Source organism: Streptomyces chattanoogensis (genome assembly GCF_001294335.1).
Taxonomy (GTDB): domain Bacteria; phylum Actinomycetota; class Actinomycetes; order Streptomycetales; family Streptomycetaceae; genus Streptomyces; species Streptomyces chattanoogensis.
Map to the genome: position 1 here is coordinate 1 of NZ_LGKG01000136.1, position 114,466 is coordinate 114,466.

Here is a 114,466-nt window from a genome sequence, read left to right on the forward strand (position 1 = left end):
CTCGATGGGAGACCCGTGACGACATCCACGAAGCCTTCCTCGCACTCGCATGCTCACTCATCTGCTGGCGCCGCCTGCAACCAGCATTGCGTTAGGAGCTCTAAGCCTGCCCCGTCTCGTCGAGGATCAGGACCCCGCCGGCGGCGCCGAGGTGCCGGGGCGGGAGCGCGCGTACCACGTCTCTCGCGGCGTCCTCCTCCCCGGAGGTGCGTTCGAGCAGGCGGTGCGGGCGATACGGCCGGCCCGGGCCGACTGCCTCTGCGATCGACCAGCAGTTGCCCGCAACCCGGCATCAGTAACCCGCGCAGGTACAACACGCCGTTGGCCCGCAGGTCGCGGCGGCGGTAGATCGGCGCGAGGTCTGCGGTGAGCTGGGCGAATACCGCTTCCATCTGCGCGGGATCTGCATTGCGGCGCAGTGCGGGGCCGGCGCCGCCTTTGGGGCGCCGTTCGGGTGAAGGCCGCTGAGGCCCCCTTTCACGCGACAGATCGCACATAGAGCCGAAAAGAACGATCTTTACATGGTGTCCAGCGCAAACGTACGGTCAATGCGGATCTTTCATGCTCCATCACCGCAAAGGACATCCATGTCGCTGTTGCGTACGGCCCTGTTCCAGAGCTCGGGGACCCCGGGTTCGGTCGAGGAGAGCCTCAAAGCGCTCGATGGGGCCGCGGAGCGTGCCGCTGCCGCCGGCGCCCGGCTGCTGGTTGCGTCGGAGCTGTTCCTCGCTGGGTACGTGGACGAGGTGCAGGACCTGGCGGAAGCCGCGGACGGGCCCTCCGCCCGCGCCGTCGCCGATATCGCAGCGCGGTACAAGGTGGCGGTGGCCTACGGCTACCCCGAGTGCGACGGCGGGGCCGTGTACAACTCGGTGCAGCTCTTCGGCCCCGACCGCGCCAGCCTCGCGAACTACCGCAAGACGCACCTCTGCGGCGAATTTGAGCGCGAGCACTTCACCTACGGCAAAGACCCTGTTGTCCAGGCCGAGTTGGACGGCGTGCGGATCGGGTTCCTGATCTGTTACGACGTGGAGTTCCCGGAGAACGTCCGCGCCCACGCCCTCGCCGGCACCGATCTGCTCGTGGTGCCGACCGCGGTGATGGATCCCTTCCAGATCGTCCCCGAGTCCCTCGTGCCGGTCCGCGCCTTCGAGAACCAGATGTACATCGCCTACGCCAACCGGATCGGCAAGGAGCAGGACTTCGAGTTCGTCGGGCGCTCCACGCTGGTCGGGCCCGACGGCGTGGTCCGTGCCCGCGCTGGGCGCGGCGCCGAGGAGCTCATCTTTGGCGACTTCGACCCGGCCTTCCTGGCCGCCTCCCGCGCGGAGAACCCGTATCTGCGCGACCGCCGCCCCGAGCTGTACGCCTCCCTGACAGACAGGGCGCGCGTAGGTATGTGAGTGGTTCTGGTGTCGCCTGATCGTGTGGGCACGTGCAGAACCTGCCGTTCCGCAGTCGATGGTCTGTTGGTGCAGCGGGGTGCCGTCGCCCTCCGGGGGGGGCGACGGCCCGTCCGTGCTAGTGGGTGAGGGCGTGTGCGTGCGCCTCGTCGAGTAGTTCACGCAGCGCCGAGCTGGTGGGTGCTACGGCGGTGGCGAGCAGTGCCGGACCGCCCTCCAGCGGTGCCAGGACAGCGCCCCCGTCCTTGGTGCCCTCGCCGAGCAGTACGGGATCCCGTGGGACGTCGAGGCGCGGGTCCACGACCAGGAGTTGGCCGACCGCGCGGTGCCCGCCCAGGACGGCCGGGCCGTCCCAGCCGGGCTCCGGGGCGCCGTACGCGGTGTGCTGGTCGAGCAGCGGGCGCCCGGCGCGGTGGACCAGGATCCGGCTGACGAGGTGGCCCGGTTCCTCGTCGGCCCGGCCCAGGAGCTGCTCTTCCCGCAGGACGAACCGTGCGGTGGCGGCGAGTTCGACGGTGTAGGTCTGGCGCAGGTTGCTGCCGGCGGCGCTGATCAGGGGCTGCGGTAGCCAGCGCAGATGGGCGTGTTCTCCGGCGGTGAGCCGCACGTCGTAGATGGCTGCTTCGGTGGTGGGGCCGCGCAGGGCGAGCGTGGCGGCAGCCGTGGTGACCTCCAGCTCGGCCCGGTCCTCGGCGGCGATGTCGAGGGTGAGCCGGTCGCCACCGAGCGGGGCGCTCATCGCGCCGATGATCCCCACCCTGGCGGCGTTGCCGTCGGTGCGCATGCGCCGCAGATGGAAGGGGCCGTCGCTGCGCAGCTGCGGGAGGGTGGTGACGCGTCCGTTGTGCGCGGCGTGGATCCGGGCCGTGGCACGTACGCCGTGCGGGTGTCCTGCGGGCTCTGGTCCGCCGCCGGCCGCGGGGACACGGCCGGCAACTAGTCGGGCGGCGGAGCTCATACGGCGACTGCCCCGGCGCGCCACTGGGCGAGGTGGCCGGTGACCCAGTCGGCGACTTCGCGGATGCCGTCGTCGGAGGTGAGGCTGGTGAAGATGACGGGAAGGTCGCCGCGCTGGCGCTTCGCGTCGACGGCCATGGTGTCCAGGTCGGCGCCGACGTGCGGGGCGAGGTCGGTCTTGTTGACGATGAGGAGGTCGGCGGTGGTGATGCCGGGGCCGCCCTTGCGGGGGATGTCGTCGCCGCTGGCCACGTCGATGACGAAGATCTGCACGTCGACGAGGCCCTTGGAGAAGGTGGCGGTCAGGTTGTCGCCTCCGGACTCGACGAGCACGAGGTCGAGGGGGTGAAGGGTCTCTTCCAGATGCTCGACGGCTTCCAGGTTGGCGGAGATGTCGTCGCGGATCGCGGTGTGCGGGCAGGCGCCGGTCTCGACGGCGGTGATGCGCTCGGGCGGCAGGACGGCTTCGCGGCGCAGGTACTCGGCGTCCTCGCGGGTGTAGATGTCGTTGGTGACGGCGGCGATCTGCCAGCGGTCGCGCAGGGTGCGGCAGAGCGCGGCGACGGTGGCGGTCTTGCCGGAGCCGACGGGGCCGCCCAGTCCGACGCGGAGGGCGCGGCGGCTGCCGTCGGGGCGGAGCGGATCGGCGCTGTACGTGTGCCGCTGGGGAAAGCTCTCAGAGTGGTCGAGGTGCATGTCAACTCCGCTGTGCAGTAGTGGGCTCAGGGGTTCAGGAGGCGAAGAGGCGGACGGTCCAGGCGGCGTGTTGCTCCGCGGTGATGTCCAGCAGGGGTGAGGAGGCCGACGGCAGGGCGTCGAGGCCCTCGGTCAGGGCGCGGGTCGCGGCGTCGACTGCGGCTTGGGCGACGTCGTCGGTCTCGGGGCCGAGGCGGGCCAGGAGGCCGGAGGCGTCGAGCGGGTCGAGGCTCAGCAGGCGCACCGCTGCGGTGGCCGGGCCGCCGATGTTCTCGTACGCGGCGGCATGGGCGGCGTCCACCGGGGCGAGCCCGGCGGCGCGGGCGGCGAGGCCCAGAACGATGGGCTGGTGGGCGCCCTGGGGACGCGCGACGGCAAGGTCTTCGAGTGCGGCCGACGGGAAGGTGGCACGGGCCGCGCGCATCATCTGCCGGCCGAGTCTGCGGGCTACGGCACGCAGTGCGGGGGCGGGGGTGCGCGCGTCGGCGGCGTCGTCCAGCAGCAACGGGTCATACCCGGCGGCGGCCGCGGCGGCCAGGCCCGCCGCGGTGAGACCGGTGGTGTGCAGACGCCCGCGGCAGAATGCCTCCAGGCTGTCGGTGTCGTGTACGGCTTTGTGGGCGATCGCGGCCTCGACGCCGCCGGAGTGGGCGTGCCCACCGGCGGGGAAGCGGCCGTCGGCCAGGAGGAGCAGGGCTGCGCGGCTCATGGGTGAGCGGCTGCCTTTCACAAGGGGCGGATGGTGAGGCGGTGCCTGGGCGGGCACACCGTGCCGGCCCAGGGCCCGGCCGTGGTGTCGGCGCCGACGCCACGGCCGGGCAAAGGCCGGATCAGAAGAGGAAGTACCGCTGGGCCATGGGGACTTCGTTGACGTAGGCGCGCGGCACGGTCGCACCGTTGAGTTCGGTGCGGGCGTCCCCCGTCGACGCACCGCCGATGGTGACCTCGAAGCTGTTGTGGTCGACTTCGAGGCTGTCGGGCACCTTGTCGTTCAGCTTCATGTCGGTCTTCTTGACGTTCCGGGTGTCTGCGATCTCGACGAACTTCTTGTTGAGTCCGAGCCCCTCCGTCTTCGTCTCCGTGACCTTGTTGCTGCTGTCCTGGAGGGTGACGAAGCGGGTGTTCAACCTGTCGGCCACGCCCGGCGCGGCGAAGTTCACGGAATTGCTTCCCGGGGCACGCCCCGTGGATCCCCAGACCGGCCGCGGCAGGTAGGGCTGCGGCTTGGTGATCGAGGCATTGGCGTCGCCGACCTGCGCGTAGGCGAGCTGGCCGCCCTTGAGGACCATGTGCGTCCTGACGCCGAAGAACTTCGGCTCCCACAGCACCAGGTCTGCCAGCCTCCCCGGCTCCACGGAACCGACATAACCCGCGATGCCGTGTGTGATCGACGGGTTGACCGTGTACTTGGCGACGTACCGGCGTGCCCGGTAGTTGTCGTTCGGCTCCAGCCTGTCCTCATTGAAGGGGTGGGAGGGGTCCGTGTCTTGTTGGATCGTTCGGACTTTCGCGCTGTGCAGGTCTTCGGGCAGCGCGCCATAGCGGGACTTCATGACGTGCGCGGTCTGCCAGGTACGCATGATCATCTCGCCGATGCGCCCCATTGCCTGGGCATCCGAGGACATCATCGAGATGGCGCCCATGTCGTGGAGGAGGTCCTCCGCGGCCATGGTGGACGGTCGGATACGGGAATCCGCGAAAGCCATGTCCGCCGGAATGTCCGGGTTGAGGTGGTGGCACGCGATCATCATGTCGATGTGCTCCTTGACGGTGTTCACCGTCAAGGGCCGGGTGGGGTTGGTCGAGGCGGGTAGGACGTTCGGCTCCTTGACCAGCTCGATCATGTCGGGGGCGTGGCCACCACCGGCGCCCTCGACATGGAAGATGTGGAGGGAACGTCCCTTGAAGGCTTCCTTGGTGCTTTCCAGGAAACCGGACTCGTTGAGCGAGTCGGCGTGCAGGGCGACCTGGATCCCGCGCTCCTCACAGACCGCCAGCGCCTTGTCGATCACCGCGGGCGTGGCACCCCAGTCTTCGTGCACCTTCAAGCCGATGACACCGGCGTCCACCTGCTCGTTCAGAGCGTCTTCGTTCATCGTGCTGCCCTTGCCGAGCAGACCGATGTTGACCGGGTACTCGTCCAGAGCCTCGAAGACCCGGGTGATGTGCCACTCGCCGGGGGTCACGGTGGTGGCCGTGCTGCCTTCGGCGGGGCCGGTGCCGCCACCGATGAGAGTGGTCACGCCCGAGGCCAGGGCCTCGTGGATCTCCCCGGGGCAGATGAAGTGAACGTGGGTGTCCACACCCCCGGCGGTGAGGATCCGGCCGTTGCCGGAGATGGCCTCGGTGCTCGGGCCGACCACAAAGTTCGTCGCCGTCACCGGTAGCTGCTCGCCCGCCTGTTCACGAGCGGTCTTCTCGAAGTCCGAGATCTTGTCCATCGTCTCGGGGTTGTACGCCTTGCCGATGGCATGAACCTTGCCATCCCTGATGCCGACGTCGGCCTTGACCACACCCCACCAGTCGAGGATCAGCGCCCCCGTGATGACCGTGTCCACGGGAATGCGATCCGGGTTGCCGTCCCCGTCCCTCGCGATGTGGGACATGCCCATCGACTCGCGGATCACCTTCCCGCCACCGAAGATCATCTCGTTGCCGCTGGATTTCGGTCCGCCGCTCCAGTCGGCTTCGATCTCGACGGTGAGATCGGTGTCGGCGAGGCGGACACGGTCCTTGGTGGTGGGCCCGTACAGAGCGGTGTACTCAGCCCGCTTCACCAAGTTGCTCGGCCTCTTCTGCCGGCCCGTCTGACCCTGCTGGCCACTCATCCGACGATCCCCTCGCGCAGTCCCTGAATCTTGCTGGTGTCGCTCTTGGCGTCGCCCTCGATGTTCACCAGCTCAACGCAGCACACGTCTCCTGGTTCGAACCGCACGGACGTGCCCGCCGCGATGTTGAGCCGTCGCCCCTTCGCCTCGGCGCAGTCCCAGAGCGATTCATCGGTCACGGGCGTGCCAACGGGGTTCTCGACCACCTTGAGGTCGGGGTTGACCTCGGCGAAGTGATAGTGGGAGCCGACCTGGATGGGACGGTCGGACGTGTTCTGGACCTTGATTGTCTTCTTGTCGGTCTGCAGGTGCTCGTTGAACGCGATGGCCTCGTGCCAGGACGCGGCGTCGTCGCACTCATGGCAGCAGGGGGACGAGTCGGTGTCGTCGCAGTCGACCGGGCACTCCGGCCTGCGCGCCGGCTGGGGGTGCTCGACCTTGCCCGGGTAGACCTCGGGCTCCTCCGTGGCCTCCGGGATGGGGTCGTGGATCGTGACCAGCTTGGTGCCGTCCGGGAAGGTCGCCTCCACCTGGACGTTTTTGATCATCTCCGGGACGCCGTCCATCACGTCGTCACGAGTGAGCACCCGTCGGCCCGAGTCCATGATGTCGCTCACCGTCCTACCGTCGCGCGCCGCCTCGAAGACGTACGCGGACAACAGGGCCATGGCCTCGGGGTAGTTGAGAAGCAGCCCCCGGTCGCGGCGCTTCGCTGCCACGTCGGCCGCGACGTGGATCAGCAAGCGTTCCTGCTCATGCGGAGTCAAATGCACGATGAGCCGTTTCTGTTGGTCGGACGGTCCTGCGGCCGGGCATGCCAAGGTCACAGACAACGTTCCCCGGACGACGACGGGCGCTCCCCGATCATCAGCGGGAACGAAGGGCGATACGACCAAACGACAGGTGATCTACACCATCCGGTGAATCCGCTGACTATGCCGTTTGCACCCGCCGGAGGAAGAATCCCAGCTCCGAAACCATGGACAGTTACCGCGAGTTGGGCAGCCCCCTGGGGCTTCGTCGATGAGTCATCATCCTCAGCGGCTTCCGTACCGACAGCCCGCACCAACCGAACTACGCCTTGCCTGGACGAGCGGCTTGAGGATCCCGTCGCGATCGCTCCGACGTCCGCTCCTGCTGCACCGTCGGATGCGGGGCCACGAGGGTCGCCGCCTCTTTCCGCACGACGGGGACTCATCGAGACTCCGCCAACCACACGCGGAATGCCCACCCCGAGCAGCAAAGGCGAGGGGGCAGAACTCCCGGTCTCGACCAGCTGCGAAGTCTCCACAAACTGGCAGGAGAGGACCGCTGCATAGAACGAGACCGAGATCAGCACCACGACGACTGAACGATCAGGCAGGAGCGCGTCTCACCACCGACCTGTCCAAAGATGGGCAGGCAGGCGGCTTTTCCCTACTTGATTGCCCATCGGGACGTGCGTCAACGTGCGCCGCAGCCCTGAACCCGGTGCTGTGCACTGTCTCCGGTGTGGCGTCACGTTCTCTCTACAGGCCAGCGGCCCACGGTGACACGCGTCCATCCAGGACCAAGATCCGGACCATTTGCGGACCAGCACACCGTCAACCACACGAGGGGACCGCCGTTTCTGCAGGTCAGCGACCAAGTAATGGCCGTACCACCAGCAGACGAAGAACTTGTTGGTGAGCTACTCGCCGAAGAAGCTGGGCTTCTTCTAGAGGCCGGGAAAGAGACCGAAGAAGGGGCGCCTGAGCCGGGCTTCTGCCCGGCTCAGGCGCCTTCTGCTCGGCCCGCTACGCCTGCTTGCAGCAGGGCTCTTCGCTCCGCCGCCCTGCGGCCGGGGCGGGCCGGTGGGGAGGGTGCCCAGTGAGGTGGGCAGAGCGGGGTAATCCGCGGTCCGGAGACCGGGTGGAGGATCTGGGCCAGGGCGGAGGCGGCCGAGGGAGCCGGCCGGAGGGCGTGGCGCGCGGTCAGGGGTGTGCACGCGGAGGTGATGGCGGCAGGGTCAAGTGCGCGGAGCGGGCGGTCGCCCAGCGCAGTCCGATGGGGGCGCGGGGGAAGCGAGGACGCGTGATCGACGCTGATTGATCACTGCTGGCCTGATCGTGCACGGCGTGTGTGCAGCCTGTGTGTGGGCGAGGCCGTTCGACGGCGGCTTCGGCCCGCGGACTCTTTCACTTCAAGGAAGACTTCCCCGGCTCCGCCCGGAAACGGGCCACCCGTCCGTCACACAGCGCGAGGTGGGAGCCGGTGAACCGGGAGCGCATCCGGCGGTCATGGGTGACGATGACCAGGGCGCCTCGGTAGTCCGCCAGTGCCTGTTCCAGTTCCTCGACGAGTGCGGGAGCCAGATGGTTGGTGGGCTCGTCGAGCAGCAGGAGGTCGGTCGGCTCACTGACGAGCCGGGCCAGTTCGATCCGGCGCCGCTGCCCATACGACAGGCCCCCCACCTGGAGCTGCAGCTCCGCCGGGCGGAACAGGCCGAGCGAGAGCAGCGCTTGAGCGTGTTCGTCGACCGTGCCCACGCGCCCCTGGGCAAACGCCTGCAGGACGGTCAGCTCCGGGGCCCAGGGTGTTCCCTCCTGGCGCAGGTGCCCGACCCGGCCGGGTATGCGTACCGAACCGCTGTCCGGCCGCAACTCCCCTGCCAGCACCCGCATGAGTGTGCTCTTGCCGGACCCGTTGGGGCCGGTCACCAGCAGCCGTTGGGTGGCCCCCAGGCGCAGCGCGGGCAGGTGCAGCCGGTCCCCGACGCGCAGGTCGCACACGTCGGCCGCCGTCCGGTGCGATGGGTCCTGCCCCTCCCTCACTCCGCACGGATCGGTCTCGTGCCCGGCCGCGGTGGTGATACGGGCAGTGAGGACGAGCGGGTCGGAGGGCGGGGCGACAGGATCGTCCGTCAGTCGTTCAAGGCGTGCCTTGGCGTTGCGGATCCGGCCCATCGCGCCGTGTCCGCGGCCACGCGCCCGGAAGGCGCCATGGCCGAAGACGGCGAACGGCAGCTTGCGCGGCATGTCCTTCAGGCGTGCCGCGTTGGATTCCACCAGCCGTCGGCTGCGGGCCAGTTCGGTGCGCCACTCCTCGTACTCCCGCAGTCGGCGCCGGCGCTCGGCGTCCTTGGCGGCGAGGTAGCCGTCGTAGCCGTCGCCGTACCGCGAGACCGTGCCGCAGCCGACTTCCAGGACGGTGGTCGTGAGCCGTTCCAGAAACACCCGGTCGTGGGTGACCGCCACCACGGTGCCGCGGTGCGCGCGCAGGTGTGCCTCCAGCCAGCTCACGGCCTGGTCGTCCAGGTCGTTGGTCGGCTCGTCCAGCAGGAGCAGCTCCGGCCGGGAGGCGAGCGTGGCGGCCAGTGCCAGACGGGACCGCTCGCCGCCGGAGAGGGTGCCCAGCTGCCTGCCGCGGGGCAGGTCCGGCAGTCCGAGGCCGTGCAGGGCGCTGTCCACCCGCGCGTCGGCCGCGTATCCTCCGCGGGCCTCGTACTGCTCGACCAGATCCGCGTACGCCGTCAGGGCGGCGTCGAGCTCAGCTCCCGCGGCCCGGCTGCCCAGGTCGGCCTCGGCCCGGCGCAGCCGCGTTTCGAGGTCACGCAGGTCGGCCAGGGCCAGGTCGACGGCATCCTGGACGGTCGCCTGGGGAGGCAGCTCCAGGGTCTGCGCGAGGTAGCCGGTGCCGCCGGGTGCAAGCACAGTCAACTCGCCGTTGTCAGCAGGTAGTTGACCGGCCATGAGCTGGAGAAGCGTGGACTTGCCCGACCCGTTGTCGCCGACGACGCCGACCCTCTCGCCCGGTTTGACGGTCAAGGAGACGCCGTCGAGGACGACATGGCCGGCGTAGCGCTTGGTGACGTCATGGAGGGCCAGCTGCGCGGATCGGGCAGGGGCAGTGCGGGCGGCAGGGGCGGTGGGTGGCGCAGTGGATGACGAGGTGTGCATGGAGATACCCCCTGGTCTCGGCGGCCGAGCCGGCCGGGTCGGATGAGGTCGAGGACACGCCCGCGCACCCGGCGGGCCCGTACGGTGACGCCCGGCCAACGGAGTCGGGCGCCGACGGCAGGGCGCGGCGAGAGGCACACGGGGAAGGACTGCGGTGACGGCGGAGCTCAGCTCGACGCGGGCACTCGCTTGGCGATCACAGGAACAGGGAACCCATGCGCTGCACCTTACGCGTCAGGAGCACCCTTGGCAAGACGGTTCGTCTCGTCTCCCTTATGGCGCGCGCTACCCTGCCCATATCCGCCCATTTGCCCCATTACGGGAGGTTGCCATGGCTTCGCGTCTCAACCCGTATCTCAGCTTCGACGGCAATGCCCGGCAGGCGATGGAGTTCTACGAGGAGGTCTTCGGCGGCACACTCGCGCTCCACACCTTCGGGGAGTTCGGCCAGAAGGACACTCCTCTGGCCGACAAGATCATGCACGGCCGGCTGGAGACGCCCAGCGGCTTCACCCTGATGGGCGCCGACACCCCACCGGGCATGGAGCTTGCCAAAGGCGCCAACTTCTCGGTCAGCCTCAGTGGCGACGACGACACCGAGCTGCGCGGCTACTGGGAGAAACTGTCCACCGGCGGCTCTGTGTCCGTCCCGCTGGAGAAGCAGATGTGGGGCGACGTGTTCGGCATGTGCACCGACCGCTTCGGCATCCCCTGGATGGTCAACATCAGCCGGCCGCAGAGCTGAAGTCGGGGTCGGCGTTTCCCAGCATGTCGTTCATCCCCCATGCGCGGGGTGCTTGCTGCCCACGGGTGGTTGTCACAATCCCGGGTCCGGCGGTGTCTTCATGTCGAACGGCCCAACGGATACGGACAAGGAACACCATGACACTGCGCATTCCCAAGGTGGAGCTTCCCACCGAGATGAGCGAGAACATGATCAAGCAGCTCGGTGCCGTGCCCGAGCCCGTCGAGGTGGTGTGGCACAGCCCCGAGGTCGCCACCTCCAACCTGGAGTTCTCGGCCAGGCTGAGCGAGTGGGATGCGGCCGACGCGAGCCTCAAGTCGTTCGCGCACATGGCCGTCGCGGCACAGGTCGGCTGCAGCTGGTGCCTCGACGTCGGCTACTTCCAGGCACAGAACCAGAACCTGGACCTGGCCAAGGCGAGCCAGGTGCCGCGCTGGCGGGAGTCGGAGGTGTTCACGCCGCTGGAGCGGGACGTTCTGGAGTACGCCGAGGCCATGACGAACACGCCGCCGACCGTCACCGACGAGCTGTACGCGAGCCTGCTGGAACGCCTCGGCCCGGCGGCGATGGTTGAGCTCACCGCGTACATCGCCTTCGTCAACATGGCGACCAGGAACAACAATGCCAACGGGGTGACGTCGCAGGGCTTCTCGGACGCCTGCGAGATTCCGCTGGCAACGCGTCCGGAGAAGTCCGGCGTCGCGGCAACGGCGTGACCGAGGACCCGTTCGTCGCCCATCGCAGCCTGCTGTTCACCGTCGCCTACGAGATGCTCGGGTCGGCGGCCGACGCGGAGGACGTGCTGCAGGAGTCCTGGCTGCGGTGGGCCGACGCCGACCGGTCGCAGGTGCGGGATCCGCGGGCGTACCTCGTCCAGGTCGTCACACGGCAGGCGCTCAACCGCCTGCGGACGTTGTCGCGCAGCCGCGAGGACTACGTCGGCGAGTGGCTGCCGGAACCGCTGCTGACCAGCCCCGACGTCGCCGAGGACATCGAACTCGCGGAGAGCGTCTCGATCGCGGTGCTGACCGTGCTGGAAACGCTGGGGCCGGCGGAGCGGGCGGTGTTCGTGCTCCGCGAGGTCTTCGACATGCCGTACGGCGAGATCGCCGAGGCCGTCGGGAAGTCCGGGGCCGCGGTGCGCCAGATCGCGCGGCGGGCACGCGAGCATGTGGCGGCCCGGCGGCCGCGGGTGCGGGTGAGCCGGTCGGAGCAGCAGGCGGTGGTCGAACGGTTCCTGGTTGCGCTGCGAACCGGGCGGTTGCAGGAGCTGATGGAGGTCCTGGCGCCGGACGTGGTCATGATCGCCGATGGTGGCGGGTTGGTGACCGCCGCTCTGGCTCCGCTCCACGGGGCCGAGCTGGTGGCGCCGTTGCTCGCACGCGCGAACCGGGTGGTGGCCGCGTTCGAGACGACGGCCGTCTGGCTCAACGGCGCGCCGGCCGGCCGGATCGAGATCGACGGCGAGCCGTCCGCGGTGAGCCTCGTGGTGGACAACGGGCGGATCACCCGGCTCTACGTGGTGCGCAACCCGCGGAAGCTGACGCGGCTGGACGAACCGGCCGAACTCGCCAGGTGAGTCTGCCGGCCTGGCGGTGAAGGTGGCACCAACGGCGTGGACGCGTTCGGGATCGACCTGTCGCCCGGGACAACCGAGGTCCACGCCGGTGCCGAGTCGCGTGTGCCAGGCGGTGGGCCATGCCTGCGGTGACCCGCGTCGCTAGCCGTCCTCCCGGCCGGGAAGGGGTGCCCCTTGGAGAAACGCTCGGTAGGCGTCTGCCGCCTCTTCCTCTACGGTCGGCCCTTCCGGTCCGTACCGTGTGTCGCTCCGGTCGCGCTTGGGTCCGGAGATCCAGAATTCGGCATCGGTTTCGACGTCGTAGAAGTTTGCGTCGGACAGGCCGAGACCCGTAGCGCGCCGCAGGGTCCGTCCTTGGAAGTAGGCCGTTTTCCAGGTCTTGGAGAAGTCCACCCACCCGATCCACGAGGGCCCTCGGTCGGTGCCATAGCCCGTTTTCAGCTGTACGAACATGATTCTGCGCGGCATGGGCCCAGCTTGGCCGATCGTGCCGCTCCGGAAAACCGAGTTTGTGGATCGATCCGACGGTCCGATCCGATGGTCCGATCCGATGGTCCGAGAGGAACCGCTTACAACTGGCCACCCGTGGGGCGGGGAAAGGCGCCTGACCTGGGCCATCGCCCGTCAGGCGCCTTTCGTTTCACGGTATCCGGAAGGCTCGGTCCGTCTCACGGCGTCTGGAAGGCCAGGACCGCGTTCTGGCCGCCGAAGCCGATGGAGTTGCTGAGTGCCGCCCGCAGCTGCTGTGAGCGGGGTGCCTTGGTGACGACGTCCAGATCGATCTCGGGGTCGAGGCGGTCGAGGTTGGCGATGGGCGGGATGGTCCGGTGTTGCAGGCTCAGTACGGTGACGGCGGCTTCGATGGCGCCCGCGCCGCCGATCGAGTGGCCGAGGACGCTTTTGTTCGCCGTGACCGGCGGCGGTGTGCCGAAGACCGAGCACAGGGCGCGTGCTTCGGCGAGGTCGTTCTGCTGGGTGGATGTCCCGTGGGCGTTGATGTGGTCGATGTCCGATGGCGACAGGCCGGCGTCGGCGAGTGCGGCGTGGATGGCCCGTACCACTCCCTGGCCCTCGGGGTCGGGCGAGCTGAAGTGGTAGCCGTCGGCGGAGGCTCCGTATCCGGCGACGAGGGCCCGGACCGGCGCGTTCCTGGCGCGGGCGTCCGGCAGCCGTTCCAGTACGAGGATGCCGGCGCCCTCGCCCAGCACGAAGCCGTCCCGGTCCGCGTCGAAGGGCCGGCATGCCCCGGCAGGGTCGTGCACCCGGGTGGACAGGGCTCCCATCTGGCCGAATCCGGCCGCGGGCATGGGTCTGCAGACGCTTTCGCTGCCGCCGGTGATCACGATGTCGCACATCGAGGAGGCGAGCAGGCCCCGGGCGACGCCGATGGCGGTGCCCCCGGACGCGCAGGCGGTGGAGGTGACCAGACTGGGGCCCAGTGCCTGAAGATCCGCGCTGAGTTCACCGGCGAGCATGTTGGACACCGCGCGCGTGATGCACAAGGGGGAAATGGCCTTGTACCGCCCGCGGTTGAGCAGCTCGTAGTCCCGCTGCGCCTGGTCGTTGCCGCCGCTGCCGTTGCCGAGGACCACGGCGACGCGGGCACCGTCCCAGGCGGCGGGGTCCCATCCGGCATCGGTGACCGCCTCACGGGCGGCGACCAGTCCCATCTGGATGAACCTGTCGATACGCCAGCTCAGCCGGCGCCCGAGCCGTGCCGTGGGGTCGAAGTCGGGCACCCGGCAGGAGAAGTCCACCGGAAGGCCGGCCAGCTGCTCGTCCGTGGCCGCCAGCGAGCGGCCGGAGAGCAGCCCGTCCCAGGTGGCCTGGACGCCGATCCCGGCCGGGGTGACAAGCCCCAGGCCGGTGACGGCAATGTCGACCGTCTTCATCGGTTCGGCCGCCTTCATGGTCTGGTGGGGGTGGTAGAGACGTCTTGCCGGGAGCTGTCCGCTCCCATGGCCTCGCTGCCGTCACGCCGCTGCTCGACGATCCGGCAGAACTCCCCGAGGGTCGGCTTGAGGTCCTCCTCCGACAGCTCGACGCCGAACTCTTCCTGGATGATCACGCTCAGTTCGACGATCGAGAGCGAGTCGAGCTCCAGGTCCGTGAGGGTGGCGTCGGGTCTGATGATGTCCTCCGGCACGCCCAAGTGCTCGGTGAGCAGGCCGGCGATGCGTTCGTATGTGGTGGTCATCAGGGCTCCTCGCAAAGGTGGGTGTGGAGGGGTAGGTGGGTGGGTGGATGGGTGGGTGGGTGGATTGATGGGTGCGGCGTTGTTCCCGGGCTAACCCCGTCAGCCCTTGGTGTGACGGGTCATGCGTGGTGGTCGGTGCGGTATACGGGCCCTGGCCAGCCGGGACAGGACGAGGGCGCGCGCCCGCAGGAGCGGAGCCGGGGCCCACCAGTTCCAGCGGCCTGCCAGGCTCATGAGGGCCGGCACGAGCAGGCACCGTACGAGCGTGGCGTCGATGGCCACCGTCAGGGCCAGGCACACTCCGAGCTCTTGCAGAACCGCCAGCGAGGAGGCGGCCAGTGCACCGAGGACGATGACGACGGCGAGAGCGCCGACGGTCACCAGCCGCCCGGTGCGCTGCAGTCCGGTCACGATGGCCCGTTCGTTGTCCCCGGTGCGCAGGTACTCCTCGCGGATGCGCGCCACCAGGAAGACCTCGTAGTCCATGGACAGGCCGAACGCGATACAGAAGACCACCGCCGGAATCAGCGGATCGACATGGCCGGTGGCGGTGCCGCCCAGGAGCCGGGAGAGATGTCCCGCCTGGAAGAGAGACACCATGGCACCGAACGCCACCGTCAGGCTGAGGAGGTTCATGACCACGGCCTTGAGGGGTACGAGCACGCTTCCCGTGAAGAGGAACAGCAGCACCGCGACGGCGGTGATGACCAGCGCGGCCGCCCAGCCCAGGTGCCGTGCCAGGGTCTTCTTCATGTCCACCAGCGAGGCCGTCTCCCCGGCCACCAGCACGGGGCCCGCCCCCTTCTGCGCCCTGACCGCGTCGACGAGCCGCTGAGCCGACGCACTGTACGGTCCGGCCGGCGTGGTGACGGAGTACCAGGTCCCCTGCCCGGCGCCGGCGGCCGGCTTCGCGGGCGGCGCGGCGAGTCGGCGGCCGTCGCGGAAGTTCCCCTCAGGGCCCAGGACCAGATCGGCTCCCGGCAGCCGGGACAGGGCCCGGCCCGTGCGGTCGGCGGCCGGGGAGCCCGCCGGGACGCGGGGGGCCAGCACCGTGAGCGTGGTCCCGTTCAGCAGCGGGAACTCGGCGCGCGCCCGTTCCGCGGCGAGGCGCGGAGCCGCGTCGCGGGGCAGCCAGTCCTCGTCGATGAACCCCATGCGTGCCGCCGCGGCGGGCGCGGCGAGGAGGACGAGGAACGCGGACACGGAGACCAGTACGGCCAGGGGGCGCCGCAGCACCGCCCGGGCCAGCCGCTCCCAGAAGCCCGGCGCGTCGGCGTTCCGGGCACGCCACCACCGTGCCCGCACGGGGCGGCGGTTCAGGCGGTGCCCGAAGAGCGCGAGCAGCGCCGGCTGGACCACCAGCGCGGCGACCCCGGCCAGGCAGACCACCGCCACGGCGCCGGCTCCCAGCGAGCGGTGGAAGGGGGTGGGAAAGAACAGCAGGGCGCAGAGGGACAGCGTCACCACCGCCGCCGAGACCGCGACCGTGCGGCCCGCCGAGCGGACGGTGGCGCGCACGGCGGCCGGCACCTCGAGGCCACGGTCCAGCTCCTCGCGGAAGCGCGTGACCATGATCAGGCTGTAGTCCACCGCCAGTCCGAACCCCAGGGCGGTGAGGATGTTGAGCGCGAAGACGTTCACCGGGTAGTGCCGGGCCAGCAGGTCCAGCACGGCCATGGCACCGGTGACGCTGACCAGCCCCATGGCGAGCGGCAGCGCACAGGCCAGCACCGAACCGAACACCACGAGGAGCACGGCCGAGACCAGCGGTACGCCGATCATCTCGGAGCTGACGAGGTCGCGGCGGCTCTGCTCTTCGGCGTACCGGTTGACGGACAGCCGTCCGGACGCCTCCACCCGCAGCGGAGGCCGTGCACCGGCGTACTTCCGGATCAGGCGCTCCGTGGTGCGTGTCTTGTGCTGGTCGTCGCCTGCGACGGCGAGCATCAGCAAGGCGGAGTGCCGGTCGGCCGACAGCATGGAGGGGGTGGGCGAGGTCCAGGGGTCGCGTACGAAGACGACACCGGGTTCGGCGGCCAGTTCGGTGACCAGTGCCCGGCCGGCCGCCGAGGCCTGCCGCCCGTTCACCGCACCCGTCGTACGGGCCACGAACATCAGCTTCGGGGTCCCGGATCCCTGGTGCTCCGTCAGGAGTTTCTCCGCGCGGCTCGATTCCGCCGAGTCGTCGAAATAGCCGCCGTCCACCAGGCGTCCGTGCACACCGGCGGCAGCGACGGCGGAGCCGAGTACGGCCACGAGTGCCAGGGCCAGGATCAGCCATCGGTACGTCACGGCCCAGTGCCGAGCGGCTGTGGCGGGCCGTTCGGTCTCCTGCTCCCCAACCGCTCCTCTGCTCATGATCACAGCCCGGCGCGCGCCGTCATCTCGTCCAGCTCACGCATCCACAGCTGCACCAGGCCGTCGCAGCCCCCGACCGCCTGGTCCGCGACGAAGCAGATCTGCGCGGTGGCGGCGTAGGTGGACAGACAGGCCGCGAGCGCATGGCCGGCCGGAAGGAGATCCAGCGGTATGGCGTCGGTGACGACCCGGTCGCCGAGGCGGAGCCGCTTCCCCGGCCCCGGCACGCAGGAGGCCAGCACCGTCGTGCTGCGCGGGTGCAGATCGAGTTCGAGGAGCCATCGGCCGAACCGCTGGGGGACGATGCGTCCCAGGGCGCCGGCGTGGGGGTCGAACAGCGAGGAACGGGCCTTGCGGGTACGGGCCTTGACATACCTCAGCCGCTCTACGGGATCGTCCAGACCGGCCGGCAGCCGGACTGCCGCGCCCAGCACCCAGTCTCCCCTCTTGCCTGCGTCGTCCCGGCGCCGCAGGGTGACCGGCATCATCATGCGCATCGGCTGCCGGCCGAGCGGCCGGCCGTGTTCCCCGGCCCAGCGCTTGAGCGCGCCGGCGAGGGCCGACAGGTACAGGTCGTTGGGGGTGGCTTTGTAGGCGGCGGCGAGTTTCCGGAGGCGGGGCAGCTCCACGCTGCCCCACGCGTAGTGCGGCTTGCCCGTGAGGGGAAAGCCGCGCGGTACGAGACGAGCTGCCCGGCGCAGCCCGTCCATGGCGCCGATGCCTTCGCGGACTGCGGTGACCAGTTCGGCTGCGGTGCCCCGGCGGGGGCCGCCCCTGGGCAGTGGCGGGCCTGCCGCCGGGGAGGCAGCGGGCTCGCTGAGGGTGCCGCGGAAGATTTCGCTGAGCAGCATGCCGTCGAAGTGCGCATGGTGGCCGCGCAGTACGACCGCGAATTCATCGGAGGCGTATCCGTGGAGAATCCACACTCCCCAGAGACGCTCCGGCAAGGGTGCCGTGGCCAGATCACTCAGTGCGGCCCGCAGCCCGTCCAGCCCGGTCCCCGCGGCGACGGGTGTACGGAATACATGGTCCCCGGCGGCGAACGGGGCGCCCGTCCCCCTGCCGGGCCCACCCGGCGGCGATTCCGCGAGTTCCGGATAGCGGGCCACCGCAAGGTCCAGCAGGAGGCACATTTCCTCTTGGCTGGGCACGTCGCCCGTGATGCGGCTGACGCCGCCCACCGCGACCGAAGAGCCAGGATGTGCCGCTGCGTAATCGAAGAAGGCTCCCTTTCCCGTCCTCGCGCCGTCCTGCCGTGGTGCTGCGGGGGCCGTATCCCGTCCGGCAGTGGCCTGGCGAAGGACATCTCGGAGAGCCATGTCGATTCCTTCCCGAAAGAGTTCTTGTGCTGCGCTCGGCGCCCGGCACCGCCCGGCACAAAGTCACTTGCCTAAAGAAGCCGGCCGCGATGTCTGGCGAGGTCGCCGAGAGTGTCCAGGGAATTGTCCGAGCCCCCCAGAAGTGACGGGCCGTCCCCGACGAAGCGTTCACATATACCGATGTGTGCGGTGTACACCTCGTCCACCGCGTCCATCAGGCGCCGGCGGGCTCTACAGGAATCCGTGCATATTTCCTCGTGCATGGCACCCCAGGCGCGCAATCGGGTGATGAGAACGCGGTGATCGGCCGACCAGAGTCCGGAAAAGCCGTTGGCGTCGTGCTGGGGCGGCGCCATGGAAGGCCGCACGGTGCACTCGTACGCGGACCGGGAGAAGGACGAGGTCAGGCGCATGGCGGCGGCACTCGCCCGCAGGAAGACCCGGGTGGCGTGTACGCCCTGCCCGCAGGAACGGGCGCGCGGTGCGGCCAGCGCGTCCTGGAGCCCCACTATGGCGCCTTGGGTGAGCGCGAAGAACAGGCGGTGCCCGTGTATCCAGCGTTGCTGCGCGGGTGCGTCCGGATTCAGCCCTGGTTCCCCGACGGGAGCCAGGCGGGCCGCATCCAGGGCCTGATGGAGCGCCGGTTCCATGGCGGCTTCGGGCAGCGAGGCCATCGCGCTCACCGTGGTGGCCAGCGCCTTGGAAAGCAGCAGGGACGAGGCACCGGAGACCCGGGCGATACCGAAAAAGGCGTCGTAATCGGCTTCCCGCGGATCGGACAGCGGGCACTGGACAGAGTGAACCGGGCGGTGCTTTCGAACGGATGAACGCCACAGCGACTCAAGTCTCTCGGGCAGCTGCTCCGGGCCGGGAAGCCGGAGTTCGACACGACTAGGACGCATAAGCGACACAATAGACAAAATATAATAAAAACGCTATTTTTGCCTTATGTGCGAGGAGTTTGAAGCGGCGGTAGAAACGGCCACCGGGCAACTGATCGCGCACTGGCAGGCCTTGGCGGCCCGAGAGGTGCCGGTGACCCCGCAGTGTGCACCCGGCTCCCTGCGCACCGCTCTGCCGTCCGCAGCTCCCGAGCAGCCGGAGAGCCTCGGGGAGATGCTCGCGGACACCTGGAAGTTCGTCGTCCCGGGCCTGACCCACTGGCAGCATCCGGCGTTCCTGGGCTACTTCCCGACCAACAACTCCCCCGCGTCCGTGCTCGCCGAGTTCGTCACCGCGGGGCTGGGCGTGCAGGGCATGATGTGGTCGACATCGCCGGCGGCCACGGAGCTGGAACAAGTGGTGACGGACTGGCTGGCCCAGGCCCTCGGCCTGCCGGAGGCCTTCCGCCATTCGAGTGGCCGCGGCGGCGGAGTCATCCAGGACTCCGCTTCATCGGCGGTACTCGTCGCCACCGCTGCGGCCCTGCACCGCGCTTCGCAGGGCCGATGGCGTGCGGCCGGCACCGAGGGCCGCTACCGGATGTACTGCACGGAACGGGCCCACTCCAGCGTCTTCAAGGGCTGCCGGATCGCCGGCCTGGGCGAGCCGCAGCTCATCGCCACACTGCCGGGAACGGGCCGGATGGATCCCGATGCGCTCGGCGCGCGGATCGACAGCGACCGTAAGGACGGCTTCGTCCCCGCCCTCGTCGTCGCGACGGTCGGCACCACCGACACCTGCGCCGTCGACCCCGTACCGGACATCGGCCGCCGGTGCCGGCAGGAGGACGTGTGGCTGCACGTGGACGCCGCCTACGCGGGCTCCGCGGCGCTGTGCCCGGAATACCGGCACCTCCATGACGGCATCGACCTCGCCGACTCCTATGCCGTCAACGCCCACAAGTGGATGCGTACGGGCACCCCGTGCGACGTCCTGTGGACCTCCGACAGCGCCGCGCTCACCGACGCCATGAGCATCGCCCCCGCATACCTGCGGAATGCCGCGACCGACTCCGGCCGGGTCGTGGACTTCCGCGACTGGCAGGTGCCCCTGGGCCGCCCGATGCGTGCCCTCAAACTCTGGTACGTGATGCGGGCCCACGGCGTACAGGGCCTGCGCGAAGCCATCCGGCACGACATCGGCCTGGCGGACCGGCTGGCCCGCCTGATCACCGCCGAGCCCGGGTTCCACCTGGAGGTGCACGAACTGGGCCTGGTCATCTTCCGCCGCGACACCGACGAGGACACCCGCGACCTGATCTCCCGCCTGCAGACCGACCCCACGCTCCTGTGCACCCCGGCAACCGTCGGCGGCCGGCCCGCCGTGCGGGCCGCCTTCGGCTCCCCGTACGCCGATGCGGACACGGTGCGCTACGTCTGGGAACGGATCCGCACCCACGCCCAGGACCCGGAGCAGCTCTCGGCCTGCGGCGTGTGAACCGCTCGGCCCATGGCGGCGCCTGCCCTGGGCCGGTGCCCGTCAGGCGCCTGCCACGGCCCCGCCGCCGCTCAGTTCTGCCAGGCCGAGACGACGGAGACGGCCTGTGCCGGGTTCAGCCGGGGGTCGCAGAGGCTGGTGTAGACGTCGCCGACCCGGTCCGCCTCGGTGCGGTCGATCACGCATTCCGTGACCTCCTCGGGGGTCGCCTCCAGGTGGAGGCCCCCGGCGACACCGCCCACGGACTCCACCGCGAACTGAAAGGCCCTCACCTCCTCGGTCACGGTGCTGACGAAACGCGTCTTGAGGCCGGAGGGCGCGGAGACGGTGTTGCCATGCATCGGGTCGCTGATCCAGATGACGGGGTGACCGGCGTGCAGGACGGCCTTGACCAGCTGCGGCAGCCGGTCCACCACGGCATCGGCGCCCATCCGGGCGATCAGGGTCAGCCGTCCCGGCTCCCGGTCCGGGTCGAGGACCTCGCAGAGTGCCAGGAGTTCGTCCGTGTCCATCCCGGGACCCACCTTGCAGGCGATGGGGTTGACGACCTCCGACAGCAGGGCGACATGGGCACCGTCCACCTGGCGGGTGCGCTCGCCGATCCAGGGGAAGTGGGTGGAGGTCAGCAGCAGGTTCCCGTCGTCGCACGGGCGGATCTGCGGCAGCTCGTAGTCCAGGAGCAGCGCCTCGTGGCTGGTCCATACGGGGGCCTCCGGGACCGCCGCCGCGGGGCGCTGCCACCCCAGGTGTCCCATGATCTCGTTGGCGGCCATATAGCCGGTCAGCATCCGCAGCGGATCCGGCCGGCGGGCCGCCTCGTCGGCCTCCGGGCCGTTGACCATATGGCCGCGGTAGACGGGGAGTTCCACGCCGTCCACGGTTTCCGTGGGCCGCGACCGCGGCTTGGCGAACTGGCCGGCGAGCCGGCCGACCCGGACGACGGGCCGGTGTGCGGTCATCTTCATCGTGCCGGCGAGCAGATCCAGTAAAGCGGCCTTGCGATGGACGTCCCGGGCGGTGCTCTCCTCCGGGTCCTCGGCGCAGTCACCGGCCTGGACGAGCTGCGCCCGGCCGAGGGCCACCTCGGCCAGGGCGGCCCGCAGTGCGCGCACATCCCGGGCGCGCACCAGCGCGGGCCGGGTGGCGAGCTCCCGCCGCACCTGCTCCACCTGTTCCTGGTTCTCCCAATGCGGCTGCTGCAGGGCGGGTTTGCGGCGGATTCCGAGCAGAGTGTCTTCCATCGGTGTCTCCCGTGAGTGGTAGGTGAGGGGGAAGCGGCGCCGGCGGATTCCGGGGCAGGGCCGTAGGGGCCGGGGCCTCCTCGCCGCATCAGGACGGCGGACGTGATGAGGCGGGTCCCGGCCGGGACGGTGTGCGGTGGTGGCCGCCGGTGTCCGGCGGTGCCGGACGGCGCGCGGTGTCGTCTGATGAACTGCGTCCGGAACGGGATCAGTTGAGCTGTACGACCGCCTGGGCCGAGCCCAGCACCTTCACTCCCTCGCAGAGGACTTCGAGGGCGACCCGGACCCGGCGCCCCTCCAGTTTCTCCGTCACCGTGCCGCGGAGGCCGAGGCGGGCGCCGACGCCGTCGTCGGGGACCGGCACGGGCTTGGTGAAGCGCACGCTGAAATCACACAGCGACGCCGGGTCCCCGCTCCATTCGGTGACCAGCTGCCCGGCGAGGGCCATGGTCAGCATGCCGTGCGCGATGGCCGCGGGGAATCCGGCCTGTTGCGCCGAGCGGTCGCTGAAGTGCAGGGGGTTGAAGTCACCGGCGGCGCCCGCGTACCGGACGAGGCCGCTTCTGGTGACGGGGACGGTCAGGGGCGGGAGTTCGGTGCCCACGGAGACGGTGTCGTAGTCGATGCGCGCGGCCATCAGCCGGTCTTCCTCTCGTCCGGGCCGCCGGCCGTGAACGTCATGAAGGTGTCCACGACGTGCTCGCCGTCCTCCGTGCGCACCTCGCCCCGCATCTGCACCACGTCCCGGCCCGCCAGGCGGCGGACGGACTCGACATGCAAGGTCACCGCGAGCCGGTCACCGGCGCGCACCGGACGGCTCGGGCGGATCCGCTGGGCGGTGTGGACCGGGGAGGCGTCCGCCAGGCCCCATTCGGGGCCGTTCAGGATCCGGCTGCTCACACGGTGCACGACCAGGAAGGGGAAGGTGGCGGGGGCGATCACCTCGGCGTGGCCGAGTTCCTCCGCGGCGGCCGGGTCGACGTGCGCGGGGCTGCCCGCGCCGATGGCCTCGGCGAATTCGCGGATCTTCGCGCGACTGACCTCGTAGATCTCCGTGGGCGGGTAGACGTGACCCGCCGACGGTCGGTCGGCTGCCATCAGTTGCCCCGATCGCGGGTGTGCGGAAGGACCTTTGCGGCGGCGGCCCAGGCGGCCCGCCACGTACCGGACCGGGGGGCCGGCCCGGAGGTGATCCCGGAGCCGGCGCCCACCCAGGCGGTCACCGGCCGGATGCCGTGCAGCGCGTTGACGCACCACACCTCGAGCCCCGCCAGGTCCGGCAGTCGGCGGCGCCGCCGGCGGACCGGGATGCCGAGAGCCTCGGCCCGGTGCAGCGCCCAGTCCCGGGTGACCCCGGGCAGGGTGGGCAGCGACGGATCGACCGTGCACAGGGTGTCGTTCTCCCACCAGAGCAGGCTGGAGGTCGCTCCTTCGAGCAGCAGCCCGTCCTCGGTGGTCAGCAGGGCTTCCGTCGCCCCTGCCGCGACGGCCTCCTCGCGCAGGGCGCCCAGTACGTCCAGATCGGGTCCCTTGCGGCGGGGCACGCCGCGGGGGTCCGGGCGCCCGGGGACCCAGACCCGCACCTCTTCGGTGCGGGAGGGCGCGGGGCGCAGCCGGAACCCCAGCCGGGGGGCGTGGGTGCCCTCCTGTGTCAGTTCCGCCCGGGGGAACCAGTCGCCGGCGGCGGGCAGCTGCCGCAACTCGCTTTCCCAGAAGGCCTGTACGGCGGACGGCGCGGGGCCCCCGGCCTCGGCGACGGCCGCGGTGAAGCGGTCCCGGTGCCGGTCCAGTTCCCGGGCACGGCCGTCCTGAACCAGCCATGAGTCGGCGGCCAGGAGCGTGGGCGCCGGATGCGGCGCCTCGGTGGCGGTGGTCACTGGGCGGCCCGGTCCTCGGTCAGCCGGCCCGGGAAGGTCGTGCCGAGCAGTCCGAGCAGCGGGGTCGCCTTCACCGCGGTCTCCTCGAACTCCTCCGCGGGGTCGGACAGGGCGGTGATCGCACCGCCGACGCCGTACCGCACCCGGTCGGGGGTGATCACGGTGGTACGGATCGCGATGCTCAGATCCGCGGCCCCGGAGAGCGAGAAGTAGCCGATGGCTCCGGAGTAGACGCCGCGCGGTCCCTCCTCGAGCTGGTCGATGATCTGCATGGTGCGGATCTTGGGGGCGCCGGTCATGGATCCGCCGGGGAAGGCGGCACGGACGCAGTCGACCGCGCTCCGGTCCGGGCGGAGCCGGGCACGGATGGTGCTCACGAGCTGGTGGACGGAGGCGTAGCTCTCCACGTCGAAGATCTTGGGCACCTCGACCGTGCCGGCCTGGGCGCAGCGCGCCAGGTCATTGCGGACCAGGTCGACGATCATCAGGTTCTCCGCGCGGTCCTTCTCGCTGCCGAGGAGGTCGGCGACGAGCAGCCGGTCCTCGTCCGGGGTGGCGCCGCGGGGGCGGGTGCCCTTGATCGGCTTGGACTCGGCCAGGCCGTCCCGGCCGATGCGCAGGAAGCGCTCGGGCGAGGTGCTCAGGACCGAGAGCCGGTCGAAGCGCAGCAGTGCGGAGAACGGGGTCGGGCTGGTACGGCGCAGGAAGCGGTAGCCGGCCCAGGGGTCCACCGTGCCCTCGGCCTCGATCATGTTGGTGAGGCACACCTCGTACGACTCGCCGACGTGGATGGCCTCGTGGCAGGCGCCGATGAGCGCGAGGTAGTGGTCGGCGGAGTGCCGCAGCTCGACGGGAATGCTGACGCCGACGGGCAGTTGCTCCTTGTCCGCCTCCTCACCGGCCAGCGCCGCCAGCCGTCCGGCGGTCTCCGCCAGCCAGTTGCGGGCCTGGTCCGCGTCGTCCGCGGGGGCCAGCGCCAGCAGATGGGTCGTGCCGGTGGCGTGGTCGAAGACCACCGCGCGGTCGGCGAAGATCAGGGCGGCGTCCGGGTCGGGGGAGGTGTGTGCGGCGTCCGCACCACACTCCGCCTTGAGCTCGTAGCCGAGGTAGCCGACCCAGCCGAGCGCGAAGTCGAAGGGAAGGTCCGGCAGTTCGGTGTCGGTGCCGCGCAGGTCCTGGTCGAGCCAGTCCAGGAAGGGGGTGTGGTGCACGGCGCTGGTGCCGTCGGACTCGCGCACCGTGACGGTGCACTGCTGGACGTCGGCCTGGGCGACCCGGGCGAGCGGGCCGCCGGCGTCGCCGAGTATCGAGAAGCGGCCGAGATTGTCGTCGGGCCGGCTGCTGTCCAGCCAGAAGGCGTGCTCGGTGCCGCGGAACAGGGCGTCGAAGACGATCTCCGGGTCCCAGCGGGTGGGCAGCTGCTCGGTGTGCACCCGCAGCCGGCGGCGCTGCTGCGCCGGTTCGGTGTGGCCGGGCGCGGCGGGCTTGTCGGCCGCCACGGGCAGGGCGGTGCGGCCGGGTCCGCCGGTGTGCCGCTCCGCCATCCGGAAGAAGTTGGCCAGCAGCTCGTGCCCGTGCTCGGTGCAGATCGACTCCGGGTGGAACTGCACTCCCCACTGCGGCCGGTGCCGGTGGCGCAGTCCCATCAGGACGCCGTCGGAGGCCCAGGCGGTGGCCTCCAGGTCCTCGCTCAGGGCCGATACGGCGAGGGAGTGGTAGCGCACCACTTCGAACGGCGAGGGCAGATCGGCGAACAGGCCCTGGCCCATGTGGTGGACGGGGGACAGCCGGCCGTGGCGCTCCTCGGGAGCCAGGCCGACCCGGCCGCCGTGGAGGTGTGCCAGGGCTTCGTGGCCGAGGCAGACGCCGAGCAGGGGTATCTCACCGTGCCGGATGATGTCCGCGCAGATCCCCAGGTCGGTCTCGACCTCCGGGCTGCCGGGCCCCGGCGAGATGATGACGTTGTCGAACTCCGCCAGATGTTTCAGCCGCCAGGCGGGGTCGTCGTTCTGCACGACGGTCGGTTCGTCCCCCGTCACCTCGGCGATGTAGTGCACCAGGTTGTAGGTGAACGAGTCGTAGTTGTCCACGATCAGCGTGCGCATCTGGATGTCTCCCCCAGGCCATTGGATCCGCGCCGAATTGCATACGGGCGTCGAGGTGCAGGAAATCAGGAAAGAAATCGAGGGAGCACCGGCCCCTGTGACGTCCGGGCCCTGCGGCGCTGGCAACCTCGGGTTGTGTTCACGCTAACCCGGCGAACCTCGTTGTCGGCATACCTCTTTGGTGACATCCGATCGCCGTTGAATGTCCCTGTCCCGAAGGCTACTTTGATGCAGGACCGAGGCCGGCCGGGGACCGGCGGTCATTCTCAGCTTTCGGAATTGTGGAGCACCGATGATCACTGGGCAGGCGGCCGGACGACCCGGTACGACCGCGGGTTCCCGGACGCCGCACACCGACTGGGTCGACGACACGCTGTTGCACGGCCCTCCGCAGGACATCTGTCTCGTCCTCGACGGGGAAACCGACCGGCAGACACTCCGCACAGCGGTGACGGAACGTCAGAAGTACCTGGAAGACGCGGGTCTGCGCCCGGGCGGCACGCTCGCGCTGCAACTCCCGCCCTCACTGGAATACGTGGCGCTGCTGCTCGCCGTCTGGCGGCTCGGCGCCCAGATCGTCCTCCTGGACCACCGGCTGACCGGGGCGGAGACGGAGCGGGCCGTCGCCCATACGAATCCGCAATTGTTCGTCTCGACGCCGGAAGCCGCGAGTGCGATGCGCGGTTTCCATCAGGTGAACCCGGAATTAACAGTACGCCCCGGGGGCGAGCCGGCTCGCTCGGACCACGTTCTGGTCCAGCTGAGTTCCGGCTCGACGGGCCCGTCAAAGGTGATCGGCAGATCGGCCGGGGACCTCGTCACGGAATTGGAGAGGTATTCCGGTCTCGACGGAATGCCGCAGTCCGGCGAGCAATTGGTGATTCTCGGTTCACTCTCCCACACCTGGGGCCTGATCGGCGGTCTGCTCCACGGCCTGCATGCCGGGGCCCGGATCGTCCTGCCGGCGCGGACCTCGGTGCGCGGCATCCTCGCCACGGTCGCCGCCGCCACGGTGCCGACCACGCTGCTCGGCGTCCCCGCCCAGGTGGCGCTTCTGGCCTCGGTCGCGGAACCGCCCCAACTGCCGCGTCTGACAAGGATGATGACGGCGGGCGGGCGGACTCCGGCAAAGGTCGCGCAGGCGTTCACCGAGCGGTACTCCGTGCCGCTCAGCCAGTGCTACGGCATGACCGAGACCGGCATGATCACCATGGATCTCGCCGGGACGCACTATCCGTCGGTCGGCCCCGCCGTGCCGGGTGTCCGGGTCCGGGTCGAGAACGGCGAACTGCTCGTCGCCCTCCCCCGCTCCCCCTACCTCGGCGAGGCACCGCAGGACCGCTGGTCGGACGGCTGGCTGCGCACCCGTGACGCCGGTGAGATCGACCCCGGCACGGGGTGTGTGACGGTCCTCGGACGGCTGGACTCCCAGGTGTCGATCCGCGGGCTGAAGGTGGATCTGACCGAGGTCGAGGAGACCCTCACCGGGCTCGACGGCGTCGCGGAGGCGGTCGTCCTCCATCAGGACGCGATCGACGCCTATGTGACGCTGTCCCCCGGGGCCGCCCTGCCGCAGGTCCAGCAGGAACTCGCGGCCCGGCTCGCCTCCTTCAAGCTTCCGAGCCGCTGGTATGTCCTGCCGCAGTTCCCCCGTACGGCTACGGGCAAGCCGCGCCGGGATCCGGCCGTGCTGCGGGCGGCGGCAGCATGAGCACTTCCAGACGGGACCCGGCGGCCTCGGGCCCGCTCGCGACGGCCAGTACGAATCCTTCGGGAGCGGGGGGCAGCGCGATGTAGAACCGTGGGGTTCCGGGCACCGGGCACAGCGCGGTCCCGGCCGGCGCGCCGAGCCGCACCGGCCGGAGCAGACCGCCGTCCGAGAGCCCGGTGCCCAGCACCTTGCCGATCGCCTCCTTCTGCGTCCACATCCGCAGGAACTGGACCGGCTGTTCCGTCTCGGACCGGCCGGCCAGCCAGCCGGCCTCGCGGGCGCCGAACCAGCGCCGCGCCAGGGCCGCGGCCGGGACGGCCCGGAGGCGTTCCACGTCCACCCCCACCGGCCCCCGCGAGCCGAGCGCCACGGCGGAAAGGCCCGGGACATGACTGACACTCGCGTGCAGCCCCCGGGCGGCACCACCGAGGACGGGACGGCCCGACGGCTCCCGGCCCACCCGGACCTGTTCCGCGGGCACGCCGAGGGCGGCGCCGGCCGCGGCGCGCAGCAGCGCGGCGCCGGCCGGATGCCGCTCGGCGGTGTGGGTCAGCAGGACCAGGACGGGGCTGGGGTGGACCCAGGGCAGGGTGCGCGCACAGACATCTGACACAGCAGAAGACATACCGCAGAACACATCCCGAAGCATGTGCGAACGCAGCATCGTGCGCATGCCTCACCTTGTGAACGCATCACCTTGTGAACAACGGAGGCGTCAATGAGCGACACCATAGGCGAGTTCGTCCTGAGCACCCTGGGCGAGCTGAACTACGACACGAGCGGGGTCACGGACACCACGCCCCTCGGCGACGGTGGTCTGGAACTGGAGTCGCTGTCGCTCGCCGAGATCGCGATGCATGTCGAGCAGCAGTACGGGGTCCAGTTCGACGACGAGGAGCTGGAGAGCATCGGCAAGCTCACCTTCGGCGAGTTCGTGAAGGTGATCGGCGAGCGCTCCACGGGCCCGGCGGTGACGGAGCAGACGGCGTGACCGCTCAGGCCCCGCCGACCCTGGACGATCTGGTCACGATCCTTGCCTCGTACGGCGACCGGCCGCCCGGCGAGGTGCCGGACCGGGTCGATTCGCTGGAGCTCGCCTGGATCATCCACACGATGGAGGAGCGCTACGACGTGGAGCTCGATCTCGATGACGTCCAGCTCGCGCGCATGGTGACGCTCGACAGCGTGCTGGACGTCCTCGCGGCGGCCCTGGGGGGTGAACCGCATGACAGCCCCGCGGCCCACCGCTGAGCGCGAAGCCGTCGTCGTCACCGGAATGTCGGTGACGACCGCCTTCGGGCGGGGAACCGGCGCGCTGCGCGAGGCACTCGCGGCCGGGAAGCCGGCCTTCGGCGAGGTGACCCGGTTCGATGTGAGCCGCCGGCGCGCCAAGCGGGCGGCCCACCTGCCGGGCGCCCCGGTGCTGGTGGACGAACTGACCGATCTCCTGGCACAGGCGGCCGGGCAGGCGGGTCTGGACGCCGAAGCGGTCGGCGGGACACCGCTGCTCTTCGCGCGGCACAGCGATCCCTCCTGGCCGCGACAGCCTCAGGAACGCCAGGCGGACTGCCATGCCGCCGCAACGGGCAGCACGCTCGCGGCCCGCGCCGGGCTGCGGGACGCCCGCCGCACCTACACCAACGCCTGTGTGGCCGCGAGCACGGCGCTGGCCGATGCGGCGGCGCTGATCGCGTCCGGTCGTGAGGAGCGGGTGGCGGTGGCCGCCGGCTACCTCGTCGACGAGGACGTCTTCTCCCTGTTCGACGCGGGCCGTGCACTCGCCGACGACGGCGCTCTGCGCTCCTTCAGCGCCGGCCGCCGGGGGCTGCTGCTCGGTGACGGGATGGGCGCCGTGATCCTCGAGTCGGCGTCCGCCGCCGAGCGCCGCGGTGCCCTGCCGCTGGCGGGGCTGCTGGGCTGGGGCCGGGCGGGCGACGCCTACCACGTGTGCCAGCCGCATCCCGAGGGCCTCGGTATGGCCCGTGCCCTGTCCGCCGCGATGGCCCGCGCGGACCGTGCCCCCGAAGAGGTCGACTACCTCAACGCGCACGGCACCGGCACCTCGTACAACGACTCCGCGGAGGCCGCGGCCATCCACCGGGCGTTCGGGGCGTATGCACCGGAACTGCCGGTGAGTTCCACCAAGTCACTGACCGGACACACCCTCGAGGCCTCCGGGATCGTGGAGTTCGCGGTGTCGGTCCTCGTCCTCCAGGAGGGACTGCTTCCCGTGAACGCCGGCTACACCGGCCAGGATCCGGCCTGCCGGCTGAACCTTGTGACGGACGCACCGCGCAGCCTGAAGGCCCGGACCGTGGTGTCCCTCAACGCCGCCTTCGGCGGTGCCAACACGGCTCTGGTTCTGGGGGCGGTATGACCACGACACAGGTGTGGGAGCGGGCTTTCTGGCCGGCGACGGAGAGCGAGGCGGCCCAGGGGCCGCGCAAGCTTCCCGGCTTCGTGGTGTCGTCGTTCAGCCCGCTCGTGGCCGAGGTCGCGGACCGCTGTCTGCGCGCGCAGTACGGCGAGCCGTCCGCCGCGGCGGACGACGGCGCCCGTACGGCCGTGGTGCTCGTCAGCCGGCTCGGCGACTTCGCCACCGACCGCGCGGTGGCCAAGGCGGTGGACGCCGGACGCCCGGTGCAGCCCCTGCTGTTCTTCCAGTCCGTGCCCAACTCGGTGATCGGGCATGTGACCACCCAGTGGCAGCTGCTCGGGCCGGTGGTCTGCTTCAGCCCGGAGGGTGATCCGGAGGAAGCCGCGCTGGAGTACGCCGATCTGCTCTTCGCGGACGGCGAGGCGGACCGGGCGCTGCTCGTCGTGGTGGAGCTCGCGACCGAGGAGGGCGCGCACGGTTCGGCGTCCGCGCTGCTGGTCGCTCCGGAGGACCGGCCGACAGGAGGCGAGCAGCCGTGACCGCGCAGGAAACCGAGAAGCTCACCAAGACACCGGTCGCGGAGCTGGAGAACGAACTCACCGAGGCGCTGCGCCAGTTCTGGTGGCTGCACGACGCCCGCTGGTACCAGGGCGTCAAGAAGCGCTTCGGCCAGGAGGTCGCCAACGAGATCAACGCGGAGGCGCTCAGGTTCGTCGGCCGGCGGGTCGGCTCGTGGTACGCGGACCGCGAGGGGACGCCCGATGCCTGCTCCGCCGCCGCGTTGCAGACGGTGATCGAGGGAATCACCAGGATCATGACCAACGAGGGGATGATGCGTTCCCATGCGGAGCCGGATCCCGACGGGGGGCCGGGCGTCCAGACGGTCATCACCGAGCACTTCGCCCTGAGGATGCTGCGGGCCGCGCGCTCTCTGGAGGGGTACGACTGCCCCTGTCTCGACATGCGGGGCGGCTGGTTCGAAGGGCTCGGTGTCGAGGTCCGCGACGAGAACAGGGAGTGCATGCGGACCGGTGGAGCCGTCTGCCGGTTCCACACCGAATCCGTGTAGCGCAAGATCCGTACCGCGCAAGATCCGTACAGCGCGAGACCCCGTACAGCGCAAGAACCGTGTAGCGCAAGGAGTTGTACCGTTCATGACCGACAGGCTTGCTCCGGCAGATTTACCCGACCGTCCTGTGTACGCACGCCCGGGGCTGACCCTGCTCGCGGCCTGCGGCGCCGCGTTCATCGCCTTTCTCGGCGTCTCGGTGGTGTACATAGCCTTTCCCGAGCTGCCCAAGAGCTTCCCCGGCTCGTCGCTGTCCTCGCTGTCCTGGGTCGTCAGCGGGTACACGGTCGTCTTCGCCGCCGCGCTGGCGCCGATCGGGAAGATGGCCGATGTCATCGGTCTGCGCACGCTGTTCCTGGTCTCGGTGACCGGGTTCACCGCCGCCTCGCTGCTGTGTGCGCTCGCGCCGACCGCGGAACTGCTGATCGCCTTCTGTGCGCTGCAGGGGCTGTTCGCGGCGGGCATGATCCCGTCGTCGCTCGGTCTGCTCCTGGCGTCCCGGTCGCCGCAGCAGCGGCCGAAGGCCATCGGCCTGTGGGGCGCCAGCTCCTCGGCGGCCGCCGCGGTCGGGCCGCCGCTGGGCGGGTTCCTGGTGCACAGCTTCGACTGGTCCGGTGTGTTCCTGGTGAACGTGCCGCTCGGCGCGCTCCTGCTGATCCTGGCGTGGCGGGTGCTGCCCAGGGTGCCCAGCGAGCGCGGCGGCGTCCCCGACATGATCGGCATGCTGGCGCTGATGCTCGGCGTCGGCGGCCTGGTCGCGGGTCTGACGAAGGGCAGCACCTGGGGCTGGGGCAGCGCCGCGTTCCTGGGGACGACCCTGGGCGGCGCCCTGCTGCTCGGGCTGGCGGTACTGCGCTCGCGGCGCCACCGTGTCCCGGCGCTCCAGCTCACCTTGCTGCGCACCCGTAAATTCGCGGTGGCCAATGCGACCTTTGTGCTCTTCGGCGCGTCGATGTACTGCTGGCTGATCGCGGCACCGCTGTTCACCACCGAGATCTGGCACTACTCGCCGCTGTCGGCCGGACTCGCCCTGACGCCGGGCGCGGTGCTGTCCGTGGCCGCGTCCGTGCTGGCCGGGCGGATGCCCCGCAAGTACCAGCGCGCGGTGGTCGTGGCCGGCGCGCTCATGGTCGCCGTGCAGTGCGGAATCTGGGCGCTGGCCCTCAGGTCCACGCCCGACTACCTCGTGGTGTGGATGCCCGCCAACGTGATCGGTGGCGTGGGTATCGGTGCCGTGATGACGACGCTGTCCTCGGCGGCGGCCGGGGCGCTTCCGCCGCAGCAGTTCGCTGCCGGTTCCGGTATGGCGATGACCTCCCGTCAGGTCGGCGCGGCCCTGGGAACGGGCGCCTTCGCGGCGCTGACGGCGGCGCTGGGCGGTCCCGGACTCGGGGCTTTCCGGCTGGTGTTCCTGGTGTGCACGGTGCTCTCGGCCCTGGCCGGAGTCATCGCCCTGTGGCTGACGGATCCGGCGGAGCGGACCGCGACGGCGCCCGCCGCACCGGTACCCGTACCCGAAGTGCAAGGAGAATCACGATGAGCAGTCGGGCGCCCGAAGAACTCACCGGTGTCCAGTCCCCCGAGCTCCCCGCGTACGACCCGGACGACCAGGCGGAGAACGCCGTGATCGCCCGGCTCGCCGGGAACTGGCACCGCCGGGCCGCGGTGAAGCGCGAAGAGCCCAACCTGGCCGATCTGTTCGAGCTGGCGCGGGACGACTACCCGGAGCGGATCCTCCCGTTCCGGGACCACCCCACCTTCCGGGCGCTGCCGCCCGAGGACCGTGCCCGCCTGCTGAGCTGGGCGTGGATCTCGTACAACCGCACCACGGTGCTGCTCGAGGGGCAGATCGTCAATCCCGCGTTCCAGCTCGGCCTGGACGGTGAATTCCCGCAGCCGGTGAGCGAGTTGATGCAGCGTAGCCTGGCGCAGGCCATGGTGGACGAGCAGTACCACACCCTGATGCACCTCAACGCCAGCGCCGTGACCCGGCGCCGGCGCGGGGAGGCGTTCGCCGACGCCGCGCTGCCCAGGCCCCTTGTCGTACGGGAGCACGAGGCCCGGCTCGCGTCCTGTGCGAACGAGCGGGAGCGCCGGCTGACCACGCTCGCCTTCGCCACCGTGGCCGAGATATCCATCAACGCCTATCTGAACCTGATAGCCGACGACAAGGAGATCCAGCCGGTCAACAGCGCCACGGTCCGGATCCACAACCGTGACGAGTACTGCCACGCCTCGATCTCCGCGGTGCTGGCCGAGCAGGTCCACCACGCCCTGGACGACGGCGAGCGGCGGTACTTCCTCCAGTCCCTCGTCGCCGGTCTCGAGGCCTTCGTCGGCAACGACTTCATGGCCTGGCACCGCATCATGGACGAGACGGGGATCCGCGGCGGTCACGAGATGCTCGACGACATCCAGCACGCGGGCGGGCGCAAGCGTCTGGTGCAGGACTTCTCCGGGCTGCGGAAGCTGGTCGAGAGCCTGGACGCCGTCGACGACCTCGACTTCGACTGGTCCCGGAGCGTCACCGGCTCCGACGCCGTCTCCCCCACCCGCTGACCCCCAGACCCCACCTTCAGACACCCAGACCCCCGGGAAACCGCAACCATGAATCACTCGACCGGACAGCCGGCCCGTACCGTGCTCGTCACCGGCGGCAACCGCGGCATCGGCGCGGCGATCGCAGCGGCCTTCGTCGCCCAGGGCGACCGCGTCGCCGTCACCCACCGGGGTTCCGGCGTCCCGGAGGGGGCCCTCGGTGTGACGTGCGATGTCACCGACACGGCCTCCGTGGACGCCGCCTTCACCGAGGTGGAGGAGAAGCTGGGGCCGGTGGGCGTCCTGGTGGCCAATGCCGGGATCACCGCGGACGGGCTGATGATGAGGATGAAGGAGGAGCAGTTCCTGCGCGTGCTGGACACCAACCTCGCCGGTGCCTGGCGCTGCGCACGGCGGGCGATCACGCCGATGCTCCGGGCCCGCCAGGGACGGATCATCCTGGTGTCCTCGGTGGCCGGTCTGCACGGCAGCGCCGGCCAGACCAACTACGCCTCGAGCAAGGCGGGTCTGGTGGGCCTGGCCCGCTCCGTCACCCGGGAGTACGGCGCGCGCAACGTCGTCGCGAACGTGGTGGCCCCGGGCCTGATCGACACGGACATGACCGCGGCCCTGTCGGAGGAATCGCGCCAGGAGAAGGTCGGCGGGATCCCCATGGGCCGCAGCGCGAGTGCGGAGGAGGTGGCCGGCGCGGTGACCTGGCTCGCCGGACCGCAGGCCGCGTATGTGGCCGGTGCCGTGATTCCCGTCGACGGCGGCCTCGGAATGGGACACTGACGCCTCACCGCCGCAGTTCCGAAGAAGGAGTATGTCTGTGTACGTTCATCCGGATCTCGAGCCGGTGCTGGCGGGCTTACCGGAGCGCAGCATGTTCGGCGACATCCCCCGGGCCCGGGAGGGGATGCGCAGGGCGATGTCCACGCGGGCCCCGTACGACGATCCCCGGCTGTCCATCGAGGACGCCGTCGCCACCCCTGCCCCCGGTACGGACGGACCCGAGGTGCCGGTCAGGATCTACCGCCCGGTCGGTGCGGAAGGCGCGCTGCCGGCGGTGCTCTTCTTCCACGGCGGCGGATTCATCCTGGGCGACCTGGATTCGGGCGACCGGAACTGCGCCGACATGTGCGTCGGGACCGGCGCCGTGGTGATCGCCGTCGACTACCGGCTGGCCCCGGAGCACCCCTGCCCGGCAGCGCTCACGGATGCCTGGACGGCGCTGCGCTGGACTTCCGCCCGTGCGGCGGAGCTCGGGGTGGACCCCGGACGCATCGCGCTCTCCGGGCACTCGGCGGGGGCCTGCCTCGCCGCGGGTCTCACGCTGCGCGCCCGCGATGAGGGCGGCCCCGCCATCGCCTTCCAGCAGCTGCTGCTGCCCGCCCTCGACGACCGGCCCGACGGCGGCTCCCGTGCGGAGATCGACGACCCCCGGGTGCTCAACGGAGCCTCGGTGGCGCAGCTCTGGGAGATGTACCTGGGTTCCGGGTCCGCCGAAGCACCGGCGTACGCCGTCCCCGCGCGGGCGACGGACCTCTCGGGACTGCCGCCCGCCTATGTCCAGGTGGCGGGTGCGGACCCGCTGCGTGACGAGGGAGTGGCCTACGCCCGGCGGCTCATGGAGCACCAGGTCGCGGTGGAACTCCACTTCGTCCCCGGTGCGTTCCATCTCTTCGAGGACTGGGCACCGGCCACGGAACTGGCCCGCTCCACCGTTGCGCACTGGACGCGTGCGCTCCGGGACGCGCTGGACGGAAAGTGAAGGGTCAAGCCAACGGAATTTCCCCTTCCGCCACCGGGAGGTTTTCCGACGGATGACAGGAACAGTGAATTCCGTATCCCTTGAACCATTGCCCATACCCATGCGCATGCCCGTGCCCGTGCCCATGACGCGCAGGGAGTTTTCATGGATTGCGGTTGCGGATTGCGGAACAATACGTTCCGGCCGGAATTTCCTTCCGGCCGGAACGAGGCGAACGCCCGGTTGTACTCGGCGAGTTCAGCAGTACTCAGCTGGCACGGGGAGCCGGCTGAGGCAGTGCCTTGTTCACCGCGTCCATACGGGACCGCGCATCGAGCTTGGTGAAGATGTTCCGCAGATGACGCTTGACCGTGCCCTCGGAAATGGAGAGCAGCTTGCCGATCTGACGATTGCTGAGCGCCCGGGCGACATGTTCCAGGATCTCCATCTCCCGGCTGGTCAGGGACGCCCACCCGGTCTCGCGTGCCGTCGCCGCGGCGGCTGCGGCCTCGGGACCGGCATCGTTCGCCGTCCCGCCGGTCGCCTGCGAGGTGTCTTCCTTGCCGTTACCGCACCCCACCGCCCGTTCGGCCTCGGCGGCGGTGTGTCCCGACGGCTTCTGCAGGACTCCGACCCGGTTGCGAAGGCGGTCGGTCGAGTCTCCGCGCAGGTAGTAGCGGTGAATCATTCCCGAGGGCAGGGTTACGCTCAGACAGGCGCCGGCCTCCCAGTCGAACGATTCCTTTCCGGCCGGATCGACCAGAACGAGTCCTCTCGCCCCCTCGGCCAGCCGCTCGGTCGGTTGCACCAGCAGTTCCCGGTACTTCTCGTACCGACTCATGTGATCCTTCCCCCGCAAGTGAATCCGGCATCTGCCACCAGATGCTTTCAAAGCAATAATGGCGCTCCTGTCGCATCCATGGCGTAAGTAACCTACGGTACTGACAAAGAATGGCCGACGCGTGCCTATGGGTGGCTCAACTCGATATGGCGTTCACGAACTTGTGATGCGACGGGGGTTCTTTTCCGGCCAGACGCGTACGGACTCTTGACCGGCGGAGGCGGTCCGCTCGGCAGCGGGGGCGGCGGCCCGACCCAACGCCACGGAAAAGCCGGTGACATGGCGATATCGCCGCCCGTACGGTGCCGGTCATGACGACCGCACCGACCGAACGACTCGCCCGCCCGGTACGAGGGGTGAAGGTGCACTCCCCATGGAACGTCGGCGCGTGCGTGCCGACGTTCGGCAGGGTGGAGCTGGACTTCGAGCCGCTGCCCGCGGGGGTGGCCTCGACCGTCGAGTTCGCCTGCACCGCCCGGCCCGAACCGGCGCCGGAGTTCGAGGAGTTCCTCGTCCGGGGCGTGCTGCAGGAGTTGGCCGCCGAGAACACCGAGGACCCCGAAGCCCACCGGGGCGCCGCGGTGAACGCCCGGGTCGTCGTGCGCGCCATGTCCTGGCACTGGGTCGACACCTGCGAGATGGTGTTCCTCCGCCTGGGCGCCCTCGCCGTGCGCGAGGCGCTGCGCTGTGTGGCGGAGGACCGTGAGCCGCAGCTGGTGGAGCGGCGGGTCAGGCTGTTCTTCTGAGGTCGGCGGCCGGCGACAACGAAGGCGCCGGGCGTCCAGGGCCCCGTCCGCAGGGGCCCCGGACGCCCGGGGTGACTCCGTTATTACGGCTATTACGGCTGTTACGACTGCTACGGCGCCATCTCGTACGCCCCGGCCAGCGCCTCCACGCGCTCCCAGACGCGCGCCGAGCGGGCATCGTCGACGACCGGGCGCCGGACCGCACCCAGGGCCCAGCGCTGCTGCTCCTCGGTGGCGGAGCCCTTGCCGTGCAGCTCGACGGCGTGCGCGGAGAAGTCGCGGACGAGGACGGCGAAGAGCTCGTCGAGCACGTCCTCCGGCAGGCCGGTCAGGCGGGCCTGCTCCAGGATGAGCTGGCCGTGCACGACCAGCGCGAAGAGCTGGCCGACGGCGAGCAGCAGGTCGAGGTCGCGGCTCTGCTCCTCACCGGGGGCGGCGGTGGTGACGAACTCGCACAGGGCGTCGGCCTGCTCACGGAAGCGGGCGACGTTGGGCACCTCGGCATAGCCGTCGTAGGCGGTGCGCCAGTCGTGGAAGCGGATGGCGCCCAGGCCGCGGGCCGGTCCCTGCCGGAAGAGGAACGCGTCGTCGGCCGCGTCCTGGCGGGTCGGCACGGGCGCGTACTCGGCCGGGTTCAGCAGGTGGTTGCCCATGAACTTGAGGATCAGCGCGAGGTTGACGTGGACCGTGCCCTCCAGCTTCGGCAGGCCCCGGATCTCGGTGGCGGCCTGGGCGAAGTAGGTGTCCTTCTCGAAGCCCTTGGCGGCGATGACGTCCCACATCAGGTCGATGACCTTCTCGCCCTCGGTGGTCACCTTCATCTTCGTCATCGGGTTGAAGAGGAGATAGCGGCGGTCGTCGGGGCCGGCGGAGCGGAAGTAGTCGACGGCGCGGTCGCTGAACAGCTTCATGCCGACGAGGCGGACGTAGGCGTCGGTCAGCTCGCGGCGTACGTGCGGGAAGGCGGTGACGGGGCGGCCGTAGAGGATGCGGTTCTGCGCATGGGTGACGGCCTCGTACATCGCGTGCTCGCAGATGCCGATGGCGCCGGTGCAGAGGTTGAACTTGCCGACGTTGACGGTGTTGAGAGCGGCGTCGAAGGCGGCGCGGCCGGTGTGCAGGATGTCGTCGGGGCCGACCGGGTAGTCCTCGAGGCGGAATTCGCTGACGTACTTGGACGAGTCGACGACGTTCTTGACCAGGTGGTAGGCCGGGTGACGGCTGTCGGCGGCGAAGAAGACATAGCCGTCGGGGCCCTCGATGTCGGTGCGGCGGCCGAAGACGGAGACCAGTCCGGCGGCGTTGCCGTTGCCGATGTAGTACTTGGAGCCGCTGGCCCGGAAACCGCCGTTGCCGTCCGGCTCCAGCAGCATGTCGGTGGAGTAGATGTCGGCGCCGTGGGCCTTCTCGGACAGGCCGAAGGCGAACACCTCGCCCTGGGAGAGGAGTTCGGCCGCGCGGCGGCGGACCCCGGCGTTCTCGCTCTGCCAGACCGGGCCGAGGCCGAGGATGGTGACCTGCCAGGCGTACCAGTAGTCGAGCCCGTAGAAGCCGAAGATCTCGTTGAGGGCGGCGATCCGGGCGGTGTCCCAGCGCTTGTCCTGCTGCCCGTCGGCGGCGGAGGCCGGGGTGAGGAACGTCGCGAACAGCCCTTCCTTGGCGGAGAAGGCGAGGAAGTCCGCCAGCCAGGCACGGGAGCGGTAGTCCTCGATCAGCTTGCGCTTGCCGCGGGCCTCGAACCAGTCGACGGTGGCGCGCAGCAGCCTGCGGGTCTCGGGGTCGAAGTGCGCCGGGTCGTAGGTGCGCGGGTTGAAGAGCAGCGGGTCGGCCATGGAATTCGCCTTTGCAGTCGAGGGGTTGAGGGTTCGGTCGGAGTCGAGGGGTGGCGGGCGGAGGGGCGTCAGGTGGGTGACGGTGCACCGATCCGGTGGAGGGTGGCGAGTACGTCGTCGAGCCAGGCGATCGTCATCCGCTCGTACGCGATGCCGCCACGCAGTACGACATGCTGGAGCTCCTGGCCGGCGTCGAGCGCCCCGTCGGCCCCGGGACCGGTGAAGTCGCGCCGCTCCCCCGCGAGATAGTGCGCGAGCAGGTCGGAGTGCGTCCGGCGGTGCCGCTCGACCTCGCGGATCAGCGCGGCCGGATCGTCGAAGGCCGCGCCGCGGATCTTCACGGCGAGGTCGTGCCGGACGCTCTCCGGCTCGATCGGCTCATGAAGCCACCGGGAGAGGGCGGCCCGGCCGGGAGCGGCGACGGAGTACTCCTTCTTGTCCGGCCGGGCCTGCTGCGGCACCTCGCGGACATCGATCCAGCCGTCGCTCTCCATCCGCTTCAGGACGCGGTAGATCTGCTGGTGAGTGGCGGTCCAGAAGTGCCCGATCGAGCGCTCGAACCGCCGGGACAGCTCATAGCCGGAGCCCGGCTGCTCCAGCAGGGAGACGAGGATCGCGTGTTCGAGGGCCACACCCCGATCTTTCTATGCAACTCGTTGCATAAACAAGTGGCGGTGCCCGGGTGAGACACGGCTCACCCGGTGCAACCCCTGTGCAACGTCGCGCGGAGTTCACTGGGCCCCTACCCCTGTGACGGCTCGGCGAGAGGAGCGGCAGTGCACCGACAGGAAAAGGAATCGGAAACGGGGATGGCGGCGGGGACGGGGATGGCGTCGGGGGATCGTGCGGCCCCGGCGGCCGGCGGCCCGGCGGGCGCCGCGCGGATCGGCTTCACCGAGGCGGCCGGCGAGCTGCTGCGCCTGCTCCGCGACCGGCACGGACCGCTGATGTTCCACCAGTCCGGCGGCTGCTGCGACGGCAGCGCCCCGATGTGCTATCCGGCCGGCGAATTCCGTACGGGCTCGTCGGATGTGCTGCTGGCGCGGCTGGAGGTGGCGGGCGTACCGGAACCGGTGGGCTTCTGGATGGCGGCGGATCAGTTCGCGCGCTGGCGGCATACGCATCTGACCGTGGACGTCGTGCCCGGCCGGGGCAGCGGATTCTCGCTGGAGGCGCCGGAGGGGGTCCGCTTCCTGATCCGTTCGCGGTTGTTCACCGATGAGGAACGGGCCGTGCTCGGTGAGTGACGGTGCGCCGTTGAACGGGGCGGGCGGCGAGGTGAGACCCCGCGCACGGGGGAGAACGCGGGGCCTCATTCAGGAGAACGGACCGGCGGCGGGACGGGTTCCCGGACCGGGAAAGTTTTTACGGGTTCATGCCTCGTCCTGCACCAGCCGCTCCAGCATGTCCTGGAAGTCCATGTCCACGACCACCCGCAGCCCGTCACCGTGCGGCTCGCTCAGCGGGGTCAGCACGCCGCGCCGCCACCAGAACACCTTGGGGCTGATCGCGCCCGCCGCGTCCTCGTGCCCGGCCGCCGCGAACTGCGCCATGGCCTGGAGCGCCGGGATGACCTGGGCGTCCTGGATCCGGTGGAAGGCCAGCTGATGCCGGAAGGGCATGGCGACCAGCGCACCGTCCGGGGTGAGCCCCGTACCCATCAGCCGCTGCACCAGCTCGTCCAGCACCAGCACCCGGCTCGCGGTGAAGAACGAGTCGCCGAGCAGCACCTCGAAGGACGAGCCGTCGCCCCGGCGCACCGTCTCGTGCCCTTCGACCGGCAGCGCGCGCAGATTGTTCATCGCCCGGATCCGCAGTTCCGCGACGTCCCCGAGGTCGGCCAGCGAGTCCTCGCTCAGCGTCTGCACCGCCTCGGGCAGATCGAGGGCGAGCACCTCGCGCAGCCCTGCGGCGTGCTCGCGGCCGTACCGGAAGGCGTCCGAGGCGGGCAGCGTCTCCTGGGCGACGATACGGGGATAGAGACAGGCCCGGATCTCGTCCTCGGAGAGGATCTCCAGCGGCTGCGGGCCGTCCATGGTGCGCAGCACCTTGCCGACGTGGTCGCGGATCAGCACCGGCCAGCTGCGCTCGCCGCGCCGGTCGCGGTGGCAGACGGCGGCGAGATTGCCGAGGCCGAACTGGCGGCCCGCGGAATCGGCCACCACCCCTGCGTACGCGGTGACTTCCAGGCCGTGTTCGGCGAACGCCTGCCGGACCTGCGATCTGAAGAAGCCGCCCTCGCGCTCGGAGAAGAAGGTGAACTCGGCATCGCGTGCGAGGTCGCGGGAATCCCGCTTCGGTCCTCGGCGGAACAGTCCCATCTCTTCCTCCCGGCAACGGCCCCGGACGACGGCCATGATGGGGCCGATCGTAACGGGTGCGTCTGTCCCACCGGACATGCTCCACCTGCGAGGAGACGCTACGGGCGGGCGGGGGACGCGGGCGTGCGCCCGCGCACCTCCCCGCAGGCGGGACCGGGGACCTGCGGTGCTAGCCGCCGATGTTGACGTCGATGCAGGCGTAGAAGGCGTTCGCGGTATCGGCGATGTTCCAGACCGCGAGGACCTTCTGCTTGCCGGTGATCCCGCCGAAGTTGACCGTGTGCGAGACCGTCTCCGGCGGCTGGGCGCCACCGTCGTCGAATTCGGCGACCTTCCGTCCGCCGACGAAGTACTGCCAGGTGCTGGTGGAATGACGTGCCGTCAGCTTCCAGTTGAAGGTCTGGGAGCTGCCGACCGGGGTGACCTGCCACCCCTTGGAGTCGTCGTCGAGATCGGCGAACTGGCTGTTGCCTCCGCTGCAACTGGCCAGTCCCTTGGGGCCCTCGACGCTCTGCGGCTCCCATTTGATCGGGCCGCATTCGACGGTGCCGGCGGCGCACTGCGCCTGCCTGCTGGGCGGCGTGGATACATAGCCGTGCGCACTGGCCGGACTGGCCGGCATGGTCACCACGAGGAGCGGTGCGATTCCGGCGCCGATGGCGAGGGCCAGCCTTCTCTTCCTGTTCATGTCAACTGTCAACCCTTTCGCGCTCGTTGAGTGGGGGGTGGATGACGCGAGGGTGTTTCCGCCGGCCGGCACGGCGATTGGTCTAGACTTTACTCATTGGTGATGCCCCGTCAAGAGGTGTGCAAGGCGCCGATGGCCCCGGAGCCGCCGGCCCCGTCGGCCGCCGCACCGATCCCCCGCCCCCGCCGGGCCCGCTGCCTCGTGTTGAAAGCCCTTGGGGAAGGGAGGAGAATTCTGGCCTGACGCGCCGCTTGTTCTGTGCGCGGAGGAAACCATGACGCCGTCTGCCGCCCCGCCCCCCAAGGGCCCCTCCGGCCCCTCGGGCAGCCAGGCCTCACTCGTCGCGGACAAGGGGCTCAGGGGCGGCGCACTCGGACTGTTCTCCAGTACCGTGATCGGCCTGGCCTCCACCGCCCCCGCCTACAGCCTGGCCGCCACGCTCGGCGTCATCGCCGCCGTCGTCGGCCTCCAGTCGCCGGTCGTCATCATCCTGGCGTTCGTCCCCATGTTCCTGATCGCCTACGGCTACAAGGGGCTCAACCAGGTCGACCCGGACTGCGGCACCACCTTCACCTGGGCCTCGCGGGCGTTCGGACCGCATACCGGCTGGCTGGGCGGCTGGGGCATCGTCGCCGCGGACATCATCGTCATGGCGAACCTGGCGCAGATCGCCGGGCAGTACGGATTCCAGCTCGTCGGCGCCCCCGGGCTGGCGCACAACACCCTGTGGACCATGGTGGCCGGGGTGGTGTGGATCGCCCTGATGACCTGGATCTGCTACATCGGCATCGAGGTCTCGGCCAACCTGCAGAAGGTGCTGCTGACCGTCGAGGTGGTGATGCTGCTGGTCCTCGCCGTCACCGCGCTGGTGAAGGTCTACTCCGGCACGGCGCCCGGCACCTCGCTGCACATCGCCTGGTCGTGGTTCGACCCCACCCGGCTCCGCTCCCTCGATGCCTTCACCACGGGCATCCTCACCACGGTGTTCATCTACTGGGGCTGGGACAGCTGCGTATCGGTCAACGAGGAGACCGCGGACCGCACCCGCACCCCGGGCCGCGCCGCGGTCACCTCCACCGTCATCCTGCTCTGCGTCTACCTCCTGGTCGCCACGTCCGCACTGAGCTTCGCCGGGGTGGCACGCACCGGTATCGGACTGGCCAATCCGGACAACGCCTCGGATGTGCTGTCCAACCTCGGCAACGAGGTCTTCGGCAGCGGTGCGGGCGGCCAGGCGCTGACCAAGCTGCTGATCCTCATGGTGCTGACCTCCGCCGCGGCATCGACCCAGACCACGATCCTGCCCACGGCCCGGACCACGCTCTCGATGGCCACGTTCAAGGCCCTGCCCGCGCATTTCGCCCGTGTCCACCCGCGCTTCCTGACCCCGACGTGGTCCACCGTCGGCATGGGCCTGGCGTCCGCCGTCTTCTTCGTGCTGCTGTCCCGGGTCAGCGAGAACCTGCTGGCCGACTCCATCGGATCGGTCGGCCTGATGATTGCCTTCTACTACGGGCTCACCGGCTTCGCCTGTGTCTGGTACTTCCGCAAGGTGCTCCATCTCGGCCCGCGCGCGCTGTGGACCCGGGGGATCATGCCGGGCCTGGGCGGCGCGATGCTGCTCTACTTCTTCGTCGACGCGTGTGTGGTCTACGCCGCCCCCGACTACGGCAGCACCTCGTGGACCCTGCCCTTCCCGCCGCACTGGCAGCTCGGCGGCGTCTTCGTCACCGGCCTGGGCTCACTGGTCCTCGGCGGCGTGCTGATGCTGGTGTACCGGCTGATCAGCCCCGCGTTCTTCCGCCAGGAGATCATCGCGGTCTCCGCCCACGAGAAGGATCACGCACCGGACGAGGAGCGGCCCTGATTCCCCGCCGGCACCGCGATTCCCCTGCGGCACCGCGCACCTCAACCGTTTGACCACGTACGAATTCCCCTTGTGCCGACGGGGATTCGCCGCTGCTCGCCGGCCTCGGTCCCCTGTCCGGCGCCCTGACCTTGCGCTGCGCCCTCGCGGATGCTGACCGGTACACGACGTGTCAGTCTGGTGATGAGGCCGCGTCGGCCCGCCCGGAGCGCGGCATCTCTCGCGTAAAGGAGCCTGACATGGCCACTCACGCAGGCGAAGCCCCTACAGGCAAGGTCCCCCGGCACACCGAACACCCGGCCGCCGAGGGCTGGACCGTATTCGCCGCGGTCCTGATGATCTTCGGCGGCATCATGGCGATCTTCGAGGGCGCCTCCGCCATCGCCAAGGACACCGTCTTCATCAACACCCCGCACTACGTCTACTCGTTCAACCTCACCGGCTGGGGCATCCTGCACCTCATCCTCGGCATCCTGGTCGCGCTCGCCGGCGTCGCGCTGTTCACGGGGGCGGTCTGGGCCCGCATCCTCGGTGTGACACTGGCCGGCCTGAGCATGATCGCCAACTTCATCTGGCTGCCGCACTTCCCGCTGTGGGCCATCGTCGTGATCGCGATCGACGCCTTCGTCATCTGGGCGCTGTGCACCTCGTCGCGGGACCTCGTCGGCGACTAGCTCGGGGGGAGCGGGCTCGGTGCCCCCGGGCGGGCAACCGCACCGCCCGCCGTGCCCCCGTGGCCCGATTCGGACGATCCCCCGCGTCGCCCGAATCGGGCAGCTTGACCGGATCCCCTGCTCACCACGGCAGACATCCGGACCCTGCCGAGTATACTGGCCCCGAGCCAGTCAACGCAGGAGTACAGCATGTCCCCCCGGAGCGCATCGGTCAATGAAGCGTTGCGGCGGCGCTCGCGGGAGCGGCTGCTCCAGGCAACCGTCGACCTGGTGGGCGAGCGCGGCTTCGAGGCGACGACGCTCGGCGACATCGCGGAGCGCGCGGGGGCTGCCCGCGGCCTGATCTCGTACTACTTCCCCGGCAAACGCCAGCTGCTGCAGTCGGCCGTGCACCGGCTGATGCATCTGACGCTGCAGGCGGCGCTGGAGCGCGAGCCGCGGCCGGAGGGGCCGGATGCGGGGCCTGAGCTGCTGGCACGTGCCATCGACGCGGTTCTGGGGCTGGCACACGACCGTCCGCTGCTGATGCGGACGCATATGGCCGGAATTCTGACGGCCGAGGGCTTTATCCAGTGCCCGGAGCAGCAGCGGCTGGCGCAATTGCTGCGGGGTGTGGTCGTCGCGTACGGATCGCCGGATCCCGACGCCGACTATCCGTTGCTACGGGCGCAGTTGATGGGGTCGGTGGTGCCGATACTGCTGCCGGGGGCGCCGATCTCGCGGGCCGTGATGCGCGCCGAGCTGTTCCAGCGCTACGGGCTGGCGTGGGAGCTGGGGGTGCCGCCGCAGGAGCGGCCGCCGGGCGGGGCGCGGGCGGGGGTCCCCGGACGGCCGGAGCGGGCGCGGAAGTGACCGGCCGGGCGCCGGTCTCGCGGGCGACCCGCCCCGTGCACCGGCCCGCTCAGCGCTTGTTGTGGCGGGGTGTCAGGAATCCTTCGTCGCGGGCACCGGCGATCAGGCGCAGTGATCTGCGGCGGTTGCGTCCGGTGGCGTTCATGACGGCCAGGACCGGGTCCTGGCCGTTTCGCTGTGCCGCGCGGTAGGCATCGGCGGCGAGCTTGCGGCGTTCGGTGGTGCGCGAGCGGGTGAGGGTGACGGGCGGGGCGGCAGCGGGGCGCGCGGCAGGTTCGGCCGGGGCGCCGGAATCGCCGGAGGGGCCGGGCTCCGCGGATGTGCCGGGTTCCGTGGACTTCGGGGCGCGGTCGTGGGCGGCGGCCGCCGGGACGGCCGGGGCGGTGGCCGTACGGTCGTCGTCCCGGGGGTCGTCCGCCGTGCCGCAGCACACGCCGTCGCTCCGGAGGGCGAACCGCGCCGGGACCGGCTCCGCCTCGGGCCGGAACGCCGGCGAGCCGGCCTCCGGCTCGTCCTGGCCGGCACCCGGGCCCGCCTCCTGGCCCGGCTCCCGTTCCGGTTCCGGCTCGAGGGCCGGCCGTTCCTTCCGCGGCCGCCCGGTGGCCAGCCGGCACGCGTCGTCCAGGGGGCCGTCGATCCAGCGCGCCAGCGAGGCGAGGCCGTCGAGGGTCAGGGGCGGATCGGCGCGCAGGTCCTCGACGGTGAGGCGGTCGTCGGAGACCGCCACGAGGACGTCGATCCGGGCTCCGTCGGCGAAGGTCAGCCGGGCGCTGAACCAGGGGCCCAGCGGATCGAGGCGGGGCGGCAGGTCCGCGAGCCCGAGGATCCCTTCCGGATCGTCGGGGGCGAGGGGCTCGGGAGCGGGCGCGGCCGAGCCGTAGCCCTGGAGCTCCCAGGCGGGCCACTCTCCGGCCGTGTCCTGGGCTTTATATCGGCTATTAACGGTATAAAAGTCACTTCCCGACACAGGGGAAAACGTAGCTCCCTGTTCATCGGCCCCAGGGGCGCGGCACGCTCATCACACCCGGGAGCAACCCCGATAGCGCATCTCCCGCCGCGGGCCCGTCGGTGCAATCCTGGGGGTACTCCGCGGAAGGGGCCACCCGTGCTTCGTGTCGCAGTCATCGGATCGGGACCGAGCGGTGTGTACACCGCACAGTCCCTGGTCGAACAGCAGGCCGTGCCGGACATCGAGGTCTACGTCCTGGACCGGCTGCCGTGCCCGTACGGCCTGGTCCGTTACGGCGTCGCGCCGGACCACGAGAAGATCAAGTCGCTGCAGGGCAATCTGCGGACGGTGCTGGAGCACCCCCGGGTGCACTTCCTGGGGAATGTGGAGGCGGGCGCCCCGGGGGTGGGGCTGCCGGAGCTGCAGGAGATGTTCCACGCGGTGGTGTTCTGCGTGGGCGCCGCCACGGACCGCCATCTCGGCATCCCCGGTGAGGGCCTCCCCGGCAGCCATTCCGCGACCGATTTCGTCGCCTGGTACAGCGCGCATCCGGACGCCGCGACCGCCCGCTTCACCCTGGGCGCGCGCTCCGCGATCGTGATCGGCGTGGGCAACGTGGCCGTCGATGTGGCCCGGATCCTGGCCCGCGGCGCCGCGGAGCTCGCCACCACCGACATGCCCCAGGGGGCGCTCGGCGCGCTGGCCGACAGCCGCGTCGAGGATGTCTGGATGGTGGGCCGACGGGGGCCCTCGCAGGCCAAGTTCACCACCAAGGAGCTCCGGGAGCTGGGGTCCCTGCCGGGCACGGAGGTGCTCGTACGGCCCGAGGAACTGGCGCTGGACCCGGCGTACCGCGATCCGGGCGGCCTGCCGGCCGTGGGTCGGCGCAATGTCGAGGTGCTGCGCGGCTGGGCGGAGCGCCCGGTGGAGAAGGCGGCCGGGGCGGGGCCGGGACGGCGGATTCATCTGCGGTTCTTCCTGCGGCCGGTCGAGGTGGCGGGGGACGCGGCCACCGGGGTCCGGGCGGTCCGGTTCGAGCGGACGGCGCCGGACGGGCGCGGCGGGGTCACCGGGACCGGTGAGTACGAGGACATCGCGGGGCAGTTGGTGCTGCGTTCGGTCGGCTACCGGGGCACGCCGCAGCCGGGGCTGCCGTTCGACGAGGCGCGCGGGACGGTGCCGCATCTGGCGGGGCGGGTGCTGCGGGACGGTGTGCCGTGCCCCGGCGTCTATGTGGCGGGCTGGATCAAGCGCGGCCCCACCGGGGTGATCGGCACCAACCGGCCGTGCGCGAAGGAGACCACGGCGTCGCTGCTGGAGGATGCCGCCCGGCTGGCGGGCCGCGACCTCGTGGACGACCCGGTGGCGGCGCTGCGGCGGGCGGGTCAGACGCCGGTGCCCTGGACGGGGTGGCTGGCCATCGAGGCGGCGGAGGCGGAGTGGGGCCGCCGGCTGGGCCGCGGGACCGTCAAACTGCCGGACTGGGAAAGGCTGTTGGACGCCGCGCGGACGTCCGGGTGAGCCCGGCCGGGCAGGCGTGCCGGTACGGGAGAAGGGCGGATCAGCCGTCCCCGAGGCGACCGGCCTGGAGGTCCGCCGCGCGCAGCACACCGTCGATCAGGCCGGGGAACAGGGTGTCCAGGTCGGCCCGGCGCAGCCCGTTCATCTTGGCGGTGCCCCGGTAGACCTGCTGGATGACGCCGTGTTCGCGCAGCACCCGGTAGTGGTGCGTACAGGTCGACTTGCTGACCGGCAGCTCGACGTCGGCACAGGTCAGCTCGCCTTCGGCGGCGGCCAACGCGCAGACGATCCGTAGCCGCATCGGGTCGGCGAGGGCGTGCAGGACGCCTTCGAGCCGGATGTCCTCGCGGGCCGGGTGGGCCAGCGACCGCGAGCCGGACGGAGCGCCCCCGGAGGCCGTGGGGGACGTCGTACCGGTCGTCATGGCGGCTCCTGGGGTGCGGTGCATCGGCTCGCCGGGTTGGTCCGGCCCGTCCATTGTACGAGCACCATCGTAGTTTGACATCTGCCGTACTACGACGATTATCGTACGAACGCGCCGAGCCGAAGCACCCGCCGAGGCAAGCCCGAACCGACCTGGAGATTGCCGTGAGCACGCTGTTCCAGCCCATCACCCTGCGGTCCCTGACCATCGCCAACCGCCTCTGGATGGCACCGATGTGCCAGTACTCCGCCGCGGCCACCGGGCCCGACGCGGGCGTCGCCACCGACTGGCACTTCGCCCACTACGCGGCGCGGGCGGCCGGCGGCACCGGCCTGATCCTGACCGAGGCGACGGCCGTCGCCCCGGAGGGCCGGATCAGCCCGTACGACCTGGGGATCTGGAACGACCGCCAGGTGGCGGCGCTGCGCCGGATCACCGGATTCCTCAAGGAGCACGGCACCGTCCCCGGTATCCAGCTCGCCCACGCCGGCCGCAAGGCATCCACCGACGCCCCGTGGCGCGACGGCGCCCCGCTGACGGACGCGGACGGCGGCTGGCCCACGGTGGCGCCGAGCCCGCTCCCGTTCGACGAGGGGCACCCGGCTCCCGACGAGCTCAGCGCCGAAGGCATACGGGAGATCGTGGGGCAGTTCGCGGACGCCGCGCGGCGGGCGCTGGACGCCGGCTTCCAGGTCGTCGAGGTGCACGGTGCGCACGGCTATCTGATCGGCCAGTTCCTCTCGCCGCACACCAACCACCGCACCGACGAGTACGGCGGCTCGTACGAGAACCGGACCCGGTTCGCACTGGAGGTCGTGGACGCGGTGCGCGCCGTATGGCCCGAGGAGCTTCCGGTGCTGTTCCGTATCTCGGCGACCGACTGGCTGAGCGAGAACGAGGACGACGAGCGCGAGGGCTGGACCGCCGACGACACGGTGCGCTTCGCCGCCGATCTGCTGGCGCACGGGGTGGATCTGCTGGACACCTCCACGGGCGGCAATGCGCCGCGGGCCCGGATCGCGAGCGGTCCGGGGTACCAGGTGCCGTTCGCGGAGCGGGTGAAGCGGGAGACCGGGCTGCCGGTCGGCGCCGTGGGGCTGATCACCGAAGCCCGGCAGGCCGAGAAGGTCGTCGCGGACGGTCAGGCGGATGTGGTGCTGCTCGGCCGCGAGCTGCTGCGCAACCCGTCCTTCGTCCGCCACGCGGCCCGCGAGCTGGGCGGTGCGGCGGCGACTCCGCAGCAGTACCACTGGGCCGTCTGACCTGCGCGGACACGCTCCGGAGCGCCGCTGTCAGTGGTCGGGTGCACACTGACCACTACCTGGGACAACGGCGTTTCGGAGGTGTTCGGACGTGTCCGGCATGACTGACGTACTCCTCGCGGTGGGCACCCGCAAAGGGCTCTTCATCGGCCGACGGCGGCGCGGCGAGTGGGAATTGAGCGGCCCGCACTTCGCCGCGCAGGCGGTCTACTCCCTCGGGATCGACACCCGCGGCCCGGCCCCCAGACTGCTCGCCGGAGCCGACAGCGCCCACTGGGGCCCGTCGGTCTTCCACTCCGACGACCTCGGCGCGACCTGGCGCGAGCCCGCCCGCCCGGCGGTCAAGTACCCGCAGTACACCGGGACTTCGCTGGAGCGGGTGTGGCAGCTGCATCCGGCGGGCCCCGCCGCCCCCGAGGTGGTGTACGCGGGCACCGAGCCCGGCGGACTGTTCCGGTCGGCCGACCGGGGCGAGACGTTCGAGCTGGTCCGGCCGCTGTGGGACCACCCGAGCAGAGAGCAGTGGGTGCCGGGCGGCGGCGGGCTGGCCGTCCATACGGTGATCACCGACCCGCGGGATGTCGACGCGGTGACGGTGGCGGTCTCGGCGGCCGGGGTGTTCCGCACCCTCGACGGCGGTGCGAGCTGGGCGCCGTCGAACCACGGCGTCAAGGCGGTCTTCCTGCCGGACCAGCACCCCGAGTTCGGCCAGTGCGTCCACAAGATCGCGCAGGACCCGGAGAACCGCGACCGGCTGTACCTCCAGAACCACTGGGGCGTCTACCGCAGCGATGACGCGGGCGCCGCCTGGACGGACATCGGCGGCGGCCTGCCCTCCGACTTCGGCTTCGCGGTGGCCGCGCATCCGCGCCGCGGCGATGTCGCCTATCTCTTCCCCATCACCGCGGACATCGACCGGGTGCCGGCCGAGCACCGCTGCCGGGTCTACCGCACCTCCGACGCCGGCGGCAGCTGGGAGCCCCTGAGCGCCGGGCTGCCCGAGGAGGACCACTACGGCACGGTGCTCAGGGATGCGCTCACGGTGGACGACACCGATCCCGCGGGCGTCTATTTCGGCAACCGCAACGGCGAGGTGTACGCCTCCGATGACGACGGCGACAGCTGGCGGCTGCTCGCCTCCCATCTGCCGGATGTGCTGTGTGTACGGGCGGCCGCCGTGGGATGAGCGACGGTGCGGGGCGGATGAGTCGGGGCCATGGATTGAAGGGAGGCGGTACGGGGCCAGTAGGGTGATCGCGTGGCTGCACGACCTCTTCATGACATCGTTGAACCGGGCTGGGCCAAGGCACTTGAGCCCGTCGCCGGACAGATCGCCGCGATGGGCGACTTCCTCCGGGCGGAGATCGCCGCCGGACGGACGTACCTCCCGGCCGGGAACAATGTGCTGCGCGCCTTCCAGCAGCCCTTCGACCAGGTGCGGGTGCTCCTCGTCGGACAGGACCCCTACCCCACCCCGGGGCATGCGGTCGGGCTGAGCTTCTCCGTGGCGCCGGACGTCCGCCCGCTGCCGGGAAGCCTGGAGAACATCTTCCGCGAGCTGCACTCCGATCTCGGACTGCCGCGGCCGTCCAACGGCGACCTCACACCCTGGACCGAGCAGGGCGTGCTGCTGCTGAACAGAGCCCTGACCACGGCGCCCCGCAAGCCCGCCGCCCACCGCGGCAAGGGCTGGGAGGCGATCACCGAGCAGGCCATCCGCGCGCTGGTGGAGCGCGGCGGCCCGCTGGTGGCGGTGCTGTGGGGACGCGATGCGCGCAATCTGCGGCCGCTGCTCGGCAGCGTGCCGGCCGTCGAATCGGCGCACCCCTCCCCCATGTCCGCCGACCGCGGCTTCTTCGGCTCGCGGCCCTTCAGCCGGGTGAACGATCTGCTGGCGCGGCAGGGGGCGCAGCCCGTGGACTGGCGCCTGCCGTGATGCCGGGCGCCGGACCTGCCGGGCGCTAGTGTGCCCGCATGACCCACGCGAACATCCCTGCGGGCTGGTATGCCGACCCGCAGGGAATCCCCCGGCAATTGCGCTGGTGGGACGGCTCACGGTGGACCGAACACACCCATCCCGGAGAGCAGACGCTGCAGTCCGCGCAGGCACCGGCCCAGGACCGGCCGCAGGCGGCGCCGCAGCACCCCGCGCCTGATCACGCCCGGCTGGACGGGCCCGCGCAGTCGCCCTCGCTCCGGAAGCAGGCTTCCGGGCAGCCGGCACCCCAGCAGCCGCCCGCCGGGCCAGGCGGCGGCACCCTGTTCACCGAGCCGGTGCTCGTCGTGAACCAGAAAGCCCGGCTGATCGAGGTCACCAACGAGTACGGCGTCTTCGACCAGCACGGCAACTCCCTCGGCACGGTCGTCCAGGTCGGCCAGAGCGCCGCCAAGAAGGTGCTGCGGGTCGTCTCCAGCCTGGATCAGTACATGACCCACAAGCTGGAGATCCGCGATGCCGACGGGCAGCCGCAGCTGGTGCTGACCCGGCCCGCGAAGATCCTCAGGTCCAAGGTGCTGGTGGCGCGGCCGGACGGGCAGCCGGTCGGCGAGATCGTGCAGCAGAACGCCATCGGGAAGATCAACTTCTCGATGACGGCCAACGGCCGGTGCATCGGCGCCATCAAGGCGGAGAACTGGCGCGCCTGGAACTTCGCGATCGCGGACCACACGGACACCGAGGTCGCCCGGATCACCAAGACCTGGGAAGGCCTCGCCAGGACGATGTTCACCACCGCGGACAACTACGTCCTTCAGGTCCACCGCCCGCTCCCCGATCCGCTGCTGAGCCTGGTCGTCGCCGCGGCCCTGACCGTCGACACCGCCCTCAAGCAGGACGCCCGCGGCCTTGGCTGAGCCGGCCGGCCGCGGCGCGTTCGTCCTGGGGGCCGACTCGGGCGGCTCGAGGCTGCGGATCGCCCTCGCCCGCGCGGACGGCGGCCACGCCCCCCGGCCGCTCGCCACGTGCAGCTCGCAGGAGCCGGTCCGCACCGGCCCCGCCGGGATCGACGCGGCGCATCTACTGTCCCAACTGCTGCCCGCCGCCGAGGAGTTGCTGAGCCGGGCGGGTGCGAACGGGCTCGTCGCCGTCTGCATCGGCGCCGCCGGGATGGCCACCCTCGGCGACGATCTGCGCGCCCGGCTGCCCGCCGCCCTGACCGCCGCCTTCGGGCCGGTCCGCCTGGCGCTGGCGGCCGATGCCGTCACCGCGTACGCGGGAGCGCTGGGCCAGCGGCCGGGCGCCGTGGTCGCCGCGGGCACCGGCCTGATCGCCATGGGCACGGACCTGACGGCGGCGGGCGGCTGGCGCCGCGCCGACGGCTGGGGCCATCTGCTGGGCGACTGCGGTTCCGGCGCATGGATCGGCCGCGCCGGGCTGGAGGCCGCGATGCGCGCGTACGACGGGCGGCCCGGCGGTTCGCACCCGCTACTGGCGTGCGCACAGGCGCAGTTCGGGCCCGCCGGCGAGCTGCCCGGTGCGCTCTATCCGCGCCCCGACCGTCCCGCCGTACTGGCCTCTTTCGCACCCGAGGTGGGCCGTTGCGCCGCCGACGGCGACCCGGTGGCCGCCGGCATCCTGGTCGACGCCGCGCGCCATATCGCCGACGCCGCGGCCGCGGTCTGCCCGTCCGGCGGCCGCCCCACGGTGGCGCTCACCGGCGGTCTGTTCCGGATGGGCGAACCACTGCTGGCCCCGGTGCGCGCGGCGCTCGCCGTACGACTGCCGCACGCGCGCCGGGAGACGGCCGCCGGAAGCCCCCTCGACGGGGCGCTGGCCATCGCCGCGGCGCTGCCGGAAGGCCGCCTGAAATTGCCCGCCGACCCGAAGTTGTTGCAGATCACACCCCCTGTGGGGTGATCGGGGCGATCGCACCTCCGTGACGCGCGGGATAAATCGGGACGGATACCTCGGCAGCGAACCCTCCCTCGGCGCGGGAGTGGTCCGAGGCGTTAGCATGCGGCGCCATGAGTTCCCCCACTGGGCCCGCACCTGGCTCGCCCTATTTTGACGCCGAATCCCCGAGCCCGGGGGCCGCACCCGGCCTGCCCGTACGCATGCCGCGCCGCCAGACCGGCCGCCACCGCAAGCCCGAGCCGCTCGCCGCACCCGAGGGCGCACCCGCCCTGGTGCTCGCCGTGCCCGGCCCCCCCCACCGCCGCCTCCCGCAGCCTGGCGGAAGAGGTCTCCAGCATCGCCCGCTCGGAGCTGCCCGGCCTCGACGCCCGGATCGGCTATCTCGACGGCGGCGATGACGAGTTCCCGTCGCTGGAGGCCGTCCTGGCCCAGGCCGGCGCCGAGCAGAAGGAGCGGATCGGCCACGACGGGCCGGCCGACCAGCCCGCCGCGGTGGTCGTGCCGCTGCTGGCCGGTCCGGACAGCTCCCTGCTGCGCCGGATACGCCAGGCCATCATGAACAGCGGTTCCGGCGCGGACCTGACCGATGTCCTCGGCCCGCACCCGCTGCTCGCCGAGGCGCTGCACGTCCGGCTCTCCGAGGCCGGTCTGGCGCGCGCCGACCGTGCCCGTCTGTTCACGGTCGCCACCGCGGCGGACGGCATCATCCTGGCCACCGTGGGCGGCGACGAGGCCGTACAGGCCGCCGGGATCACCGGCATGCTGCTCTCGGCGCGGCTGGCCGTGCCGGTGCTGGCCGCCGGTCTGGACGAGGAGGGCGCCATCGCCCGCACGGCCGAGCAGCTGCGCGGCTCCGGCTCGCAGCAGCTGGCCCTGGCCCCGTACCTGATCGGCCCCGAGCTCGCCGACGGCCTTCTGGGGGCGGCCGCGGCGGAGGCGGAGTGCGCCTCGGCGGAAGCGCTCGGCGCGTACGGCGCGGTGGGCCGGCTGGTGCTGTCGAACTACGCGGCAGCGGTGGGCATCACCCTGCAGCAGGGGGCACCGGTCGCCCGCTAGAGCCCCGGGACTCCCTCAGGACGGACCGTGGAGGGGCCGCCCGCGCGCAGTGCGCGAGGGCGGCCCTTCGCCGTGTCCGGGGTCGGTCGGCGCTCCGACCGGCGCAGATGCCCGTCAGGCGCCCTGGGGCGACGCCGGACGCGGTGTGGGTGCCCGTGTCGCCGCGCGCCCGCGAGCGGCCCCGTCAGGGCTTCTGCCGGCCGTCCGGCGGCTACGGTGAGGATCCCGGGAATCCCTCCCCCGCCGTCCGCGGGGCCGCTCCGGGAGGCAGCGCCATGTCGCACGCCGATGTCGTCCGCGCCTGTTTCGCCAGCTATCTGGCTCAGGACCGCGAGACCATGGACCGGCTGCCGGCCGAGGAGTTCGTCTTCACCAGTCCGCTGGACGACCACATCGGCAAGGCCGCGTTCTTCGAGCGCTGCTTCCCGACGGCTCACCGGCTCCGCTCCCAGGAGATCCTCGACGCCGTGCCCGCCGGGGACGACCAGGTCTTCGTCCGGTACGCGTACGAGCTCAAGACCGGCGAACGCCATCGCAACGTCGAGGTGCTGACGGTCCGGGAAGGCCGGATCACCGAGACCCAGGTGTATTTCGGCGGGCAGTTCCCCAACGGCTGGCAGTTTCCCAAGGGCCGACGGTTCCCCAACGGCTGAACGTCCGTCAGACGAACACCACACAGGAGGCCGCCGGGGCGTCGACGGAGCCGGCCCGGGCGGGGATGCCCGTGCGGGGGTCGAGGGTGAACCACGTGATGTCGCCGGAGCGCTCGTTGGCGGCGTAGAGGTGACGTCCGGTGGGGTGGAGTGCCAGGTCGCGGGGCCAGTGTCCGCCGCAGGGGACGGTCGTGCGGAGGGTAGCGGTGTCCCCCGAAGGACCGAGTGCGAGTACGGAGATGCTGTCGTGACCCCGGTTGGCGGCCCAGGCGAACCGGCCGTCCGGGGAGACGACCAGTTCGGAGGGGAAGGTGCCGTCCGTGGCAACCCCCTCGGGGAGCAGTGGGGTCTCGCCCAGGGGGGTGAGGGTGCCCCGGCCGGCGTCCCACCGGCAGAGCGTGACCGTGGGGTCGAGTTCATTGATGACGTAGGCGTGGTCGCCGCGCGGATGGAAGGCGAGATGGCGCGGTCCACTGCCGGGGCGCAGCGGCACCTCTGCGTGAACGGTCAGCGTCCCGTCGCCGCCGTCGACGGCGCACACCCGTACCGAGTCCGTACCGAGGTCCACGCTGAGCAGCCAGCGGCCGCCGGGGTCGGGCAGGACGGCATGCGCATGCGGGCCTTCCTGGCGGTCGGTCTGCGGGCCGCTGCCCTGGTGGGGAAGGACGGCGGCGGGCCCGCCGAGGGTTTCGTCGGCCCGTACGGGGAGCGAACTGACGCTGCCGGAGCTGTAGTTGGCGGTGAAGAGACGGCCCGCCGCCAGGGAGAGGTGGGTGGGATCGGCGCCGCCCACCGGGACGGCGGGGCCGAGCGGTGCGGGCCCCTGCGGGGTGAGGGCGAAGGCCGCCGCCGCGCCGTCGGGCAGCTCGCTGACCGCGTAGAGGTGCCGTCCGTCGGGGCTCGGGGCGAGGTAGGAGGGGTTGGGTACGGCGTCGGTGGAGTGCAGCGGGCGGAGCGCGCCGGTCGCCGGGTCCACGGCCGCCGTGGTGATCCCGGGGCCGCCCGCCGTCGTGAAGGATCCGATGTACGCGTGCCGGCCGCCGTCCGTCGTCCCCATGGGTCCCGCCCTTCGTCCGCCCGTCGCCGGGTGCCTGTCCGTCAGAGGTACCGGGGGCGACGCTAACAGGCAATGGCGCGGCGCCTCTGCGGATGGCCGGCACCCGCCGCCGGGCCGCCGCGGACGCGGTCTCAGGAGGCCGCGAACGGGGCGCGCGGGGAGCTGCGGACGGGCTGGGCGAGGGCGGTGAGCGCGGACTCCAGGCCGTGCAGATGCGCCAGGGCGCGTTCGGCGCCCGGGTGGTGGTGCGGGGCAGCGGCGGGCGCGGCGGACGTGACGCCGGGCTCGGCACCGGGTGCGAACAGGGCACCCACCACGGTCTCGACCCGCTGGCAGGCTGCCGTCAGCCGGGCGTCGTGCGAGGCGGCCGGGTCGGCGGCGACCTCGGCCAGGCCCCTGACCTGGGCGGCGCAGTCGTCCAGGTACGTCATCACCTGGCGGGCGCGGGCCTTGCGGTGGCGCAGCGGGTTGAGCGGATGCAGCAGCGGGGCAAGCGAAAGGCGCACCCGGCCGAGCAGCAGCTCCAGCTCAGCGACGCGCGGGGCGGGGTCAGCGGTCTCCTCACCCGCGAGGCGCGCGGTGGCCTCGGCAGTGCATGCGTGCACGCAACGCAAGGCGCGTTCGATCCAGGCGTCGGTGGTGGCGTGGGTGGTGATGGGCAGGACGACGAGCACCGCCAGCACGGCTCCGAGCGCCCCGACACCGGTCTCTGCCACGCGCAAGGCCAGCAGACCGGGGTCCAGCACCCCCAAAAGGCCGTAGAGCAGCCCGGCCATCACCGTCACCGAGAGCATCATCCAGGTGTACGAGACCGCGGCCGTGTAGAAGATCCCGAAGACACACACCGCGACAAGGACGGCACTGGGCAGCGCCGCTCCGTGCAGCGGGGTGACAACGACCGCTCCGACAGCGATCCCGATCACGGTACCGAGCAGCCGGCGGAAGCTGCGCACGAGAGTCTCGCCTCGCGAGGCCGTGTTCACGAAGACCCACCACGTGGCGCCCACAGCCCAGTACCAGCGCTGCTCGGACAGCAGCTGTCCCGCCAGCAGAGCGAAGGCAGCGCCGGCCATCGCCTGGACCGCCTGGCGGGTGGTCGCACGGCCAAGGCCCGAGCCGCCGGGCGGGGCGGGCACCACGGCCGGGGCGATCCGTCGCTCGTAGCACCACAGGCCGAAGCGCACGGCGGAGGAGGCGAGCAAGGACAGGAGCACGGCGGCGTACAGCTCGGGCAGCTGGCGCGGCACCGTGTGCAGGAATTGCGTCGCGAAGAAGGTCATGAACGCGAAGACACCGAGGGCGTGACCGCGCGGGCCCCATCGGCGCGCGTACACGCCGGCCCCCACAATCGCGATGAACGCCAGGTCCCGCGCCACAGGCTGGTCGTGCAACACCGCCGCGAGGGCAAGCACCGGGAAGCCGATCACGGGCAACAGCGCGGTGCTCACCACCTGCCCGCGGACCGTTGAGTCGGTGACGGTGAAGAGGGCGAGGAGCGCGGCGAGCCCACCGGTGATGGCCGCGACGAGCGAATGCCCGGCAAGGCCGCACAGTGCCACCGCCAGTCCGACGCCGAGGACGGCGCGAACGGCGCTGCGCAGCCGCAGCCGTCCGGCATCCGGAGCCACGAAGACCCTCTTCAGCACAGATTCCCGCCCCTTCTGTGTTCCCGCATGAAAAAGGCGCCGCGGAATCCGCAGCGCCATCGACGGGTACATCACAGCATCCAGGGCGCTTCTGGCTCAACAGGAGCCGGAATCACTGGGCCATTGGCACAGTCCAGCCCGCTCCTGATGGGCCGCGAGAAGGCCATCGGCTCACCGAGGTGACCAAGTCCCCGATCGGACTCCGAGCCGAGCCCTTCCCTCTGCGCGGAGCACGCGGCGGCAGGGCGTGCCGGCAAAAGACAAGGCTGGTGACACACAGCTACGCAAGGTGCGCATTTCGCGATGAGGGGCTGCTGTCCGACAACATGCGGATCCCTGCCGGGAGATGAGCAACAGAGTCCCCCTGCTATGGTGCGCCGATGTCATCGATCAAGCAGTTCCAAGTCACCTTCGACTGCGCGGAACCTGCGCGCCTCGCCGGTTTTTGGTGCGAGGTGCTGGGGTACGTCGTACCGCCGGTCCCGAAGGGATTTGCCACTTGGGAGGACTACCACCGCTCGCTGCCGCCGGAGGACCAGGTCGTCTACTTCGCCTGCAGTGATCCCTCGGGTGTGGGCCCGCGCCTGCTCTTCCAGCGCGTTCCCGAGGGGAAGATCGTCAAGAATCGGGTGCATCTCGACGTGCGGGCCGGCACCGGACTCGTCGGTGACGAGCGCCTCGCCACGCTGGAGGCCGAATGCGCACGGCTGGTCGCGCTCGGGGCGGTACACGTGCGAACGCTGCTTGCCGATGACGAGAACGAGTCGTGCATCCTGATGCAGGACATCGAGGGCAACGAGTTCTGTCTCGACTGAGCGTCCTCCGAGCCGGCGAGACCGGGGGCAGCCGGCGTGAATGCCGTCGCCCTTCAGGTGGCCCGAGGCGGTCGATCACGCGGCCGGCGGCCTGCATCGGACCCGCACGAACTGACGCGGGCTCAGCCCGGTGAACGGGGCTGTCCAGGACGGCTTGAGCGCCGCGATCACACCAGACACGGCGCGATCACCTCACCCGCGACCAGCAGCCGCGGGACAGCCCTTACTGGACGGGCTGACTACTTGCCGACGGGTGGCTCGCGCTTCACCGGGAGCTCGTCGATCCGCAGAAACTTCAGCGCGCGGCGCATCAGGCCGACGAGTTCCTCCGGCTCGTCCTGCCAAGCCCAGTGCTCCATCGTGATGGTGAACGCATCCAGCACCGCGGTGGTCAGCAGACGCACTTCGAGACTGTCGGCAGAAGCACCCGTACGAGCCGCCAGCGCGGGCGCGAGCCGTTCCTGCATCTCCCGCCCCACCGCGAGCCAGCGCATCTTCAGGACGGGGACGGTCCCCAAGACGCGGACCAGTCGACGGGCCCGGGCGGCGTCCTCCAGGCGTCGCTCGGCGGTCGCCGTCCCGAAGGACGCCTCGATGGCCGCGCTGAGCGGCTCTTCGACCGGATGTTCCGCGAGGGCGTCCACGAGTTGGCCGACGCTGGAGGCGAAGAGGGGGGTGAGGGCGTCCTCCTTCGCCGGGCAGTAGCGGTAGAAGGTGCGCAGGGAGATGCCCGCGGCCGAGGCGATGTCCTCGACCGTCGTCGTGTCATACCCGCGGTCGGCGAACAGCGCCGCCGCGGCCTCGGCAATCTCCAGCCGTGTCCGAAGGCGCCGATGTTCCGTCAGGGACGGACGGCCCCGCGCTGCCGCCATTGCGTGCTCCTTGCCGTGCTTCACCTCGGGCTTCATTCTCACAGAGAATTATTGGCACGCCATGCCAGAAAAGCGTATGTTGATCAACGACTGATCAGGAGCCGATCGGTCAGTGGTCGATCCGTCCGCTGCGACCGTGCTGCCGCGCCGTCCCTCCATGCCCGCGCCCCCGTAGAGGCCGCGCGGCGAACGGCGACGTACGCACAACTGCCGGCTCGCGGTGATCAGTGACCGGTGGACGTACAGCGCCAGCGAAGGAGTGGACCATGTCCCGCACTTACCTCATCACCGGAGCCGCCTCCGGCATCGGCAAGGCCACCGCCACCCGGCTCGAGGAGCAGGGGCACACGGTGATCGGCGCCGATCTCCAGGACGCCGACATCGTCGCGGACCTCGCCACCCCCGAGGGCCGGTCCCACCTGGTCCAGCGCACAGGCGAGCTGAGCGGTGGGCGGCTCGACGCCGTGATCGCGGGCGCCGGCCTCGCCGGTTTCGCACCGCGCGCCGTCAGCGTCAATTACTTCGGCGCGGTCGCCACCTTGGAAGGGCTGCGCCCCCTGCTGGCCGCCGGTACCCACCCGCGCGCGGTCGTCATCGCCTCGGTCGCCTCCATCCACCCTCACCACACGGCCATCGCCGACGCGGCACTCGCCGGTGACGAGGAAGCGGCGCTGGCCGCCGCCCAGGCAGCGGCCGACCGGGGAGAGGGCTATGCGATCTACGGCTCGACCAAGGCCGCCATCGCCCGATGGATACGCCGCACCGCCGTGACCGCAGACTGGGCGGGCGCCGGTATCCCCCTCAACGCCATCGCCCCCGGAACCGTCGTCACCCCTATGACCGAACCCATGCTGGCCAGCCCCGAAATGCGCAAGGTCGTCGACGCGGCCGTCCCCATGCCGCTCCACGGCCACGCCCAGCCGGCACAGATCGCCCCCCTCCTGACCTGGCTCACCTCTCCCGAGAACGAACTGGTCACCGGCCAGGTCGTCTTCATCGACGGCGGCGCCGACGCCGTACTGCGCGGCGACGGCACATGGTGAACCGTCGAGGGAAACGGCCGTTCAGGGACCACCTCGGTTCCGTCCCCGTCGAAAGGCCGAGGCCTGCCCGCCACGCCAGGCGGAGTGCTCGGTGGCCCGGCCGGGTGCGTGGCAAGGTGGTTGACCGGAGAGCGGAGCGTCAGGTTCCGCAACCGGCCGTGAGGGCGCGGAGTGAAGGAGTGTCAGGTGCGGGCACTGGACATCGCGGGGGCGTGGATCACTGAGCCGAAGGTCTTCGGGGATCGGCGCGGGACCTTCCACGAGTGGTTCCGCGCGGAACGGTTCCGTGAGTGCACCGGCCATGACCTGAGGGTTCTCCAGGCCAACTGCTCGGTGTCGGCGCGCGGGGTGCTGCGCGGGGTGCACTTCGCCGATGTGCCGCCGGGCCAGGGGAAGTTCGTCACCTGTGTGCGGGGGGCGGTGCTGGACGTGGTGGTGGACATCCGGCCGGGTTCGCCGACGTACCGGCGCTGGGTGGCACAGCGGCTCGACGACCGGACCCGGTGTGCCGTCTACGTCGCGGAGGGACTGGGCCACGCCTTCATGGCGCTGTCCGACGACGCGACCGTGGTGTATCTGTGCTCCGAGGGGTACGCACCGGGGCGCGAGCACGGCATTGATCCGCTCGATCCCGAACTGGGCATCGACTGGCCGGCCGGGCTGGACCCGGTCCTGTCCGAGAAGGACGCGGGAGCCCCGTCGCTGGCCGAGGCGGAACGGGCCGGACTGCTGCCGTCCTTCGACCGGTGTCTGGCTCACTACGAACGACGCCTGGCTCAGCCGGCGCCCCGGTCAGAACGGCAGTGAGCCGGCGGGCCGGTGCCCGGCGGCCGCTGCCGCTCGACGGCGAGCAGGGCGGGGAACGCCTCGGCGAGTGCGGCTCTCCATTGCCGGATCGGCTCGATCCTGGCGGCCCGCCAAGCGGCGTGGCTCAGGACGCCATGGGCGGGCCGGGGGGCGGGGCGGGCCAGTGCCAGGCTGGTGGTGCCCCCCACGCGCCCCGGGTCCGCGCCCAGCAGACGGAACGTCTCCTGGGCCAGGCCGTGCCACGTGGTCGCGCCGCGGCTGGTGCCGTGGTAGACGCCGGCCGGCGCCGTGCCGCGCAGGGCGCCGAGACCGAGCCGTACGAGCAGGTCGGCGAGGTCGGCGGTCCAGGTGGGCTGGCCCCGCTGGTCGTCCACGACCTCGACGTGGTCGCGCTCGCGCTCCAGCCGGATCATGGTGCGGACGAAGTTGCGGCCACCCGCGCCGTAGAGCCAGGCGGTGCGGACGACATAGCCGGTGCCCGGCAGACCCGCCAGCACCGCCTGCTCCCCGGCGAGCTTGGTGCGCCCGTAGGCGGTCCGGGGGCCGGGGCGGTCGTCCTCGGCACGGGAGCCTTCCAGGTCGCCGGAGAAGACGTAGTTCGTGGAGAGGTGGAGCAGCCGGGTACCGGACTGGGCGCAGGCCGCGGCGAGATGGCGTGGCCCGTCGCCGTTGACGCGGGCGGCGGCGTCCTCGTGGGTCTCGGCGTCGTCCACGGCGGTCCATGCGGCGCAGTTCACCACCACGTCGGGCCGGTGTGTGCGCAACGCGGTGCGGACGGCGCGGGCCTGGGTGATGTCGAGATCGCGCCGGAGCAGCCCGGTGGCTTCCGCACCGTCCAGCCGGGCGAGCCGGGCGCACACGTCCCGCCCGAGCATTCCGCCGGCCCCGGTCACCAGCCAGCGGACTACCACGTCCGTTCCCACCAGTCGCGGTTGTCGCGGTACCAGGCCACGGTCTCGGCCAGGCCGGTGGCGAAGTCCGTGCGCGGGCGGTACCCCAGCTCCTGCCTGATCTTCGTGCAGTCGAGGGAGTACCGCCGGTCGTGGCCCTTGCGGTCGGTGACCTGCTCGACCAGCTCCCAGCCCGCTCCGCAGCCGGCCAGGAGCCGGCCGGTCAGTTCCCGGTTGGTGAGCTCGGTGTCCCCGCCGATGTTGTAGATCTCGCCGGGGCGGCCGGCGGTGCGGACCAGTTCGACGGCGCGGACGTGGTCGTCGACGTGCAGCCACTCGCGGACGTTCAGCCCGTCGCCGTAGAGCGGCACCTTCAGTCCCCGGAGCAGCCGGGTGACGAAGAGCGGGATGAGCTTCTCCGGGTACTGGTGGTGTCCGTAGGTGTTGGAGCAGCGGGTGATCCTGACGTCCAGGCCGTGGGTGCGGTGGTAGGCGAGGGCGGTCAGATCGGCGGCCGCCTTGGAGGCGGCGTAGGGCGAGTTGGGCATGAGGGGCGCGGTCTCTGTCCAGGAGCCCGTGGTGAGGGAGCCGTAGACCTCGTCGGTGGAGATCTGGACGAAGGTCCGCACGCCCGCCCGCAGGGCGGCGTCCAGCAGGGTGTGGGTACCGAGGACATTGGTCGTCATGAAGTCCGCGGCGCCCGCGATGGACCGGTCGACATGGGTTTCCGCGGCGAAGTTGACCACGTATTGGTGATCGCTCATCAGCTCTGTGACGAGCCCGGCGTCGCAGATGTCGCCGGTGACGACGGTGCAGGCGGGATGGTCGCGGACGGCCGCCAGATTTTCCGGATTGCCGGCGTAGGTCATCTTGTCCAGCACGGTGACGCGGGGGGTGTCGGCCGGGTCGACGGGTCCGGACCCGTCGACGAGCAGGGTGCGGACATAGTGGGAACCGATGAAGCCGGCCGCTCCGGTGACGAGGATCGCCTCGGCGGTCATGAGCAGATCCTGGCCGAGCTGTGGTCGCCGAGGACGAACCGGTGGGCGCGCGGCGTCGTCGACGCCGGGGCGACGTCGACGCCGCGTCCGATGAGGGACGCCTCGATCCGCCGGACACCGCGGATCGAGGAGCCCGGGAGCACGATGGAGAACTCGATCTCGCTGTCGTGGACGTGGCAGTCCTCGGCGACCGAGGTGGACGGGCCGATATAGGAGTCGGCGACGGTCGTGCCGCGGCCGATGATCGCCGGGCCGACGATGCGGGACCCGCGGATGCGGGCGCCCTCGGCGATGGACACCCGGCCGATGATCTCGCTGTCGCCGTCGACGGATCCGTCGGTACGCGGCTCGACGGTCTCCAGCACGGCGCGGTTGACTTCCAGCATGTCCGTGACGTTCCCGGTGTCCTTCCAATAGCCGGAGACGACCGTGGAGCGTACGTCCCTGCCGTTGTCCATCAGCCACTGGAGGGCGTCGGTGATCTCCAGCTCGCCGCGCCGGGACGGCCGGATGGCCCGTACGGCGGTATGCACCGCGGGAGTGAAGAGGTAGACCCCGACCAGCGCCAGGTCGCTCTTGGGCTGGGGCGGTTTCTCCTCCAGCCGGATGACTCTGCCGGAGCCGTCCAGCTCGGCCACTCCGAAGGCGGTGGGATCGTTCACGGCGGTCAGGAGGATCTGCGCGTCCGGGCGTTGCCGGCGGAAGGAGCCGACGAAGCCGGTGATGCCACCGATGATGAAGTTGTCGCCCAGATACATCACGAAGTCGTCATCTCCGAGGAAGTCCCGGGCGATGAGCACGGCGTGGGCGAGCCCCAGCGGGGCGTGCTGGGGGATGTAGGTGACGTCGAGGCCGAACGCCGATCCGTCCCCGACGGCCCGCCGGATCTCCTGGCAGGTGGCGCCGACGACGATGCCGACGTCGGTGATTCCGGCCTCCGCGATGGCCTCGAGACCGTAGAAGAGCACCGGTTTGTTGGCGACCGGGACCAGTTGCTTGGCGGACGTGTGGGTGATCGGCCGGAGCCGTACGCCCGCGCCTCCGGCCAGCACAAGAGCCTTCACGGCGGTGATCATATGGGCGGCTTGCCGTCAACCGGGATCATCGACTCACCTTCGGCGAGCCTTCGGTCCGCGCGCGAGCCGATCGTGCCGGTGGCAATATGCAGATTCATGAGCATACAAAGTCATATAGGCGGTTTTGTCGTGCGCACCCTGTCGCACAGCCATCAGCGGATCCTGAACCGTGCGGAACATGTCCTCATAGGCCTGAGCCCGTTCAACGGCTACTACAAGCCGCGGCTCGTCCGGGACCTGGTGGCCTGGGGCCACCAGCACTTCGACCGTGCGGATGTGTTCGTCCCCGGCTGGGAGACCGCCCATACGCTGACCGGTGCCGGCATGAGTCCCCGGGACGCGGTGCACCGCTCCCGCCGGGCCGCCAAGCGGCTCCGCAACGCCGCCGTCGACGCCCTGCGGTCCTGCGGCGACACCGAACCACATATGCGCGTCCACACCTCCACGACGCTCGCAAGCCGGGGGGCGTACACCCGATTGCACGACCGGGTCCGCACGGAGTACGCGCGCGATCCGGTGATCCGCGCCGCCTGCCGGGAGACCGCCCGCGCGGCCCTGCGGACGCACTGCGCCGGGCAGCCGTCCGAGCAGCAGATCGACCTCGCCGTCAGCTATCCGCTCGCCGAACTCCCGCTGATCCTCGACAGCCCGGCGATCTTCGCGACCGAGTCGTCGGTCGTCGTCTACCACCGCGAGCTGGGGCCCCTGACCCCGCTGATCCTGGGCCATTCCCCGACCGTGTGGCCGGTCGCCGGGCAGGGCTTCGCGGTCGTCACACCACCGCCGACCGCCCTCCGAAGGAGCGCAGGATGAGCCGCGTCAACGATTTCAGCCCGCCGCTGCGGTACCCCTTCGCCCTGGGCCGGCACGGCACCCCGCCCCCGGTCATCGCCTGGGCGCGCAAGCACCACCCGGTGTGCCCGGTGATCCTGCCGAGTGGCCGGCAGGTCTGGATGCTCACCCGGAAGGACGACATCACCCGGCTGCTCACCGACCCGGTCTTCTCCCGCGACCTGGTCTACCCCGGCGCGCCGCGCTTCGTCGGCGAGGACTTCACCGCCGTGCCCGGCGGCATCTTCAATCTGGACGGCGCCGACCACGCCCGGATCCGCCACGTCCTCGCGCCGCACTTCACGCCCTCGGCAGCGGCCCGGCACGCGGAGATGATCGCCCGGCACGCGGAGGGCCTGCTGGACGCCATGGAGACCGGGCCGAACCCCGTCGATCTCGTCGAGGCCTACGCGGCTCCGCTGCCGCTCAGGGTGAGCTGCGAGGTTCTCGGCATACCCCTGCAGCAGCGGGCCGCGTACCTGGACGCCTTCCGCACCCAGACAAGCCTGGTGGTCACCGCCGCGGATGTCGCTGCCGCGACCGCCGCGACGCTGGATCTCACCGAGCAGATCATCAAGGGCAAACGAGCGGACGGCGACCACAGCGGGCCCCTCGGCGAGCTGGTCCGGGCCGAGGCCGAAGGCGTCATCAGCGACGAGGAGTTGCACGGCACCGCCAGCTATCTCCTCGTCACCGGTTCGGAGCCGCTGGTACCGCCGCTGGCCACCGGGGCGGTGACCCTGATGCGCCACCCCGACCAGCTGAACGCCTGTGTCGCCGAGGAGGAGTTGTGGCCGCGGGCGGTGGACGAAGTACTGCGCTACCACCACAACGGAGTCCTGGGCCTGCCCCGGGTGGCCACCGAGGACATCACCCTGCACCGGGTGCGTATCGCGGCGGGCGACGGAGTCTGCGCACCGATGCTCGGCGCCACCTGGGACCCCAGGCACTACCGGTGCCCGGAGAAGTTCGACATCCATCGCACCGGAGACATGACGGCGACCTTCGGCGCCGGACCGCACTTCTGCCTGGGAAGCGCGTTCGCGCGGGTCTTTCTGACCACCGCCTACGCGGCCCTATTCCGGCGCTTCCCCGACCTGTTCCTGGCCGTGCCCGAGGACGACCTGCCCTGGCAGACGGAGATTCAGCTGATCCGGCCGGCCAGGGTGCCGGTCTGCTGGTGACGCGCCCGCAGGGCTCGCCGTCCCGCGGGGCGGCGGGCGGCGGCACCGGCCCGGTGGCGGCCTCCCGGACGGACCGTTGCCGTGCCGCTCCGCCCGTGCGCTCAGGACGCCGCCGCGGCGAGCCGCCGGACGAACGCGTCCGGTCCCGGCATGGCGGCGATCTCCTCCCGCACCTCGGCGCACGCCTGGCGGATCTCCGCGTCGCCCAGCGCCCGCTCCACGGCTTCCCGCAGCTCGGCACGGCCGGGGCGGGTCTTCTCCAGGGCCGTGCCGACTCCTCGGCGGAGTACGGCCTGCGCGTTGACCGGCTGATCCGCCGCGTGGGGCATCACCACCTGAGGGATGCCGAGGGCGAGCGCGGTGAACGTGCTGCCCGAGCCTCCGTGATGGACGACCGCGGCACAGCCCGGCAGGACCGCGGTGAGCGGAACCCAGCCGACCGGCCGGACGCCGGGGGGAAGGGGACGCCCTGCCGGCGGGGTGGCGGAACCGATGGCGAGGACGACCTCGGCGTCGAAGCCGGCCAGGGCCTCCAGCACGGTGGCCAGGGTCTCGTCCATGCCCAGCTCCGGGAGAACCGACCCCCAGGTCACGCAGATCCGCGGACGCCGGGGACGGACGAGCAGCCAGTCGGGCACCACCCCGCCGCCGTTGCACGGCACGAACCGCAGCGGCACACCGGGCTCGACGCCGTGCGGGCGCAGACTCGGCGGGCAGACGTCGGCGGTGAACACGGGCGGGGCGGGCGGGTCCGGCAGCAGTGCGGAGAGGTCGGGGTAGGGCAGGCCGAGGCCGATGTGGACGGAGGCGACGCCCGCCTGGTCGGCCGCGGACTGTCCGCCGCCGATGTAGGAGGTGAACACCAGCAGGTCCGGTGCCCAGTCACGGATGGCGCGCAGAATCCCGTCGGTCATCCGCCGGCCCACCTCCAGCGATCCGGAGAAGGCCTCGTCCTGGTCGCCCTCGGCCCCGTCCTGGCCACCCCCCGACCGCGACGGACATGTGAACCGCTGCCAGGCGGTCGACAGGTCGTGGGCCGCCGGCCGGGCGGCCATCGCGCGCTCGGCGAGGCGGCGGTAGGCGTGGGTGGCGGAACCGTCCGAGACCTCCACGGCGGCCAGTCCCAGCCGGGTCGCCATGTCCAGACTCGGGCCCGTCGCGGCCACCCGCACCTCATGGCCCGCGGACTGCGCCGCCCATGCCGTCGGCACGGCGGGCAGCAGATGACCGACTCCGGGTGCTGCCACGAAAAGGATGCGCACGGCGGGCTCCCCTGCACAGGTGGGCGGCAGTGCCGAGATGATCGCGACTATACGGGCGAGGTACGGGCCGGCAACGCAGCCGCGCCCCCGCCCCGGGGAATTTCACCGTGACGCCGACGAACCCGCCGCCCGAGCGGTTGCCGTCCCTGACCGGACTGCGGTTCGTCGCCGCCTTCGGGGTGTACATCTGCCACGCGGCCTTCATCGGCCCGGGCCGGTCATGGATGCCGACCGAACTGCTGGGCCCGCTCGCGGTGTCGCTCTTCTTCATCCTCAGCGGTTTCGTGCTCACCCGGTTCGCCCGCCCCGGGGACACGGCACGCGCCTTCTGGCGCCGACGGGTCGTCAAGATCTACCCGAACCACCTGATCGCCTGGGTGCTGTTCATGATCTATTTCCTGGTCATCGGCGTGGCGGTGGCGCAGTCCGGATCGGTCCTGGCATCGGTCCTGGCGCTGGTACCGGGCGTGCTCCTGGTGCATACCTGGCTGCCGAATTACCACCTGATCGGCAGCGGAAACATCGTCTCCTGGTCGCTGGCGTGCGAGGTCTTCTTCTATCTGCTGTTCCCGCTCCTGCTGGCCCTGGTCCGCAGGATCCCACCACGGCGGCTGGCGGCCGCCGGGGTCTGCATGGCGGCGGCCGTGTGGACCGTACCCGTGGTCTCCTGCGCGCTGGGCGGCGCACCGCTGCCCGGATTCCCCTGGCCGGTGCCCCGGGACCAGCTGTGGTTCGCCTACTTCCTGCCGCTCTGCCGCCTGCCGGAGTTCGTCCTCGGAATCATCCTGGCCACCGGTATGCGGTCCGGTGACCGTAAACGGCGGATGGGTATGTGGGCCTCGTCCGCACTGCTGCTCGCCTCACTGACCCTCGGCGCGACCGGACTGCCGCCGGTCTTCCTCTTCGCCGCGGTCGGGGTGGTACCGCTGACACTGCTGATCCGGGCCACCGCGGCGCTGGATCTGCGCGGCGCCCGGTCGCCGTTGCGGACACCGGTGATGGTCTTCCTCGGCGAGATCTCGTACGCCTTCTACCTCGTCCACACCCTGGCGCTGATGGTGGTCAACCACCTCACCGGTGACGCCTGGTCCGGCCTGGCCACGGGCGTGCTGGGACTGCCCGTGGCACTGCTCATGGCATGGCTGCTGTACACCCTGGTGGAGCGGCCCTGCATGCGGCGATTCGCGCGGCGGCGGAGAGCCACTCCCGGCTCCGCGCCCGCGCGGGCCACGGCGGATCCGGAGAAGCCCGGGAAGGTGGTGTGAGTCGGGGGTTGAGGAACATCGGGGGCGGTGGTAGTTGTACCAGTCCAGTCAGTCGGCCGAGTTGCCTGACGTCGGCCCGGTTCATGGCCCAGGCGGTCCGCTCAGCGATCCATGTCCGGACCGGGCTCGACCAGGACGAGGCCCTCGTCCGGCTCGATGCCGCACGCGTCCGGCCGGATTCGGCACCCGGTTGGCCGCTTGTCCGCAAGCCCACGCCGCGAGGACAAAGTGACGGTTTCCACCTCACCGGGAAACGGAGGATGTTTCACGGCGCTGCCCGTGTCTGCGCCCCTTGCAAAGCCACCTCCCCGTACCCCCAATGGCGCCGCCTGGTCGTCCGTTCTGGTGCCGCCCAGGAGTAGCGGAATACGCAGCGATCGCCACTGCGCTGCGCCGGCCCGGTGTCCCGCCGTGCGTGATCAGCGGAGAACATGCCGTCCCCCTCGCCTACTACGCCGGATGCGCCTCACGCCAGACCAGCGGCCCCGATGCCAGCACCCACCCTCGAAGGCATCAAGGCATCAAGGCAGCCGCACCCCGCATGCCGACCGCCGTCATCGTGCCAGACGGCAACGAGCCTCCCGGCTACGCTCATGACTGGCGCCCCACCCACCTGCCGCACGAGCCCTGTTGGGCATACGTGCCGTCGTCGGCAGGCCGCCAGGGACGGAAGCCGTGACGCACCCACCGCCGATCGTTCCGGTCGCCCGCCATCACCCCTTTCCCTCCAGACCCAGGTGGCTCAACTGCCGCCGGAAGTGACGGGTAATTGGTGCAGTGGCGCGCTTATCGGGCGCGCCACTGCAAGCCAACGGACGGCCGTCGCCGGGCGGGTCGGCTGCCGCCCTAACCGCAGTCGCAGCAGCAGCAGTCACAGCAGTCGCAGCAGCTGCTGTCGGCTCCTCCGCAGTCGCAGTTGTCACAGCAGTCGCTGCACCATCCCTCACGCTTCTTCCGCGACCACGGGCCCTCGTAGTGGTCGGCGCAGCAGACCTGGCAGGTGCAGAACAGTCCGGTGGCGACCGCGCAGCCCGCGATGAGCCCGCGCCGCTTCTTCGGCTGCTGCGGCTCGCCGCCGCTCCAGCCGCCGCCATGGCCCCCGCTGCCGCCGCCCGGCGGCACCGGGCCCCCGGCGTACGGGGCCTGCGGACCGTTCAGCTGCTGACCCTGGACGTAGGGGCCGCCGGCCGGCGGCCGGCCGTACTGCGGGGGCTGCTGCCCGTACTGGGGCGGCTGCCCGTACTGGGGCGGCTGGCCATATCCGGGCGCCCCGGGCCCCTGGTGGGCGCAGGTCGCCGTCCCGAACGCGCGGTCCACCGAGCGCCGCAGCTCGTGTACCAGCAGTACGTGCACCAGGGCGGAGTCGGCGAACTCCACATCGCGCAGGGCGAGGCGGATGCCGTGTACGGCGTCGTCGCACAGCCGGCGGGCCTCGGCGAGGGTGGCGCCGGTGGCGGTGAGCGGGTTCCAGGCGCCTTCGGCGGCGTCGGCCGTGCGGTCCTCCACCGCGTCGAGGAGGTGCGCCAGCCGCCCGAAGAGCCGCCCGGCCTCGGCCAGCGGTGCGGCGTTGCCCGGCCGGCCCGCCAGCACGGCGGTGTGCGCGAAGGCCGCGGCGGTGGCCGTCTCGGTCGGCTCGGTGATGACCGTCAGCGGGGTGCCGGGCCCGGCCAGCTCCTCGATGCCCACCTGGCGGTCGACCGCATCGACGAGTACGGCGGTGTCGAAGCCGAGAGTAGCGCCGGTGCGCGCGCCCGCCCGGTCCCAGCCGGCGGCGACCTTGCGCGCGGCGGCGGCCACCGGCCGGCGGCGCAGCAGCCCGTTCCCGTCGGCCACGTGGTCGCGTATCTTCGCCGACGCCAGGACGAGGGACACCGAGGCCGCCAGCCGTGCGCCCTCCCCCTTCGCCACCGAAGCGGTCCGCATCCCGCGCAGCGGGCAGGGCCCGGCGGTGCGGCGCGCGGCGTCCGCCGTGCCGGCCTGAGCGTCCGTCAGCACGGACACGATCAGCCCGTCGTAGTTGGTGACGACCCGGGCGAACTGCCCGTGATCGGCCCGCAGGGCGAGACAGAGCCCGCACAGATGGGCCATCCACTCCGCCTTGAGCCCTTGGGTCAGGCGATGGGTGCAGGGCCTGACGATTCCGAACACGTGGAAACCCCCGGTGAAGACGATGTCGGCGTAGGTGGTGCGCATGTCAGCAGTGGCAGGGAATTTACCGGGCTCACCGCTGACCTGGGCACACGCCCCTCGCTCGGGTCTGAGTCGACGGAAATGTCGTCAGCGGGCCGCCCGGCGTGCCATTGGTACAGTCCGGGAACCGGCACCCCCAGACCGTAAGGAACCCGCCCGGCCATGCCCGTCGACGCCCTGGACGCCAAGATTCTCCGGCTGCTGCTGGAACAGCCGCGGACCAGCGTGCGGGAGTACGCCCGGGTCCTCGGCGTGGCCCGCGGGACGGTGCAGGCGCGGCTGGACCGGCTGGAGCGGGACGGGGTGATCACCGCGTACAGCCCCCGGCTGTCCCCCGCCGCGCTCGGCCACCCTCTCCTCGCCTTCGTCCACATCGAGGTCACCCAGGGGCATCTCGAGGAGGTGGCCGCCGCGCTGGCGGAGGTGCCGCAGATCATCGAGGCGTTCTCGACGACGGGCGGCGGGGATCTGCTGACCCGGGTGGTGGCCCGGGATGCGGCGCATCTGGAGGATGTGATCCAGCGGCTGATCAGCCTGCCGGGCGTGGTCCGCACCCGTACGGAGATGGCGCTGCGCGAGCGGGTGCCGCACCGGATGCTGCCACTGGTCGAGGCGGTGGGCGGCACCAGTACCGGCACGGGCACGGGCACCGGAACCAACTCCGGCACCACGAGGGCACGCTGAGCCGCGGGGGCGCCGCGCGGCCCTGCTCGTGCCCCCGTTCATGACCGGCGGCCGGTGAGACGCAGATCTCAAGGAGGGCGGAGCAACCCTCCGCCCTCTCCTGGGGTCTCTCCCCCCAGCACCGGGAACACAGTTGGTCACGCCACGGCTACCCAAGGCTGATCAATTGTCAAATTTCGATTTAACCCGGTCGAAAAGCGTACTTCTGGCTTTACATGCACATGCCAGGTCCCGCAGGGTGTGCCCGGGGTCACCCGACCCCCGCGGTGCACAACAGCGCCGCGCGTAGGGGCGGTTGGCGAGCCGGCCGCCCCCTTGTGCACAAAGGACCACATCTGTGCGTAGACCCCACATACGCAGCCTGGCGATAGCCGTCGCCGCCGCGACGGCCGCGTCCGTCGCGGCAGGCGTGGCAGGCACCGCCGCCGCGACCCCCTCGGTCACCCGGGACTCCGCTCCCGTCTCCTCCCCCTCCCACGCGACGATCGTGGACGCGGCCCGCGCCGCCGCGTACGCCCACGCCTCCGCCACCGGCGTCGGCACGAAGGACAAGCTCAAGGCCACCGACGTCCTGGTGGACCCGGACGGCAAGCAGCACGTCCGCTTCATACGCACCCACCGCGGCCTGCCGGTGCTCGGCGGCGACCTCGTCATCCACCTGGACGCCAAGTCGGCCTACCAGGACGTGACCCGGGCGTCCCGGCGGCAGGTCGAGGTGACCTCCACCAGCCCGAAGCTGTCGGCCGGGCAGGCCGAGGCGAAGGCCGCCGACGCGGCGAAGGGCCAGGCCGGCACCGCCGAACTGGTCGTGGACGTCCGCGCGGACCGTGCGGCACTGGCCTACCAGGTGGAGGTGACCGACAGCCGCGCCGACGAGGCCGGCGGCATCCGTACGGTCGTCGTCGACGCCGCCACGGGGTCGGTGCTCAGCAACGTCCCGGCCAACGACTCCTTCCTGTCGCCCGCCGTACAGGAAAAGCTGCGCAAGCGGGGTGAAAAGCTCCGCCCCGTCACCGGGTTGACCGGCGCCCCGGCGGACCGGACCGAGGCCGCCACGGCCACCGGCAAGCCGGGCGCCGCCGGCACCGGCGCATCCCTCTTCGTCGGCACCGTGCCGCTGACCACCACCAAGACCGCGAAGAAGTCCTTCACCCTCAAGGACCCCACCCGCGGCAACACCGAGACGCGCGACGCCGGCGGCAAGGAGCTGGAGAAGTACACCGACGCCAAGGCGTTCACCAGCACCACCAACCGCTGGGGCAACGGCACCACCAGCAGCCGGGCCACCGCCGCCGTCGACGCCCAGTACGGCATCACCAGCACCCTGGACTTCTACAAGAAGACCTTCGGCCGCAAGGGCATCAAGAACGACGGGCGCGGGGCGCACGCCGTGGTGCACTTCGGCAAGAACATCGGCAACGCCTTCTGGTCCTCGGACTGCGGCTGCATGCTCTACGGCGACGGTGACGGCAAGACCTTCACCAAGCCGCTGGTCGTCCTGGACGTCACCGGCCACGAGCTCACCCACGGCGTCGTGGACGCGACCGCGAACCTCCAGCCCACCCGCGTCGACGAAGAGGGCAACCAGTTCGGCGAGCCGGGTGCGCTCAACGAGTCACTGGCGGACATCTTCGGCTCGTCGGTCGAGTTCTCCGCCAACAACCCGAAGAATCCGCCCAACTACCTGATGGGCGAGAAGCTCGGCCTCGAGCAGAAGTTCCTGCGCCGCCTGGACAAGCCGTCCCTCGACAAGCTCGAGGGGACGGTCGACTACTGGTCGAAGGAGGCGTACGACACCGAGGTGCACGCGGGCTCGGGCATCTCATCGCACGCCTACTACCTCCTCGCCGAGGGCAGCGGCAAGAAGGTGATCGGCGGCGTCGCCTACGACTCCCCCACCTTCGACGGCTCCACGGTGAAGGGCATCGGCCGGACCAAGGCGACGGCGATCTACTACCGGGCGCTGACCCGGTACATGGTCTCCACGACCGACTTCCACGACGCCCGGACCGCGACGCTGAAGGCTGCCAAGGACCTCTACGGGGCCCACAGCACCGAGTACAAGACGGTGAACAAGTCGTGGGCCGCCGTGAATGTCACGGCTGCCAACGCACCTGCCGCCAAGCACTGACAGCAAGCCTGCCACCGGTGCCCCCGTCTTGCGGCGGGGGCACCGTGCTGCTGCCACCGGCGGCCGCCGCCCTCATGGGCGCGCCGCCGTGACCGGCCCGCTCACCACGTCCTGGGTGAGCGCGACGCGGGAGAGCCGTACGGCGCCCCAGAGCACCAGCGCGACGCCCAGCGCCTCCGGGAGCAGCCACCAGCCCGTCCGTACCCGCTCGTCGAAGAGGGTGACGCCCAGGGACAGGCTGACCAGCGCGTCCCCGAGGGTGAGGACGGGCTGGGAGGCGGTCAGCGGGCCGGACTGCATGGCGTTCTCCATCAGGAACAGCGCCAGCACACCGACGGCCGCGAAACCATAGGTCTGCCAGGTCAGGAAGAACTCGCCGGGGCCGCCGTGCTGCCAGGCGTGTGTCGCGTCCTTCATCAGGGCGGCGGTCAGCGCATAGGCGACGGCGGTCGAGGCGCCGAAGGCCGCCGCCCGTACCGCGCCCGCCGGCCGGCGCAGCGCCACGCCGACGGCCAGGACGATCACCGCACCGCAGGCCGCCAGCGCGCCGATCCAGCGGTCGAGCGGCGCATGGGTGGTGCCGACGGTCGGCGCGGCCGCCGCCAGCGCGGTGCCCAGCCCGGCCACCAGCAGCCCGACGCCCGTCCAGCCCTCGCGCGAGACCCGTCCGCCGAGGAGGAGCCGTCCGATCAGCAGGGCGAACGGCAGCTCCAGTACGAAGAGCGGCTGCACCACCGACAGCGCGCCCAGTGACAGCGCGAGCGCCTGGAAGGCGGCAGCGGCGACGACCGCGAGCATCCCGCCGAGCCACACCGCACGGTGCAGCAGATCGACCAGCAGCCCGAGCCGCAGCCCCGGCGCCAGCGGCACCGTACGCGCCGCGCGCCGCTGCAACACCGTGGCCAGCGCATTGCTGGCCGCCGCGAGCAGCGCGAACAGGACGGCCGGCCACATGGCGCGCGCCACCACCTCCTCACCAGCGGTGCCCCCTGCCCCCGTCCTTGACGCTAACCGGACGGGTTCCGGGGCGCCCGGCGGGCGCAAGGGCCCCGTACGGGCGGGTCAGTGCTCCTGGGCGGTCGGCCGCACCATGATCTCGTTGACCGCGGCATGCGGCGGCTGAGTGATCATGAAGGCGACGGACCGGGCGATGTCCTCCGCCCGCAGCCAGCTCTCCTGCGGCATGCCGAACGCCGAGGTGCCGCCGACCGTCATCTCCGTCGTCGTCATCCCCGGCTCGACCAGCCCGACCCGTACGCCCCGCCCGGTCACCTCCTGGCGCAGGGACTCGCTGAACGCGCACACCGCGTGCTTGGTGGCCGAATAGACGCTGTTGCCCTTACGGGCCAGCCGCCCGGCGACGGAGCTGACGGTCACCAGGTCGGCGACGCCGCGGGGGCCGTCCTGCGCCGCGCGCAGCAGATGCGGCAGGGCGGCATGCGACAGCCGCAGCACGGCCTTGAGGTTGAGGTCGACCATCCGCTCCCAGTCGTCGGGGTCGCTCTCCTCCACCGGGGCGCGCGCACCGTAGCCGGCGTTGTTCACCACCACGTCCAAGCGGCCGAAGTGGCGCACGGTGTCCTCGACCGCCTGACGTGCCGCCCCCGGGGCGGTCAGGTCGGCGGTCAGCGGGAGGGCCGCCGCGCCCTGCGCGCCGATCGCCTCGCCGGTCCCGGTCAGGCGGTCGGTACGGCGCGCGACCAGCGCGAGGGAACACCCCAGCCGGGCGAGCGACAGCGCCGCCGCCTCGCCGATCCCGCTGGAGGCACCGGTCACCAGCGCGACGCAGCCCGCCAGTGGCCGTTCGCCGGTCCCGGCCGGGGTGTGAGGGGGCTCCTGGGCAGTCATGGCGTACCTATACCTCCCGGGGCCGGCCGGTACGCCATGGACTCCGTTCGTGGAATCCGCCCGTGGAACCCTTCCGCGCAATCCACCCCTTACGCCCCAAATGGGCTCCCCGTGTACTGCTCACGGGGTCCGGGCGGTGCCGGGGCGGGGGGTCACTCCAGCCCGAGCGACTTGCACGCGGCGGTGAGTTCCTTGGTGCAGATCCAGTCGGCGGGGACGGCGCCGTCGCTGACCACGGTGTCCGCCAGGTTCTTGCGGGTGACGATCTGCGCATCGAAGAGCTTGGCGGGAATCCCGTTCTTGCTCTTGCTGTCGGCGGTCGTCGGCGTGAAGGACTTGATGCTCTTGCCCCGCAGGAGACGGTAGGCGATCTCCGCGGCGGTCTCGGCCTCCGGCCTGACCTGCTTGTAGATCGTGAACGACTGAGCGCCGCTCACCAGGCGCCGCAGCGCGGCGAGATCGGCGTCCTGACCGCCGAGCGGCACATTCTTGAGGCCGGCCGACTTCAGCGCTTCGGCGGCGCCGTCCGCCATGCCGTCATTGGCCGAGTAGACGGCGTCGAAGCCCGTCGATCCGTGGGCCTTGATGACGTCGTTCACCGCCTTCTTGGCCTCCACCGCGGACCAGTCGGGAATGTCCTTCTCGAAAACAATCTTGTGGACCTTGTCGTCCAGGACTTCGTGCGCGCCCTTCTTGAACCACGGGGCATTCGGGTCGGTCGGCGAACCGTTCAGCATGACGACATCGGCGCTCGCCGCCTGGGACCCGAGCGCGGCGAGGATTCCCTTGCCCTGCAGCTGGCCGATCTTTTCGTTGTCGTACGACACATAGGCCGAGACATCGCCCTCGGCGAGCCGGTCGTACGCGACGACCTTGACACCCTTCTTGGCGGCCTCGTCCACCCAGCTCTTGGCGGCCTGGGCGTCGACCGGGTCCAGGATGATGACCTTGACGCCCTTCTTCACCAGCGCCTGGAACTGCCGCTTCTGGATGTCCACCTGCGCACCGGCGTTGCGGTAGTCCACCTTGCATTCGAGGCAGAGCGTCGAAAGCCGGCTCGTAATGATCCGGCGGTCGAATGCCTCGTACCGGGCCGCTTTGTTCTCGGGCAGGAGCAGTCCTACGTACTCCTCCTTGGCACCTGCGTCGTCATCACTGTTTCCACAGGCCGCCAAAGGCGCGGCAAGGGAGAGTGCCATTGCGCCAGTGATTATACGACGCAGTGCTGCATTCATTTTCAGGTACCTCCGCAAGGGGCCGCCCTGACCGGCCCGGAACGGCTGAAAGTGAACGTCACCGCTGCCCACATCGTCAAGAAACGAAGCAGGAACGAGACCGAAAGCGCGCCGAGCGTTGACAATCCGAAGCCGGACAGGGGGCCGGCCCGTCGCCGCCGCGAAACGCGGGTGCGGCATTCCCCCACCGCCCCTCGCCACCCCGCACCACGCTTCGCAAATCCGACCATTTGCCGAGTGGGGACAAATGACTCCGCTGCCGGCCGCGGTGTCAGTGGGTGCCCGTACGGTGGACTCGACGATCACCGCACGGGGGAAAGACGGGGGCGAGGGCGCATGGGTCAGCGCGTGGAAAAGGACGGCTACACCGCGGAGATGACGGACGATCTGGAGATCGTCTACCGCAACCCACGGGGGCGGCAGCTCAAGCAGTTCCCCAAGCAGCTGGCCGGAGCGCGGGACCTGGACGCGCTGTTCAGCACGCGCAAGCAGCTGCGGCAGCAGGGCGAGGCGTGCCGGATCCGGGCCCGCAGGTGGGCGCAGGCGGGCGTGAGCGTTCCCCGTGCGCTGGCGGATGCCGATCCTCAGTGGCGCAAGGCGCTGGAGGGCAAAGGTGTCGCGCTCACCGAAGAGCTCGGCGAGGGCGGGTTGTTCGCCCGTACGTACACCGGATTCGACGGCCGGACGGTGACCCAGCTGCTGCCCGAGGAGCTGATCCCCTACCGCGATCTGCTGATGCGCGCGGAGCGCTGGGAGGCCGACGGCCTCTTCTCCACCGGGATCCCGGACCCTTCCGACGGCGAACTCCCCTTTCCTGAGCGGATCATCGCCGCTCACCCCGGCGAGGAAGACCTGGCCGTCCGCAAGATCTGCGCCCTGCAGAGCGCGACCGGGGACTGGGCGGACGTCTGGAAGAAGGATGTCGACGACGTGCTCCGGGACCTGGAGGGGGCCGCGCCCGCGCTGCTGGTCACCCTCCTCGACGAGATGGCCGACCTCGCCCTGCGTGAGGAGGACGATCCGGCGGCGGCCGCCTGGTTCGGGCGCGCCCGCAGGACCGCGCGGCTTCAGGGGTACAAAACCGACAAGGAGTGGCTGCGGAAGCGCTATCTCACCTACGCCGAGGGCAAGGCGCTTTCCGCGACGGCCCTGCGGGACTGGGCGCGCGAGCTGGCCGTCAAGGGAGTGGCGACGGAGGGGGATCTCACCGCCTTCCGGGAGGTGGCGCTCCGCCGCGTCCGGGCGAGCCACGAGGCGTATCCGCAGCTGGCCGCCGATGTCCGCAAGATCGCCAAGGCGGCCGGCCTGGAGCCGGAGAAGGAGCTGGCCGTGCTGCTCCGGGGGATCTTCGCGGCCGGCGGGGTGTCGCTGAGCGACGAGAAGTTCTGGACCGACTGCCTCAAGGGCCGGGCGTTGGACCTGCTGGGCGACCATGCGCCCGAGGCGGCCGGGCAGATGCTGAAGGTACGTCCGCGGCATTACGGCGACGACCAGGAAGTGTGGCGGCGGCTGCTGGAGCGCACCGGTGCGCTGGCGCTGCTCACCGGTGAGACCCCGGGTCTGGCCGCCGGCGAGGCGGCCGCCTGGCTCTCCGGCTGCGCCCTGAGCAGCAGCGGCTGGAACAAAGGCCCCTGGCCCGTCCTCTACGACCTGGCCGAGAAGATCGCGCCCAAGCTGGCGGCCGACGGCGTGCCTGTGGAGTTCCGCTACTCGCGGGTGGACGAGCGGGACGACAAAGTGACGCCGCTCGACCTCATCGATGTCCTGCTGGAGCACGGCGCACCGGTCGCCGACCCGCCGGAAGCCCTCTCCCTGTCCCGCCTGAACAGGCTCACAGCGGACCGCCGGCCGAAGCTGGTGCATCTCCAGGCCGACGCGCGGTTCGCCCGCGAGCTGCGCGCCCGGGTCCGCGCCGATCTGGAGATGACCACCGTGGACGTGGCGTCGAACCGCTGGTACGAGCCCCACCAGACCAAGGGCTGGAACAGGATCCCGGCCCTGTTCGACAACCCGGTCGGGCATCAGGAGCTGCGTGCCTGGTGCGACCGCGAGCGCGCGAAGCTGCGCGCGGGTGTGGACCTCGAGGAACTGGTCCTGCTGCTGGGCCGCTTTGTGCATGTGGGGGCGGCGGTGGACCGCGTCCTCAAGGATGCCGGGGCGGCGGAGGAGTTCGCCGCGGTGGATGTCCTGCCGCTGGTGGTGGCCGAGATGCCCGAGAGCGTCTCGCGTGCCCAGGTGGTTGCGGTACTGGAGAAGATCCGGCCCAGCCATGTCGTCAATGACCAGGTCTCGGGCAGCAACAGCAGGGTGATCCCCGAAGCACTGCCCCAGCTGGCCGGGCCGGCCGGTCGCAGGGCCGCCGCCGCCCTGGTCAAGGCCGTCAACTGCCGTGCGGGGCTGGAGCTGCTGGTCCGCCGCTTCACCCCCGTCGAAGAGGGCGCCGAGGAGAAGCCGAAGCAGACCCCGGCGGCGCCCGCGGCGCGGCAGGAAGCCCCCCTGATACGGGTGAGCCGTCAGCTGATGGAGCTCGCGGAGTCGTCCGCTCCCGTCTGGGACGGTGATCTGGCGTCCGCCAGCGCGGAGTTCGAGTGTCTCTACGGGGTCCACGGGTTCCGCCGGACGCACGCCGACGCCGCGGCGCTCGCCCTGCAGGCCGTCTCCTCCGCGGGCAACGGCGACACGGCAGGCCGGGCGCGCCGGTCCCTGCTGGAGTATGCGGCCCACCCCATCGTCTCCGGGAAGCCCGGCCGCTGGCGGTTCATCGACTGCGAGCTGCCCGAGGGCATTCCCCAGGATCCTGCGGGCGCCCGCGTGGTCACCTGCGGTACGGCGTTCAAGACGGCCACCTCCGCCGCGTGCGAGCTGGGCTCGAACGGCCGCGGCCGCAGCCGGACGCTGTGGGAGTACGCCCCCGACGGCGTCTTCTGCGAGGACGGCCCGCTGGCCGCCGCCGGGGCGAAGCTCACCCGCTCCTATGTGCCGGAGCCGGTCCGCCCCGGCAGCTGGTTCGTGCGCTTCGCCGAGCTGTACCGCAAGCACGGCCCCGCACCGGTCCGCCCCGAGCTCGCGGCCGCCTTCGCCGAACGGCTGGGCCTCACCGCGGCGGAGGCGACGGTGCTGCTGACGGCGTACGTCCCGGCCGCGCCGCACGAGCGCGCGGAGCCGAGCGACTACGACCCGGGCAGCTCCTACTACGCGCTGGGGTCCTGGAAGATCCGGGAGGCGGAGGCCGAGCGCGCGGTGGCCGCCCTCGCCTCGGCGCTCGGCCCGGCACTCGTCGCCACGCTCTACGACAAGCTGCTGCCCGACGATCCCGAGCAGCTGTGGACCACCGGCCCCGACGTGGACCGCGCCGCCGAGTGGTGGCTGCGGGAGTTGGGCAGCCCGCTCCCGGTGCCCACCGGACTCCTTCCGCTGGCCGCCAAGGAGACCCTGCCGCCCAAGGGCGAGCCCGCCGGGTCCCAGCACCGTTGGCCGTCCCTGCGGCTGCCCGCCCTCACCGGCCGCATCGCCACCGGGGCGGACTGCCTCGCCCCCGACCCCTCGGGACTGGCGGGCGAGCCCCAGCTGCTGGCCCTCCCGAGAGTCGCCGCCTGGCTCGCCTACCGCACTCCCGTGGGCGATCCGCTGCGCCCCGCGATCGGCGCGGCCATCTCCCGTCTGCGGACGGAGCTGGCCTCGGGCCCCGGCCCCCTCACCCTGTTCTCGCTCCAGTCCAACTACCTGATGGGCGACGCCCCTTCCACCGGAGCACTCACGTCCCACCCCGCCGTCACGGAGGTGTACGACCCGACGTACTCCATGCGCGACCTGCGTGTGGACCCCGCGGCCCTCAAGGGCCCCGACGACCCCGTCCTCGCCTCGCTGGACGCCTACCTCGACTCGCCGCTCCCATCCCAGTGGCTGCCCACCGCATCTGGCCTGCCCGCCGTGGCGGATCTGCGTCTCCTGCTGAGCGACGACTTCGCCGCGCTCGGCGAGCATCTGGCCACCGACGACGGCCGCACCCCGGGCTGGGAACAACACCCCGGCCGCTCGGTGCCCCACCTGATCGAGACATGCACCGGAGCGTGCGGCCTGGGCGAGGACCCCGCGGCGCTCTATCTGATGCTGCTCGCCCTCCCCGACCCAACGGACCGCAACGTCCGGACATGGACCGCCTGGAGCCCCAGCCGCTTCAAGGCAGCAGTCGCCGAACTCGCCGCATCAGGCCTGGTGGTCCGCGGGGACCGGCCCCGCGCGGGCCGCTCCCTCTTCCTCCCCGGCACCTGGCAGGAACGCAAGTCCCCACGCCTGCCCATAGAAACCGCCAAGCTCGGCCTGCTGCCCCTGGCCAGGGAACACCGCTCCACGTCCCATATGGCGGCGGTACCGTCCGGCCCGCTGCCGGCACTCTTCGAGCGCGCGTGGCAGGGGCGTACGGGCTAGGCAGCGACCACGCCCTCTCTTCGTGCGTCTCCTCGGAGGTCCCCGGGCCGCCGCTGCGCGCCGCCGAGCGGTGCGGACGACAGGCCAAGATGCGATCTCCGCGCGCCGGGCGTGCGATGGATGAGGAGGTGTTGTCGGACGGCGCGTCCCGCAGGGCGTGGTGCCTTGATGTTCGGGCTGGTCAGCCTGCCGCTGCGGACGTCGTGCGCAGCGGCGGTCACACCGTCCTGTGGCATCGGCTCCGGCGCGGGGCCGCCCATGGCAACGAGGTGCCGAACGAGGAGATCGTCAGGAGCTCCTGGAGGCGAAAGTGGCCATGCAACACGGTACGGACAAGACGGGCCCCGCCCGGGACGACATCATGAAGAAGCAGCTGCGCGCAGAGATGACCCGGGATCGTTCGCTGCGTACGGCTGAGGAGCGGGCACTTCAGCCGTCCGGGGAGGATCAGCCCGAGACCGCTCAGGCGCCCGACACCGCGTTCCGGGGCGGCACCCCGCACGGGATGTCCCCGGAGGACGTGGCGGTGCGCTCCGAACTCGCGCAGCACCTGGGCCGGAGCGTGTATCCGGCCGACCGGGTCGCCATCGTCGAAAGACTCGTGCGGGACAACGCGCCGGACCGTTTGATCGCACTGGCCAAGCGACTTCCGGAAGGCGAGCGGTACGGCAATGTGCAGAGCATCGCCGTATCCCTCGGCCTCGGCACGGAGGACCTCAGGGACTGATACCGCGCACCGAAAGCGGGTACCGCATACCGAAAGCGGGCCGCCGCCGGTCCGCCGAACTTTTCCACAACACCCGCCGGAAGACCTCGGGTGGGCGCTTTCCACGCGTTCGGCATGGTATGAGGGAAGCACCTTGACGGGCATTTGATTCCCTTTGTTCCTATTATCATGTGCCCTCGCCGTGACGAGAGGGAGCGCCGATGGCACGAATTGAGCGGGACTTCCGTGGCACGGAAGAAGAGAAAGACCGCTCCATTCCCGGCCGGACGATTCTGCGGTGGATCACCACCACCGACCACAAGGTCATCGGCAATATGTACATGGTGACCGCGTTCGCATTCTTCCTGCTGGGCGGAACACTAGCCATGCTGATGCGGGCGGAGCTGATGCGGCCCGGCCTCCAGATCATGTCGAACGAACAGTACAATCAGCTTTTCACGGTCCATGGCACCATCATGATGCTGCTGTTTGCGACGCCGATGTTCGCGGGCTTCGCCAATGCGGTGATGCCGCTCCAGATCGGCTCCCCGGATGTGGCTTTCCCCCGGCTGAATGCGTTTACCTACTGGGTTTTTCTGCTCGGCGGCACCATGGTGGCTTCCGGGTTTCTCATCCCCGGCGGGGCCGCGTCGTTCGGATGGTTTGCCTACGCACCGCTCAACGGGCCGGTGTTCTCCCCCGGCAAGGGGGCGGATCTCTGGACCATGGGGTTGGTGGTGGCCGGTCTGAGCACCATTCTGGGGGCGGTGAACTTCATCGCCACCATCGTGTGCCTGCGCGCTCCCGGTATGACGATGTTCCGCCTGCCGATCTTCACCTGGAACGTGCTCTTCACGTCCGTACTCGCCCTGCTGGCTTTTCCGGTACTGACGGCCGCGCTGCTCGTCCTGGAGGCGGACCGGAAATTCGGGGCGCATGTCTTCGACGCTTCCTACGGGGGCGCGCTGCTGTGGCAGCACCTGTTCTGGTTCTTCGGGCATCCGGAGGTGTATATCGTCGCGCTGCCGTTCTTCGGGGTCATCACCGAGATCATCCCGGTATTCAGCCGCAAACCGGTCTTCGGGTATGTCGGCATGGTCGGCGCCACCATCGCCATCACCATGCTGTCCGCCTCGGTCTGGGCGCACCATATGTTCGCGACCGGCGCCGTGCTGCTGCCCTTCTTCTCCGTGATGTCGTTCTTCATCGCCGTACCGACCGGGGTGAAATTCTTCAACTGGATCGGGACCATGTGGGGCGGCAGCATCTCGTTCGAAACACCCATGCTGTGGAGCATCGGGTTCCTGGTGTCCTTCCTGCTGGGCGGGCTGAGCGGCGTACTCATCGCCTCACCGCCGCTGGACTTTCACCTCACCGACAGCTATTTCATCGTGGCGCACCTGCATTATGTGCTGTTCGGCACCGTCGCGTTCGCAATGTTCGGCGGATTTTATTTCTGGTGGCCGAAATGGACCGGGAAGATGCTCGACGAGAGACTGGGCAAGATTCACTTCTGGACCCTGTTCATCGGCTTCCAGGGCACTTTTCTGGTGCAGCACTGGCTGGGCGAGAGCGGCATGCCGCGCCGTTACGCGAACTATCTGACCGCGGACGGGTTCACCACATTGAACACCGTTTCCTCCGCCAGTTCGTTCCTGCTGGGCGCCTCGACGCTGCCGTTTCTGTTCAATGTCTGGCGCACCCGCCGGTATGCGGCCAAAGTGGAAATGGACGACCCGTGGGGCTTCGGCAGGTCTCTCGAATGGGCGACCTCCTGTCCGCCGCCGCGCCACAATTTTCACACCCTGCCGCGTGTGCGCTCGGACTCCCCCGCCTTCGATCTGCATCATCCCGAGGTCGGCCTGGAAGCCATCGGCCCGGCGCAGGCCGGCGGGACGGGTACGGACGGCAACGCCACCCCCGACACCCTGAGCGAGTGACACCGTGAAAATCGAGTCGTATCTGTTCGGCGGCGTAGCACTCTTCTTTGCGGTGACCACCTTTGTCTACGGGTGGTGGTCGGACGTGGAACCGGCGGGGACGGCCGCGCTGACCGTCGCTTTCATCATGTCGTCGCTGGTGTGTTTCTTCCTTTTCATTCAGTACCGCAGACGCGGCACCCGCCCCGAGGACCACAAGGACTCCGAGGTGCAGCAGCGGTCCGGCCCCCTGGACTTCTTTTCGCCGCGCAGCATCTATCCGCCGCTCACCGCCGTGGGCTTCTCGATCGTGGCACTCGGAGTGATTTACGGGGTGTGGATCTTCTTGATCGGTATCGGGGTGCTGGCCGCGGGGGTCCTCGGTTTCATCTTTCAGTACGAGGAGCGCGACGGCTGAGGCATACGCAGGTGCCGATCACTCCTGAGGCGGTGCGTTCACCGCAGCGATGTTCTCCCGCTGTTCGTCGGTGACCGGCATCTCCACCTGGTCGCGGTAGAACCACTGGCTCAGCGTGATCCGCAGGCGCTCGTACCGGCTCAGCCCGGCCGCACCCGGCGGTTCCAGCTCCAGCGGGGCCGGGTCCGAGCGCGCGAGGAGCGTGAGCTGTTCCCGCCGGGGCAGCGGTTTCTGTCCCTCGGTCAGGTCCCCGTAGACCGATTGGCTCACCAGGCCCGATTCGTCGCCCTCGGCCAGCCGTTCCCGCTCGCGGTGCTGCAGTGCCAGACAGATCCCTTTGGTGATCCAGAACGCCAGCGGGGGTGCGACCACCACCGCCACCCGGAACACCCATGTCAGGGTGTCCAGCGAGAGCTCGAAGCCGAAGGCGATGAGGTCGTTTCCGCCGGCCAGGAGGAGGACCGCGTAGCCGACGATGCCGGCCACACCCAGGCCGGTACGGGTATGCCGTTCCCGCGGCCGGTCGCACAGATGATGTTCGCCGCGGTCCCCGGTGACCCATCTCTCGAAAAAGGGATAGAGGTAAAGGACCATGAACAGCACCCCGGGCAGCACCACGGCGGGCAGGAACACATTCCACATGACGGTGTGGCCCCACAGCCGGTTTTCCCATGGGGGCATGAGGCGCAACGCGCCTTCGAGGAACCCCACGTACCAGTCGGGTTGCGCATCGGTGGAGACCTGGTCCGCGCGGAACGGGCCGTAATTCCAGACCGGGTTGATCTGGGCCACCGCGCCGAGAACGGCCGTGCAGCCGAAGAGAATGAGGAACAGTCCGGTCGACTTGGTGAGCCACTGGGGCAGCATCGGCTGCCCCCTGACGTTCCTGTTCGTCCTTCCCGGCCCGCGCCACTGTGTGTGTTTGAGGAAGACGACGAGGATGAGATGCGCGGTGACCATCGCGATGAGAATGCCGGGCACCAGCAGGATGTGCACCGTATAGAGGCGCGGAATGATGTCCTGTCCGGGGAATTCGCCGCCGAAGGCGAAGAAGGAGAGATAGGTGCCGACGATCGGGATGGATCCCATGATGGTGTCCGCGGTGCGCAGACCGGTACCGGAGAGCAGGTCATCGGGCAGTGAGTAGCCGCAGAAGCCCTCCAGCAGCGCGAGCAGAAAGAGCGTCACCCCGATCATCCAGTTGCCCTCACGCGGACGGCGAAACGCGCCGGTGAAGAAGATGCGCAGCATGTGTACCCCGATGGCCGCCACAAAGGTCAGCGCCGCCCAATGGTGGATCTGCCGGATCAGCAGCCCGCCCCGCACATCGAAGCTCAGTCTCAGCGTGGAGGCGTAGGCCCGGGTCATGCGGGTGCCGTGCAGCGGTCCGTACGAGCCGTGATAGGTGCTCTCCGACATCAGCGGGTCGAAGAACAGGGTGAGGAACACGCCCGTGAGGATGAGCACGATCAGGCTGTACAGCGCCAGTTCCCCGAGCAGGAACGCCCAGTGATCCGGGAACGCCTTGCGCAGCAGCTTCCCCGCATCGGCCGCCGGAAGCCGTTCGTCCAAGCGACGGAATCCACGTTCGGCCGCCCGCCGTGCCGTGCCTTGCAGGCCTTCTTCACGCTTGCCGAAAGGCATGCACTGAGCTCCCTTTATCCGGCGGTTTCATTTCCTGGACAGGTAGTGGTGCCGGGCCCACAGGGGAAGCGCGAACCAGCACAGCAGGAACCACACCATCAGCCCCGCGACGATCCAGGGCACGGCGCTGTCGTTGACGGCGATGCGCAGGATCAGCAGAAGCGCCGAAGCGACGGTCGCCAGAAGGAGAACGGCCCCGACGACGGTGAGCCTCGATGCCCAGATCACCGTCTCCGGCTTGATGTGGCGTCCGGCGACGAACCGGTGCAGGGTCACCGGACCGACGAGCGCAGCCGTTGCGGCGGCGCCGAGCAGCGCCGTGACCACATAGATGGTGGTGTCGGTCGCGCTGAGGGTGGCGAATCGGGGGGTGAACACCACGGTGAGCAGAAAACCGAACAGAATCTGCACACCGGTCTGGGTGACGCGTACTTCCTGGAGAAGTTCACTCCAGCGTCGGTCGGCCCGCTCTTCCTCGGACTCGTGACGCCCGTGTGCCCGTTGCTGCCCAGGCGATTCCATACGGCCTCCCCTGTGCCGGTTCAGCCGTCGACCGTGACCTCGAACTGCTCCGGCGCGGCGCCCTCGGCGATGACGGTGAAAGTGGCGGTACCGGCCGCGTCGCCCGCCACGAGCGGTGGGGTCTCGGCGTATCCCTGGGCGTCGGTATGCGCGGTGACAGTGGTTTCCTCGCCTTCGAAAAGGGCCTGCTGGCTCATGGAGTCCCAGACGAACGTCACCTCGCTGTCGGCCACGGGAATGTCGGTTCGGCTGTCGACAAGCCGGGCCTTCAGCGGGTGGGCGAACGTCTGGTGGGGACGGGCGTGCTGCCCCGTTCCCCCGGCCGGCCGGATGGCCAGCAACTGACCCGAGCCCGCTTTCGCGCTCATACAGCCTCCTGACGAAGGGTCATGTGTGGATGGCGAGGCGCCCGGAATTCTTCCCGGGGGATTCCGGTGATGGTAAGCAGGGCGCGGTGCCGTCCTCGCGTATGACCGCCTCGTTTCCGGGGAGTTCCTGCGGTGGGGTGACAAGGGGCCCGCTGCGGTCTCCCCGCCCGGTCGGCGCCGCCGGGCCGCCGTTCCGCGCGGGCCGCGGCCTCGGTACGAAACCGCGCGGGCCCTGCGCACCGCGCGGCGCCCCGTGCGCGGCGCGGCGCCCCCGCGATCAAATGCCGCGGCCCGGCCGACGGCGTAACGTCAGCACTGTCCCAGGAGAATCCCCATGTCCCGACGGCAGCTGAGCGAAGGTACGAGATGAACGGCGGGGCCGGCTCCGATGCCGTGGACCGGGCGCTGCTCCGGGTGATGCTCGAGGCCGGGGCCTCCGCCTGCGGGCTCTATGTGCTGACGGCCGACGAGCCGGTGATCCAGCTGACCGCCATGAGCGGTATCCCGGCGCGGCTCATGGAGCCCTGGGGCCGGGTGGCGCTGGCGGCCCCCATCCCGGTTGCCGTCGCGGCACGCCGGGAGCGCCTGGTGTGGGTGGCATGCCATCAGCAGCTGGCCCGTGACTTCCCCCGTACGGCGGTGGCCGTGCCGTATGAATTCGCGCTGGCGGCGGCACCGATCAGCGACGGGTCCCGGTGTCTGGGCTCCTTGCTGCTGTTGTGGCCGGAGGGGCACGCACCGCAGCTGTCGGCGGAGGAACGCGAGGCGGTGGAGACGGGCTGCCGGCGTCTGGCGGCCGTACTGGCCAAGGGCCCCCTGGCCGACGGCGACACCTCGCCGGCCGGTGTGCGCGTCCTGTCGCCGCCGCCGGCACGGAGCGTGGACCTCGAGGAGGCGTTCGCGGCGGTCGACTACGCGGAGCGGCTGCCCGGCGGCGGCTGCGCGCTGGATCTGGAGGGGCGCATCACCATGGTCACGACCGGTGCGGCGGAGCTGCTCGGCGAGGCGGAGACCCGCCTGGTCGGTTCGCGGCCCTGGGAGCTCCTGCCGTGGCTGCGCGACCCGGTGTTCGAGGACCGTTACCGCGCCGCGGTGGTCAGCCGCCGGGCGATGTCCTTCACCGCCTACCGTCCGCCGAACCGGTGGCTCACCTTCCGACTGTTCCCGGACGCCCGGGGCCTGAGCGTGTGGATCAGCCCCTCGGACCGGGAGCACGGTCCCGCGGCGCCCATGCCGTCGGAGGACGAGGCCGTGCCCGTACGGGCCGGGCAGATCTACCACGTGCTGCATCTGGCGGCGGCGCTCACCGAGGCGGTCGAGGCACGGGATGTGGTCGAACTGGTGGCCGACCAGATCGTGCCGGCCTTCGGCGCCCAGGGCGTGATCATGTATGCGGCGGAGGCGGGCCGGCTGCGGACCCTCGGGTACCGGGGGTACCCCGCCGAGGCCATCGCCGCCTTCGAAGGCGTTGCGCTGGGCGCCGCCAACAGCCCCGCCGTCCACGCCCTCGCCACCGGGCAGCCCAGCTTCTTCACCTCGCCGGAGGAAATGGAACGCGACTACCCGGGGCTGCCGCATCTGACGGGCAAGGCGGCACGGGCCGTACTGCCGCTGATCGTCTCCGGCCGCCCGGTCGGCTGCTGCATCCTCGCGTACAACCGTCCCCGCACCTTCAGCCCGGAGGAACGCCAGATCCTGACCTCGCTGGCGGGGCTGGTCGCCCAGGCGCTGGACCGCGCCCGGCTGTACGACACCAAACAGCAGCTCGCCCACGATCTGCAGGCCGGTCTGCTGCCGCACCGCCTGCCCGCGGTACCGGGGCTCGCCGTCGCCGCGCGGTATCTGCCGTCGACCCGCGGGATGGACATCGGCGGCGACTTCTACGACCTGATCCGTCTCGACGAGGGCAGCGTCGCCGCGGTGATCGGGGACGTCCAGGGGCACAACGCGGCGGCCGCGGCCCTCATGGGGCAGGCGCGTACCGCCGTCCACGCCCATGCCACCGCCGGCGCCCCGCCGGGCGAGGTGCTGGCGCGGACCAACCGTCTGCTGACGGATCTGGACCCGGACCTGTTCACCAGCTGCCTGTACGCCCATATCGACGTGCGCACCCAGCGCGCCTGCCTCGCCAGCGCCGGCCATCCGCCCCCGCTGCTGCGCCGCCCCGGCCGTCCCACCGCGGTGGTGGACGTGCCCCCGGGCCTGCTTCTGGGCATCGATCCGCAGGCCCGCTACTCCGCCACGGAGATCGCCCTGCCCCCCGAGTCCGTACTGGCCCTCTACACCGACGGCCTGGTGGAGACCCCGGGCGTCGACCTGGAACGCTCCCTCGCCACCCTCGCCGCGCGCCTCGACACGGCCCCGCGCCTGAGCCCCGAGCGGCTCGCCGACGTCCTCCTGGAGAACCGGCATGCGGAGATGGACCGGCAGGACGATGTGGCACTGATGGTGCTGGCGGCGGAGGCGGCGCCCGGCGGGACCTGGCGGGCCGCTCCCCGGGCGCTGCCGCGCTCATGACCGGACCGTCTGCAGCCGCCGTATCCCCCGTTCCGCCGTATCCCTCACGCCGCCGTATGTGCCCCGGCCGTGCCGTTCCCCCGCTCGTCCGCGTCACGGTGGATCGGTGTCCGTGAGCCGGTCAGCGGGAGACCCGTACCGCCCTGCCGGGCCGCGACGATCTCGGCCGCGATGGACAGGGCGGTCTCCTCGGGCGTACGGGCGCCGAGGTCGAGACCGATGGGTGAGCGCAGGCGACCCAACTCCCGCTCGGTGAGGCCGGCTTCGCGCAGCCGCCGGTTGCGGTCCTCATGGGTGCGGCGCGATCCCATGGCACCGATATACGCGACGGGCAGCCGCAGGGCCGTCTCGAGGAGGGGGATGTCGAATTTGGCGTCGTGGGTGAGGACGCACAGGACCGTGCGGGCGTCGGTCGCGGTGCGCTGGAGGTAGCGGTGGGGCCAGTCGATCACGATGTCGTCGGCCTCGGGGAAGCGGGCGCGGGTGGCGAAGACGGGGCGGGCGTCGCACACGGTGACGTGGTAGCCGAGGAACTTGCCGGTGCGCACCAGTGCCGCCGCGAAGTCGATGGCACCGAAGACGATCATGCGGGGCGACGGCACGCTCGACTCGACGAACAGCGTCAGCTCCGCCCCGCAGCGCGTACCGCTCTCCGAGAGGTCGAAGGAGCCGGTGCGGCCCGCGTCCAGCATGGCGCGGGCCTCCCCGGCCGTCGTGCGGTCCAGCTCGGGAGAACCGAGCGGACCGCCTTCGTACGAGCCGTCGGGACGGACGAACAGCGCCCTGCCGAGCAGTCCGGCCGGGCCCTGCGCCACCCGGGCCAGGGCCGCCGCCTCCCCTCGGGCGACGGCCGACAGCGCCGCCGCGAACACCGGCCGGTCCGGGGCGTCCGCGGCCACCGGAGTGACCAGGACCTCGATGACTCCGCCGCAGGTCAGCCCCACCGCGAAGGCGTCCTCGGCGCTGTATCCGAAGCGTTCGCGGACCGTCGCGCCGTCCTGGAGGGCGCGGGCGCACAGGTCGTACACCGCCGCTTCCACACAGCCGCCGGAGACCGAGCCGATGGCCGTGCCCTGGCTGTCGACGGCGAGGGCGGCGCCGGGGCTGCGCGGGGCGCTGCCGCCGACGGCCACGACGGTGGCGACGGCGAAGGCACGGCCCTCCTCGAGCCATCGGTGCAGCTCATCGGCGATATCAAGCATGTCGGCCCCCTGCGGGTTCACCTCCCGCCAGGAGAACACGGTCGGGCCGGATCGGCAGGTTCCGGTGGCGGACGCCGGTGGCGTGCCAGACGGCGTTGGCGATCGCCGCGGCCGTGCCCACGATCCCGATCTCGCCGATCCCCTTGATGCCGACCGGGTCGTCGTCCGGGTCGTCCACCCAGTCCGCCTCGATCAGCGGTACGTCGGCGTGCGCGGCGAAGTGATACCCGGCGAAGTCGGCGTTCACATGGCCGCCGGACGCCTGGTCCCGGACCGCCTCCTCGTGCAGCGCCATGGAAAGACCCCAGGTCATCCCGCCGATGAACTGGCTGCGCGCGGTCAGCGGATTGATGATCCGGCCCGCGGCGAAGATGCCGAGCAGCCGCCGTACGCGGATCTCTCCGGTGGTGGTGTCCACGGCGACCTCCGCGAACTGCGCCCCGAAGGAGTGCCGTTCCTTCTCCGGCAGCGCGCCGAGGGCCTCGGTGGTGTCCGCGCGTGCCGTGATCCCCTGCGGCGGGATGTCGCCGCCCAGGGCCAGCTGTTCGCGCAGTTCGCCGACCGCGGCGGTGACCGCCCAGCCCCAGGAGCGGGTGCCCATCGAGCCGCCGGCGATCATCGCCGGGCCGAAGTCGCTGTCGGCGATCCGCACACGGATCCGGTCCGGCGCCACCTCCAGCGCGTCAGCGGCGATCAGGGTCAGCGCGGTCCGCGCCCCGGTGCCGACGTCCGCCGCGCTGATCCTGACGGTGAAGGTCCCGTCCGCCTCCGCCGTCACGGCAGCCGTGGACGGCATGACCATCGTGGGGAACGAGGCCGCGGCCGTGCCGGTGCCGAGCAGCCAGCGCCCTTCGCGACGCAGGCCGGGAGCGGGGTCCCGGTCCGCCCAGCCGAACCTGCGCGCGCCCTCCTCGAAACAGGCGAGCAGATTGCGGCTGCTGAACGGCAGCCCGGAGACGGGACCGGCGTCCGGTTCGTTGCGTGTGCGCAACGCGATCGGGTCGAGACCGCACTTCTCGGCGAGTTCGTCGAGCGCGGACTCCAGGGCGAACGACCCCGGTGCCTCGCCCGGCGCGCGCATCCAGGTCGGCGTCGGCACATCGAGCGCGACGACCTGGTTCACGGTGTGGTGCGCGTCGGCGTCGTACATCGCGCGCGCCACACTGGCGCTCGGCTCGACGAATTCATGCACCGTCGAGGTGAGGCTCTGCGCCTGGTGGTCGAGCGCGCGCAGCCGCCCGTCGGGATCGGCGCCGAGCCTGACCCGCTGCGCCGTGGGGCTGCGGTAGCCGACGAGCGAGAACATCTGGCGGCGGGTCAGTACGACCCGGACCGGGCGGTGGAGGACGGTCGCCGCCATCACGGCGAGCACCTGGTGCGGGCGCACGCCCTTGGACCCGAAGGCGCCGCCGACGTGCTCGGACCGTACCCGCACGGACTCGGGATCGAGGGAGAACAGCTTGGCGAGCTCGCCCGCCACCCAGGTGCTGCCCTGGTTGGAGTCGACGACCTCGAGACGGCCGCTGTCCCAACGGGCCATCGCCGCGTGCGGCTCCATCGAGCTGTGGTGCTCTTCCGGTGTGGTGTACTCCGCGTCCACGACGACGGCGGACGCGGTGAGTTCGGCCTCGAGGTCGCCCTTCTCCGTCTCCGTTCCGGGAGTCTGAGGCGTGTACGTGCCGGGGCGGCCGGCGAAGAACGCGACGTCGTGCGGCTCCTGGTCGTACCGGACCACCAGCGCTTCGGCGGCCTCCCTGGCCTGCTCGGAGGTCTCGGCGACGACCAGCGCCACCGGCCAGCCCAGGTACGGCACCCGGTCGTGCTGGAAGACCGCGACGGTCGGGTCGGGCTTCCCCAGCATGCCCACGTAGTCGCCGTCGACGCGCGGGGCGTTCCCGTGGTGCAGGACGGTGAGGACGCCGGGCATCGCCCGTACGGGGGCGTCCTCCACGGAGCGGATCCGGCCGCGCGCGACGGTGGACAGCACCAGCCAGCCGTGGGCGAGTTCGGCGAACGGGATCTCGCCGGCGTAGCGGGCCGCTCCGGTGACCTTGGCCAGGCCCTCCACGCGGGTGTGCGCGGTGCCGACGGCACCCGTGACCGCGGTGGTTCCCGTCGTCGCGGTGGTCATCGGGCGGTTCCTCCGTTCAGCTCGGCCGGGTCGGTCTCGGCCAGCTCGCTCAGCATGGCTATGACGAGGTTGCGCATCAGCGTCACCTTGTATCCGTTGTGGGGCAGCGCCTCGGCGGCTGCCAGTTCGGCGTCCGCGGCGGCGGCGAAGGCCTCGGCGCTCGCCGGTCCCCCGGTGAGCACCCGCTCGGCCTCCCGGGCCCGCCACGGCCGGGACGCGACCGCGCCGAAGGCGAGCCGGACGTCGCGGATGACACCGTCCCGGACGTCGAGGGCGGCGGCGATCGAGCCGATCGCGAAGGCGTACGAGGCGCGCTCGCGCACCTTGCGGTAGCGGGAGTGGGCGGCGACCGGAGCCGGCGGCAGGGTGACGCCGGTGATCAGCGCGCCGGGCGGCAGCGCGGTCTCCAGATGCGGTGTCTCACCCACCGGCAGATAGAACTCCGCCAGCGGCAACTCCCCCGGCCCGTCCACCGTTTCGTACGAGACGACGGCGTCGAAGGCGGCGAGCGCCACCCCCATGTCCGAGGGGTGGACCGCCACACAGTGCTCGGAGGCACCGAGGATCGCGTGGTTGTGGTGCTCGCCCTCGAGGGCAGGGCAACCGCTGCCCGGGATGCGCTTGTTGCAGGGCTTGGCCGGGTCGGTGAAGTAACCGCAGCGGGTGCGCTGGAGCAGATTTCCGCCCACCGTGGCCATGTTGCGCAGCTGCCCCGAGGCGCCGGCCAGGACGGCCTGCGCCAACGCCGGGTAGCGGCGGCGCACTTCGGGATGGGCGGCGAGATCGCTGTTGGTGACGGTCGCGCCGATGCGCAGACCGCCGCCGTCCGTGGCCGCGATCCGGTCGAGGGGGAGCTCCCGTACGTCGATGAGGAGCCCCGGCCGCTCCACCCCCGCCTTCATCAGGTCGACGAGATTGGTGCCGCCGCCGAGACAGCGCGCATCGGGATCGGCGCCGAGCAGGGCGAGGGCCCCGGGGACGTCGTGCACCCGCCGATAGCCGAACTCCCTCATGCCGCCGCCTCCTTGGTCTTCTGCTCGGCCTCGGCCGCCTGTGCGACGGCCTGCACGATGGACACATACGCGCCGCAGCGGCACAGATTGCCGCTCATCCGCTCCCGTATCTCCTCGGCGGTGAGCGGCGGCGGTCCCGCCTCGGGCCGTACGTCGTCGGTCACCGCGCTCGGCCAGCCCGCCGCGTGTTCCTCGATCACCGCGATGGCCGAACAGATCTGCCCCGGTGTGCAGTAGCCGCACTGATAGCCGTCGAGGTCGAGGAACGCCTGCTGCACCGGATGCAGCTGTTCACCGTCCGCCACGCCCTCGATGGTGGTGATCTCACGCCCCTCGGCGGCCACCGCGAGCTGCAGACAGGAGACGGCCCGGCGCCCGTCGAGCAGCACCGTGCATGCGCCGCACTGGCCGTGGTCACAGCCCTTCTTGGTGCCCGTCAGATCGAGGTGCTCGCGCAGGGCGTCGAGCAGGGTGGTGCGGTGGTCGACGGGCAGCGCATGCTTCTCGCCGTTGATGTTCAGGGTGATGGCGCTGGACGTCGATGGGGCCATGAGCAGCCTTCTTTCGCGTGTGTGGGGCGCGGTGGGCGTCGGGGCGCGGGCCCCGGTGCCGACGTAATCGACCGGAAGTCGAGCTGTCCTGATGACGCGGGAGCGGGAGCGTCGGACGAGACGGTCCCGACCCCGGCAGTTCGGGGGGAGATGGCGCTGTGCACAGCGGCGTCAGCTCGGGCGCCGGCGGCGTGTGCGGTGGGCGAGGAGCCGGTCACGGTGGGCACCGGGCGTCCACACCGGCCGTATCTGCCGCTATGGTGGGCCTAAGCGGACACCTGTCCGCTGACGTCAAATCTACCGGACAGTTGTCCGGTTAGCAAGGCCGGCCGCGCACACGACCGATCGTTTTCGGCGGCGGCCGTGATTCCCGGAGGGAGGACGAGTGCAGCAGAAGAAGGACGCACCACTGCGCTCGGACGCGCAACGGAATCGCGAGCGCATCCTGGAAGTGGCCCTGGCCGAGCTGACGCGCTCGGCCGACGCCCCGCTCAGCTCGATCGCGAAGAAGGCGGGTGTCGGGCAAGGGACGTTCTACCGCAACTTCCCCAACCGCGAGTCCCTCGTACTGGAGGTCTACCGGTACGAGGTCCAGCAGGTCTCCGACACCGCGGCCCAGCTGCTCGAGACCCGCGCACCCGACCAGGCCCTGCGGGAGTGGATGGACCGCCTCGCCCAGTACGCCATGGCCAAGGCCGGCCTGGCCGATGCGATGCGCAAAGCCACCAGCGCGTGCGGCACCCTGGCCGGACTGGGACACGGCCCGGTGACCTCGGCCGTCGCCCTCCTGCTGAAGGCGAACGAAGAGGCCGGCACCATCCGGCCGGGAGTGACCCCCGACGATTTCGTCCTCGCCATCGCCGGCCTCTGGCAGATCGATCCGCACGGGGACTGGCACTCGCGCGCCGGGCGGCTGCTGGACCTCGTCATGGACGGCCTCCGCGCGGGCGCTCCCGCGCGGCACGACACCCCCTAGGCCCCGGCATCCCCGGCGCACCGGCCGAGGACGGCCTGCACCGCATCCGCCCGGCACTGCGCGCGCTCGCCGCGGGGGTGGTCGGCCAGGGGCCGGTATCGCGGCGTACGGCGCCCCTGGCCCGAGCGCTCCCGGCAGCCGCGCCGGAAGGGCCCGCGGCGCGGACCCGCACTAAAATGGGCGTGTGATCCGGCCCAACGAGGAGGTCGAGGCGCTGCTCAAGGAGTATGCGGACCTCGTCCTGATCACCGGCGGAGATGCGTTCAAGGCCCGCGCCTACGAGAAGGCCGCGCGGGCCATCGGCGGTCACCACGCCGATGTCTCGAAGCTCGACGCCAAAGGTCTGCAGGAGATCCCGAACGTCGGCAGGTCCATCGCCGACAAGGTGATCCAGTATCTGCGGACCGGGCGGATGCCCGCTGTGGAGGACATCAGGTCCAAGATCCCCGCGGGCGTACGCGAGCTGATGGCCATCCCCACCCTCGGCCCCCGCAAGGCCCTGACGCTCTATGAGGACCTGCACATCTCCTCGGTGCCCGAGCTGCTCGACGCCCTCCACGAGGAGCGGCTGCGCGACCTCAAGGGCTTCGGCCCCAAGACCGAGGAGAACATCCTGCACGGCATCGACCAACTGCAGGCCGCGGGCGGGCGGGTGCCGATCAACGCCGCCATGGACATCGCCGAGGAGATCGTGGCCGAGCTCTCCGCCCTGTCCGGGTGCGAGAGCTGCGCATACGCCGGGTCGCTGCGCCGTATGCGGGAGACCATCGGCGACGTGGACATCCTGGTGGCCGCGTCCGTCTCCGCCCCCTTCATGGACACCTTCACCCGGCTGCCGGGCACCGCCGAGGTCATCGCCCGCGGCACGAAGAAGACCTCCATCCGCACCACCAAGGGCCTGCAGATCGATCTGCGCGTCGTGCCGCCCGACTCCTGGGGCGCGGGGATGCAGTACTTCACCGGTTCCAAGGCGCACAACATCCGCACCCGCGAGATGGCCGTGCACCACAAGCTGAAGCTCTCCGAATACGGCCTCTTCCACGCCAGGAGCGGCAAGAAGATCGTCTCGGGGACCGAGGAGGAGGTCTACGCCCGGCTCGGTCTGCCCTGGATTCCGCCGACGCTGCGCGAGGACCGCGGCGAGGTCGCCGCGGGGCTGCGCGGTGAGCTGCCGGACCTGGTCACGGAGGCGGACATCAGGGGCGACCTGCACACCCATACCGACCTGACCGACGGCCTCGCCCCGCTGGACGAGATGGTGGAGGCCGCCGCCCGCCGGGGCCTGCGGTACTACGCGGTCACCGACCACGCCCCGGACCTTTCCATGCAGCGGATGACCGACGAGAAGGTGCTGGCACAGCGCGAGCGGGTCCGCGAACTCGACGGCAGGCACCGGAAGATGCGCCTGCTGCACGGCACCGAGCTCAATATCGGCCCGGACGGAACGGTGGACTGGCCGCAGGAGTTCCTGCGCGGCTTCGACCTCTGCGTGGCCTCCGTCCACTCGCACTTCGGCCAAGGACGCGACGCCCTGACCCGGCGGCTCGTCACGGCCTGTGAGAATCCGCAGGTCAACATCATCGGACACCCGACCACCCGGATCATCGGCAAGCGTCCGGGCCTCGACATCGACCTGGATGCGGTGTTCGCCGCCTGCGCCCGCACCGGGACAGCGCTGGAGATCAACGCCCACCCCGACCGGCTCGACCTGTCCGACGAGCACATCCTGCGCGCCAAGCGGTACGGCGTGAAGTTCGCCGTCAACACCGACGCCCATGCGCCGCTGCACCTGGGGAACCTGCGCTACGGCGTGGGCACCGCGCAGCGGGGCTGGCTGACCGCGGACGAGGTGATCAACACCTGGCCCCTGGCGCGATTGCGCCGTTTTCTGCGTAAGGAAGGCTCCGGGGAAGGCTCTGCGGACACATCGGCCTAATCTGGTAGCACGCAACCTGGTAGTACTTTCCGTCCTCGAGCCGGGGAGTGATCATGGAACTCGGATTTCTCAAGCCGCTCTTCGACCGTCTCGGCCCATGGGCCTCCGTGTACATCGACACCACGCGGGCGACGGAGGACGCGGCGAAGCAGCAGAAGCTCCGGGAGCGCTCCGTCGCCTCGCAGCTCATCGACGCGGGTGCCGACCCGTACACCTGCCGGGCGGTGATGGACCGGCTCGCCCACGAACCGGCCTCCGGAGCGCCTCCCGGCCGTGCGGTCTTCGCCGCGGGCGCCGAGGTCGTCCTCGACGTCCCGCTCAGCGCGCCCCCGGTGAGCAGCGAGGCGACCTGGTCCTACCTGCCGCATATCGCGCCGCTCCCCGGGCTGCTCGGCGATGAACCGCCGTGCCTGGTGGCGTACATCGACCGCACCGGCGCCGATATGGAGCTGCGCGACGCCCAGCGCAGCCGGACCGTGGCCACGGCGGACGGCAAGGAGTGGCAGGGCCGCGGACACCGCAGCATCCCCACGGACCGCTACGAGTGGCACTACCGGAACAAGGTCGAGAACACCTGGAACGAGACCGCCGACATCATCGCGGGCGAGCTCGCCCGGCAGTGGCCGGAGAGCGGCGCACAGATGCTGGTCCTGACCGGCGACTCCCGTGAGCGCAGGGCCGTGTACAACCGGCTGCCCGAGCAGATCCGGGCCGTCACCGTCGAGGCCGAGAACGGCAGCCGGTCGCCGGGCGCCTCCAGGCGCCTGCTCGACCAGCAGATCGCGCAGGCCCGCGAGCAGTACGCGCACGCCCGCGTCGAAGAGGCCCTCAACCGCTTCCGCACCGGCCGCCGCCACCCCGGTTCGCACGGTGAGCGCGGTGTCGACAGCAACCCCGGAGACGCGGCGGAGGGAGTGCCCGCCGTCGTGGACGCGGCCCGCAGCCACCAGGTGGACACCCTGCTCCTGGGGCAGGACGCCCCCGACGGGGGCCGGGACGTCTGGATCGGGCCCGGTGTCGACCAGGTCGCCGTACAGCGCGGCCAGGCGCAGGCGCTGGGCGTCAGCAAGCCCCAGCGGGCACGGGCGGACGACGCCCTGCTGCGGTCCGCCGCGGCGGCCGGCGCCGAGGTGCTGCTGGTTCCCGAGGGTGTGCAGGGACCGGCGGGCGGATTCGGCGCGGTGCTGCGCTGGAGCGGCTGAGGCACCCGGGAACCGCTGGCGCCGCGGTCGGCGTAGTAGCAGGGGGCGGGATCGGGGCGGCGGGCCCGGCGAGGGCGCGCGGTGCGGTGAGGGAGGGGCTGCGGTGGACGGCGGCACGGTGGGGCTGCGGATCGCATCATCGGTGGTCGTGCCGGTGCTCAAACGGCTGCTGTTACCGGCCGCGAGCGCGCCGGCGGCGGAGTTCGGCGACCGTCCCGTTCCCCTCCGGCGGCTGCTGTCCTTCGCCAGGGAGCACCGCACTCTCAGCGAGGACGATCTGCACAAGCTCGCCCGCGAGCTGGTGCGCCGCGCCGTGCGGGCCGCCGGGCCGCACGATCCGCCGGTCGGCGCCGACGAGCACGACGCCGTCGGGCAGGCGCTGACCCGCACCCTGCACGCTCTCGGCGATCTCGGCATGGACGACGTCCAGGCCTTCGCGCTCGGCCCCGAGCGGCTGGCCGCGGAGCTGTCCAGGAGCGCGGGTCCCAGCACCCGGCGGCTCCTCAGCGACGACGCCGCCCGCTTCCACGACCGGCTCCTGGAGACGGCCTGTCTGCACCTTGTGCGCTTCTTCAGCCAGCGCCCGGGGTTCGCGGCCCGGGCCCAGATCGAGCAGAGCCGGGAAATCCGGGAGCAGAGCGAGAAGCTGGACCGCATCATGCAGCGGCTGCCGGACATCTCCCACCAGGACGCACGGTTCGAGGAGGAGTACGCGCGCTATGTCGTCGAGTGCCACGGCCGGCTCACGATCTACGGCGTCGATCTGCGCGAACCGGACGGCCAGGACTGGCCGTTGGAGACCGCGTATCTGAGCCTGGAGGCCATGCCGTACCGCGGCGGCGCCGATCCGGTCCCGGCGGTGAACGGCGAGCCGGGCACCGACCGGGACACCGAGGCCGAGCGGGCCGCGGGCCCGGCCGAGGCGCTGTTCGCCAGCCATGAACGCGTCCTGCTGCACGGGGTCGCGGGCACCGGCAAGACGACCCTGGTGCAGTGGCTCGCGCTGACCACGGCGCAGCAGGACCGGGTGCCCGGCGGCCTGTCGCAGCTGCTGGGGCGCGTCCCCTTCGTCCTGCCGCTGCGCACCCTGGCGCGCAAGGACGCCGAGCTGCCCATGCCCGACGACTTCCTGCGCCGGATCGGCTGCCCGCTGGTGGGCACGGAGCCCGACGGCTGGGCGGCGCGGGTGCTGCAGCACGGGCGCGGTGTGCTGCTGATCGACGGGGCCGACGAGATCCCGAAGGACGACCGGACCCGGGCGCGGGCCTGGCTCAGAAAGCTGACCGGCGTCTTCCCGGGCAATCTGTGGCTGCTCACCTCCCGGCCCTCGGCCCTCGAGCGGGGCTGGCTGGGCCGGGAGGACTTCCGGGAGTTCACGCTCACCGCGATGCGGCCCGCCGATATGAAGCAGTTCATCCGGCGCTGGCACACGGCGGCCGGCGCCTCGGAGGAGCTCGGCGAGTCGCTCACGCTGTCGCTGCGCAGCAGCCCGGAGCTGAGCCGCCTGGCGACCAACCCGCTGATGTGCGGCCTGATCTGCGCCCTGCACCGCGAACGCCGCGGCTTCCTGCCGCAGGGCCGCGCCGCCTTGTACGAGGCGGCGCTCTCCATGCTCCTGGAACGGCGCGACCTGGAGCGCGAGGTGTACGGCCGCAGCCGCAAGCCGGAACTGGACCAGAAGTCGGCGACCGAACCGCTGCAGCGGCTGGCGTACTGGCTGATCCGCAACGAGCGGACCCAGCTGGACCGTGCGGACGCGGTGGATGTGGTGCGGCGGCTGCAGCCCTCCGTGCCCCGCCTCGCGGAGGTCGGGACGGCGGAAGAGGCCCTGCAGCTCCTCCTGGAGCGCTCCGGCCTGCTGCGCGAACCCGCCAGGGGCGCCGTGAACTTCATCCACCGGACCTTCCAGGACTTCCTGGGCGCCAGGGCCGTGCTGGAGGAGCGCGATATGGGCATGTTGGTGAACAACGCACACTTGGACCAGTGGGAGGACGTGGTGCAGATGGCCGTCGCACAAGCCCGTCACCAAGAGCGCGCCGACCTGCTGACACGCCTGCGGGAACGGGGCGACCGGGAGAAGGACGCGGCGGTGCAGGCGCGGCTGAGGCTTCTTGCGCTCGCCTCCCTCGAGCAGGCGACGCGTCTCGAACCGGCGGTGCGCGAGGCCATCGAGGACCGGGCCGCGCGGATGCTCCCGCCGCGCAGTCTGCGGGAGGCCAGGTCGCTGGCGCAGACCGGCCCGCTGCTCCTGGGCCTGCTGCCCGGGGCGAAGGACCTGGAGGGCGACGAGGAGCTGGCCACCGTCCACGCGATATGCCAGATCGGCGGGGACGCCGCGATTCCCCGGCTGCGGGAGTTCCTGGGTACCGGCCAGTCCGCCGTACGCGCTCAGCTCCTCGACCACTGGGACCGGTTCGACACCAAGGTGTACGCCGAGGAGATCGTGCGGCCGCTCCTCGCCACCGCTCCCGACGAAACCGTCACGGTGCGCTCGCCCGCCGAGCTGGACGCGCTGCGCACCATGTCCGGGTACCGGCGCGTGGGTCTCCACGGCGACTTCGGCCCCGAGGAGATCCGTACCGCGCTCGACCCGCACCGGCTGCGCGAGCTGCGGCTGCGCAACACCCTGCAGCTGGAGGACCTCGGCCTGCTGTCCGCCTACCCCGGGCTCGAAACCCTCGTGCTGCAGGGGTGCCGGAATGTGAAGGACCCGGCGCCGCTGACCCGGCTGCCGCGGCTGCAGCGATTGGAGCTGCGGGATCTCCCCCAGTTCGAGCCCCTGCTGAAGCTGGCGGACTGCCCGCGGCTCGAAGGACTCCTCCTGGGCCCGGAAGTGCCCTGGCGGGGCCTGCCCGATCTCCCCCGCGCCGCCGAGCTGCGCCTGCTGTCGCTGCCGCCCGCGGCGACCCGGCTCGCGGGCATCGTGGAATGCCAGGGGCTGGAGCAGCTGCGGCTGCAGGACGCGAGCGACCGTCTGTCGCCGGACGAATGGGGCTCCCTCATCGGCCGGTTGCCGAAGCTGCGCCGGCTGACCCTCTCACCGCAGCAGCTGAGCATGCTGCTGTTCGCCCCGCGCACCGAGATCCCGCAGGTCACGCATCTGGACGTAGGGGCCAGGGCCGGTGCCGCGGTGCCGCTGCGGCGGATCGCGCGGCGCCTACCGGGGCTCGAGGAGATCCATCTGTCACAGGTCGCGGAGCTCGATCTCGCCTCCCTCGCCGGACTGCGCCGGCTCCGCCGGGTGCGGCTCACCCACCCCGGTGCGATCCGCGGGGCGGACACGCTTCCCGAGAGCGTCGAACTCGACATCCATCCGCATCCCTGACGCCGGCCCGCCGCGGTCGCGCAGCGGCGCAGGCCGTCGTGTCCGGCCGGTCACAACCCGATGACGCAGTGTCGCATTCTCCTGGCGGGAGGTGTACGGGACCGGTAAGTTCTATGACTCCAGGCGTAGTTGGTACGGATGTCAGCGGCTGATTCTCGGGGGAACGGTGCCGCCCGCCTCCGAGGTTGCGGCCGCCGGGCGGCAACGGACGACGGAGGCGGGACGCAGCCAGATGCGCACAACGGAAGGGGCACCGCTCTACGGCCGGGACCCGCTGCTGCGCTCGCTCGTCCCCCGGCTCACGGGCCTGGCCTACGACGAGAGATCCCGTGCGGCGCGGGAATACCGGCACGATCTGCCGGTGGTGCTGGTGACGGGACACCACGGGATGGGGCGCAGCGCCGTCCTCGGGGAACTGGCGGCGCGCTACACCGGCCGGCTGCCCCTCGCCCACGTCAGGGCCACGGCAGCCGAATCCGCGGCCTTCTCCCCCGCCCCGTCCGACGGTACGGCCGCCGTCGCCGCGACGTTCGTCGAGATCCTCGCCGAGCTGGTGTACGGCCTCGCACCCGGGCTGCGCCGGGGCTTCCCCGTCCTGCTGCCCGGCCTGTTCGCCGTCTCCGGCTGGCCGCGCGGCAATGCCGAGCGGCGGGACGCGGCGTGCCTCCGGTTCGCCCGGCTGCTGCTCGCCTGCCGTCTCGCCGGTGGGGACGAGAACGGGCTGCGGCATGCCTGGGCCACCGCCGTCGAAGGCCGTCTGGCGGCCACGGCGGCACGGGACGATGCGGAGCCGGGCCGAGCCGCGGTCACCGCCGCGGTGGTGGCGGAGTACACCGGGCGGTACCGCCCGGCCGCGGCACGGGAGTGGTACGGCCGCCGCTTTCCGCAGGGCGCGGAGGGCGCGGATCCGCTGGTGCTGCTCGGGGAGTGGTTCCGGCAGGGCGGCGACTACCGGCATGCCGCCGAGCAGAGCCTGATGGCCGCGTTCCTCCATGATGTCGCCGCCTCGTACGGCAGGCTGCGGCGATGGAACCGTGAGCCCTGGCCGCTCGTCCTGCTCGACGACGCGCACTGCGCGGCGGGGCAGAACTTCCTCGAGCTGCTCCTGGAGCACCGTGCCATGCCCGTACGCCCCGACCGCGAGGAACTCGTCGTCGTGGCGACCCGGCTCGGCGGCGTACCGGAGAACGCCCCCGCCGCGGTGTGCCGCGAGCTCCCCGACCTCGTGACGTCCTCCGGCTGGGAGCGCAGGGGCCTGGCCCCGTCCGCCGGGCTGCTCGCCGTCCCCCTCACCCCGCTGAGCCGGGACGACATCCTGCCCCTGCTGGTCCCGGCCCGGCCCGCCCCGCCGCTGCACCCCTATCTGGCGTCCGCCGTGCACTCCCTGACCGGCGGGCATCCCGCGGCGGCCACCGTGCTGTGCGCGGCAGTTCTGGACGCGGCCGCGCGGGACATCGACGTGGGCCCCCGGAACCTCCTCGAACTGCACACGCAGGACGGCCGCCCCGTCACCCAGGCGCTCCTCGAGCGGCTGCTGCCGGACCGGCGCCAGCGCGACCGGCTGACCCTGCTCTCGCTCGCCCGCGACAGCACGGCGGCGGAGGCACTGGCCGGCCATCTGCGGCTGCAGGGTCCCGATCAGCTGCCCGCCAACTCCGCCACCGACTACCTCGAAGAGCAGCAGTGGCAGCAACGCACCCGCCCGGACCGGCCGTTGGTCACCGACGCCCTGCTGCAGACGCTGCTCGTCCACGAAGCGCGCCGCATCTCGCGGGGCGCCGAGGACGGCCGCGGCTGGCAGGAGATCCACCGCTTTCTGCGGATGCACCACGCCCAGCGCGGCGAGAGCGGGGAGGCGGACGCGCTGCGGCACACCCTCGCGGCCGGGAACGCCGAGACGGTGGTGGCCGCGCTGGCGGAGGAGTTCCAGTCGGAGCAGGACGAACAGGCCGCCGCGCACTGGCTGCGGTGTCTGCAGTACGCGGCCACCGCGCCGACACCGCCCGCCGGGGAGTGGACCGACGTCCGTATGCAGGTCGCGCTCGGCGCGCACGACGGGCGCCATGCGGAGCTGCACGAGGTCGAACGCTGCGTCAACCGGCTGCTGCACGCCCTGTGGCATGTGTCCGAGCCGCATGCCGAGCCGGACCCCGATATGTGCAAGGCGGTCGGCGAGGAACTGGCGTACCTCTCGCCGCGGCACCCGTCCTGGCACGCGGTTCTGGGCCAGGCCGCCCGCAGCTGGCCCGCGGCGGCGCGGAAGAAGCGCCCCTTCCCCATCCCCGGTGAGTGAGGAAGCATGCCGGTCCGTCTGTTCCGTCGTCATCTCCGTCGTCATCCGCGCGAGTGGGGGCCGGTCGAATGGCTGGCCGTCCTGGTGCTCGGCGCGGTGACCGCCGCCGTGATCACCGTCGTCGTCAGCTTCGCGCGAGGTCCCGGCCGGTGCGGTCCCGACCTCCGGGACATCGGCGGGGACTGTGTGGGCGTCACCGCGGGCGCCTTCGCGGCGGACCCGGGTGTCGAGAGTCTCATCGAGGCGGTGGCGCAGGAGAACGCCAAGGTGCAGCGGGGCTGGGAGGCGCCGGGGAACGGCCCCAGGATCCCCTACGTACGCATCGCCCTGATGATGCCCTTCACCGCGGACAAGCACAGCGCCATGACAACGGACATGATCCGCCGCGGACTTGCCGGTGCCCTGGCCGCGCAGCGGCAGGCCAACCGCTTCGGCGGGCCGCACTACCAGCTGCTGCTCGCCCCCGACGGCCGGAACCTCGACGCATGGCAGCCGGTCGTCGCGCGGCTTGCCGAGCTGGCCGCGGACACCCGGACGCCGCTGGTCGGGGTGACCGGCATCCCGAGCAGTACGTCGGAGACCCGGAAGGCGGTCGCCGCACTCAGCAGGCACCGCCTCCCCACCGTCGGCCCCGTCATCACCGCGGCGAACATGAACTCCCCGTACTTCTTCAAGACCTCGCCGAACAACACCCAGTTCGCCCGCGCCCTCGCCCTCTACCTGGACCGGAAACCGGAGCAGCACAAGGGGTTCCTGGTCTGGGACAACCGCACCGAGGACGTCTATTCGCAGAATCTGCGCAGCGTCTTCGAGAAGCACTTCGGCACGGCGTACGACCTTCCCCACCACCACTCGAACTTCACCGGCTCGTCCGGAACCGACAAGGGCATCCCGCAGCGGTTCACCGACGCCGTACAGAAGATCTGCAGCGAGAAGTCCGACACCGTCTTCTTCGCCGGCCGCGACCAGGACCTGCCCGCCTTCGTCGCGCGCCTGGCCGAGGAGGGCAGCTGCGGGCGCACCGCGAAGCTGCGCATCCTGAAGGTCGGCATCGGCCTGGAGCCCACCCTGACCGCGGACGCACCCACGCGCTGGCTGGACGAGGCGCGGGCCACGATCGTCGACGCGGCCTCCGTCGATCCCGCCTGGTGGGGCGGCACGACCAAGCCCGGCAAGGCGCTGGGCCGCTTCCTCGACCGTTTCGAGGAACTGCAGAAGCAGCACAAGCTGGGCACCAAGCCGCTCGACGACGGCTACGCCGTCATGTACCACGACGCCTTCGCACTGCTCGCGGACGCCGTGGACCGCACCTTCACCGAGATCAACGAGACCGGCCACCACACCCCGAAGGCCGGACTCCCCTCCCGCATCCCTACCAAGGACGATGTGTACAACACCCTCGTCATTCCCACCATCTCCGGCAACAGCTGCAGCTCCTGCCTGGTGGGCGCCGGGGGAACCTACGGCTTCGAGGGCCCGGGAAAGAACGACCAGTGGGCCGTCTGCAAGCCCGTACCCGTCGTCGAGTACCCGCCCTCCTCCGGACCCGGCGACCGGCACCCGCTTCCCGTGTACCGCACCTATCGCGAGGGCACCAAGGGGGGCTGTCCGTCCTGACGCCGAGCGCGTGCCGCGGGTGATGCGCATCCGGCCGGCTGTTCCGTGAACCGGATGCGGTCCCGCGGGCGATAGACGGGACGTGAGACTGTTCCGCCCCGTGAGGGGAGACCGAGACCAAGATGACGACGCGGTGCTGCTGCGTGCCGTGGCCAGGGGGGATCAGGCTGCCCTGGCCGCGCTCTACGAACGGCACGCCGGCTGGCTGTTCGCGCGGCTGAGGCGGCGGTGCGGGGATCCGGAGACCGTGCGCGAGGTTCTGCAGGACACCTTCGTGGCTGTGTGGCGGTCGGCCCACGCCTACCGGGGCGGCGAGTCGGGCGGCTGGCTGTGGGTGACCGCGGCGCGCCGGCTGGTGGATGCGCAACGGGCTCGGGCGCGGGCCGAGCGTGTGGGCGCTCGCGGTCTGCGCCTATGTGGTGCTCGGCGTGCCCACCTATCAGAGCGGGGCGGTCCGCTTCCTCAGCCCGGCCACCTTCCACAGCGGCCCCTCACTGCCGGTCTGGTGATACACCGCCGTGCTGCCGCTGGCCCTTGCGGTCGCCGCCGCCGTCCCTGTCGTACGGACCGGAGAGGACATGTGGCACCGGGACCCGCTCGGGGAGCGACAGGTGTGTGACGACTCGACCCCACGCGTCTGCGTCAACGCACTGGACGGCGGCCTGTTGCCCCAGGTCTCGCGCGCCTTGTCCGGGGTCACCCACCGGCTGCACGGGGTGGCGAACGGCCCCGTCCGCTTCGAGAACCTGTACCGCGATCCGCACCGCGACGAGGCACAGTTGCCCCAGCTCTTTCTCGGCCAGAGCGTCGTACGCGGCAGACTGGCCGATCCCCAGTGGTTCGCATGGGAGGCCGTGGCCGGGATGGTGTCGCGCGACTGCAGCAGCGTGTCCGCCCGTGTCAGCCGTACCGACAACGCCGTTCAGGACTGGCTGATCTCCAACAGCCTCAGCAGACACAGACGCCGGACCGACATGGAGAACGCCCGCGACGGGAACGACACAGCAGACGTCGCCAGGCTCGAGGCGGAGAACCGCGCCCTGGCCCGCCTCGCCGCCCTGCCCGACGACCGGCGGCGCGCCTGGCTCGGCCGCTACTTCGCGACCGCCGGAAGCTGCGACCCGAACGGGGTGCCCGCACTGTGACACACGACAGACACCTCTGCGCACCGGCCTACGGGTACGCCCTCTACGCCCGCTCCCGGGCCCTGCCCCTCACCGTGGCCACCTCATCGGCACCGCGGTCCTGGCCGCCGTCTGCGCCCACCAACTCCACGCCTACCTCGACCCGAACAGGCGCGTGCCGGTCGTGGCGCTTGCGCCGATGCTCGCCTCCTCCGCGATCGGCACCAGCCTGTTCCAGCACTCCGCGGAACTGGACCGGACGGCCGTGCGCCCCGCCTGGCCCCGGCGGCTGGCCCATCTGCTGGCGCTGACCGCGCTGGCCGCCGTCACACTGGCGGTTGCCGTGCCAGGGCACAGGGAGGAATTCGGCGCACCGGCCATGGTCCGCAACCTCGTGGGGGCGGTGGGGATCACGGCGGCGGGTGCCACCGTGATCGGGGCCCGGCTGAGCTGGTTGCCGACGGTGGCTTATCTCAGCGCGGTGTACCTGGCAGGGGCCGGCACGCCCGGCCGGGCCGCAACGGTATGGGGCTGGGCCGTACAGCCGGGTCCACAGCCGGCCGCGTGGATCCCCGCGATCGCCGCCTTCACCGTGGGCGGAGCGCTCTGTGCCGTACGCGGGGCGAGGCCGGAGAGCCCCCACCGCTGAGGGCGCCCAACCCCCCACACCCCCCGTCAGCCGTAACAGCCCACTTCACCCGTCGGCTGCCTCCTCCTCTTCTGCGACGGGGAGAACGAGCGCGGAGGGGTGGTGGAGCGTGACCTCGGCGGGCCGTAGCCGGGTGGCCGTCGGCAGGGGTTCTCCGGTACCGGTGTTGCGGGCGAAGCGCGGGTGGGCGCCTCCGCTGACCTGCAGGCGGATCCGGTGTCCGGCGGGGAAGTGGTAGGCGGTGGAGCTCATCGTGACCGTGACGGCGGCCGGGGCGGTTCGGGTCGTATCGGCGTGGTCGGTGACATCGGAGCCGGCGGTGGCATCGGGGCCGGCGGTGGCATCGGGGCCGGCGGTGGCATCGGGGCCATCGGTGGGGTCCAGCCGTCGCAGCCCGTCGCAGACATTGGTCGAACGGCCCCGGTCGTCGACGTCGCAGAGCCGGACGAAGACGTCGGCGCGGCCGGTGTCCGTACCGACCCGCAGCTCCGCGCTGACCGGTCCGAGGATCCGGACCGGTTCGGTCAGCGGTGCGGTGGTGAAGGTCAGCACGTCGTCCCGGGCCTCCAGGACGGCGTTGTCCTGGTGCCCGGCCTTGGGGGACAGCAGGGGGCCGCCGATCGATGGGGTCGGATCGGCCGGGTCGTAACGGAAGGAGAGCGGCGGCGCGGCGGTCTCGGGGGCCCGGGTGCTCAGCGTGCCGCCGCCGTCGAGGTACCAGCGGTGGCCCGTGGCGACGGGGGGCCAGTCGGCAAGGCTGCGCCATGGGTCGTGGCGTATCCCCCGGCCGCCGAGGTGAACGCGCACCCTGGTCCCGCGCAGACCGGACGGGTCGTCGCACAGGTGGGCCCGCAGCCAGGCGAGGCTTTCGGCGAAGACGTCCGGCCATCCTTCCTGGAGCGCGGAGTTGTGTGTCCAGGGGCCGATGAGCAGGGCGGTGTCGCAGCCGGCGCGCCGGAGCCTGGCGTACTGCTGCAGGGTCTGGCCGAGGGCCACGTCCATCCAGCCGGTGATCAGGCTGGTCGGTACGGTCAGACGGTCGGCCGCGGGCCCCATGTCGACGCCTGCCCAGTGCGGGTCCTGCGGGTCGGGATGAGCCATCGCCGCGTCCAGGAACGGCACCCGTCCGCCCAGGCCGGGCACATACGCCTCGCCGAGCGGAAGGGTGCGCGCGATCTTCCGGGCGTGGCGCTGCAGCCGCAGGACGGCCCGTACGAAGCTCGGCAGTCCCCGGTGCTGATGCGTCAGCCCCGCGGTGCTGGCCAGGGCGTTCTCCAGCGCGAACGTGCCGGCGGGGTAGAAGTAGCCGTGCATGTCGTGCAGGCCCACGTGGACGACCATCGCGCGCAGCTCCGGCGGCGGGTCCTGGGCGAGCGCCCACTGGACGTAGCCGAGGTAGCTGGCGCCGATCGTCCCCAGCGCGCCGGAGAACCAGGACTGGCGGCGCAGCCAGGCGACGGTGGCCTGGCCGTCGGCGGCCTCGTGGCGCCACAGGTCCGGCTCGCCGCCGGATCCTCCGGTGCCGCGACAGCTCTGCAGGACGACGTGGAAGCCCTGTTCGGCGAAGAGCACGCCGTACAGCGGTGACCAGGGGAAGCCCCGGCCGTACGGCGAGCGCACCAGAAGCGTGGGGAAGTCGCCGTCGGACAGGGGGAAGTAATGGTCCGTCAGCAGTGTGCTGCCGTCGGCGTCGGGTACCGCGAGGCCGGGCTCGTAGCCGACGTCGTGGAGCTTGGGCGGCAGCCCCCGGAAGGTGCGTCTCATCGCCCGGGAGAGCAGGGGCGGCTTCTTCGCGGACGCGTGGTGCGTCGCCGTCGTCATGGTGCCTCGATTCCTGGAGGGGGATCCCCGGTGTCTGCCGCACGACGCCTCCTGCACGGCTGTACGGCGTTTCCCGTACGGGCATGTCCGTACGGCTATTTCCAGTACGTTGTACGAGAATAGCTGATGGTTGGATGGACGACGGAAGTGAGGAGAGTGGACGTGGCCCGTACAGGCTCATCCGGCCGCCATGCCGGTGTGGATCCCGAGCTGCTCTGGTCGCCGGCCGAGCGCCCGCGCCGTGGGCGCCCCCCGGCGTACGACCGCGCCACGATCACCGCCGAGGCCGTCGCCCTCGCCGACACGGAAGGGCTCGCCGCCGTCACCATGCGCGCGGTCGCGGCCCGGATCGGCGCCGGGACGATGTCGCTCTACAGCTATGTCCCCAACAAGGAGACCCTGCTGGAGCTGATGATCGACCAGGTGAGCGGCGAGCACCGGCTGCCACCCGAGCCCTCCGGCGACTGGCGCGCCGACCTTCGGTCCATCGCCCGTGAACAGCGCGCGATCATGCGGCGCCACCCCTGGCTGCCCGCCGCGCTGCCCGCGCGGCAGACGCTCGGCCCGAACACCCTCGCCGCCGTGGAGCACACCCTCGTCGTCCTCGCGCCCGCCGGTCTGGACGCCCGGGCGAGACTGGAGACCTTCAGCCTGCTCACCGGCTTCGTGGCCAGCCACGTCACCTACGAACTGGCCCAGGAACGGGCGGTCGAAGCCGCCGGCGGCACCTGCGGCGAACACCTCGAAGCACAGGACCGCCACCTTCGGTCCGTCGCCGCCGCCGACAAATACCCCCACCTTGCCCAGGCCCTGGCCGCAGCGGGCCACGACCCGGCCCCTCAGGCCGTCTTCGACCGCCTCCTCGAGCGCATGATCAACGGGCTTACGGCAGCCACCTGACCACACCGGCTAGCCGTCAAGCCGTCAAGCCGTGCCAACGACCGAGTCACCCCTCGGTCGGCTGTTCATGCTTGCCAAGCCGAGGAAGCCGCCCTGGCGGCTACGCACCGGAAGGGCCGGGACCGTCTGGTGACGGGCCCGGCCCTTCCGGTCAGCACTCACTCAGACCCGGTCGGCCGCAATCAGGAGGTACTGGAAGGAGCCGTCCTTGTACGAGTTGATGAACGCCTCTTCGATGCCGGTGACCAGGGAGGACGTGGCCCGCAGCTCCCAGTAGGGCAGGGTCGCCGCCGTCAGGTCGACGACGGCCTGCGGTACGAGGCGGTTGTCGGCCATGGCGCGCAGGTACTCGCGGCGGGAATGGATGTTGCACTCGAAGTGCGCGTTGATCTGGGAGACCCACTTCGAGGGCTGGCCGTAACGCGGGTTCCAGCAGCCGGTGATGGTCACATAGCGGCCGCCGACCCCGAGGACGCGGGAGTGCTCGGCGAAGAGGTCGTGCAGGTCGACGTACATACTCGACTCGTTGTTCCACGAGGCCGCGGCCTGCCCCGTGTCGAACGGCGTGTCGAGCATGTTGCACACGCGGGCGTGGACGTGGTCCTCGATGCCGAGTTCATGGGCGCGCCGGTTTGCGAAGTCGGCCTGCTTGGCCGACAGGGTGACGCCCTCGACGTTGCATCCGAATCGCTGGTGGGCCATGACCATCGAACCGCCCCGGCCGCAGCCGGCGTCCACGAGGGTGTCGTGACGCCCGATGGATCCGAGGTGGTCCAGGAGGACTTCGGCCTGCGCCGACTCCAAGCGGTGGAGTTCGGCGATCAGCCGCTTCTCGTATTCGCTGTCACGGTCGTCCCCGAGGGCGGCGTGGTCGACGTCCCCGATGCCGTAGTGGTGGTGGTAGAGCCCGTCGACATCGCCGAGACGCAGGTTCACGGGCCTGCCCTCCTGGTCCCAGTAACGGGCGATGTCACCTTGGTAGGGCGACGCCGGGGCGGGGACGAACGCGGAGGTGCCGTTGACGGTGGCGAAATCGGTGCTGGTCACAGATAGCTCCATCCTTACCAGAAATCGGGCAGGCTGTATCGATAGGTGTTGGTCTGGTGCCAGTAGTGGTTGCCGTCGACCCACACGGCGACGCCGCGCAGGAAGCGCAGCAGACGCGGGTCGGGGTGGGAGGCGGCCGCCTCGGCGGTGGCTGCCTCGAACTCGTGCATGAGGTCGTTGTGGACCTCGACCGCCTTCAGGTAGGCCTCCTTGTCGGAGAGTCCCTCCCTCTCGGCGATCACCACGGGCAGGTTCAGGTGTTTGCCGCGGGCGTCGAGTTCCTTGGTGTACGAGTAGAGGTCGTTCATGATGGTGGTGACGTTGCCGGCGAGTGCGATGACGCGCTGCATGGCGGGCAGGGCGTGCAGATCCGCCGGGAGTTCGTAGCCGCCGACGGTGTCGGTGAGGGTGGGGCAGGGGCGGAAGTTGTTGAACTGCCGCATGGCCAGGTACTCCCACACCTCCGGCACGTACTCCATCTCGGCCCAGGCCGCTTCGGCGAGGTAGCCCATGTGCAGTCGGGCCATGTCGTGCCGGAAGCGGTCGGCCTGGGACGGGGTGGCCAGCTGGAGGAGGTACTCCATGGCGGAGCGGTAGGAGCGCCGCGGGGCGTCCGCGAGAAGCGATTCCGCCCAGGCCGGGGCGTACTCCTTCGTGGTGTGGACGGCGTCGAGGGCGGAGTGGGCCAGCAGCAGCCTGCCGCCGAGGCCGACGGGTGAGCCGCCGTGGTCCTCGCAGTAGCAGTCGTCGACCACGTTCTCGGCAACCATCAGCCGGGTGGCGGCCATCACGTGCTCGACGGTCGGGGCGTCCGGGTGGCAGGCGACCATGTAGCGGCCCACGGAGAAGCCGTCGAACTGGTCCTCCCACTCCGGCGGATACGCCTCCACCTCGTCCACCGCCCACCGCTTGATGCGGCGGCTGACCTCGGCGACCCGTACGGGGTCGGGCTCCGGCACCGGGTGGTAGTAGAGGCCCGGGATGGGGTTGCCCTCCACCGCCGTCTCGGGCGCCGGAGACACCGGAGGCTCTTCGCGTCGGACCAGATGCAGGCTCGCCGTGCCCAGACCACTGGGGCCACGCAGGATCCTTTCCAGGGCAGGGCCCGATGGCGTCTTTGCGGCAGCACCCTCCCCCACATGACGGGCAATCAGGTCGCCACCCGGGCCGTCTTCGGGTACCGGCACGTCTGCGGGGACGGCCACTGCGGCAGCGACGGGGACGGAGGGCGGACCGGGCAGGGCGATGCCGCCGGCTTCGGCGCCGACAGCGTGGTGGTGGGCGCGGGCCCGGGCCGCAGCGGCGGCGGCAGCCAGGCTCGACTGCAGAGGGGAAAACCCAGGATCGGGCATCCGTAGCTCCTTGGTGAGATGGGTTGGCTGTCCCGGAACCCCGGCGTGCTCGCCCGGGATCCGGGGAGGTCCATGCCGTCGTGGCCGTCGGACGGCTTCTCTGGTCGCACTGCGGGCGATCCGTACGTGCTTGGGTACGCCGAGCGCGTCGGGCACCAGGTTGGCGGTACATGGTGACCGGCTACGAGACGATCGCCTGCTCGCTGAGGTCCATGAAGCGCACCGGCAGACCCGGCTCCTGCCCCTCCGGCAGGCCGGTCCGGCGCGGACCTGACTCCCCGTTGTTGATCAGCTCGCACTCCTGGCGCTCACGGAGCGCCTCGATGGCGAGCCTGAGCCGTTCCTCGGAACGGCAGCTCGACTTCCCCGGTGTGACCGGCAGACATCGCGATGCCTGCCGCGCGGGGCGGCTGACTGCCATAACGGTTCTGCCGACGGAAGGAAAGCGGGGCGAGCTGCCGAAGGCGGCCCCGGAGGCCGGGCGCCGCGCCGCGGGGCCAGTCCACCGAGCGGAGCGGACTTGGCCGTGGCGGCGAGGTGGCGCACGGCCGCGGTGCTCAGGTAGAACTGCCGGGGTGACTCCAGCTGGGCTTCCGGGCTGGTCTCAACGGTCATCGGGCGAGCCCTCCTTCGCGAGGTGGCGATCGGCGTACGCGTGCGGCAGCCAAGAAATGAGGAACAAAGGGCGCACATCTGGAAATCCCTCCAGATCCCGGAGAACAGTAAAGGGCCTGTCAGCCCGGCTCGCCGCATGAGGCCGATGGAGTTACTTCGATGCAGTGATCTCTCTCCGCACCGTGTTTGTCCGGACGGCCGACGGCATTCGGACGATCTGTTCGTGAACACGTTTGGCGCGCGGCACGGCCGCCCGCCCCGCTTCATCTCCGGTAATTACAGCCCGACTTGATGTGCCATTGGGCCACGCGCCATCGGGCACGCGCCATTGGGCACGCATCGAACGCCAGGAGGGCAACGCGCAGGTCACGGCAAGGGAAGACCTTCGCCGATTCCAAGGCCGGCGCCGCCCTCGGCTCTCGGACAGACGGGGGGCAATCCCGGCTGGCCGAGGAACGACAAGCGCACCTGGCGGTTCGGGTTGTCCACGTTCGTATCCGCGAAACTCCCCGATCGCACGCCCGGCCATCGGTGCGGGACTCAGCATGGAACCGGCACGCCGTGGCCTTCCCGTCACCGACCCGACAACCTCACATGGGGGATGAAGCGCCGATGTCGGACCCGGGCGCTACGGTCTTGACCGGGAAGTCCCGCTTCCGGCTCCAGCCCTCTTGGCATCGATCACCTAGGAGCACCAGAAGAGGAAGCAGGTCCGCGACCGTGTGGGGCGTGGTGCGGGCGTCGGGGTCGCCCCCGCGTTCGTGGGTGCCGGCGTTGGCCGGGGCGGCTCCTTGGCAGTGGGCCGGGTGGCGACAGGCGGTGCCGTGGTCTCGGATGCGGGAACCGCAGAGCGGGAGACGGCGGCATCCGATGCCGATGCCGACGGCTTCGCGGCGTGCGACGGACGAGCCGGCTCTCCCGCGGCCCGGCCTGGTGCGGGCTGCGCGGTGGCGGACGCGTCGGCGGGCGTGGGCGACGCCTGCGACTCCGTTTGCCTTTCGTGTGTCGGACCAGCGGGCAGCAGTTCCCCCGACAGGCCTGTCGCGACGACGCCGACCAGTACGACCCCACCCGCGATGCCGAGGGCCAGCTTGGTCTTGCCGCCCTTGCGGCGTCGTGCCCGGCGCGGGCCCCTGCCGCGGCGGCGCGTCGCCGACGTCCGGTGGGAGGCGTACGCCTCGCTGCCGTCACCGGGACCGTCAGCCGCAGCCGCGTCAAAGCCGGTGGCCGTGCCGGGGTCGAAGTCTCCATCGGCCAGGCCGGGTCCGTTGGGCTCGCCGCCCGGTTCGGGAAGGGGCCCTGTCTCGTACGACTGCTGGGGCTCATACGCCTGCGTCTGCTCGTACGGATGCGGGGCCTCGGGGCCCCCGTCGTACCCATGCGTTCCCGTGTGCTCGTAGACCGGCGGCTCGGACATCAGCGGGACGCCGCTCCGGTAGAGGGGGTGTGGCCGTGCCGGGGGATACCCGGTGGCTACGCCACCGTGGGGATGCCCACACGTCGGGCACACCTCCGCCCCAACGAGATAGCTCCCGCATCCCACGCAGTAGTCCATGCGGTTGTCCGTTTCCTCCGGTCGGCGCTCTCGTGCCCCAGATGGCGGCACCCTACTGGCGCGGCGATGTCCGGCCCACCCCGCCCCCTCGCCAGGCCCGAGCTGTACCGATGCGCCCCTGGTACGGCACTACGCCCTGCCACCCCCCGGCTTGCCCGGTTGGTCAACAGGGAACGCGTCCCTTCATGACCACGGACCCGGCACAGCGAG

At 71.1% G+C, this 114,466-nt stretch carries 98 protein-coding genes and 3 pseudogenes; 52 read left to right on the forward strand and 49 right to left on the reverse strand.

The window, feature by feature from the left end; genetic code table 11:
• Nucleotides 1-587: 587 nt before the first annotated feature.
• A complete protein-coding gene (locus tag ADL29_RS17125) occupies nt 588-1,403 on the forward strand; it encodes a carbon-nitrogen hydrolase family protein (RefSeq protein WP_211274334.1) in 816 nt (271 codons plus the stop codon).
• 118 nt (nt 1,404-1,521) lie between these two features.
• On the opposite strand, the gene ADL29_RS17130 is transcribed toward ADL29_RS17125, so the two are convergent.
• From ADL29_RS17130 to ADL29_RS17155, 7 genes and pseudogenes are all read right to left on the reverse strand, one after another.
• On the reverse strand, nt 1,522-2,361 hold the full coding sequence (locus ADL29_RS17130) for an urease accessory protein UreD (RefSeq protein ID WP_169795237.1): 840 nt from the start codon (nt 2,359-2,361) through the stop codon (nt 1,522-1,524).
• Complete coding sequence (ureG, locus tag ADL29_RS17135) at nt 2,358-3,056, reverse strand: urease accessory protein UreG (protein ID WP_053924509.1); 699 nt, start codon at nt 3,054-3,056, stop codon at nt 2,358-2,360. Before ureG ends, ADL29_RS17130 begins: the two co-directional genes overlap by 4 nt.
• A 34-nt stretch (nt 3,057-3,090) precedes the next feature.
• Nucleotides 3,091-3,765, reverse strand: coding sequence for an urease accessory protein UreF (locus tag ADL29_RS17140; protein ID WP_053924510.1), 675 nt, complete (start codon nt 3,763-3,765; stop codon nt 3,091-3,093).
• Nucleotides 3,766-3,886: 121 nt separating this feature from the next.
• Entirely contained in the window at nt 3,887-5,884 is a 1,998-nt protein-coding gene (ureC, locus tag ADL29_RS17145) for an urease subunit alpha (RefSeq protein WP_078971066.1), read from the reverse strand.
• On the reverse strand, nt 5,881-6,384 hold the full coding sequence (locus ADL29_RS46295) for an urease subunit beta (RefSeq protein ID WP_342671167.1): 504 nt from the start codon (nt 6,382-6,384) through the stop codon (nt 5,881-5,883). Before ADL29_RS46295 ends, ureC begins: the two co-directional genes overlap by 4 nt.
• A pseudogene (locus tag ADL29_RS46300) lies at nt 6,361-6,657 on the reverse strand (urease subunit gamma); the annotation flags it as partial. The gene ADL29_RS46295 and the pseudogene ADL29_RS46300, both read right to left, overlap by 24 nt.
• Nucleotides 6,658-8,040: 1,383 nt before the next feature.
• The gene (locus ADL29_RS17155; protein ID WP_078971067.1) at nt 8,041-9,801 is read right to left on the reverse strand and encodes a TlrC/CarA/OleB/SrmB family ABC-F type ribosomal protection protein; all 1,761 of its coding nucleotides are present in this window, start codon (nt 9,799-9,801) and stop codon (nt 8,041-8,043) included.
• 331 nt (nt 9,802-10,132) lie between these two features.
• Here ADL29_RS17155 and ADL29_RS17160 point away from each other — a divergent pair, with 331 nt between their 5' ends.
• The 3 genes from ADL29_RS17160 (at nt 10,133) to ADL29_RS17170 (ending at nt 12,125) form a co-directional block, all read left to right on the forward strand.
• Nucleotides 10,133-10,546, forward strand: a complete 414-nt coding sequence (locus ADL29_RS17160; protein WP_053924512.1) for a VOC family protein — start codon at nt 10,133-10,135, stop codon at nt 10,544-10,546.
• A gap of 137 nt (nt 10,547-10,683) precedes the next feature.
• The gene (locus tag ADL29_RS17165; protein WP_053924513.1) at nt 10,684-11,262 is read left to right on the forward strand and encodes a carboxymuconolactone decarboxylase family protein; all 579 of its coding nucleotides are present in this window, start codon (nt 10,684-10,686) and stop codon (nt 11,260-11,262) included.
• Nucleotides 11,259-12,125, forward strand: coding sequence for an RNA polymerase sigma-70 factor (locus ADL29_RS17170; protein ID WP_053924514.1), 867 nt, complete (start codon nt 11,259-11,261; stop codon nt 12,123-12,125). Before ADL29_RS17165 ends, ADL29_RS17170 begins: the two co-directional genes overlap by 4 nt.
• 141 nt (nt 12,126-12,266) lie before the next feature.
• Here ADL29_RS17170 and ADL29_RS17175 read toward each other — a convergent pair whose 3' ends face one another.
• The 6 genes from ADL29_RS17175 to ADL29_RS17200 form a co-directional block, all read right to left on the reverse strand.
• A complete protein-coding gene (locus tag ADL29_RS17175) occupies nt 12,267-12,518 on the reverse strand; it encodes a hypothetical protein (RefSeq protein WP_245689468.1) in 252 nt (83 codons plus the stop codon).
• Nucleotides 12,519-12,793: 275 nt separating this feature from the next.
• A complete protein-coding gene (locus ADL29_RS17180; RefSeq protein WP_053924593.1) occupies nt 12,794-14,017 on the reverse strand; it encodes a beta-ketoacyl-[acyl-carrier-protein] synthase family protein in 1,224 nt (407 codons plus the stop codon).
• Between the two features lie 14 nt (nt 14,018-14,031).
• On the reverse strand, nt 14,032-14,322 hold the full coding sequence (locus ADL29_RS17185) for an acyl carrier protein (protein WP_053924516.1): 291 nt from the start codon (nt 14,320-14,322) through the stop codon (nt 14,032-14,034).
• A 99-nt stretch (nt 14,323-14,421) separates the two neighbouring features.
• Complete coding sequence (locus tag ADL29_RS17190) at nt 14,422-16,680, reverse strand: MMPL family transporter (protein ID WP_078971068.1); 2,259 nt, start codon at nt 16,678-16,680, stop codon at nt 14,422-14,424.
• Between the two features lie 2 nt (nt 16,681-16,682).
• On the reverse strand, nt 16,683-17,831 hold the full coding sequence (locus ADL29_RS17195; protein WP_169795238.1) for a WS/DGAT domain-containing protein: 1,149 nt from the start codon (nt 17,829-17,831) through the stop codon (nt 16,683-16,685).
• Nucleotides 17,832-18,070: 239 nt separating this feature from the next.
• A complete protein-coding gene (locus ADL29_RS17200; RefSeq protein ID WP_157878510.1) occupies nt 18,071-18,901 on the reverse strand; it encodes a hypothetical protein in 831 nt (276 codons plus the stop codon).
• Between the two features lie 46 nt (nt 18,902-18,947).
• Between ADL29_RS17200 and ADL29_RS17205 the strand changes: the two genes are divergently transcribed.
• Nucleotides 18,948-20,378, forward strand: coding sequence for a pyridoxal phosphate-dependent decarboxylase family protein (locus ADL29_RS17205; protein ID WP_053924520.1), 1,431 nt, complete (start codon nt 18,948-18,950; stop codon nt 20,376-20,378).
• Between the two features lie 71 nt (nt 20,379-20,449).
• Here ADL29_RS17205 and ADL29_RS17210 read toward each other — a convergent pair whose 3' ends face one another.
• From ADL29_RS17210 to pabB, 5 genes are all read right to left on the reverse strand, one after another.
• Nucleotides 20,450-21,619, reverse strand: a complete 1,170-nt coding sequence (locus ADL29_RS17210; RefSeq protein WP_053924521.1) for a 3-deoxy-7-phosphoheptulonate synthase — start codon at nt 21,617-21,619, stop codon at nt 20,450-20,452.
• 208 nt (nt 21,620-21,827) lie between these two features.
• Nucleotides 21,828-22,256: a MaoC family dehydratase gene (locus ADL29_RS17215; RefSeq protein ID WP_053924522.1), complete on the reverse strand. Its 429-nt coding sequence runs from the start codon at nt 22,254-22,256 to the stop codon at nt 21,828-21,830.
• Nucleotides 22,256-22,717: an FAS1-like dehydratase domain-containing protein gene (locus ADL29_RS17220; protein ID WP_053924523.1), complete on the reverse strand. Its 462-nt coding sequence runs from the start codon at nt 22,715-22,717 to the stop codon at nt 22,256-22,258. The genes ADL29_RS17215 and ADL29_RS17220 overlap by 1 nt, the downstream gene beginning before the upstream one ends.
• On the reverse strand, nt 22,717-23,496 hold the full coding sequence (locus tag ADL29_RS17225; RefSeq protein ID WP_053924524.1) for an aminotransferase class IV: 780 nt from the start codon (nt 23,494-23,496) through the stop codon (nt 22,717-22,719). Before ADL29_RS17225 ends, ADL29_RS17220 begins: the two co-directional genes overlap by 1 nt.
• Nucleotides 23,493-25,601, reverse strand: coding sequence for an aminodeoxychorismate synthase component I (gene pabB / locus ADL29_RS17230; protein WP_053924525.1), 2,109 nt, complete (start codon nt 25,599-25,601; stop codon nt 23,493-23,495). Before pabB ends, ADL29_RS17225 begins: the two co-directional genes overlap by 4 nt.
• A 292-nt stretch (nt 25,602-25,893) precedes the next feature.
• Here pabB and ADL29_RS17235 point away from each other — a divergent pair, with 292 nt between their 5' ends.
• Nucleotides 25,894-27,312, forward strand: a complete 1,419-nt coding sequence (locus ADL29_RS17235) for a class I adenylate-forming enzyme family protein (RefSeq protein ID WP_053924526.1) — start codon at nt 25,894-25,896, stop codon at nt 27,310-27,312.
• Here the strand turns inward: ADL29_RS17235 and ADL29_RS17240 are convergent.
• Nucleotides 27,260-27,925, reverse strand: coding sequence for a 4'-phosphopantetheinyl transferase family protein (locus tag ADL29_RS17240; RefSeq protein WP_053924527.1), 666 nt, complete (start codon nt 27,923-27,925; stop codon nt 27,260-27,262). The two genes, ADL29_RS17235 and ADL29_RS17240, sit on opposite strands and share 53 nt — an antisense overlap.
• Before the next feature lie 105 nt (nt 27,926-28,030).
• On the opposite strand from ADL29_RS17240, the gene ADL29_RS17245 reads away from it, so the two are divergent.
• From ADL29_RS17245 to ADL29_RS17285, 9 genes are all read left to right on the forward strand, one after another.
• Nucleotides 28,031-28,303 (forward strand): acyl carrier protein, encoded by a 273-nt coding sequence (locus ADL29_RS17245; RefSeq protein ID WP_053924528.1) that lies wholly within the window; start codon nt 28,031-28,033, stop codon nt 28,301-28,303.
• Entirely contained in the window at nt 28,300-28,563 is a 264-nt protein-coding gene (locus tag ADL29_RS17250; protein WP_053924529.1) for a hypothetical protein, read from the forward strand. The genes ADL29_RS17245 and ADL29_RS17250 overlap by 4 nt, the downstream gene beginning before the upstream one ends.
• A complete protein-coding gene (locus ADL29_RS17255) occupies nt 28,538-29,689 on the forward strand; it encodes a beta-ketoacyl-[acyl-carrier-protein] synthase family protein (RefSeq protein WP_053924530.1) in 1,152 nt (383 codons plus the stop codon). Before ADL29_RS17250 ends, ADL29_RS17255 begins: the two co-directional genes overlap by 26 nt.
• Nucleotides 29,686-30,228, forward strand: a complete 543-nt coding sequence (locus ADL29_RS17260; protein ID WP_107095001.1) for a beta-ketoacyl synthase chain length factor — start codon at nt 29,686-29,688, stop codon at nt 30,226-30,228. Before ADL29_RS17255 ends, ADL29_RS17260 begins: the two co-directional genes overlap by 4 nt.
• Nucleotides 30,225-30,758: a hypothetical protein gene (locus tag ADL29_RS17265; protein ID WP_053924532.1), complete on the forward strand. Its 534-nt coding sequence runs from the start codon at nt 30,225-30,227 to the stop codon at nt 30,756-30,758. Before ADL29_RS17260 ends, ADL29_RS17265 begins: the two co-directional genes overlap by 4 nt.
• An 85-nt stretch (nt 30,759-30,843) precedes the next feature.
• Complete coding sequence (locus ADL29_RS17270; protein WP_063788482.1) at nt 30,844-32,298, forward strand: DHA2 family efflux MFS transporter permease subunit; 1,455 nt, start codon at nt 30,844-30,846, stop codon at nt 32,296-32,298.
• Nucleotides 32,295-33,317 carry an AurF N-oxygenase family protein gene (locus ADL29_RS17275; protein ID WP_053924534.1) on the forward strand — a complete coding sequence of 341 codons (1,023 nt, stop codon included), beginning with the start codon at nt 32,295-32,297 and terminating at the stop codon, nt 33,315-33,317. The genes ADL29_RS17270 and ADL29_RS17275 overlap by 4 nt, the downstream gene beginning before the upstream one ends.
• A gap of 48 nt (nt 33,318-33,365) precedes the next feature.
• Nucleotides 33,366-34,091, forward strand: coding sequence for a 3-oxoacyl-ACP reductase FabG (fabG, locus tag ADL29_RS17280; protein ID WP_053924535.1), 726 nt, complete (start codon nt 33,366-33,368; stop codon nt 34,089-34,091).
• A 31-nt stretch (nt 34,092-34,122) separates the two neighbouring features.
• The gene (locus ADL29_RS17285) at nt 34,123-35,070 is read left to right on the forward strand and encodes an alpha/beta hydrolase (protein ID WP_063788483.1); all 948 of its coding nucleotides are present in this window, start codon (nt 34,123-34,125) and stop codon (nt 35,068-35,070) included.
• Between the two features lie 247 nt (nt 35,071-35,317).
• Here ADL29_RS17285 and ADL29_RS17290 read toward each other — a convergent pair whose 3' ends face one another.
• The gene (locus tag ADL29_RS17290) at nt 35,318-35,890 is read right to left on the reverse strand and encodes a helix-turn-helix transcriptional regulator (protein WP_053924537.1); all 573 of its coding nucleotides are present in this window, start codon (nt 35,888-35,890) and stop codon (nt 35,318-35,320) included.
• A gap of 311 nt (nt 35,891-36,201) precedes the next feature.
• Between ADL29_RS17290 and ADL29_RS17295 the strand changes: the two genes are divergently transcribed.
• Entirely contained in the window at nt 36,202-36,636 is a 435-nt protein-coding gene (locus ADL29_RS17295) for a hypothetical protein (protein ID WP_157878512.1), read from the forward strand.
• Nucleotides 36,637-36,746: 110 nt separating this feature from the next.
• Here the strand turns inward: ADL29_RS17295 and ADL29_RS17300 are convergent, their stop codons facing one another.
• Nucleotides 36,747-38,468, reverse strand: coding sequence for an acyl-CoA dehydrogenase family protein (locus ADL29_RS17300; RefSeq protein WP_053924539.1), 1,722 nt, complete (start codon nt 38,466-38,468; stop codon nt 36,747-36,749).
• A 68-nt stretch (nt 38,469-38,536) separates the two neighbouring features.
• On the reverse strand, nt 38,537-39,100 hold the full coding sequence (locus ADL29_RS17305) for a PadR family transcriptional regulator (protein WP_053924540.1): 564 nt from the start codon (nt 39,098-39,100) through the stop codon (nt 38,537-38,539).
• A gap of 195 nt (nt 39,101-39,295) precedes the next feature.
• Between ADL29_RS17305 and ADL29_RS17310 the strand changes: the two genes are divergently transcribed.
• Complete coding sequence (locus ADL29_RS17310; protein ID WP_053924541.1) at nt 39,296-39,715, forward strand: DUF779 domain-containing protein; 420 nt, start codon at nt 39,296-39,298, stop codon at nt 39,713-39,715.
• A 126-nt stretch (nt 39,716-39,841) separates the two neighbouring features.
• On the opposite strand, the gene ADL29_RS17315 is transcribed toward ADL29_RS17310, so the two are convergent.
• Nucleotides 39,842-40,789: a DUF1444 domain-containing protein gene (locus ADL29_RS17315; protein WP_053924542.1), complete on the reverse strand. Its 948-nt coding sequence runs from the start codon at nt 40,787-40,789 to the stop codon at nt 39,842-39,844.
• Between the two features lie 169 nt (nt 40,790-40,958).
• The gene (locus ADL29_RS17320) at nt 40,959-41,477 is read right to left on the reverse strand and encodes a lytic polysaccharide monooxygenase auxiliary activity family 9 protein (RefSeq protein WP_053924543.1); all 519 of its coding nucleotides are present in this window, start codon (nt 41,475-41,477) and stop codon (nt 40,959-40,961) included.
• Nucleotides 41,478-41,751: 274 nt separating this feature from the next.
• Here ADL29_RS17320 and ADL29_RS17325 point away from each other — a divergent pair, with 274 nt between their 5' ends.
• The 3 genes from ADL29_RS17325 to ADL29_RS17335 all read left to right on the forward strand — a co-directional run bounded on the left by ADL29_RS17325 (nt 41,752) and on the right by ADL29_RS17335 (nt 44,870).
• Complete coding sequence (locus tag ADL29_RS17325) at nt 41,752-43,344, forward strand: APC family permease (RefSeq protein WP_078971071.1); 1,593 nt, start codon at nt 41,752-41,754, stop codon at nt 43,342-43,344.
• 239 nt (nt 43,345-43,583) lie between these two features.
• Nucleotides 43,584-44,018 (forward strand): DUF7144 family membrane protein, encoded by a 435-nt coding sequence (locus ADL29_RS17330; protein WP_053924544.1) that lies wholly within the window; start codon nt 43,584-43,586, stop codon nt 44,016-44,018.
• Between the two features lie 189 nt (nt 44,019-44,207).
• Nucleotides 44,208-44,870, forward strand: coding sequence for a TetR/AcrR family transcriptional regulator (locus tag ADL29_RS17335; protein ID WP_053924545.1), 663 nt, complete (start codon nt 44,208-44,210; stop codon nt 44,868-44,870).
• 49 nt (nt 44,871-44,919) lie between these two features.
• Here ADL29_RS17335 and ADL29_RS17340 read toward each other — a convergent pair whose 3' ends face one another.
• A complete protein-coding gene (locus ADL29_RS17340; RefSeq protein WP_053924546.1) occupies nt 44,920-45,837 on the reverse strand; it encodes a DUF6214 family protein in 918 nt (305 codons plus the stop codon).
• A gap of 138 nt (nt 45,838-45,975) precedes the next feature.
• On the opposite strand from ADL29_RS17340, the gene ADL29_RS17345 reads away from it, so the two are divergent.
• On the forward strand, nt 45,976-47,340 hold the full coding sequence (locus tag ADL29_RS17345; protein WP_053924547.1) for an FAD-dependent oxidoreductase: 1,365 nt from the start codon (nt 45,976-45,978) through the stop codon (nt 47,338-47,340).
• Nucleotides 47,341-47,380: 40 nt separating this feature from the next.
• Here the strand turns inward: ADL29_RS17345 and ADL29_RS17350 are convergent, their stop codons facing one another.
• Nucleotides 47,381-47,764, reverse strand: a complete 384-nt coding sequence (locus ADL29_RS17350) for an ArsR/SmtB family transcription factor (protein WP_053924548.1) — start codon at nt 47,762-47,764, stop codon at nt 47,381-47,383.
• A gap of 164 nt (nt 47,765-47,928) precedes the next feature.
• Here ADL29_RS17350 and ADL29_RS17355 point away from each other — a divergent pair, with 164 nt between their 5' ends.
• From ADL29_RS17355 to ADL29_RS17385, 7 genes and pseudogenes are all read left to right on the forward strand, one after another.
• Nucleotides 47,929-49,026: an NADH:flavin oxidoreductase/NADH oxidase gene (locus ADL29_RS17355; RefSeq protein ID WP_053924549.1), complete on the forward strand. Its 1,098-nt coding sequence runs from the start codon at nt 47,929-47,931 to the stop codon at nt 49,024-49,026.
• A gap of 100 nt (nt 49,027-49,126) precedes the next feature.
• Nucleotides 49,127-50,212: a WD40/YVTN/BNR-like repeat-containing protein gene (locus tag ADL29_RS17360; RefSeq protein ID WP_053924594.1), complete on the forward strand. Its 1,086-nt coding sequence runs from the start codon at nt 49,127-49,129 to the stop codon at nt 50,210-50,212.
• A 72-nt stretch (nt 50,213-50,284) separates the two neighbouring features.
• Nucleotides 50,285-50,962, forward strand: a complete 678-nt coding sequence (locus ADL29_RS17365; RefSeq protein WP_046924656.1) for a uracil-DNA glycosylase — start codon at nt 50,285-50,287, stop codon at nt 50,960-50,962.
• Between the two features lie 38 nt (nt 50,963-51,000).
• On the forward strand, nt 51,001-51,879 hold the full coding sequence (locus tag ADL29_RS17370) for an LURP-one-related family protein (protein WP_053924550.1): 879 nt from the start codon (nt 51,001-51,003) through the stop codon (nt 51,877-51,879).
• Nucleotides 51,872-52,882, forward strand: a complete 1,011-nt coding sequence (locus tag ADL29_RS17375) for an N-acetylglucosamine kinase (protein WP_053924551.1) — start codon at nt 51,872-51,874, stop codon at nt 52,880-52,882. The genes ADL29_RS17370 and ADL29_RS17375 overlap by 8 nt, the downstream gene beginning before the upstream one ends.
• A gap of 107 nt (nt 52,883-52,989) precedes the next feature.
• A pseudogene (locus ADL29_RS17380) lies at nt 52,990-53,935 on the forward strand (sirohydrochlorin chelatase).
• A gap of 275 nt (nt 53,936-54,210) precedes the next feature.
• Nucleotides 54,211-54,588 (forward strand): nuclear transport factor 2 family protein, encoded by a 378-nt coding sequence (locus ADL29_RS17385; RefSeq protein ID WP_053924552.1) that lies wholly within the window; start codon nt 54,211-54,213, stop codon nt 54,586-54,588.
• 7 nt (nt 54,589-54,595) lie between these two features.
• Here the strand turns inward: ADL29_RS17385 and ADL29_RS17390 are convergent, their stop codons facing one another.
• Complete coding sequence (locus ADL29_RS17390; protein ID WP_053924553.1) at nt 54,596-55,645, reverse strand: lactonase family protein; 1,050 nt, start codon at nt 55,643-55,645, stop codon at nt 54,596-54,598.
• Nucleotides 55,646-55,776: 131 nt separating this feature from the next.
• The gene (locus ADL29_RS17395) at nt 55,777-57,291 is read right to left on the reverse strand and encodes an FUSC family protein (protein ID WP_053924554.1); all 1,515 of its coding nucleotides are present in this window, start codon (nt 57,289-57,291) and stop codon (nt 55,777-55,779) included.
• Nucleotides 57,292-57,671: 380 nt separating this feature from the next.
• Between ADL29_RS17395 and ADL29_RS17400 the strand changes: the two genes are divergently transcribed.
• Nucleotides 57,672-58,106, forward strand: coding sequence for a VOC family protein (locus tag ADL29_RS17400; protein ID WP_046924663.1), 435 nt, complete (start codon nt 57,672-57,674; stop codon nt 58,104-58,106).
• A 239-nt stretch (nt 58,107-58,345) separates the two neighbouring features.
• Here the strand turns inward: ADL29_RS17400 and ADL29_RS17405 are convergent, their stop codons facing one another.
• Nucleotides 58,346-59,014: a TetR/AcrR family transcriptional regulator gene (locus ADL29_RS17405; protein ID WP_078971072.1), complete on the reverse strand. Its 669-nt coding sequence runs from the start codon at nt 59,012-59,014 to the stop codon at nt 58,346-58,348.
• A 230-nt stretch (nt 59,015-59,244) separates the two neighbouring features.
• Between ADL29_RS17405 and ADL29_RS17410 the strand changes: the two genes are divergently transcribed.
• Nucleotides 59,245-60,021 (forward strand): SDR family oxidoreductase, encoded by a 777-nt coding sequence (locus ADL29_RS17410; protein ID WP_053924556.1) that lies wholly within the window; start codon nt 59,245-59,247, stop codon nt 60,019-60,021.
• A 186-nt stretch (nt 60,022-60,207) separates the two neighbouring features.
• Complete coding sequence (gene rfbC / locus ADL29_RS17415; protein ID WP_053924557.1) at nt 60,208-60,828, forward strand: dTDP-4-dehydrorhamnose 3,5-epimerase; 621 nt, start codon at nt 60,208-60,210, stop codon at nt 60,826-60,828.
• On the opposite strand, the gene rfbD is transcribed toward rfbC, so the two are convergent.
• From rfbD to ADL29_RS17430, 3 genes are read right to left on the reverse strand one after another with little or no spacing between them, the layout of a single operon-like run.
• A complete protein-coding gene (gene rfbD / locus ADL29_RS17420; protein WP_425424255.1) occupies nt 60,798-61,751 on the reverse strand; it encodes a dTDP-4-dehydrorhamnose reductase in 954 nt (317 codons plus the stop codon). The two genes, rfbC and rfbD, sit on opposite strands and share 31 nt — an antisense overlap.
• Nucleotides 61,733-62,719, reverse strand: coding sequence for a dTDP-glucose 4,6-dehydratase (gene rfbB, locus ADL29_RS17425; protein ID WP_053924558.1), 987 nt, complete (start codon nt 62,717-62,719; stop codon nt 61,733-61,735). The genes rfbD and rfbB overlap by 19 nt, the downstream gene beginning before the upstream one ends.
• Nucleotides 62,716-63,783, reverse strand: coding sequence for a glucose-1-phosphate thymidylyltransferase (locus ADL29_RS17430; protein ID WP_053924596.1), 1,068 nt, complete (start codon nt 63,781-63,783; stop codon nt 62,716-62,718). Before ADL29_RS17430 ends, rfbB begins: the two co-directional genes overlap by 4 nt.
• Nucleotides 63,784-63,891: 108 nt before the next feature.
• On the opposite strand from ADL29_RS17430, the gene ADL29_RS17435 reads away from it, so the two are divergent.
• Together ADL29_RS17435 and ADL29_RS17440 are read left to right on the forward strand one after the other, a co-directional pair.
• Nucleotides 63,892-64,608 carry a tRNA-dependent cyclodipeptide synthase gene (locus ADL29_RS17435; protein WP_157878513.1) on the forward strand — a complete coding sequence of 239 codons (717 nt, stop codon included), beginning with the start codon at nt 63,892-63,894 and terminating at the stop codon, nt 64,606-64,608.
• Nucleotides 64,605-65,810, forward strand: coding sequence for a cytochrome P450 (locus tag ADL29_RS17440; RefSeq protein ID WP_053924560.1), 1,206 nt, complete (start codon nt 64,605-64,607; stop codon nt 65,808-65,810). The genes ADL29_RS17435 and ADL29_RS17440 overlap by 4 nt, the downstream gene beginning before the upstream one ends.
• A 101-nt stretch (nt 65,811-65,911) precedes the next feature.
• Here the strand turns inward: ADL29_RS17440 and ADL29_RS17445 are convergent, their stop codons facing one another.
• Nucleotides 65,912-67,072, reverse strand: coding sequence for a nucleotide disphospho-sugar-binding domain-containing protein (locus ADL29_RS17445; RefSeq protein WP_053924561.1), 1,161 nt, complete (start codon nt 67,070-67,072; stop codon nt 65,912-65,914).
• Nucleotides 67,073-67,179: 107 nt separating this feature from the next.
• Between ADL29_RS17445 and ADL29_RS17450 the strand changes: the two genes are divergently transcribed.
• A complete protein-coding gene (locus ADL29_RS17450; RefSeq protein WP_053924562.1) occupies nt 67,180-68,337 on the forward strand; it encodes an acyltransferase family protein in 1,158 nt (385 codons plus the stop codon).
• A gap of 846 nt (nt 68,338-69,183) precedes the next feature.
• Here ADL29_RS17450 and ADL29_RS17455 read toward each other — a convergent pair.
• Entirely contained in the window at nt 69,184-70,485 is a 1,302-nt protein-coding gene (locus ADL29_RS17455; RefSeq protein ID WP_053924597.1) for a DUF5685 family protein, read from the reverse strand.
• A gap of 204 nt (nt 70,486-70,689) precedes the next feature.
• On the opposite strand from ADL29_RS17455, the gene ADL29_RS17460 reads away from it, so the two are divergent.
• Together ADL29_RS17460 and ADL29_RS17465 are read left to right on the forward strand one after the other, a co-directional pair.
• Nucleotides 70,690-71,211 carry an Lrp/AsnC family transcriptional regulator gene (locus ADL29_RS17460; protein ID WP_053924563.1) on the forward strand — a complete coding sequence of 174 codons (522 nt, stop codon included), beginning with the start codon at nt 70,690-70,692 and terminating at the stop codon, nt 71,209-71,211.
• A 337-nt stretch (nt 71,212-71,548) separates the two neighbouring features.
• A complete protein-coding gene (locus ADL29_RS17465; protein ID WP_053924564.1) occupies nt 71,549-73,342 on the forward strand; it encodes a M4 family metallopeptidase in 1,794 nt (597 codons plus the stop codon).
• 72 nt (nt 73,343-73,414) lie between these two features.
• Here ADL29_RS17465 and ADL29_RS17470 read toward each other — a convergent pair whose 3' ends face one another.
• The 3 genes from ADL29_RS17470 to ADL29_RS17480 form a co-directional block, all read right to left on the reverse strand.
• Entirely contained in the window at nt 73,415-74,296 is an 882-nt protein-coding gene (locus tag ADL29_RS17470) for a DMT family transporter (RefSeq protein ID WP_053924565.1), read from the reverse strand.
• Nucleotides 74,297-74,404: 108 nt separating this feature from the next.
• Nucleotides 74,405-75,190 carry an SDR family oxidoreductase gene (locus ADL29_RS17475; RefSeq protein WP_053924566.1) on the reverse strand — a complete coding sequence of 262 codons (786 nt, stop codon included), beginning with the start codon at nt 75,188-75,190 and terminating at the stop codon, nt 74,405-74,407.
• A gap of 152 nt (nt 75,191-75,342) precedes the next feature.
• Nucleotides 75,343-76,425: a sugar ABC transporter substrate-binding protein gene (locus tag ADL29_RS17480; RefSeq protein ID WP_078971074.1), complete on the reverse strand. Its 1,083-nt coding sequence runs from the start codon at nt 76,423-76,425 to the stop codon at nt 75,343-75,345.
• Nucleotides 76,426-76,761: 336 nt separating this feature from the next.
• Here ADL29_RS17480 and ADL29_RS17485 point away from each other — a divergent pair, with 336 nt between their 5' ends.
• From ADL29_RS17485 to ADL29_RS17500, 4 genes are all read left to right on the forward strand, one after another.
• Nucleotides 76,762-80,853 carry a hypothetical protein gene (locus ADL29_RS17485; protein WP_053924568.1) on the forward strand — a complete coding sequence of 1,364 codons (4,092 nt, stop codon included), beginning with the start codon at nt 76,762-76,764 and terminating at the stop codon, nt 80,851-80,853.
• A 316-nt stretch (nt 80,854-81,169) separates the two neighbouring features.
• Complete coding sequence (locus ADL29_RS17490) at nt 81,170-81,580, forward strand: DUF2795 domain-containing protein (RefSeq protein ID WP_053924569.1); 411 nt, start codon at nt 81,170-81,172, stop codon at nt 81,578-81,580.
• A 200-nt stretch (nt 81,581-81,780) separates the two neighbouring features.
• A complete protein-coding gene (ctaD, locus tag ADL29_RS17495; protein ID WP_053924570.1) occupies nt 81,781-83,499 on the forward strand; it encodes an aa3-type cytochrome oxidase subunit I in 1,719 nt (572 codons plus the stop codon).
• Nucleotides 83,500-83,503: 4 nt separating this feature from the next.
• Nucleotides 83,504-83,896 carry a cytochrome c oxidase subunit 4 gene (locus tag ADL29_RS17500; protein ID WP_053924571.1) on the forward strand — a complete coding sequence of 131 codons (393 nt, stop codon included), beginning with the start codon at nt 83,504-83,506 and terminating at the stop codon, nt 83,894-83,896.
• 18 nt (nt 83,897-83,914) lie between these two features.
• Here ADL29_RS17500 and qcrB read toward each other — a convergent pair whose 3' ends face one another.
• The 3 genes from qcrB to ADL29_RS17515 are packed head-to-tail and all read right to left on the reverse strand — an operon-like array spanning nt 83,915 to nt 86,430.
• On the reverse strand, nt 83,915-85,540 hold the full coding sequence (qcrB, locus tag ADL29_RS17505; protein ID WP_053924572.1) for a cytochrome bc1 complex cytochrome b subunit: 1,626 nt from the start codon (nt 85,538-85,540) through the stop codon (nt 83,915-83,917).
• Nucleotides 85,541-85,567: 27 nt separating this feature from the next.
• Entirely contained in the window at nt 85,568-86,062 is a 495-nt protein-coding gene (locus tag ADL29_RS17510) for a DUF6328 family protein (protein WP_053924573.1), read from the reverse strand.
• A gap of 20 nt (nt 86,063-86,082) precedes the next feature.
• Nucleotides 86,083-86,430: an Ig-like domain-containing protein gene (locus ADL29_RS17515; protein WP_053924574.1), complete on the reverse strand. Its 348-nt coding sequence runs from the start codon at nt 86,428-86,430 to the stop codon at nt 86,083-86,085.
• Nucleotides 86,431-86,796: 366 nt separating this feature from the next.
• Between ADL29_RS17515 and ADL29_RS17520 the strand changes: the two genes are divergently transcribed.
• On the forward strand, nt 86,797-88,947 hold the full coding sequence (locus tag ADL29_RS17520; protein ID WP_053924575.1) for a SpoIIE family protein phosphatase: 2,151 nt from the start codon (nt 86,797-86,799) through the stop codon (nt 88,945-88,947).
• A gap of 44 nt (nt 88,948-88,991) precedes the next feature.
• Here ADL29_RS17520 and ADL29_RS17525 read toward each other — a convergent pair whose 3' ends face one another.
• Genes ADL29_RS17525 through ADL29_RS17540 form a run of 4 tightly spaced genes read right to left on the reverse strand, consistent with a single transcriptional unit; the run spans nt 88,992 to nt 93,844 of the window.
• Entirely contained in the window at nt 88,992-90,149 is a 1,158-nt protein-coding gene (locus ADL29_RS17525) for an XdhC family protein (protein WP_053924598.1), read from the reverse strand.
• Nucleotides 90,142-92,280, reverse strand: coding sequence for a xanthine dehydrogenase family protein molybdopterin-binding subunit (locus ADL29_RS17530; protein WP_053924576.1), 2,139 nt, complete (start codon nt 92,278-92,280; stop codon nt 90,142-90,144). The genes ADL29_RS17525 and ADL29_RS17530 overlap by 8 nt, the downstream gene beginning before the upstream one ends.
• Complete coding sequence (locus ADL29_RS17535; protein ID WP_053924577.1) at nt 92,277-93,293, reverse strand: FAD binding domain-containing protein; 1,017 nt, start codon at nt 93,291-93,293, stop codon at nt 92,277-92,279. Before ADL29_RS17535 ends, ADL29_RS17530 begins: the two co-directional genes overlap by 4 nt.
• On the reverse strand, nt 93,290-93,844 hold the full coding sequence (locus tag ADL29_RS17540) for a 2Fe-2S iron-sulfur cluster-binding protein (RefSeq protein WP_053924578.1): 555 nt from the start codon (nt 93,842-93,844) through the stop codon (nt 93,290-93,292). The genes ADL29_RS17535 and ADL29_RS17540 overlap by 4 nt, the downstream gene beginning before the upstream one ends.
• 385 nt (nt 93,845-94,229) lie before the next feature.
• Between ADL29_RS17540 and ADL29_RS17545 the strand changes: the two genes are divergently transcribed.
• From ADL29_RS17545 to ADL29_RS17580, 10 genes and pseudogenes are all read left to right on the forward strand, one after another.
• Nucleotides 94,230-94,820 (forward strand): TetR/AcrR family transcriptional regulator, encoded by a 591-nt coding sequence (locus tag ADL29_RS17545; RefSeq protein ID WP_053924579.1) that lies wholly within the window; start codon nt 94,230-94,232, stop codon nt 94,818-94,820.
• Nucleotides 94,821-95,004: 184 nt separating this feature from the next.
• The gene (gene polX, locus ADL29_RS17550; RefSeq protein WP_053924580.1) at nt 95,005-96,756 is read left to right on the forward strand and encodes a DNA polymerase/3'-5' exonuclease PolX; all 1,752 of its coding nucleotides are present in this window, start codon (nt 95,005-95,007) and stop codon (nt 96,754-96,756) included.
• Between the two features lie 53 nt (nt 96,757-96,809).
• Nucleotides 96,810-97,958: a baeRF2 domain-containing protein gene (locus ADL29_RS17555; RefSeq protein ID WP_053924581.1), complete on the forward strand. Its 1,149-nt coding sequence runs from the start codon at nt 96,810-96,812 to the stop codon at nt 97,956-97,958.
• 103 nt (nt 97,959-98,061) lie between these two features.
• Nucleotides 98,062-101,283: an NACHT domain-containing protein gene (locus tag ADL29_RS17560; protein ID WP_053924582.1), complete on the forward strand. Its 3,222-nt coding sequence runs from the start codon at nt 98,062-98,064 to the stop codon at nt 101,281-101,283.
• Nucleotides 101,284-101,515: 232 nt separating this feature from the next.
• Nucleotides 101,516-103,576: a P-loop NTPase family protein gene (locus ADL29_RS17565; RefSeq protein WP_053924583.1), complete on the forward strand. Its 2,061-nt coding sequence runs from the start codon at nt 101,516-101,518 to the stop codon at nt 103,574-103,576.
• Nucleotides 103,577-103,582: 6 nt separating this feature from the next.
• Nucleotides 103,583-105,193, forward strand: coding sequence for a type 1 periplasmic-binding domain-containing protein (locus ADL29_RS17570; protein WP_053924584.1), 1,611 nt, complete (start codon nt 103,583-103,585; stop codon nt 105,191-105,193).
• Between the two features lie 82 nt (nt 105,194-105,275).
• A pseudogene (locus tag ADL29_RS41090) lies at nt 105,276-105,584 on the forward strand (RNA polymerase sigma factor); the annotation flags it as partial.
• A complete protein-coding gene (locus ADL29_RS44130; RefSeq protein WP_169795236.1) occupies nt 105,553-105,702 on the forward strand; it encodes a hypothetical protein in 150 nt (49 codons plus the stop codon). The pseudogene ADL29_RS41090 and the gene ADL29_RS44130, both read left to right, overlap by 32 nt.
• 102 nt (nt 105,703-105,804) lie before the next feature.
• A complete protein-coding gene (locus ADL29_RS17575; protein ID WP_157878514.1) occupies nt 105,805-106,338 on the forward strand; it encodes a hypothetical protein in 534 nt (177 codons plus the stop codon).
• Nucleotides 106,339-106,501: 163 nt separating this feature from the next.
• Nucleotides 106,502-106,966, forward strand: coding sequence for a hypothetical protein (locus ADL29_RS17580; RefSeq protein WP_342671166.1), 465 nt, complete (start codon nt 106,502-106,504; stop codon nt 106,964-106,966).
• A 45-nt stretch (nt 106,967-107,011) separates the two neighbouring features.
• Here ADL29_RS17580 and ADL29_RS17585 read toward each other — a convergent pair whose 3' ends face one another.
• Complete coding sequence (locus ADL29_RS17585) at nt 107,012-108,787, reverse strand: CocE/NonD family hydrolase (protein ID WP_053924586.1); 1,776 nt, start codon at nt 108,785-108,787, stop codon at nt 107,012-107,014.
• A 198-nt stretch (nt 108,788-108,985) separates the two neighbouring features.
• On the opposite strand from ADL29_RS17585, the gene ADL29_RS17590 reads away from it, so the two are divergent.
• Complete coding sequence (locus ADL29_RS17590; protein WP_078971079.1) at nt 108,986-109,687, forward strand: TetR/AcrR family transcriptional regulator; 702 nt, start codon at nt 108,986-108,988, stop codon at nt 109,685-109,687.
• Between the two features lie 162 nt (nt 109,688-109,849).
• On the opposite strand, the gene ADL29_RS17595 is transcribed toward ADL29_RS17590, so the two are convergent.
• The 4 genes from ADL29_RS17595 to ADL29_RS43510 all read right to left on the reverse strand — a co-directional run bounded on the left by ADL29_RS17595 (nt 109,850) and on the right by ADL29_RS43510 (nt 114,118).
• Nucleotides 109,850-110,746, reverse strand: a complete 897-nt coding sequence (locus tag ADL29_RS17595; protein WP_053924588.1) for a geranyl diphosphate 2-C-methyltransferase — start codon at nt 110,744-110,746, stop codon at nt 109,850-109,852.
• Between the two features lie 2 nt (nt 110,747-110,748).
• Nucleotides 110,749-112,086, reverse strand: a complete 1,338-nt coding sequence (locus ADL29_RS17600) for a family 2 encapsulin nanocompartment cargo protein terpene cyclase (RefSeq protein ID WP_053924589.1) — start codon at nt 112,084-112,086, stop codon at nt 110,749-110,751.
• 181 nt (nt 112,087-112,267) lie between these two features.
• The gene (locus ADL29_RS17605) at nt 112,268-112,507 is read right to left on the reverse strand and encodes a hypothetical protein (protein WP_053924590.1); all 240 of its coding nucleotides are present in this window, start codon (nt 112,505-112,507) and stop codon (nt 112,268-112,270) included.
• 879 nt (nt 112,508-113,386) lie between these two features.
• Nucleotides 113,387-114,118 carry a hypothetical protein gene (locus ADL29_RS43510; protein ID WP_157878515.1) on the reverse strand — a complete coding sequence of 244 codons (732 nt, stop codon included), beginning with the start codon at nt 114,116-114,118 and terminating at the stop codon, nt 113,387-113,389.
• Nucleotides 114,119-114,466 lie beyond the last annotated feature (348 nt).

Excerpts from the sequence above, each read along its gene's own strand:
- ADL29_RS17330 (WP_053924544.1), top strand. The coding sequence starts at position 43,584 with ATGGCCACTCACGCAGGCGAAGCCCCTACAGGCAAGGTCCCCCGGCAC.
- ADL29_RS17350 (WP_053924548.1), bottom strand. The coding sequence starts at position 47,764 with ATGACGACCGGTACGACGTCCCCCACGGCCTCCGGGGGCGCTCCGTCC.
- ADL29_RS17290 (WP_053924537.1), bottom strand. The coding sequence starts at position 35,890 with ATGAGTCGGTACGAGAAGTACCGGGAACTGCTGGTGCAACCGACCGAG.
- ADL29_RS17525 (WP_053924598.1), bottom strand. The coding sequence starts at position 90,149 with ATGCTTGATATCGCCGATGAGCTGCACCGATGGCTCGAGGAGGGCCGT.
- pabB (WP_053924525.1), bottom strand. The coding sequence starts at position 25,601 with ATGCGCACGCTGATCGTGGACAACTACGACTCGTTCACCTACAACCTG.
- ADL29_RS17540 (WP_053924578.1), bottom strand. The coding sequence starts at position 93,844 with ATGGCCCCATCGACGTCCAGCGCCATCACCCTGAACATCAACGGCGAG.
- ADL29_RS17325 (WP_078971071.1), top strand. The coding sequence starts at position 41,752 with ATGACGCCGTCTGCCGCCCCGCCCCCCAAGGGCCCCTCCGGCCCCTCG.
- ADL29_RS44130 (WP_169795236.1), top strand. The coding sequence starts at position 105,553 with ATGCGCAACGGGCTCGGGCGCGGGCCGAGCGTGTGGGCGCTCGCGGTC.
- ADL29_RS17490 (WP_053924569.1), top strand. The coding sequence starts at position 81,170 with ATGCAACACGGTACGGACAAGACGGGCCCCGCCCGGGACGACATCATG.
- ADL29_RS17185 (WP_053924516.1), bottom strand. The coding sequence starts at position 14,322 with ATGACCACCACATACGAACGCATCGCCGGCCTGCTCACCGAGCACTTG.
- ADL29_RS17480 (WP_078971074.1), bottom strand. The coding sequence starts at position 76,425 with ATGAATGCAGCACTGCGTCGTATAATCACTGGCGCAATGGCACTCTCC.
- ADL29_RS17400 (WP_046924663.1), top strand. The coding sequence starts at position 57,672 with ATGTCATCGATCAAGCAGTTCCAAGTCACCTTCGACTGCGCGGAACCT.
- ADL29_RS17275 (WP_053924534.1), top strand. The coding sequence starts at position 32,295 with ATGAGCAGTCGGGCGCCCGAAGAACTCACCGGTGTCCAGTCCCCCGAG.
- ADL29_RS17470 (WP_053924565.1), bottom strand. The coding sequence starts at position 74,296 with ATGTGGCCGGCCGTCCTGTTCGCGCTGCTCGCGGCGGCCAGCAATGCG.
- ADL29_RS17310 (WP_053924541.1), top strand. The coding sequence starts at position 39,296 with ATGGCGTCGGGGGATCGTGCGGCCCCGGCGGCCGGCGGCCCGGCGGGC.
- ADL29_RS17435 (WP_157878513.1), top strand. The coding sequence starts at position 63,892 with ATGAGCATACAAAGTCATATAGGCGGTTTTGTCGTGCGCACCCTGTCG.
- ADL29_RS17460 (WP_053924563.1), top strand. The coding sequence starts at position 70,690 with ATGCCCGTCGACGCCCTGGACGCCAAGATTCTCCGGCTGCTGCTGGAA.
- ADL29_RS17410 (WP_053924556.1), top strand. The coding sequence starts at position 59,245 with ATGTCCCGCACTTACCTCATCACCGGAGCCGCCTCCGGCATCGGCAAG.
- ADL29_RS17440 (WP_053924560.1), top strand. The coding sequence starts at position 64,605 with ATGAGCCGCGTCAACGATTTCAGCCCGCCGCTGCGGTACCCCTTCGCC.
- ADL29_RS17320 (WP_053924543.1), bottom strand. The coding sequence starts at position 41,477 with ATGAACAGGAAGAGAAGGCTGGCCCTCGCCATCGGCGCCGGAATCGCA.
- ADL29_RS17385 (WP_053924552.1), top strand. The coding sequence starts at position 54,211 with ATGTCGCACGCCGATGTCGTCCGCGCCTGTTTCGCCAGCTATCTGGCT.
- ADL29_RS17370 (WP_053924550.1), top strand. The coding sequence starts at position 51,001 with ATGACCCACGCGAACATCCCTGCGGGCTGGTATGCCGACCCGCAGGGA.
- ADL29_RS17300 (WP_053924539.1), bottom strand. The coding sequence starts at position 38,468 with ATGGCCGACCCGCTGCTCTTCAACCCGCGCACCTACGACCCGGCGCAC.
- ADL29_RS17260 (WP_107095001.1), top strand. The coding sequence starts at position 29,686 with ATGACCACGACACAGGTGTGGGAGCGGGCTTTCTGGCCGGCGACGGAG.
- ADL29_RS17200 (WP_157878510.1), bottom strand. The coding sequence starts at position 18,901 with ATGCGTCCTAGTCGTGTCGAACTCCGGCTTCCCGGCCCGGAGCAGCTG.
- ADL29_RS17245 (WP_053924528.1), top strand. The coding sequence starts at position 28,031 with ATGAGCGACACCATAGGCGAGTTCGTCCTGAGCACCCTGGGCGAGCTG.
- ADL29_RS17530 (WP_053924576.1), bottom strand. The coding sequence starts at position 92,280 with ATGACCACCGCGACGACGGGAACCACCGCGGTCACGGGTGCCGTCGGC.
- ADL29_RS17190 (WP_078971068.1), bottom strand. The coding sequence starts at position 16,680 with ATGAGCAGAGGAGCGGTTGGGGAGCAGGAGACCGAACGGCCCGCCACA.
- ADL29_RS17520 (WP_053924575.1), top strand. The coding sequence starts at position 86,797 with ATGAACGGCGGGGCCGGCTCCGATGCCGTGGACCGGGCGCTGCTCCGG.
- qcrB (WP_053924572.1), bottom strand. The coding sequence starts at position 85,540 with ATGCCTTTCGGCAAGCGTGAAGAAGGCCTGCAAGGCACGGCACGGCGG.
- ADL29_RS43510 (WP_157878515.1), bottom strand. The coding sequence starts at position 114,118 with ATGTCCGAGCCGCCGGTCTACGAGCACACGGGAACGCATGGGTACGAC.
- ADL29_RS17605 (WP_053924590.1), bottom strand. The coding sequence starts at position 112,507 with ATGGCAGTCAGCCGCCCCGCGCGGCAGGCATCGCGATGTCTGCCGGTC.
- ADL29_RS17570 (WP_053924584.1), top strand. The coding sequence starts at position 103,583 with ATGCCGGTCCGTCTGTTCCGTCGTCATCTCCGTCGTCATCCGCGCGAG.
- ADL29_RS17585 (WP_053924586.1), bottom strand. The coding sequence starts at position 108,787 with ATGACGACGGCGACGCACCACGCGTCCGCGAAGAAGCCGCCCCTGCTC.
- ADL29_RS17510 (WP_053924573.1), bottom strand. The coding sequence starts at position 86,062 with ATGGAATCGCCTGGGCAGCAACGGGCACACGGGCGTCACGAGTCCGAG.
- ADL29_RS17155 (WP_078971067.1), bottom strand. The coding sequence starts at position 9,801 with ATGCACACCTCGTCATCCACTGCGCCACCCACCGCCCCTGCCGCCCGC.
- ADL29_RS17210 (WP_053924521.1), bottom strand. The coding sequence starts at position 21,619 with ATGGAAGACACTCTGCTCGGAATCCGCCGCAAACCCGCCCTGCAGCAG.
- ADL29_RS17515 (WP_053924574.1), bottom strand. The coding sequence starts at position 86,430 with ATGAGCGCGAAAGCGGGCTCGGGTCAGTTGCTGGCCATCCGGCCGGCC.
- ureC (WP_078971066.1), bottom strand. The coding sequence starts at position 5,884 with ATGAGTGGCCAGCAGGGTCAGACGGGCCGGCAGAAGAGGCCGAGCAAC.
- ADL29_RS17485 (WP_053924568.1), top strand. The coding sequence starts at position 76,762 with ATGGGTCAGCGCGTGGAAAAGGACGGCTACACCGCGGAGATGACGGAC.
- ADL29_RS17315 (WP_053924542.1), bottom strand. The coding sequence starts at position 40,789 with ATGGGACTGTTCCGCCGAGGACCGAAGCGGGATTCCCGCGACCTCGCA.
- ADL29_RS17535 (WP_053924577.1), bottom strand. The coding sequence starts at position 93,293 with ATGAGGGAGTTCGGCTATCGGCGGGTGCACGACGTCCCCGGGGCCCTC.
- ADL29_RS17405 (WP_078971072.1), bottom strand. The coding sequence starts at position 59,014 with ATGAAGCCCGAGGTGAAGCACGGCAAGGAGCACGCAATGGCGGCAGCG.
- ctaD (WP_053924570.1), top strand. The coding sequence starts at position 81,781 with ATGGCACGAATTGAGCGGGACTTCCGTGGCACGGAAGAAGAGAAAGAC.
- ADL29_RS17475 (WP_053924566.1), bottom strand. The coding sequence starts at position 75,190 with ATGACTGCCCAGGAGCCCCCTCACACCCCGGCCGGGACCGGCGAACGG.
- ADL29_RS17335 (WP_053924545.1), top strand. The coding sequence starts at position 44,208 with ATGTCCCCCCGGAGCGCATCGGTCAATGAAGCGTTGCGGCGGCGCTCG.
- ADL29_RS17180 (WP_053924593.1), bottom strand. The coding sequence starts at position 14,017 with ATGAAGACGGTCGACATTGCCGTCACCGGCCTGGGGCTTGTCACCCCG.
- ADL29_RS17215 (WP_053924522.1), bottom strand. The coding sequence starts at position 22,256 with ATGGCCGCGCGCATCGACTACGACACCGTCTCCGTGGGCACCGAACTC.
- ADL29_RS17600 (WP_053924589.1), bottom strand. The coding sequence starts at position 112,086 with ATGCCCGATCCTGGGTTTTCCCCTCTGCAGTCGAGCCTGGCTGCCGCC.
- ADL29_RS17255 (WP_053924530.1), top strand. The coding sequence starts at position 28,538 with ATGACAGCCCCGCGGCCCACCGCTGAGCGCGAAGCCGTCGTCGTCACC.
- ADL29_RS17125 (WP_211274334.1), top strand. The coding sequence starts at position 588 with ATGTCGCTGTTGCGTACGGCCCTGTTCCAGAGCTCGGGGACCCCGGGT.
- fabG (WP_053924535.1), top strand. The coding sequence starts at position 33,366 with ATGAATCACTCGACCGGACAGCCGGCCCGTACCGTGCTCGTCACCGGC.
- ureG (WP_053924509.1), bottom strand. The coding sequence starts at position 3,056 with ATGCACCTCGACCACTCTGAGAGCTTTCCCCAGCGGCACACGTACAGC.
- ADL29_RS17270 (WP_063788482.1), top strand. The coding sequence starts at position 30,844 with ATGACCGACAGGCTTGCTCCGGCAGATTTACCCGACCGTCCTGTGTAC.
- ADL29_RS17130 (WP_169795237.1), bottom strand. The coding sequence starts at position 2,361 with ATGAGCTCCGCCGCCCGACTAGTTGCCGGCCGTGTCCCCGCGGCCGGC.
- ADL29_RS17565 (WP_053924583.1), top strand. The coding sequence starts at position 101,516 with ATGCGCACAACGGAAGGGGCACCGCTCTACGGCCGGGACCCGCTGCTG.
- ADL29_RS17285 (WP_063788483.1), top strand. The coding sequence starts at position 34,123 with ATGTCTGTGTACGTTCATCCGGATCTCGAGCCGGTGCTGGCGGGCTTA.
- ADL29_RS17140 (WP_053924510.1), bottom strand. The coding sequence starts at position 3,765 with ATGAGCCGCGCAGCCCTGCTCCTCCTGGCCGACGGCCGCTTCCCCGCC.
- ADL29_RS17205 (WP_053924520.1), top strand. The coding sequence starts at position 18,948 with ATGTGCGAGGAGTTTGAAGCGGCGGTAGAAACGGCCACCGGGCAACTG.
- ADL29_RS17555 (WP_053924581.1), top strand. The coding sequence starts at position 96,810 with ATGGAACTCGGATTTCTCAAGCCGCTCTTCGACCGTCTCGGCCCATGG.
- ADL29_RS17165 (WP_053924513.1), top strand. The coding sequence starts at position 10,684 with ATGACACTGCGCATTCCCAAGGTGGAGCTTCCCACCGAGATGAGCGAG.
- ADL29_RS17295 (WP_157878512.1), top strand. The coding sequence starts at position 36,202 with ATGACGACCGCACCGACCGAACGACTCGCCCGCCCGGTACGAGGGGTG.
- ADL29_RS17390 (WP_053924553.1), bottom strand. The coding sequence starts at position 55,645 with ATGGGGACGACGGACGGCGGCCGGCACGCGTACATCGGATCCTTCACG.
- rfbB (WP_053924558.1), bottom strand. The coding sequence starts at position 62,719 with ATGACCGCCGAGGCGATCCTCGTCACCGGAGCGGCCGGCTTCATCGGT.
- ADL29_RS17235 (WP_053924526.1), top strand. The coding sequence starts at position 25,894 with ATGATCACTGGGCAGGCGGCCGGACGACCCGGTACGACCGCGGGTTCC.
- ADL29_RS17220 (WP_053924523.1), bottom strand. The coding sequence starts at position 22,717 with ATGGCAGCCGACCGACCGTCGGCGGGTCACGTCTACCCGCCCACGGAG.
- ADL29_RS17595 (WP_053924588.1), bottom strand. The coding sequence starts at position 110,746 with ATGGAGCTATCTGTGACCAGCACCGATTTCGCCACCGTCAACGGCACC.
- ADL29_RS17360 (WP_053924594.1), top strand. The coding sequence starts at position 49,127 with ATGACTGACGTACTCCTCGCGGTGGGCACCCGCAAAGGGCTCTTCATC.
- ADL29_RS17160 (WP_053924512.1), top strand. The coding sequence starts at position 10,133 with ATGGCTTCGCGTCTCAACCCGTATCTCAGCTTCGACGGCAATGCCCGG.